This window comes from Nonomuraea sp. 3N208, from assembly GCF_052245935.1.
Lineage (GTDB): Bacteria > Actinomycetota > Actinomycetes > Streptosporangiales > Streptosporangiaceae > Nonomuraea.
The window spans coordinates 56,668-171,370 of the sequence record NZ_JBQQBR010000018.1 but is presented as its reverse complement, the minus strand read 5'-3'; the positions used below and the strand labels follow the sequence as shown (position 1 = coordinate 171,370).

Annotated in this window: 103 protein-coding genes and 3 CRISPR repeat arrays (1 of these 106 cut by a window edge); of the genes, 51 read left to right on the top strand and 52 right to left on the bottom strand. The window is 70.1% G+C overall.

Features of this window, described 5'->3' with window-relative positions:
* The 6 genes from ACTWPT_RS27375 to ACTWPT_RS27350 form a co-directional block, all read right to left on the bottom strand.
* Positions 1–1,094, bottom strand: partial view of a lanthionine synthetase C family protein gene (locus ACTWPT_RS27375; protein WP_443180326.1) — the 5' portion only. The gene continues 112 nt to the left of window position 1, outside the view; the window shows 1,094 of its 1,206 coding nt (coding positions 1–1,094); the start codon lies at positions 1,092–1,094; its stop codon lies off the left edge, out of view.
* The gene (locus tag ACTWPT_RS27370; RefSeq protein WP_443180325.1) at positions 1,091–4,162 is read right to left on the bottom strand and encodes a lantibiotic dehydratase; all 3,072 of its coding nucleotides are present in this window, start codon (positions 4,160–4,162) and stop codon (positions 1,091–1,093) included. Before ACTWPT_RS27370 ends, ACTWPT_RS27375 begins: the two co-directional genes overlap by 4 nt.
* 82 nt (positions 4,163–4,244) lie before the next feature.
* Positions 4,245–4,391, bottom strand: a complete 147-nt coding sequence (locus tag ACTWPT_RS27365; RefSeq protein WP_443180324.1) for a hypothetical protein — start codon at positions 4,389–4,391, stop codon at positions 4,245–4,247.
* Positions 4,392–4,437: 46 nt separating this feature from the next.
* Complete coding sequence (fxlM, locus tag ACTWPT_RS27360) at positions 4,438–5,691, bottom strand: methyltransferase, FxLD system (protein WP_443180323.1); 1,254 nt, start codon at positions 5,689–5,691, stop codon at positions 4,438–4,440.
* Positions 5,692–5,890: 199 nt separating this feature from the next.
* A complete protein-coding gene (locus tag ACTWPT_RS27355; RefSeq protein WP_443180322.1) occupies positions 5,891–6,580 on the bottom strand; it encodes a hypothetical protein in 690 nt (229 codons plus the stop codon).
* Between the two features lie 90 nt (positions 6,581–6,670).
* Positions 6,671–7,873: a helix-turn-helix domain-containing protein gene (locus ACTWPT_RS27350; RefSeq protein WP_443180321.1), complete on the bottom strand. Its 1,203-nt coding sequence runs from the start codon at positions 7,871–7,873 to the stop codon at positions 6,671–6,673.
* A 114-nt stretch (positions 7,874–7,987) separates the two neighbouring features.
* Here ACTWPT_RS27350 and ACTWPT_RS27345 point away from each other — a divergent pair, with 114 nt between their 5' ends.
* The gene (locus ACTWPT_RS27345; RefSeq protein ID WP_443180320.1) at positions 7,988–8,686 is read left to right on the top strand and encodes an HAD family hydrolase; all 699 of its coding nucleotides are present in this window, start codon (positions 7,988–7,990) and stop codon (positions 8,684–8,686) included.
* Positions 8,687–8,954: 268 nt separating this feature from the next.
* Positions 8,955–9,715: a CRISPR direct-repeat array (repeat unit 28 nt).
* 94 nt (positions 9,716–9,809) lie between these two features.
* A CRISPR array of direct repeats spans positions 9,810–10,937; the repeat unit is 28 nt; unit sequence GGATCACCCCCACGGGTGTGGGGACCGG.
* Between the two features lie 84 nt (positions 10,938–11,021).
* On the opposite strand, the gene cas2e is transcribed toward ACTWPT_RS27345, so the two are convergent.
* The 12 genes from cas2e to ACTWPT_RS27285 all read right to left on the bottom strand — a co-directional run bounded on the left by cas2e (position 11,022) and on the right by ACTWPT_RS27285 (position 24,686).
* The gene (gene cas2e, locus ACTWPT_RS27340) at positions 11,022–11,312 is read right to left on the bottom strand and encodes a type I-E CRISPR-associated endoribonuclease Cas2e (RefSeq protein WP_443180319.1); all 291 of its coding nucleotides are present in this window, start codon (positions 11,310–11,312) and stop codon (positions 11,022–11,024) included.
* Between the two features lie 53 nt (positions 11,313–11,365).
* Complete coding sequence (cas1, locus tag ACTWPT_RS27335) at positions 11,366–11,905, bottom strand: CRISPR-associated endonuclease Cas1 (RefSeq protein ID WP_443180318.1); 540 nt, start codon at positions 11,903–11,905, stop codon at positions 11,366–11,368.
* Positions 11,906–12,350: 445 nt separating this feature from the next.
* The gene (locus ACTWPT_RS27330) at positions 12,351–12,983 is read right to left on the bottom strand and encodes a type I-E CRISPR-associated protein Cas6/Cse3/CasE (RefSeq protein ID WP_443180317.1); all 633 of its coding nucleotides are present in this window, start codon (positions 12,981–12,983) and stop codon (positions 12,351–12,353) included.
* Positions 12,980–13,720, bottom strand: coding sequence for a type I-E CRISPR-associated protein Cas5/CasD (cas5e, locus tag ACTWPT_RS27325; RefSeq protein WP_443180316.1), 741 nt, complete (start codon positions 13,718–13,720; stop codon positions 12,980–12,982). Before cas5e ends, ACTWPT_RS27330 begins: the two co-directional genes overlap by 4 nt.
* Entirely contained in the window at positions 13,717–14,838 is a 1,122-nt protein-coding gene (gene cas7e, locus ACTWPT_RS27320; protein WP_443180315.1) for a type I-E CRISPR-associated protein Cas7/Cse4/CasC, read from the bottom strand. Before cas7e ends, cas5e begins: the two co-directional genes overlap by 4 nt.
* Positions 14,835–15,488 carry a type I-E CRISPR-associated protein Cse2/CasB gene (gene casB / locus ACTWPT_RS27315; protein WP_443180314.1) on the bottom strand — a complete coding sequence of 218 codons (654 nt, stop codon included), beginning with the start codon at positions 15,486–15,488 and terminating at the stop codon, positions 14,835–14,837. Before casB ends, cas7e begins: the two co-directional genes overlap by 4 nt.
* Complete coding sequence (casA, locus tag ACTWPT_RS27310; protein ID WP_443180313.1) at positions 15,475–17,019, bottom strand: type I-E CRISPR-associated protein Cse1/CasA; 1,545 nt, start codon at positions 17,017–17,019, stop codon at positions 15,475–15,477. The genes casB and casA overlap by 14 nt, the downstream gene beginning before the upstream one ends.
* 288 nt (positions 17,020–17,307) lie before the next feature.
* Positions 17,308–20,070 carry a CRISPR-associated helicase Cas3' gene (gene cas3, locus ACTWPT_RS27305; RefSeq protein WP_443180312.1) on the bottom strand — a complete coding sequence of 921 codons (2,763 nt, stop codon included), beginning with the start codon at positions 20,068–20,070 and terminating at the stop codon, positions 17,308–17,310.
* A 270-nt stretch (positions 20,071–20,340) separates the two neighbouring features.
* Positions 20,341–20,918: a CRISPR direct-repeat array (repeat unit 29 nt; unit sequence GCGTTCCCCACGTCCGTGGGGGTGAGCCG).
* 299 nt (positions 20,919–21,217) lie between these two features.
* Positions 21,218–22,264: an agmatine deiminase family protein gene (locus tag ACTWPT_RS27300; protein ID WP_443180311.1), complete on the bottom strand. Its 1,047-nt coding sequence runs from the start codon at positions 22,262–22,264 to the stop codon at positions 21,218–21,220.
* Positions 22,261–23,229, bottom strand: coding sequence for a nitrilase-related carbon-nitrogen hydrolase (locus ACTWPT_RS27295; RefSeq protein ID WP_443180310.1), 969 nt, complete (start codon positions 23,227–23,229; stop codon positions 22,261–22,263). The genes ACTWPT_RS27300 and ACTWPT_RS27295 overlap by 4 nt, the downstream gene beginning before the upstream one ends.
* Positions 23,226–23,864 carry a TetR/AcrR family transcriptional regulator gene (locus tag ACTWPT_RS27290; RefSeq protein ID WP_443180309.1) on the bottom strand — a complete coding sequence of 213 codons (639 nt, stop codon included), beginning with the start codon at positions 23,862–23,864 and terminating at the stop codon, positions 23,226–23,228. Before ACTWPT_RS27290 ends, ACTWPT_RS27295 begins: the two co-directional genes overlap by 4 nt.
* A 204-nt stretch (positions 23,865–24,068) precedes the next feature.
* On the bottom strand, positions 24,069–24,686 hold the full coding sequence (locus ACTWPT_RS27285) for a TetR/AcrR family transcriptional regulator C-terminal domain-containing protein (protein WP_443180308.1): 618 nt from the start codon (positions 24,684–24,686) through the stop codon (positions 24,069–24,071).
* Between the two features lie 143 nt (positions 24,687–24,829).
* Here ACTWPT_RS27285 and ACTWPT_RS27280 point away from each other — a divergent pair, with 143 nt between their 5' ends.
* Both ACTWPT_RS27280 and ACTWPT_RS27275 read left to right on the top strand, forming a co-directional pair.
* Positions 24,830–26,305 (top strand): APC family permease, encoded by a 1,476-nt coding sequence (locus ACTWPT_RS27280; RefSeq protein WP_443180307.1) that lies wholly within the window; start codon positions 24,830–24,832, stop codon positions 26,303–26,305.
* Between the two features lie 54 nt (positions 26,306–26,359).
* Positions 26,360–27,931 (top strand): amidohydrolase, encoded by a 1,572-nt coding sequence (locus tag ACTWPT_RS27275; protein WP_443180306.1) that lies wholly within the window; start codon positions 26,360–26,362, stop codon positions 27,929–27,931.
* 289 nt (positions 27,932–28,220) lie between these two features.
* Here ACTWPT_RS27275 and ACTWPT_RS27270 read toward each other — a convergent pair whose 3' ends face one another.
* From ACTWPT_RS27270 to ACTWPT_RS27235, 8 genes are all read right to left on the bottom strand, one after another.
* Positions 28,221–29,846 (bottom strand): AbfB domain-containing protein, encoded by a 1,626-nt coding sequence (locus ACTWPT_RS27270; protein WP_443180305.1) that lies wholly within the window; start codon positions 29,844–29,846, stop codon positions 28,221–28,223.
* A gap of 126 nt (positions 29,847–29,972) precedes the next feature.
* Positions 29,973–31,073, bottom strand: a complete 1,101-nt coding sequence (gene menC, locus ACTWPT_RS27265) for an o-succinylbenzoate synthase (RefSeq protein ID WP_443180304.1) — start codon at positions 31,071–31,073, stop codon at positions 29,973–29,975.
* A gap of 87 nt (positions 31,074–31,160) precedes the next feature.
* Positions 31,161–32,153 (bottom strand): M24 family metallopeptidase, encoded by a 993-nt coding sequence (locus ACTWPT_RS27260; protein ID WP_443180303.1) that lies wholly within the window; start codon positions 32,151–32,153, stop codon positions 31,161–31,163.
* Positions 32,150–33,058 carry an ABC transporter ATP-binding protein gene (locus tag ACTWPT_RS27255; RefSeq protein ID WP_443180302.1) on the bottom strand — a complete coding sequence of 303 codons (909 nt, stop codon included), beginning with the start codon at positions 33,056–33,058 and terminating at the stop codon, positions 32,150–32,152. The genes ACTWPT_RS27260 and ACTWPT_RS27255 overlap by 4 nt, the downstream gene beginning before the upstream one ends.
* Positions 33,055–33,834 (bottom strand): ABC transporter ATP-binding protein, encoded by a 780-nt coding sequence (locus ACTWPT_RS27250; RefSeq protein ID WP_443180301.1) that lies wholly within the window; start codon positions 33,832–33,834, stop codon positions 33,055–33,057. Before ACTWPT_RS27250 ends, ACTWPT_RS27255 begins: the two co-directional genes overlap by 4 nt.
* Positions 33,831–34,688, bottom strand: coding sequence for an ABC transporter permease (locus ACTWPT_RS27245; protein WP_443180300.1), 858 nt, complete (start codon positions 34,686–34,688; stop codon positions 33,831–33,833). The genes ACTWPT_RS27250 and ACTWPT_RS27245 overlap by 4 nt, the downstream gene beginning before the upstream one ends.
* Positions 34,685–35,776 carry an ABC transporter permease gene (locus tag ACTWPT_RS27240; protein ID WP_443180299.1) on the bottom strand — a complete coding sequence of 364 codons (1,092 nt, stop codon included), beginning with the start codon at positions 35,774–35,776 and terminating at the stop codon, positions 34,685–34,687. The genes ACTWPT_RS27245 and ACTWPT_RS27240 overlap by 4 nt, the downstream gene beginning before the upstream one ends.
* 13 nt (positions 35,777–35,789) lie before the next feature.
* Positions 35,790–37,370: an ABC transporter substrate-binding protein gene (locus tag ACTWPT_RS27235; RefSeq protein WP_443180298.1), complete on the bottom strand. Its 1,581-nt coding sequence runs from the start codon at positions 37,368–37,370 to the stop codon at positions 35,790–35,792.
* Between the two features lie 109 nt (positions 37,371–37,479).
* On the opposite strand from ACTWPT_RS27235, the gene ACTWPT_RS27230 reads away from it, so the two are divergent.
* The gene (locus tag ACTWPT_RS27230; RefSeq protein ID WP_443180297.1) at positions 37,480–38,115 is read left to right on the top strand and encodes an Lrp/AsnC family transcriptional regulator; all 636 of its coding nucleotides are present in this window, start codon (positions 37,480–37,482) and stop codon (positions 38,113–38,115) included.
* 28 nt (positions 38,116–38,143) lie between these two features.
* Here the strand turns inward: ACTWPT_RS27230 and ACTWPT_RS27225 are convergent, their stop codons facing one another.
* The gene (locus tag ACTWPT_RS27225; protein ID WP_443180296.1) at positions 38,144–39,100 is read right to left on the bottom strand and encodes a TIGR01777 family oxidoreductase; all 957 of its coding nucleotides are present in this window, start codon (positions 39,098–39,100) and stop codon (positions 38,144–38,146) included.
* Between the two features lie 111 nt (positions 39,101–39,211).
* Positions 39,212–39,559, bottom strand: a complete 348-nt coding sequence (locus ACTWPT_RS27220; RefSeq protein WP_443180295.1) for a hypothetical protein — start codon at positions 39,557–39,559, stop codon at positions 39,212–39,214.
* A 207-nt stretch (positions 39,560–39,766) separates the two neighbouring features.
* Between ACTWPT_RS27220 and ACTWPT_RS27215 the strand changes: the two genes are divergently transcribed.
* From ACTWPT_RS27215 to ACTWPT_RS27190, 6 genes are all read left to right on the top strand, one after another.
* Entirely contained in the window at positions 39,767–40,537 is a 771-nt protein-coding gene (locus ACTWPT_RS27215; RefSeq protein WP_443180294.1) for a bestrophin-like domain, read from the top strand.
* A 50-nt stretch (positions 40,538–40,587) separates the two neighbouring features.
* Positions 40,588–41,244 carry a hypothetical protein gene (locus ACTWPT_RS27210; protein ID WP_443180293.1) on the top strand — a complete coding sequence of 219 codons (657 nt, stop codon included), beginning with the start codon at positions 40,588–40,590 and terminating at the stop codon, positions 41,242–41,244.
* A gap of 123 nt (positions 41,245–41,367) precedes the next feature.
* Entirely contained in the window at positions 41,368–42,180 is an 813-nt protein-coding gene (locus tag ACTWPT_RS27205) for a phosphotransferase enzyme family protein (RefSeq protein WP_443180292.1), read from the top strand.
* Positions 42,181–42,441: 261 nt separating this feature from the next.
* On the top strand, positions 42,442–43,506 hold the full coding sequence (locus ACTWPT_RS27200) for an FAD-dependent oxidoreductase (protein WP_443180291.1): 1,065 nt from the start codon (positions 42,442–42,444) through the stop codon (positions 43,504–43,506).
* A gap of 146 nt (positions 43,507–43,652) precedes the next feature.
* The gene (locus ACTWPT_RS27195; RefSeq protein ID WP_443180290.1) at positions 43,653–45,296 is read left to right on the top strand and encodes a protein kinase domain-containing protein; all 1,644 of its coding nucleotides are present in this window, start codon (positions 43,653–43,655) and stop codon (positions 45,294–45,296) included.
* A gap of 112 nt (positions 45,297–45,408) precedes the next feature.
* Positions 45,409–46,404 carry a coiled-coil domain-containing protein gene (locus ACTWPT_RS27190; protein WP_443180289.1) on the top strand — a complete coding sequence of 332 codons (996 nt, stop codon included), beginning with the start codon at positions 45,409–45,411 and terminating at the stop codon, positions 46,402–46,404.
* On the opposite strand, the gene ACTWPT_RS27185 is transcribed toward ACTWPT_RS27190, so the two are convergent.
* The 6 genes from ACTWPT_RS27185 to ACTWPT_RS27160 form a co-directional block, all read right to left on the bottom strand.
* On the bottom strand, positions 46,401–47,522 hold the full coding sequence (locus ACTWPT_RS27185) for an epoxide hydrolase family protein (protein ID WP_443180288.1): 1,122 nt from the start codon (positions 47,520–47,522) through the stop codon (positions 46,401–46,403). The two genes, ACTWPT_RS27190 and ACTWPT_RS27185, sit on opposite strands and share 4 nt — an antisense overlap.
* Before the next feature lie 61 nt (positions 47,523–47,583).
* Positions 47,584–48,393, bottom strand: a complete 810-nt coding sequence (locus tag ACTWPT_RS27180) for an ABC transporter permease (RefSeq protein ID WP_443180287.1) — start codon at positions 48,391–48,393, stop codon at positions 47,584–47,586.
* Complete coding sequence (locus tag ACTWPT_RS27175; RefSeq protein WP_443180286.1) at positions 48,350–49,159, bottom strand: ABC transporter ATP-binding protein; 810 nt, start codon at positions 49,157–49,159, stop codon at positions 48,350–48,352. The genes ACTWPT_RS27180 and ACTWPT_RS27175 overlap by 44 nt, the downstream gene beginning before the upstream one ends.
* Positions 49,159–50,781, bottom strand: a complete 1,623-nt coding sequence (locus ACTWPT_RS27170) for an APC family permease (protein WP_443180285.1) — start codon at positions 50,779–50,781, stop codon at positions 49,159–49,161. Before ACTWPT_RS27170 ends, ACTWPT_RS27175 begins: the two co-directional genes overlap by 1 nt.
* 128 nt (positions 50,782–50,909) lie before the next feature.
* Positions 50,910–52,424 carry a sugar ABC transporter ATP-binding protein gene (locus ACTWPT_RS27165; RefSeq protein WP_443180284.1) on the bottom strand — a complete coding sequence of 505 codons (1,515 nt, stop codon included), beginning with the start codon at positions 52,422–52,424 and terminating at the stop codon, positions 50,910–50,912.
* 74 nt (positions 52,425–52,498) lie between these two features.
* Positions 52,499–53,296 carry a DeoR/GlpR family DNA-binding transcription regulator gene (locus ACTWPT_RS27160; protein WP_443180283.1) on the bottom strand — a complete coding sequence of 266 codons (798 nt, stop codon included), beginning with the start codon at positions 53,294–53,296 and terminating at the stop codon, positions 52,499–52,501.
* Between the two features lie 164 nt (positions 53,297–53,460).
* Here ACTWPT_RS27160 and ACTWPT_RS27155 point away from each other — a divergent pair, with 164 nt between their 5' ends.
* The 6 genes from ACTWPT_RS27155 (at position 53,461) to ACTWPT_RS27130 (ending at position 65,062) form a co-directional block, all read left to right on the top strand.
* A complete protein-coding gene (locus ACTWPT_RS27155) occupies positions 53,461–55,995 on the top strand; it encodes a PA14 domain-containing protein (protein ID WP_443180282.1) in 2,535 nt (844 codons plus the stop codon).
* Positions 55,996–56,055: 60 nt separating this feature from the next.
* Positions 56,056–57,123: an ABC transporter substrate-binding protein gene (locus ACTWPT_RS27150; RefSeq protein ID WP_443180281.1), complete on the top strand. Its 1,068-nt coding sequence runs from the start codon at positions 56,056–56,058 to the stop codon at positions 57,121–57,123.
* The gene (locus tag ACTWPT_RS27145) at positions 57,110–59,029 is read left to right on the top strand and encodes a sugar ABC transporter ATP-binding protein (RefSeq protein ID WP_443180280.1); all 1,920 of its coding nucleotides are present in this window, start codon (positions 57,110–57,112) and stop codon (positions 59,027–59,029) included. The genes ACTWPT_RS27150 and ACTWPT_RS27145 overlap by 14 nt, the downstream gene beginning before the upstream one ends.
* 13 nt (positions 59,030–59,042) lie before the next feature.
* Positions 59,043–60,032, top strand: a complete 990-nt coding sequence (locus ACTWPT_RS27140; RefSeq protein ID WP_443180279.1) for an ABC transporter permease — start codon at positions 59,043–59,045, stop codon at positions 60,030–60,032.
* Positions 60,029–60,982 (top strand): ABC transporter permease, encoded by a 954-nt coding sequence (locus ACTWPT_RS27135; RefSeq protein WP_443180278.1) that lies wholly within the window; start codon positions 60,029–60,031, stop codon positions 60,980–60,982. The genes ACTWPT_RS27140 and ACTWPT_RS27135 overlap by 4 nt, the downstream gene beginning before the upstream one ends.
* A gap of 108 nt (positions 60,983–61,090) precedes the next feature.
* Entirely contained in the window at positions 61,091–65,062 is a 3,972-nt protein-coding gene (locus ACTWPT_RS27130) for an AAA domain-containing protein (protein ID WP_443180277.1), read from the top strand.
* 37 nt (positions 65,063–65,099) lie between these two features.
* Here the strand turns inward: ACTWPT_RS27130 and ACTWPT_RS27125 are convergent, their stop codons facing one another.
* Both ACTWPT_RS27125 and ACTWPT_RS27120 read right to left on the bottom strand, forming a co-directional pair.
* A complete protein-coding gene (locus tag ACTWPT_RS27125; RefSeq protein WP_443180276.1) occupies positions 65,100–66,230 on the bottom strand; it encodes an MBL fold metallo-hydrolase in 1,131 nt (376 codons plus the stop codon).
* 90 nt (positions 66,231–66,320) lie between these two features.
* The gene (locus tag ACTWPT_RS27120) at positions 66,321–67,109 is read right to left on the bottom strand and encodes an oxidoreductase (protein ID WP_443180275.1); all 789 of its coding nucleotides are present in this window, start codon (positions 67,107–67,109) and stop codon (positions 66,321–66,323) included.
* A gap of 106 nt (positions 67,110–67,215) precedes the next feature.
* On the opposite strand from ACTWPT_RS27120, the gene ACTWPT_RS27115 reads away from it, so the two are divergent.
* Positions 67,216–67,788, top strand: a complete 573-nt coding sequence (locus tag ACTWPT_RS27115) for a TetR/AcrR family transcriptional regulator (RefSeq protein WP_443180274.1) — start codon at positions 67,216–67,218, stop codon at positions 67,786–67,788.
* 6 nt (positions 67,789–67,794) lie between these two features.
* Here ACTWPT_RS27115 and ACTWPT_RS27110 read toward each other — a convergent pair whose 3' ends face one another.
* The gene (locus ACTWPT_RS27110) at positions 67,795–68,520 is read right to left on the bottom strand and encodes a DUF3152 domain-containing protein (RefSeq protein ID WP_443180273.1); all 726 of its coding nucleotides are present in this window, start codon (positions 68,518–68,520) and stop codon (positions 67,795–67,797) included.
* 138 nt (positions 68,521–68,658) lie between these two features.
* Entirely contained in the window at positions 68,659–69,744 is a 1,086-nt protein-coding gene (locus ACTWPT_RS27105) for a PP2C family protein-serine/threonine phosphatase (RefSeq protein ID WP_443180272.1), read from the bottom strand.
* A 98-nt stretch (positions 69,745–69,842) separates the two neighbouring features.
* Between ACTWPT_RS27105 and ACTWPT_RS27100 the strand changes: the two genes are divergently transcribed.
* The 10 genes from ACTWPT_RS27100 to ACTWPT_RS27055 all read left to right on the top strand — a co-directional run bounded on the left by ACTWPT_RS27100 (position 69,843) and on the right by ACTWPT_RS27055 (position 82,542).
* On the top strand, positions 69,843–70,124 hold the full coding sequence (locus ACTWPT_RS27100) for an NAD(P)/FAD-dependent oxidoreductase (RefSeq protein WP_443180271.1): 282 nt from the start codon (positions 69,843–69,845) through the stop codon (positions 70,122–70,124).
* A 136-nt stretch (positions 70,125–70,260) separates the two neighbouring features.
* Positions 70,261–72,192: a S9 family peptidase gene (locus tag ACTWPT_RS27095; RefSeq protein WP_443180270.1), complete on the top strand. Its 1,932-nt coding sequence runs from the start codon at positions 70,261–70,263 to the stop codon at positions 72,190–72,192.
* The gene (locus ACTWPT_RS27090) at positions 72,156–73,469 is read left to right on the top strand and encodes a serine hydrolase domain-containing protein (protein WP_443180269.1); all 1,314 of its coding nucleotides are present in this window, start codon (positions 72,156–72,158) and stop codon (positions 73,467–73,469) included. The genes ACTWPT_RS27095 and ACTWPT_RS27090 overlap by 37 nt, the downstream gene beginning before the upstream one ends.
* A gap of 10 nt (positions 73,470–73,479) precedes the next feature.
* Positions 73,480–74,820 carry a serine hydrolase domain-containing protein gene (locus tag ACTWPT_RS27085; RefSeq protein ID WP_443180268.1) on the top strand — a complete coding sequence of 447 codons (1,341 nt, stop codon included), beginning with the start codon at positions 73,480–73,482 and terminating at the stop codon, positions 74,818–74,820.
* Positions 74,813–75,655, top strand: a complete 843-nt coding sequence (locus tag ACTWPT_RS27080) for a serine hydrolase (protein ID WP_443180267.1) — start codon at positions 74,813–74,815, stop codon at positions 75,653–75,655. Before ACTWPT_RS27085 ends, ACTWPT_RS27080 begins: the two co-directional genes overlap by 8 nt.
* Positions 75,656–75,791: 136 nt before the next feature.
* The gene (locus ACTWPT_RS27075; protein WP_443180266.1) at positions 75,792–77,285 is read left to right on the top strand and encodes a PucR family transcriptional regulator; all 1,494 of its coding nucleotides are present in this window, start codon (positions 75,792–75,794) and stop codon (positions 77,283–77,285) included.
* A gap of 97 nt (positions 77,286–77,382) precedes the next feature.
* Positions 77,383–78,966 (top strand): ABC transporter substrate-binding protein, encoded by a 1,584-nt coding sequence (locus tag ACTWPT_RS27070; RefSeq protein ID WP_443180265.1) that lies wholly within the window; start codon positions 77,383–77,385, stop codon positions 78,964–78,966.
* Positions 78,966–79,970, top strand: a complete 1,005-nt coding sequence (locus ACTWPT_RS27065) for an ABC transporter permease (protein WP_443180264.1) — start codon at positions 78,966–78,968, stop codon at positions 79,968–79,970. Before ACTWPT_RS27070 ends, ACTWPT_RS27065 begins: the two co-directional genes overlap by 1 nt.
* Positions 79,970–81,868, top strand: a complete 1,899-nt coding sequence (locus tag ACTWPT_RS27060) for a dipeptide/oligopeptide/nickel ABC transporter permease/ATP-binding protein (RefSeq protein ID WP_443180263.1) — start codon at positions 79,970–79,972, stop codon at positions 81,866–81,868. Before ACTWPT_RS27065 ends, ACTWPT_RS27060 begins: the two co-directional genes overlap by 1 nt.
* The gene (locus ACTWPT_RS27055; RefSeq protein WP_443180262.1) at positions 81,865–82,542 is read left to right on the top strand and encodes an ABC transporter ATP-binding protein; all 678 of its coding nucleotides are present in this window, start codon (positions 81,865–81,867) and stop codon (positions 82,540–82,542) included. The genes ACTWPT_RS27060 and ACTWPT_RS27055 overlap by 4 nt, the downstream gene beginning before the upstream one ends.
* Here the strand turns inward: ACTWPT_RS27055 and menC (ACTWPT_RS27050) are convergent.
* The 5 genes from menC (ACTWPT_RS27050) to ACTWPT_RS27030 all read right to left on the bottom strand — a co-directional run bounded on the left by menC (ACTWPT_RS27050) (position 82,532) and on the right by ACTWPT_RS27030 (position 87,672).
* Complete coding sequence (gene menC / locus ACTWPT_RS27050) at positions 82,532–83,632, bottom strand: o-succinylbenzoate synthase (RefSeq protein WP_443180261.1); 1,101 nt, start codon at positions 83,630–83,632, stop codon at positions 82,532–82,534. The genes ACTWPT_RS27055 and menC (ACTWPT_RS27050) overlap by 11 nt on opposite strands.
* A complete protein-coding gene (locus tag ACTWPT_RS27045; RefSeq protein ID WP_443180260.1) occupies positions 83,629–84,393 on the bottom strand; it encodes a GNAT family N-acetyltransferase in 765 nt (254 codons plus the stop codon). Before ACTWPT_RS27045 ends, menC (ACTWPT_RS27050) begins: the two co-directional genes overlap by 4 nt.
* Before the next feature lie 272 nt (positions 84,394–84,665).
* Positions 84,666–85,907, bottom strand: a complete 1,242-nt coding sequence (locus ACTWPT_RS27040; protein ID WP_443180259.1) for an NAD(P)/FAD-dependent oxidoreductase — start codon at positions 85,905–85,907, stop codon at positions 84,666–84,668.
* A gap of 273 nt (positions 85,908–86,180) precedes the next feature.
* Positions 86,181–86,909 carry a lantibiotic dehydratase gene (locus tag ACTWPT_RS27035; RefSeq protein ID WP_443180368.1) on the bottom strand — a complete coding sequence of 243 codons (729 nt, stop codon included), beginning with the start codon at positions 86,907–86,909 and terminating at the stop codon, positions 86,181–86,183.
* Between the two features lie 22 nt (positions 86,910–86,931).
* A complete protein-coding gene (locus tag ACTWPT_RS27030; RefSeq protein ID WP_443180258.1) occupies positions 86,932–87,672 on the bottom strand; it encodes a lantibiotic dehydratase in 741 nt (246 codons plus the stop codon).
* Between the two features lie 826 nt (positions 87,673–88,498).
* Between ACTWPT_RS27030 and ACTWPT_RS27025 the strand changes: the two genes are divergently transcribed.
* The 3 genes from ACTWPT_RS27025 to ACTWPT_RS27015 are packed head-to-tail and all read left to right on the top strand — an operon-like array spanning position 88,499 to position 90,146.
* A complete protein-coding gene (locus tag ACTWPT_RS27025; RefSeq protein WP_443180257.1) occupies positions 88,499–88,816 on the top strand; it encodes a hypothetical protein in 318 nt (105 codons plus the stop codon).
* Positions 88,813–89,166 (top strand): hypothetical protein, encoded by a 354-nt coding sequence (locus ACTWPT_RS27020; RefSeq protein ID WP_443180256.1) that lies wholly within the window; start codon positions 88,813–88,815, stop codon positions 89,164–89,166. The genes ACTWPT_RS27025 and ACTWPT_RS27020 overlap by 4 nt, the downstream gene beginning before the upstream one ends.
* A complete protein-coding gene (locus tag ACTWPT_RS27015) occupies positions 89,163–90,146 on the top strand; it encodes a transposase family protein (protein ID WP_443180255.1) in 984 nt (327 codons plus the stop codon). The genes ACTWPT_RS27020 and ACTWPT_RS27015 overlap by 4 nt, the downstream gene beginning before the upstream one ends.
* A 177-nt stretch (positions 90,147–90,323) precedes the next feature.
* Here ACTWPT_RS27015 and ACTWPT_RS27010 read toward each other — a convergent pair whose 3' ends face one another.
* Complete coding sequence (locus ACTWPT_RS27010) at positions 90,324–91,124, bottom strand: SDR family oxidoreductase (protein ID WP_443180254.1); 801 nt, start codon at positions 91,122–91,124, stop codon at positions 90,324–90,326.
* Between the two features lie 88 nt (positions 91,125–91,212).
* Between ACTWPT_RS27010 and ACTWPT_RS27005 the strand changes: the two genes are divergently transcribed.
* Positions 91,213–91,350, top strand: coding sequence for a hypothetical protein (locus ACTWPT_RS27005; RefSeq protein WP_443180253.1), 138 nt, complete (start codon positions 91,213–91,215; stop codon positions 91,348–91,350).
* Between the two features lie 388 nt (positions 91,351–91,738).
* On the opposite strand, the gene ACTWPT_RS27000 is transcribed toward ACTWPT_RS27005, so the two are convergent.
* Both ACTWPT_RS27000 and ACTWPT_RS26995 read right to left on the bottom strand, forming a co-directional pair.
* Positions 91,739–92,557, bottom strand: coding sequence for an alpha/beta fold hydrolase (locus ACTWPT_RS27000; protein ID WP_443180252.1), 819 nt, complete (start codon positions 92,555–92,557; stop codon positions 91,739–91,741).
* Positions 92,558–92,610: 53 nt separating this feature from the next.
* Complete coding sequence (locus ACTWPT_RS26995) at positions 92,611–93,540, bottom strand: NADP-dependent oxidoreductase (RefSeq protein ID WP_443180251.1); 930 nt, start codon at positions 93,538–93,540, stop codon at positions 92,611–92,613.
* Between the two features lie 578 nt (positions 93,541–94,118).
* Here ACTWPT_RS26995 and ACTWPT_RS26990 point away from each other — a divergent pair.
* The 10 genes from ACTWPT_RS26990 (at position 94,119) to ACTWPT_RS26945 (ending at position 101,563) form a co-directional block, all read left to right on the top strand.
* The gene (locus tag ACTWPT_RS26990) at positions 94,119–96,719 is read left to right on the top strand and encodes a LuxR C-terminal-related transcriptional regulator (RefSeq protein ID WP_443180250.1); all 2,601 of its coding nucleotides are present in this window, start codon (positions 94,119–94,121) and stop codon (positions 96,717–96,719) included.
* Positions 96,720–97,070: 351 nt separating this feature from the next.
* Positions 97,071–97,220 (top strand): hypothetical protein, encoded by a 150-nt coding sequence (locus ACTWPT_RS26985; RefSeq protein ID WP_443180249.1) that lies wholly within the window; start codon positions 97,071–97,073, stop codon positions 97,218–97,220.
* A 110-nt stretch (positions 97,221–97,330) separates the two neighbouring features.
* Entirely contained in the window at positions 97,331–97,609 is a 279-nt protein-coding gene (locus ACTWPT_RS26980; protein WP_443180248.1) for an HIT family protein, read from the top strand.
* A gap of 175 nt (positions 97,610–97,784) precedes the next feature.
* Positions 97,785–98,111 carry a hypothetical protein gene (locus ACTWPT_RS26975; protein ID WP_443180247.1) on the top strand — a complete coding sequence of 109 codons (327 nt, stop codon included), beginning with the start codon at positions 97,785–97,787 and terminating at the stop codon, positions 98,109–98,111.
* A gap of 170 nt (positions 98,112–98,281) precedes the next feature.
* A complete protein-coding gene (locus tag ACTWPT_RS26970) occupies positions 98,282–98,473 on the top strand; it encodes a hypothetical protein (protein ID WP_443180246.1) in 192 nt (63 codons plus the stop codon).
* 216 nt (positions 98,474–98,689) lie between these two features.
* On the top strand, positions 98,690–99,232 hold the full coding sequence (locus ACTWPT_RS26965) for a hypothetical protein (RefSeq protein WP_443180245.1): 543 nt from the start codon (positions 98,690–98,692) through the stop codon (positions 99,230–99,232).
* Positions 99,233–99,545: 313 nt separating this feature from the next.
* Positions 99,546–99,698: a Bbp19 family protein gene (locus ACTWPT_RS26960; RefSeq protein WP_443180244.1), complete on the top strand. Its 153-nt coding sequence runs from the start codon at positions 99,546–99,548 to the stop codon at positions 99,696–99,698.
* Positions 99,625–100,164, top strand: coding sequence for a hypothetical protein (locus tag ACTWPT_RS26955; RefSeq protein WP_443180370.1), 540 nt, complete (start codon positions 99,625–99,627; stop codon positions 100,162–100,164). Before ACTWPT_RS26960 ends, ACTWPT_RS26955 begins: the two co-directional genes overlap by 74 nt.
* Positions 100,165–100,348: 184 nt before the next feature.
* Positions 100,349–100,600 carry a hypothetical protein gene (locus tag ACTWPT_RS26950; RefSeq protein WP_443180243.1) on the top strand — a complete coding sequence of 84 codons (252 nt, stop codon included), beginning with the start codon at positions 100,349–100,351 and terminating at the stop codon, positions 100,598–100,600.
* Positions 100,601–100,633: 33 nt separating this feature from the next.
* Positions 100,634–101,563 carry a hypothetical protein gene (locus ACTWPT_RS26945; protein WP_443180242.1) on the top strand — a complete coding sequence of 310 codons (930 nt, stop codon included), beginning with the start codon at positions 100,634–100,636 and terminating at the stop codon, positions 101,561–101,563.
* A 115-nt stretch (positions 101,564–101,678) separates the two neighbouring features.
* On the opposite strand, the gene ACTWPT_RS26940 is transcribed toward ACTWPT_RS26945, so the two are convergent.
* Positions 101,679–102,110: a type II toxin-antitoxin system PemK/MazF family toxin gene (locus ACTWPT_RS26940; RefSeq protein WP_305924742.1), complete on the bottom strand. Its 432-nt coding sequence runs from the start codon at positions 102,108–102,110 to the stop codon at positions 101,679–101,681.
* Positions 102,098–103,012 (bottom strand): helix-turn-helix domain-containing protein, encoded by a 915-nt coding sequence (locus ACTWPT_RS26935; protein ID WP_443180241.1) that lies wholly within the window; start codon positions 103,010–103,012, stop codon positions 102,098–102,100. The genes ACTWPT_RS26940 and ACTWPT_RS26935 overlap by 13 nt, the downstream gene beginning before the upstream one ends.
* A gap of 88 nt (positions 103,013–103,100) precedes the next feature.
* On the opposite strand from ACTWPT_RS26935, the gene ACTWPT_RS26930 reads away from it, so the two are divergent.
* Positions 103,101–103,454: a VOC family protein gene (locus ACTWPT_RS26930; RefSeq protein ID WP_443180240.1), complete on the top strand. Its 354-nt coding sequence runs from the start codon at positions 103,101–103,103 to the stop codon at positions 103,452–103,454.
* A gap of 116 nt (positions 103,455–103,570) precedes the next feature.
* The gene (locus tag ACTWPT_RS26925) at positions 103,571–104,350 is read left to right on the top strand and encodes an acyl-CoA thioesterase domain-containing protein (protein ID WP_443180239.1); all 780 of its coding nucleotides are present in this window, start codon (positions 103,571–103,573) and stop codon (positions 104,348–104,350) included.
* A gap of 43 nt (positions 104,351–104,393) precedes the next feature.
* On the opposite strand, the gene ACTWPT_RS26920 is transcribed toward ACTWPT_RS26925, so the two are convergent.
* Positions 104,394–104,699, bottom strand: coding sequence for a hypothetical protein (locus ACTWPT_RS26920; RefSeq protein WP_443180238.1), 306 nt, complete (start codon positions 104,697–104,699; stop codon positions 104,394–104,396).
* A 140-nt stretch (positions 104,700–104,839) separates the two neighbouring features.
* Here ACTWPT_RS26920 and ACTWPT_RS26915 point away from each other — a divergent pair, with 140 nt between their 5' ends.
* Together ACTWPT_RS26915 and ACTWPT_RS26910 are read left to right on the top strand one after the other, a co-directional pair.
* On the top strand, positions 104,840–105,622 hold the full coding sequence (locus tag ACTWPT_RS26915; RefSeq protein ID WP_443180237.1) for a hypothetical protein: 783 nt from the start codon (positions 104,840–104,842) through the stop codon (positions 105,620–105,622).
* Positions 105,622–106,179: a DUF6529 family protein gene (locus tag ACTWPT_RS26910; RefSeq protein WP_443180236.1), complete on the top strand. Its 558-nt coding sequence runs from the start codon at positions 105,622–105,624 to the stop codon at positions 106,177–106,179. The genes ACTWPT_RS26915 and ACTWPT_RS26910 overlap by 1 nt, the downstream gene beginning before the upstream one ends.
* A 79-nt stretch (positions 106,180–106,258) precedes the next feature.
* On the opposite strand, the gene gndA is transcribed toward ACTWPT_RS26910, so the two are convergent.
* Together gndA and ACTWPT_RS26900 are read right to left on the bottom strand one after the other, a co-directional pair.
* A complete protein-coding gene (gndA, locus tag ACTWPT_RS26905; protein WP_443180235.1) occupies positions 106,259–107,683 on the bottom strand; it encodes an NADP-dependent phosphogluconate dehydrogenase in 1,425 nt (474 codons plus the stop codon).
* A gap of 63 nt (positions 107,684–107,746) precedes the next feature.
* Complete coding sequence (locus ACTWPT_RS26900) at positions 107,747–108,436, bottom strand: HAD family hydrolase (RefSeq protein ID WP_443180234.1); 690 nt, start codon at positions 108,434–108,436, stop codon at positions 107,747–107,749.
* A 133-nt stretch (positions 108,437–108,569) separates the two neighbouring features.
* Here ACTWPT_RS26900 and ACTWPT_RS26895 point away from each other — a divergent pair, with 133 nt between their 5' ends.
* The 6 genes from ACTWPT_RS26895 (at position 108,570) to ACTWPT_RS26870 (ending at position 113,726) form a co-directional block, all read left to right on the top strand.
* Positions 108,570–109,172 carry an NAD(P)H-binding protein gene (locus ACTWPT_RS26895; protein WP_443180233.1) on the top strand — a complete coding sequence of 201 codons (603 nt, stop codon included), beginning with the start codon at positions 108,570–108,572 and terminating at the stop codon, positions 109,170–109,172.
* Positions 109,173–109,176: 4 nt separating this feature from the next.
* On the top strand, positions 109,177–109,839 hold the full coding sequence (locus tag ACTWPT_RS26890; RefSeq protein ID WP_443180232.1) for an aldo/keto reductase: 663 nt from the start codon (positions 109,177–109,179) through the stop codon (positions 109,837–109,839).
* A gap of 86 nt (positions 109,840–109,925) precedes the next feature.
* Positions 109,926–110,231 carry an aldo/keto reductase gene (locus tag ACTWPT_RS26885; RefSeq protein WP_443180231.1) on the top strand — a complete coding sequence of 102 codons (306 nt, stop codon included), beginning with the start codon at positions 109,926–109,928 and terminating at the stop codon, positions 110,229–110,231.
* 78 nt (positions 110,232–110,309) lie between these two features.
* On the top strand, positions 110,310–112,811 hold the full coding sequence (locus ACTWPT_RS26880; RefSeq protein WP_443180230.1) for an ATP-dependent Clp protease ATP-binding subunit: 2,502 nt from the start codon (positions 110,310–110,312) through the stop codon (positions 112,809–112,811).
* 308 nt (positions 112,812–113,119) lie between these two features.
* The gene (locus ACTWPT_RS26875; RefSeq protein ID WP_443180229.1) at positions 113,120–113,326 is read left to right on the top strand and encodes a cold-shock protein; all 207 of its coding nucleotides are present in this window, start codon (positions 113,120–113,122) and stop codon (positions 113,324–113,326) included.
* 172 nt (positions 113,327–113,498) lie between these two features.
* Positions 113,499–113,726, top strand: a complete 228-nt coding sequence (locus tag ACTWPT_RS26870) for a hypothetical protein (RefSeq protein WP_443180228.1) — start codon at positions 113,499–113,501, stop codon at positions 113,724–113,726.
* 77 nt (positions 113,727–113,803) lie between these two features.
* Here ACTWPT_RS26870 and ACTWPT_RS26865 read toward each other — a convergent pair whose 3' ends face one another.
* Complete coding sequence (locus ACTWPT_RS26865) at positions 113,804–114,124, bottom strand: STAS domain-containing protein (protein ID WP_443180227.1); 321 nt, start codon at positions 114,122–114,124, stop codon at positions 113,804–113,806.
* Positions 114,125–114,703: the final 579 nt, after the last annotated feature.

The following is a 114,703-nucleotide window of genomic DNA, read 5'->3' as shown; positions in this document are numbered from 1 at the left end:
AGTCCGGACCCGGGAGTGGTCAGACGGTCGGCGAGGCCGTGGACTCGGGCGGTCAGAGCGGGGCTGTTGGCATTGGCGGCGATCCGGGATGCGGTGTGGAGCAGACCCGCCCAGCCATGGCACAGGCTGAGGTCAGTGACGAGCGCCAGCTGGCTGGGGTCGCTGAGGCAGCCGTACAGCGCCTGCTCCGCCGCACGCTGGCGGAGTGGGTCGGAGAGGGCGAGCCCGGCGAGCTGCTGCGCGCGGACGTGCCCGGGCGTTCCGTAGCACCAGGAGGGCCGCAAGGGGCGGGCCTGCCGACTGCGGCCGGTGCGAGCTTCGGGCAGAGTGATCACCTCCGGCCACCAAGGGCCAGCCGGATGGTGTTGTCTCCATGTATCGGTCCAGGCGCAGATGCGGGCGATCGCCTCGGCTTGGCCGTCCACGATGATCCCGGCCAGGCTGGCCAGGGACAGCAGCGCCAGAGGGCCGGAGATGCCGTGCGCCATGCTGAGGTTACCGTGCCCGCCTGCCGTAGCCGAGGCGCGTCGTCCAGTGGGCTGCTCGTGGGTCCACCAGCCCGGCAACCCGTCGCTGCGGGGCCGGGTGAGCCGTACCAGGTAGACCAGCACCTCGGCGAGCAGGTCGCCGGCAGGCTGGCGGCGCAGCAGATGAGCTCCCAGCCCGGTCAACCCCTTGAACAGGTCGAACTCGGCCAGGGACGGCGGCGCCTGGCGGTCGATGCGGGTGTGGGCCTGGTCGAGACGTTGCCGGGCCAGGGCGGCAACGTGGTTGTCCAGGGCGGCCAGGGCGCGCTCGTACTGGCCGGGCACGGTCGTCGTTCCATGCAGGACGAACGCGAGGGCCGGCGTCCCGAACAACAGGCCGGCCTGGGGGCCGATGCTGACCGGGGAGGCGGTGGCCGCCGCGAGCCAGGCGTGTGCGATGCCCCAGTCGGCTTGGCCGGTTGCGGCCCGTTCGATGTGCAGGAGCGCAACGCCGGCGGCGCCTCGGCTCAGCGATTGGGGATGCCCGTCTGGGTCCGGCGCCTGGTCGGGGTGGGCGAGGCGGGCGGCCAAGTCAGCGGCCAGGTGATCATGGATGCTGGGGTTCATGGGCTGGCTCGGTGGGCTTGGGCGAGGGCGGCGGCCCGGGCTAGTCGCAGGCACAGGCGTTCGCTGCCGGGGTCGAGTCCCGACATACGGGCGTGGTGCAGGTGCAGCAGGGACGCCAAGATCGTGTCGGGGTTCGGACTGTGCTCGCCGGTCAGGCGGGCCCGGTAGGCGGCGAGGGCGTCGCGGCGCCGCCGCCACGCTCGGGCCGTCTGGGGGCCGCCGGGCAGAGCGTGAAGTTTGGCCCAGTGGCCGGACGGGTCGGCCAAGCGCAACGCCTGGTTATACAGGACACGCTCAATCGGCAGCGCGGGGGCGCGGGGGACGTGCTCGACCAGCCAGCTCAGCCCGGCAGGGATGCTGCCGGTGAATGCGATGGCCAGGTCGGTGAAGCTGGCCGCGATGACCGCGGCCGACTGGGCGGCCCGGCCGCTTATCGCCAGCTGGGCGACAGCGGTCGCGGAGTCGGCCGCGAACACGGCCTCGGCGGCCGCCAAGGTGGGGCCGTCACCGTAGCGGCCAGGCTCGGGATAGTAGGTGTCGAACACGATGCCGCGTAGCAGCCCGCGGCCGCGTACCCGTTCGGCCCAGGCTCCTACCTGCTGGGTGGCGTCGCCGTACCGGCCGGGGTCGTGGAGCGGGAGCCGGAGGCGAAGGTGGGGTTCGGGGGTGTGGTGTCGCAGGAACCACCAGCCCTCTTCGGGGCCTTCCCGCCACGCGGTGAGCAGGTCGGGCAGATGACTAGTGAGGATCTCGGTCTGCGCGTCCGGGCGGGCGTACAGCCGGGCGTACAACCAGCGGGAGGCGCCGGGCCGGTGGCCATGATGGTGGACAGGCCGGGTAAGCCGGACCGCCGGCGTGGTCGTAGCGGGTGGGATGGCGGCCATGGGGAGCACGATCTCGTGGGCGTGTCCGCCAGTCCAGCCGTACGCCTCCAGGGCGGGCGCCTCCGTCAGCGTGGCCGTGGCCTGGCGGTCCAGATGGGTGCGGAGCATGGTCAGGTGGGCTGGCTGGTCCAAGTCAAGCCGCAGCCGCACATCGCCGCCGCCGAGGAAGGCCAGCGTCGGGATGCGGTGGCGGGCGCGGTGCTGCTGCCATGCCAGCTCCCACTCGGCCCAGGCGGCGCGCGGGCCGGGCAGATCCGCAGCGGCAATAATCCAGGTGGCGGGGTGGAGGATGGTGCGGCGGTAGCGGACACGCGGCAGGAACGGGAGCCCTGTGGCCGCCCCCCAGGAGAACGGTGCGCAGGCTGCGGCGCGGGCGGTGGTGATCTCGCACAGGAACCGGGCCAGGGAATGCGTCGCACGGCGGAAGTCCAGCGCGTTGACCATCAAGGATTCCACTATGTGCCCGCGGGACAGGGAGAGCACGGACACGCGATGCGCGTCGGCGCTGACCGCCAGATCTTCGAGCGGGATCTCCTCGCCGGTGTGGGGCCGGTGCTCGCCGAGCGGGATCAGCACGGCGATGGCGGGGCTGCGGGCGAGGTTGCCGGCGCGCGCGGACAGTGGCGGGCAGCTCGTCTGCGCGAGGAGCGCGTGGGGGTGGAGCGTGGGCAGCCCCGCCAGCACGCCGATCAGGCGGTCGCGGTCGGCCGAGGGGAACAGGTGCAGAAAGCGGCCCGCCGCGGTTCCGGCCTGGCGTGCGGCAGAGACCAACGCGAGCGTGAACTGCCCCTGGTTGATCGCGTCGAGGGTGGGGGCGTGTATCGCGAACCGGAGCTCGGTGTGCGGCACCACATGCGGCCACGGCTGGTCGGCGTCGAACGCGAGGTCGGCCAAGGCGTCCTCGTCCAGGATGACCTCGCTGCCATCCAGCGCGGCCCGCTGGGCAAGGCGCAGCAGCGCCCGGTCCCGGTCGGTCAGCGATGGCGGGGCTCCATCCGTTGAGGTGCGGTAGCCGGCCGGGTACCCGATGCCGGTGTCGGCGTCCACGACCTGGGCGAGAGGTACGACGGCACCGATTCCCCACCGCTCGAGGAACGCCGTGTGCCAAGCCCGCCAAGATGGGTTGCCATGCGGGTGTGGGGCGAGATGGACTAGCGCCGCAGCGGCGGCTTCGGCTTCGGCCGCAACAACACTGGGCAGGGTTGCCGTCCAGTCGAGGCGCAGGTCGACCGCGAGCGCTGGCGCAGGTTCGCCACAGGTGGCGGCCATCCGTTTCGTGGCAGACGCGCGGAACGCTCGGCGCTCCTCAGCAGACAATGCGCGGCCGTGCTGGATGAGCTCCTCCCGGATCGCCTGCAGCTCCCCGATCACGGGCAGGGGCGGATCGCTGAGCGCGCCCAGCTCGGCGATGACGTGGCCGAGCGGGTCGGTCACGGTCATCGGTGGGTGCAAGCTGGTGATCAGGATGCCGTGCTGCACGAGGGTGGCCAGCATCGCCTCGATGTCCGGCACCGCGTAGTCGGGGAAGGCATCGGCCAGCATGTTGGCCAGCACACTGATCGTGACGGGGGCGCGGGCGGCACTCATCGCCGCCCGGACTGGAGGGGTGTTTCGCACCGTGATGTCGGCGGTTCCGGCCTGGCCTGGCTGGAGGTGGCACGGGAGCACGAGCCGCTCGCCGCGCTCGAACACTAGGTTGTTGGCCACCGCGGGGAGCTGAGGCAGGAGGTCAGAGCGGGCTTCCAAGCGCTTGACGAGGGCGGTGAGCCAGGCGGCGTCCAGGCGTGCGGAGGCGTGGTGTCCGTTCCCTCGCCGCAGCGCCGCCGTCCCGCCGATCCGTGCGGGGGCGACCCCGGCGAACATACCGAATGGCGTGGCGCGGCCGGTGGCGCGCAGCAAGTAGCGGAGGGTGGACTCGATCGCGCTCCGGACGCGGCGCGGCTGCTGGATGCGGCCGGAGCACAGATCCTCGATCTGGCCGGCCAGGGCAGGGCTGGCCACCTCAATGGCCTCAGCGAACGCCTGGTCGGCCCAGACGCGGCGCAGCCAGCTCATCCACTCGGCTACGTGGGCCGGGCTGGTGCCGGTCAGGTCGGGCCACGGAGGTGGGTCCGGCCGAGAGCTGAAGGCGGTGGCGCGGATGATGGCGGCGTCAACGTGCTGGAACCGGACTTTGATGATCAACAATCCTCCCTGGCGCTTCCCCGGACGGATAGAAACGTGGGGACTGGCCGAGGACGCGGCCGGTCCCCACGGGGTGGTGCTGCTAGCAGGTGACGCCGGCGCTGTCGTCGGTTCCGCCGCAACCGTCACCGGTGCAGTCCTCCGAGGCGACGGCGGCGGCCGTCACGCTCGCCCCGGTGAACTGAACGTCGAGGTCGAGGTCTCGGGCCGGTGCCATGTTGGCGCTCACGGGTGACTCCTTCCGCAGAAGAGGGCTAGGGGGTGGTGCAGTGCTTTCACGCGGCATGGTGCGGCCAGGTGAGCACGATTGTGGTGTGCCGCTTGTGAAGCACGAACCCGGCCGGCAGCTCGGCGCCGGGGGTTCCGGCCGGGAAGACGGTCATACGAGGCGCCGGGCGGCCGTGCTGGTCCCACGCACGAATCTGCTCGGCGAACCGGTCGGCGGCCTCGGCCGCTGCGGGACCATGCGCGTAGGCGCCGAACTCAAACGTGGTCTGCTCGGGGTCAAGCGGCCGAAGCTTGGCCCGGTAGGTGAGCGTAGGCCCGTAGACTGCGGCCGGGGTGCCCAGCCGCCACGACGGCGACACCACGTCGGCGTCGACGGCTTCCTGCTCGGCGGTGAGGACCGCGAACCCGTCCACGTGGGTGGCCAGCCACAGATCCTGGTCGTGGAAGGCCTGGCGCTTGCCGATGCAGACGCGGGACCAGGCTTCATCGCGCGGCATGGAGAGCACGCCTTCGAGTGCGGCGGCGTCGATGGTCTGGTCCTCGTCCAGCCACAGACCGACCTGGTCGTGCAGCGGCACGCCGCGGCCCTGATGCTCGCCGCTGCCTTGCATCGGGACGAATCCACACATCAGCGGGTTGCCGTGGCTCTCCAGCCGGTCGCCTGTGCAGTCCAGCGCCCAGGAACGGGTCATACCGATGGTCCGCAGCGGAAGCACCAGCCGGCCGCCCTCGGCGAGCTGGCTTGTCCAGGCCGGGGCGATGTCCCAGGCACCTGCCGTCACGATGATCACATCGAACACGGTGTCGGCCGTGCCGTGCTCGCCGTCGCCGAGCAGCACGCGCACGTCGTCGTAGCCAGCGGCGGCCAGGCACGCCTTGGCCCGGTGGACCACGTCCGGGTCGATGTCGAGCGTGGTCACCGTCCCGCCGGGTCCGACCAGCTCGCGCAAGAGGGATGCCTGGTAGCCGCCGCTGCCGATCTCCAGGACCCGCTTGCCGGTCAGGTCGCCTGCCTGGCTGAGCATCATGGCGATGGTGGGCGGGGCCGACACCGTGCTGAGCATGATCCCCCGATCGGCGTCTCGCTTGGCCACAACCGAGCCGCTTCCATAGGCGGTCTCCAGCGGCACGCCCGGCGTGAACAGATGGCGAGGAACCTTCCGCAGGGCGGCCTCGACTGCCGGGGTTACCGTCACTCCGAGCTGCTCCTGCCCGGCCATAATCTGGTCGACCATGGCGTCACGGAGGACTGCCGCCTCCTGGCCTGTGCCTGCGCCGTTACTTTCTGTGTCGATCTCCATCGGGCGGAGTGTAGCCACGTTCATCTCCTGTTCTTGGCCGTCATACGGGGCCGTTTCGATTGCGCATCGTGCATCGCTGCAAAGGGTCGAGAGCTGACCGTTGGGGTGGTCGCGGAGGGCCTGCCGCGGAACCCGGGTCAGCCGCCGGGTGCGGCGTGCTTTCTCTTCGGGGGTAGTGCGGATCGAGCCGCGAGTGCGATCATGACGCCCGTCCGGTGCAGAAGTGCTGTGAAGCGAGTTCGGCGAACACCTTCTCGGCGTGGGAGTACAAGCCCCTAGCGGTCTCTTCGTATCCGCCGTCGGCGGTCTGGCGCAGGACGAAGTACTGACCGCCCTCGCTGCAGAGTTCGTACTCACAGCAGCAGGACGTCTTGCGGACTCGCGGACGCGGGCATCGCGGGACGTACGGCTCCCACTTGCGCATGGCGGTCACATCCGTGTTTCGTATGCCATCGGCGTACACACCGACGATCACGCTGACCGGCCTCGTCTCCGTGCGGGAGGCAAGCAGGCTGTTCCAAACGCCATCCAGCGCCGCACGTAGCAATCTGGGTCCGGCACGTCGTGCGGACCACGTCGGCGACGTGAGCCAGTACCGCCCAAGTGGCATCTGCCGCTGTGCCGAAGGGAGGATGATCTGGCGCCTGACATCGAGGATTCGCCGATTGGGTAGCTTCCAGCTATCGGTCGCGCCGACTGGTACCAGGAAGTACAGGGGGCGCTCTGCTGGATCGACGATGACAGGCTGGTTGACATTGGGCAGGTGCTGAAGCATGGCCAAGCCGACATGCCTTGGCACTCGGATGCCGTCCGACTCAGCCGCCAGTGGCGCAATCTGCATGCCAGCAGCGGCTTGGGCTCTGTCTGCCAACCCTTGCATGATCACCATCGCTGTCCGTCGGGTGACGCTTCCTGCGACGATAGGGGTGTCAACAGGCCGTCACCCGAACTGCCAGTTCGGGTAACCAGCAGCTAGGAATCAAACAAGGCTTAGGCGTTCAGCAAGCGCATCGACCTGTCGTCGATATGTGGGACGTACGCGACGGCGAAGACGCGTGACCATGTCTTGCGCGAGCGGGTTTCTGGCCAAGTCCTCGGGTGCAATCTGTTCCAGATCAAGCAGATGCACGAGTACAGCCGGGTCTTCGCGGCGCAAGTCGTAGCAGCGGGCAACTTCCAGAAGGAAGGTGAAGCGCCGTTCCATCGACGGTAGGTGGGCGGTGTCGATCTGATCCGCGACGCGTAGGGCTTCTGCGGCCTCGCCAGCTTCCATCTCGATGCTTACAGCGTGAAGTTCGACATTGGTAGGTCCGAAGACTGTCCACATCATGTTGCCCTCGCCGACCTGCTGGGCACGCAGTGCGGCGCTGTCTGAGAGAAGTTCGCGTGCTCGCCACCACTGCTTGCGCCGAGCATCGGCGACGACCGCCACCAACTCCAGTGCGCCCGCCATCGCGACCACGTCTGCATCCTCTGGCAGGGTGCGCAGACCTTCAATGCCTCGAATTGCGATCTGCTTGGCTCCCTCGTACTCGCCATCGGCGAGAAGAACATGCCCGAGATTCCATTGCGCCGCAGCCAGCCGAATTGGATCATCGGCGTCTTCGGCTGCGCGCAACGCTCGGTCCGCAACCATGAGCGAGAGGTCGACTCGCCCAACTCGACGGCAATACGAGCGAAGCATGAAATAGAGGTCCGCGGCCGTTCTTAGAACGTCCCGCCGCACCGCGATGTCGGAGCCGATGCGGTGAGCTCGTATGGCGTTCTCGGTGTCGACGATGAGGGCGGGGAGAACGGATGCGGCTTCGGTGAAGCGTTTTGGGCTGGTTTGCCAGATTCGCCATGCCGATTCCACGCGTTCGCGTAGCTCGGCCGGCGTCACGAGCTGGGAGGTATCTGTCGGGCCGTATCCCATCAGGGCGGTGACGACGCTGTCGGCAACGTGGGCGTTCTCTGCCAGAAGTTCGTTGCGTTTCTCACCCAGCAGTGCCGAAATGGGGACTCCGAGCTCGGTCGCGAGAGCCTGCAGCACTGGTAGGGAGGGGATCTTCAGGCCGCGCTCGATTTGGCTTAGGTACTCCTCGGTGATGCCGCATAGTCCGGCGACTGCGGCTTGTTTGCGCTGTCTCTTTTCCCGCCAATAGCGGATACGTTCGCCGACGGAAAGCGAAGATGCGCTCATCCGGCCCCCTTCCTACCGATGCATCGAGCGTAGACGGTGGCAAGACCCGCAGGGGTAGATCCATACGAGTGTGTGACACTCTGGAGCGCGATGGTTGGCTGCTGGAGGGAACCTATGTCGGCTCGCCGAATCGTGCTGTGGGACATCGACCATACGCTCATCGACACAAGGGGTGTCGGCCGCGAGCTGTCAGCACAGGCATTCGAGCAGGTGACAGGCGTGCCCATGCTCAAGCAGGCGAAGATCGATGGCATGACCGAATCTGTGATCTTCCGGGAGACCGCGAAGCTCCATGGCCTGCAGACTGACCGGCATGACTTCGAGCGGTTCGCTTCAGCGCTCACCAAGGCACACCTGGCGCGGGCTGCCGAGCTGCGGGAACGCGGCCATGCGCTACCCGGCGCTGCAGCGGCTCTGGACGCCCTGAGCGCGATGCCCGGCGTCGTGCAGACCGTCCTGACCGGTAATATCCGAATGGTCGCGGAGATCAAGCTCCAAGTCTTCGGCCTTGACAGGCACATCCGCTGGGACACCGGGGCTTTCGGGGAGGACAATGATGTGCGTGCCGAATTGGTGCGCATCGCGTTAGAGCGGGCCACCTCCGTATTCGGGGAACCGGTCACGTCCGCCGATGCGGTGCTCATTGGCGACACGCCGGCCGACGTCGAGGCCGCCCTTGAAAGCGGCGTGCCGGTGATCGCGGTGGCGTCAGGGCGAAGCTCCGTTGATGACCTGCGCGACGCCGGAGCGGTTCATACCCTGCCTAGCCTCACAGATACGGACTCGCTCGTGGCCATGGTGCGAGAGGTTTAGTCATTCCGCGCGAGGCCCGTTCGGCGGGGGTGAGCGTCCCTCGCGGGTTGAGGCCGGTGGCCAAGTGGTGTCTCCTTGCGGGATCAGGTGGTGGGGTGGTTCGGCCCCGCGCCGTGGCTGTGGGCCGGAAGTGATCGAGACGAAGAAGAATGAAGGCGCCCGGCGCCGGGATCTGGGGCTTTGACTCCGCCCAGAGCGAGCCTTCTACGGATCACTCCCACGGGCGTGAAGACCGGCTCCTCATTGTCTGGCTGGTGCAGCCGTCATCGGATCACCCTCACGGGCGTGGGGACCGGGGCGACAGGGTCCCGGATGCGTCGACGTCGACCGGATCACCCCCACGGGCGTGGGGACCGGGAAACCCCAAGAACTCGCACTCCCACACGGTGCGGATCACCCCCACGGGCGTGGCGACCGGAGCCCGAGACATAGCAGGGTGAGTGGCCACGCCTGGATCACCCCCACGAGCGTGGGGACCGGCGCATCAACGCGTGGAACGGCCACGACCTCACCGGATCACCCCCACGGGCGTGGGGACCGGAAGATGGTCGCCCCGTACGGGCGACCTAATAAAGGATCACCCCCACGGGCATGGGGACCGGGCCGAATACAAGGGGACAGGCGACTTCACCGACGGATCACCCCCACGGGCGTGGGGACCGGGTCAAACGCTGCTTGATCGCCCAAAGCATCTGCGGATCACCCCCACGGGCGTGGGGACCGGCCCAGGTCGAGCCACTCAATGGCGGCCATACGCGGATCACCCCCACGGGCGTGGGTACCGGAAAGCGTGCGCGAGCCAGACAGCCGAAGTCGTCGGATCACCCCCACGGGCGTGGGGACCGGCCCCCACGACGAGGGAGACGAGCAGTAGTGAACGGATCACCCCCACGGGAGTGGGGACCGGCCAAGGTGAGCACCGAGGATCCGTCACCGGACCGGATCACCCCCACGGGCGTGGGGACCGGCGAAACACTGCCTAATGGCGCTCAACTCTGATCGGATCACCCCCACGGGCGTGGGGACTGGCCGTCTCTCCCGGCTCGTCCCTTGGGCCAGGGCGGATCACCCCCACGGGGCGTGGGGACCGGTGACGCCGAAACCGCTCCTGACGTGCGGATTCCGGATCACCCCCACGGGCGTGGGGACCGGAGCGCATCGGCGGTTTCGTCATGCTGGTAGCGCGGATCACCCCCACGGGCGTGGGGACCGGAACCAGGTCAGCCTGTCCTCGATCAGCGCCGACGGATCACCCCCACGGGTGTGGGGACCGGAGCCTCAGCGCCTGGAGACACCCCCAGTACACCGGATCACCCCCACGGGTGTGGGGACCGGACGGCAGCCTCGGCACAGCGCATCCGCCGCGTCGGATCACCCCCACGGGTGTGGGGACCGGAGCCTCCGCGGCGGCGAGATCGGGAAAGATGACGGATCACCCCCACGGGTGTGGGGACCGGCACACCAAAAAGCTATACAAAACGGACATATGTGGATCACCCCCACGGGTGTGGGGACCGGGTATCGCCCCCCACCCTCCCCATTTGAGGAACGGATCACCCCCACGGGTGTGGGGACCGGGATCAGGGCGATCACGAGCCGCATCATGTCTCCTGGATCACCCCCACGGGTGTGGGGACCGGTTCTCCTCACCGGTCTCCGGGTTCTTCTTCGTCGGATCACCCCCACGGGTGTGGGGACCGGGCGCAGCGGTACCAGACCTGCAAGCCGATGACCGGATCACCCCCACGGGTGTGGGGACCGGGACTTGGCCCACTGGTCCGCGATGACCAGGTCCGGATCACCCCCACGGGTGTGGGGACCGGGGACCCAGGCCGGGGATGATGTGGCCCTCCACCGGATCACCCCCACGGGTGTGGGGACCGGCAGAACGCGGCGGCTCCCGGCGGCGGCACGTACGGATCACCCCCACGGGTGTGGGGACCGGACTCGGGACTGAGGCTGACTAAGACCAGGATCCGGATCACCCCCACGGGTGTGGGGACCGGAATGGTGATTAAGTACTCGATGACCTCTGCCACTGGATCACCCCCACGGGTGTGGGAACCGGGATTCCCGGACGTGGCAAGCGCCTGGTCATGCCGGATCACCCCCACGGGTGTGGGGACCGGTTCGAGGCGCATCACTGCACCTCAAGCCCCTCCGGATCACCCCCACGGGTGTGGGGACCGGATTTGGCAACGTGTGGTAGGACGCTTCTTAGCCGGATCACCCCCACGGGTGTGGGGACCGGACTTGCTGAGCTGCGGATATGGGGGTGACCTGGGCGAATGTGGGTGTCGGTGTTTGTCGCTTCGGCGGACGTGATGATCGCTTGTCATGGTTGGGGGAGGAAGCGGATGAGCTGGAGGCCGTCGAAGTCGGCGACGTGGCGGCGGCGCTCGCCTGCGGTGCGGACAACGAAGCCTTGCTCGTTGTCGGCGGGGTGGAGGTAAACGGCGGCGCCGTCGGCGATGCAGCCGCTGACAGCGGACCAGAGTTCATCACGGACACGTGCGGAGACGGTGCCGACGTACAGGCCGGGGGCGGGCTCGATGAGCCAGCGGGACAGGGCACCGCGGACGTGGTCGGGTACGGCGGTGGTGGATATGACGATCATTGACGCCATCAGTTCACCTGCTAGGGGAGTACGGCGCAGCCCGAGGTGAGGAGTCGAGCGCTTTACCAGGGGATTTCGGGATCGGCGGTGAGGTCGTCGCCGTAGTTGACGCCGGCGGGCAGGGAGCCGAGATCGGGGTCCCACAGGTGGACGATGTCAGCCGTGGAAGCGGCTGCCGTGTGCTGCGGTTGATCTGGAGCGATCATCTTCTGGATGTCGGAGACGATCGTGGGCATGAGCTCGATCAGCCGGAACTCTTCCCGCAGTTGTCTACGAGCATCGCGCTCGGGATTAGCGGACCCGGCGAGCGAGAAAGCGAGAGGGATGGTGACCTTGGCTTTGTACAGGTCGGCAATGTCGTAGACGAAGGCCATCTGAGTGCCAGAGTGGATGAAGCCGAGCGCGGGGGAGCAGCCCAGGGCCAGGACGGCGGCGTGGACGGTTCCGTACAGAGCGGTGTTGGCCGCGGACAGGGCGAGGTTGACGGGGTCTTGGCTGTCCCATGCGGCGGGGTCGTAGTTTCGGCGAAAGCGGGAGATGCCGTGCTTGGTGGCCAGCATGCGGTAAAGGGCTTTGACCCGCTGGCCTTCCAGACCGCGCAATTGGGCCAGCCCGGCACCGTGGGTGCAGTACCGAACCGGTCCTCGTACATACGGATGGCCACCTGCAGGCGTTGGTCTTCGTCGGCCCAAGCGCGGGCTTGGCGTTCGAGCCAGTCGGTGGTGAGTCGGGCGGGCAGGATCCCGGCGTAGGAGCGGACGCCGCCGGCGCCGACGCAGACCAGGGTGGTGCCGTGCCTGGCGAAGGTGGCCAGGGCCGGTTGGGTGATGGAGGTGCCGGGGCCCAACAGGACGCAGGCCAGCGAGGCGGTGGGCAGGTAGACCCGTTCCAGGCCGCGAGGTGATTCCACCTGGGCGCATACGCCGGTGTCGTCTTGGACGATGCGGACGCTTTCCATGTAGAGGAAGGACAGCGAGTCGGCGATACGGGGCAGCATGGCCAGCGTGGGCTGGCCCAGCCGCCGTTTGGCGTCGGAGGGACTGCTCATCAGGTGTCCGTGAGGGCCAGGCTGAGCAGGCCGCAGCCGTGGGCTTTACCCCGGCCGATACCGGCAAGGACGGCGTGTCGCACTAGGCCGGGGTCTTTGATCACGGCGATGCCGTCGAAGCGGGTGGCGGCGTGCTGGACCCTGCCGGGTCCTTTGCCGCGGATGTCGGGCAGCGCGGTGGAGATCAGGGTGTGCAGGATCAGCCCGCTGGCTTCGGCGCGGGCATGCCACCATTGGTCAGCCTCCATGCCGCGCAGGGCCACCAGCTTGCCTTCGCGTTCGGAGGTGCGGCCGAGGCGTTTGGTGGGGTTGCCGACGATGCGATAGCGCACAGTCATGTCGGCACGCAGCAGGTCCAGGAGTGGGGTCAGGTCGCGAACGGCGAGGGAGCCGTACCGGGCAGGCAGCCGGGAGTTGTCAATAGGCAGGCCCGTCTGAATGAGCAGGTGCGGGCCAACCGTTCCGGTCTCGTCGTAGCGATACAGCACTCCAGCCTTGGCACGCGCCTGCTCGCCCAGCTCGTCGGGCACCAGGGACATGACCCGTTTGTGCAGCGCGTCGGCGTCGCCCAGGTCACGGCGGGCGGCGTGGCTGCGAGGGTCCAGAACGATGCGGGTCAGCCATGCGGTCATGGTGTCCCTCCCACGTAGGCGAATAGCGCGTCTTGATAGCGGTGGCCCCGGCCGACCCACAACGGCTCCGGGATCGCAATGGGGATGATGCTGACTGTGCGGTGCCGGTAGCGGCGCTCCAGGCGGGCGAAGCTGACCGGCACGTCCATGAGCTCGGTGACGGAGGTGGCCTGGCTGTCGGCTCCTTCGCGGACGAAGTCCAGAGAGCCGTCGCCGGCGAAGCGGCGCGGGACCGGGACACGTTGGGTGAGCTCGGTGAAGGGGTCTGGAGTCTGACGGAGCAGGAGCGGCGGGTCGGGTGGGCAAGAGCGGCGGCCTAGGTACGGTTGCCAGCGCGGGCGGTTCAGCCGTTCGGCCAGCTCCGTGATGAGGTCAGGCGGACCAGTGAGGCCGACGGTGAAGACGGCGTCGGCCAGGTAATGGCGGCGCGTGACGATGGTGGCGGTTTCGACGCTGCGCCTGCCGCCGTCGGCTGTCGGTACCGTGTGCTGCCGTGCTCGCCCGCCACCAACGGTGTGGAAGTCGGCTACGGGGATGCCAGGCCGGTCGATACGGATGGTGAAGGTCAGCTGGTCGAAGCCGGACAGGTCCGCGCCGCGGCGCATGCCGTACGCGCCAGCGAACAAGCCGATCAGGCCGGAGCGGGTGGGAAAGCGCTGAGTGTCACGCTCGGCGAAGGCGCTGTGCTCGCCCCAGGACTGCAACGGCCCGGCCAGACGCAGCACCAGCCCGCTCACGCGCCCGGCTCCGCAGGGCAGGCGACGGCCACGGTGTTCTCGATCAGGCGGGCGTAGGAGGCGTCCTTGTCGCCAAGGCCGGGCAGCGGTTTGGGGTCAATGGCGGCATGCGCGTGCCGGATGATGCCGTCCGCGCCCCACAGAGTGTGCAGGCGTTGGGCGTAGGAGGCCAGCGCGTCGCGCGAGCGGATCGCGTATCCGCCCTCTCCGGTGAGCCGGATGGGGGCCTCGAACGAGGGTGCCAGCGAGATCGGCCGGTCGGCGCGCACCGCGATGTAGGCGAGGTCGGGGATGGTGTTGGCAGCGGTGGAGTTCTGCTTGCCTGTGGGCAGGGCGGAGATGAACGCGGTCAAGAACGCAGTCGTCAGCTCGGTCGCGGCGGCTTGGTCGTTGAGGTTGTCGCGCAGGCCGGTCAAGTCGAGGCTGGCATAGCGATAGAAGACGCCGGAGGAGTACTCGGCGGAGTTCATGTGACCGCTGCCGCGCATCTCGTTGGGGTTGAGGTCATCAACCGCAGTGAAGAAGTCGACCTCGGTGTTGGTCTCGTGCGTGGTGAAGGCGTGTGCGACCTGGACGCAGCCATCGACCTCGGCGCTGGGCAGTTCGGCCAGCATCCGGCCGAACAAGTTGATCACGCCGTTGCGGCGCGACAGCAGTTCGGCGATCCGGTTCGCAGGCAGCGCGGCGGCGGGCTTTTTCTGTTCTGCCTGGGCCTGTATCTTGTCGCGATGTTCGATGGCCAGGTCGGCCAGCTCGTCCAGCGCGGAGGTGGGCAGGTACAGCAGCACCGAGGTGACGCCGTCGCTTTCCACCTTCAAACCCTTACCGGCCGACAGCGCCACCTGCTGACCGGCGGCGGCTGCCAGCTCGGGTGGCCAGCCACGCACCTTCAGTCGCTCGGCGACCTGCTCGGGGATGCGGCGGGTGCGCGCTGCCCGGTCGCTCAGCGTTGCCTCCACGGCCAGTCGTACGGCTCGTTTCCAGCTTTGGCTGCTGACTCGTGTCCGACTCACCCCGCCATACACCACGGTCTTGGGCGAGCCGAGATCGTCTCGGTTGATGTTGCTGTAGGGCAGCGTCTGCAACAGGTGGATGTCGATGAATCGGGGAGAGCTCACTGGTCCTCGCCTTCGCTGGTTGACGCGTTCTTTTCACGGGCGGCACGTACCGCGTGCAGCGTCCGGTAGTAGTCCTGCAGCCATTTCTTGGTCACCAGATCCCGCTCGCGACCCCAGCGGGAAAGATCGACGGTGAGCCGTACCCAGTCCACCCGAACCAGATCCGCGCGAAGCGTCGCGATCAGGCGCGGCAGGTGGCGGTGGATCCCGGCAGTGTTCTGGCGGCACATCAGGTGCAGGCGGGATTCGGTCGTATCTTCGCGTTGTTTGCCGGTTGCGACCGCGCGGCCCAGTGTGACGCCCAGGCTTTCCTGCTTCTCGTTCTTGCCGGCTTCGTCAGCATCCGGAGCGCTGGCGTTGGTCTTGTCCTCGTCGTTGGTACGACTGGCAGTCTGATCCCGGGCCTCGCGTGGCTGGGCAGCGATCATCGCAGCCACGGAGTAGAACGCCCGCTCGGTTGCCTCATCGCAGGACTGCGGCAAGACGGGAGCGACCACCAAGTGCGCGGCGCGAACCGCCGGATCTTGTGGTGCGCGGCCCAACGCCCTGCGCAAGGCGACGCGGCGGCGCTTGTCAGGGTGGGTGAGCGTCTTGACAGCCGCCGCCACCAGCGTAGTCGCCTGCCGCTGCAGGCCATCAGGGTCTGGCATGACTCCTCCTTGGCTGCGCCGGTTTGCTCGCGGCGAAGATGAAGCCGCGGGCGCGCTCGATCGCTCGCCTATGGCGGGGCGCGCTGCCGGCCTTATCGGTGACCTTGTCGTAGATCTGTGCGGCGAGCGTGATGAAGTCCCGCGCCGGTTCCTCAAAGCGCCTGGCGAAGACCTTCTGCCAGAACAAGGACTCGGTGCGCGGCCAATAGGATGCATCCCCCTGCTCTCGCCAAGGACCGGGAGGAATGTCGCCGCGCACGGGCGAGCCCTGCCCGTTGGATGGATCATTGATCGCCACCCACGCATTACGCAACGCGCTACGAAGGTGACGTCCCACCCGCTCGGCGGAGATCCTCACCCTGCTCACCCCGACCGCGCTATCGGGATCTTGCAGCAGGGACAAGATGGCAGGTGTGGTTGCGGTGAACCACTGCCGATCGCGCGTCTGCCCGTCTTGATCGAACCCAAAGGCCCGCACCCGCAACGCGTCCAGCAACTCGAACGGCAGGCTCTCGGCCTTGTCCAGCACATCGGGGCGGCGTGCGTGCTCATCACCGACATCGTGTAGGAGCAGGGCATCCACATCCCGCCACAACGCTCGCTCGGCGCGCGCGCCCCTGGCGTACCGATCGCCGGTCTTGTTCTCCTGATAGATCAGATACGGATCCTGGGCCGGTGTCGTGGGCTGCCGCCACGCCCAGGTGATCCACGCGTCCGTGACCATGCCGTTGTGCTGCGCTAGGAGGGTCGCGTGCCGGAATCGGCCGGTCAGCACTCCTGCTACACCTGTAGGTGACGGAGGTAGGCCGAGCGGGTTGGGGAGATCGTCACGCTCCCAGGGGGCCAAGTCCTCTGCCGTGGGTTGGTTACCCGGGTAGGGGATGCCCACGACGAGGGACTCGAACACGTTCCGGCCCAGTGGATGAAAGGAGATCGTGCCCCGTAGCGGACCGGCTGTGCTGTTGGCCTCGCTCCTGCCCGCCACCGTGCGACTCGTGCAGCGACCAGAAGGGCCGTAGTACAGCTGTGCCAGCAGATACCAGACCGCTTCCTCGGGCGGTATTGGCCTGGCGTCGATGTCGGTGTGGTGGTCGAACCACACCTGGTTGTTGCCGGCGGGGCGTGACAGCACCAGCTTGTTGATGCCCGAGGTCTTGCCGCACTGCTCGGCCAGCCGCGGATCCTGCAAGAAGGGGCGATCTGCGTGGAAGAGTGCGAAACGATCGCGATATCGATCGAAGTAGGAGGTGACCGCCTCCTCATCGAAGCTGCCCGACTTCAGCACAGCCTGGCGCCGGCGATCCCACTCAGTGAAGTCGGCGGGCTTGTCAAGGCCGGTGACTCGGGCTGCGATCACCGTGAGAACTCGCCAAAGGCCTGACCCTGCGGGCGTGAGGGGCGTGACGATGTCCTCGAAGTCGTGTGCCCCTGCGAACAGATCATGGATTCCAACCGCGGGTCCGCTGGGCACCGTGATCCAGCCGCCAGTCAGCAGGTCACAACCGGCTGACGTGTTGTGGACAATAGACATGTATCTCCTCATCGCATGAGGGTGAGCCGTACAAGCGCGTGCTGCTGCTCGTGACTACGGTTAGCGCTCCCCACGACCGTGGGGGAGGGGGCGCCGTCTCTTGGCGGCGCCCCCTGGCTGTTACTGGGCCGCGTACATTGTCACCACTACGACGAGGACGAGGATCACAACTCGATATATCCACGTGGTGATCCAACGTAGCGCTTGTTGAGTACCTGGTGAGGTAACTCGAGAGTGATGTCCATCAGTGGCACCTCCATCTCGGCGGCGCGTGTGGCGGAGATGAGCTTATCCCGAAGGTTGATGCTCTCGGAAGTATAACCGCGTGCTTGCTCTTCTCAGCAGCCTCAACCCAAGGTCTGCGGACAGTTCGAGGAGCCGCTCCCCGATTCGCCCGCTCGCTTGACCAGATTCAGCGATCTGGAGCGGGATGACTACCAGATCGCGGAGCCAGGCGTTGTTCGCCCAACTCGCTGGCGGCTCGTTGGAGGCGTCACGGTCCTTGAGGAGGGACGCTCGGACGGGGATGGTCTCGGCGAGAATCCGTTTGATCACGTGGCGGGGCAGCTTGGTGGTGTCGGGGAGCTTCACCGAGTGGTTCGCATCGAGGTAGAGTCCGCCGTCAGGCCCTCGGTAGGCGAACAGTATGCGGGCTGAGTCCGCGCCGAACCTGGTGGCGATCATGTCCTCGCTCACGTCTGATGAGGTGAGCTGGTGCAACCCGGCTACCGCTTCCGGGTCAGGAATCGCAACCAGATCCGCCATGCCCCACTGGGCGATCTCCTGGCCGATCCACTCCAGGTCCTCATCGCTCATATGCCCGTCAGTGAACGCATCGTCGTAGACCCGTTCCACTAGATCCTGGATGTCGTCAGGGATGGCGATCACCCTGTTCTGGAGCTGTGCGTCGGTGCGACGGAGGAGCGAGGGGGAGTAGATGAACGGCCATGAGCGCGGTAACGCCAGTTCGCCCATGGCGTCAGTGGGCCGAAGAACGGCAAGTTGCGGCTTGGCGGCCCATGACGGTCGCTTCCTGCCCGCATGCCGTTGGCACCGCCCGGCCCGTTGCAACAGCAGCGCGATCGGGGCCAGATCGCTAATCATCAGATCAAAATCAAGATCCAAGGACTGCTCGATCACTTGGGTTGCCACGAGAACGGCAGCCTGTGGCCGATGCTCACATTCGGCCAACGACGGGCATTGTGTGCACTTGCCGAACTTCGCAATGATCTCCTTGGTGATCGCTTCCCGGCGGCGTGCGGGGAAGCGGGCGTGCAGCAGGGTCAGCTCCGGCGTGTCTGGCAGCTTGGCGAACCAGTCCCGCAGGAACACATACGTCTCCTGGGCCTCGGCGACGGTGTTGCAGACCAAGCCCACACAACCCCCCTCATCCAAAGCAGGAGCCAGTAGAGTGCGCAGCGCTTCGGAACGATCCAGACCGGAGGTCGTCACCGCCACCGGCTGGATTTGGAGGTGCAGGTCCCGGGGTTCGCTCTGCACCGGGAACGGAGTGATCTTGCCAGTGGAGGCGTCGGCGTAGGACCAACCCGGGTACTGGATCGGAGGCAGGTCCACCTGCTGATGCCCGGCCCCGCGAAGATACGCCGCGATCAGACGGCTGGCGATTCGGGTGGGCAAGGTGGCCGACATCAAGACCACCGGCACCCCGAGCCGTCCCAGCCAGGTGAGCGACTTGCCCAGCAGGCCTTGCATGTACGCGTCGTAGGCATGCACTTCATCGACGATCAGCACCTTGCCCGCTAGCCCCAGCAGGCGCAGCGGCAGGTGCTTAAGGGGCAACGCGGCCAACAACGCCTGATCGATCGTGCCCACCGCCATCGACGCCAGCAATCCCCGCTTTCTGCCATGCAGCCAGTCCGGCGCCGTCACATCGACGTCATTGCTGATCACCGCGGGAGCAGTGCCTGTGCCCGTATAGGCGTCGTTGAGCCACGACATGCTGTGTAGCAAGGTCAGCGCTGCATCACCTTCGGCCTGGTGCTCGCCGTAGGCCCTGGCCCTGCCGTACATCTGATCGGCCGTCGCCATCGTAGGCAGCCCGAAGAGAAAGCCAGGGGTGCCGCAGGCATCACCGAGCAATCGGGCTCCGTGAAAGGCAACCTCCGTCTTGCCCACACCCATCGGCGCGGTGACCAGCAGCAGCCCGGGACCGTTCCCAAGCAGGCCGGGCAACATCTCAGCCACCGAGCGCTGGAGATCGTTCGGCGTCTGAATGTACGGGAACTCTTCGGCGAAGCTCGCCTCCCGCAGCCGTACCGGAGTCAGGCCGGCCTCCTGGAGCAGGCTCGGTGCCAACTGCAAAGAGCGCCGGTAGTGCTCTTCGAGGTCCTGGCTGCTGCCCGGGGTTTCGGGGAGGCGCTGAGTTAAATGATCATCCTGGCTGACAAGCCAGTCGGCCAAGATGATGATTCCGCAGGCTAGCGCCGCAGCCTCCGTGCCTATCGCGTCCGGAGCAGGAGGAGGGGTTAGGACGTCGATGATGGCGTCCAGGATGAGCAGGCGCTGCTCCTCCCACTTGCCTGCTCCCAGCTCGGGCATAAGAGATACGGCCGGAAAGCGGCATTCGCGATGATCTCTGGTCAGGAAACGACCATGATGGCCTCCCAACAACTGGGCCACAACAAAGGCAGAGCTCCTCACAGAGCCAGCCTCGTACCCCACTTGCTCCGCTAGTGCGCGACCTAGCCATACATGCGCGGCGTGCTCGTGACGGCGTTTCTCGCTATGCACTTCCGGATAATCCTGCAAGTTCTGATAGGCCACCGAGTCCATCGCTTGGAAGCAGGGTATACATTTCGCGATATCGTGCAAACCTGCCCAGAAGGCGATGAGCCTGCCTGCATCGCCTTCTGTGGTTCCCAAGCGCTCGGCGATCGAGCGCCGAAGGGCTGATGGGAGATACCGATGCCATAGTGTGATGGCCATCGCTGCTGTGTCCAGGAGGTGGCAGACCAAAGGGTAGGGACGGCACAAACCATGCGATTTCCCCCAAAGATTCAAATCTATCGAGCCGCGGTCTGCCCCATTCATGGATGTGACTCCCCTTAGCTCCGTGTCTGTCCCTATCTGAGATCGATCTGCGAAGGGCAGCATAGGCGGTCATAGTGCAGGGAGGGCAATACTTCCCGACATTATTTTCAATAGAATGATGTTCTGATCGTCTTGGGGTGTTTTATGCACCACGTTTTGGCCCAGGTCCATGTGGGCCAGCCGCATACCCGGTGGCATGGAGCGAAAACACCGACAATTACCGACACTGGCATCACCGCAGGTCGGGTCTATTCTGGCTGGTCAGGAAGTGCGTTCCCCACGTCCGTGGGGGTGAGCCGCCTTCTACGATTGGTCAAGTAGGAGGTGAGCCGCGTTCCCCACGTCCGTGGGGGTGAGCCGTTCCGCGACAATGCGTACGTGTGGGTGCAGGTGCGTTCCCCACGTCCGTGGGGGTGAGCCGGTCATGATCGCGAGTACCGGGATGCCGATCTGGCGTTCCCCACGTCCGTGGGGGTGAGCCGCACGACCACCGCGAGATCTGCGCGGCCGACGTGCGTTCCCCACGTCCGTGGGGGTGAGCCGGACCGGCCCGGCTATCCGGTGCTGGCCGATGTGCGTTCCCCACGTCCGTGGGGGTGAGCCGGCGATCTGCGCCCCATGCCCGGTGAGTGCTGCGCGTTCCCCACGTCCGTGGGGGTGAGCCGCGCTACGACGATGGCACGCAAGCGCTGGTCGGGCGTTCCCCATGTCCGTGGGGGTGAGCCGATCCCAGGCGGCATCTCGGCTGACGATTCGTCGCGTTCCCCACGTCCGTGGGGGTGAGCCGTAGCTCAGGGAGAGGTTGGTGACCAGAGGCAGGTGGTTCCCACGTCCGTGGGGGTGAGTCGGCGCTGCTGAACAACACCCAGATGGCGGTGCCAGCCGCGACGTACGGCATCCTGATGTTCTTCACCGCGGCCGCCGCCGGATTCCTTATCCGATCTCGTGCATCAGTGGATGCCGCGTCAGAGGCGAGCAGCCGAGCACGTCGACCTGCACCATGCGCTGCCACTCTGCCAAGGGCTGCCGAAGCGTCATATCGCCGGTAGGGCTGCGATCTCGGGTCGGCGGCCTGTTGTCGCTCGGCGACGAACTCCTCGATGCCTGGATCGCAGTACTCATCAGGTGCGTTCTCCTCGATCAGGAGTTACCTCGAAGACGCGGCGGGCTGCTGCTGCGTGATGCAGTGGATGCCGCCGCCGCGAGCGAAGATCTCGCGCGAGTCCACCCCGACAACCCTGCGACCGGGATAGACCTCGGCGAGGACGTCGAGCGCTTCCGCGTCGGCGGGATCATCGAAGGTGCACGCCACGACGCCGCCGTTGACGACGAGGTGGTTGACGTAGCTGTAGTCGACGAAGCCGCGCCGGTCGCGGAGGGCGGCCGGAGCGGGGAGCCTGACGACCTGATAGGGCCGGCCGAGCGCGTCGGTGCTGCGCGACAGCGTGTCGAGGACCTCGGCGGTGACCGCGTGATCCGGGTGTTCCGGGTTGCGTTGATCGTGGAGGAGCACTGTCCCCGGGGACGGGAAGGTGGCGACGATGTCGACGTGGCCGCGGGTGCCGTAGACCTCGTAATCCCGCGTGAGGCCACGGCGCAGCCAGATGGCGTTCTGCGCGCCGATCGTGGCGGTGAGCTCGCGCTCCACGTCGGCCTTGCTCATGCCGGGGTTGCGGCCAGGGTCGAGTTGCACGGTCTCGGTGATCAGCACCGTGCCGAGCCCGTCGACGTGGATACCGCCGCCCTCGTTCACCATCGAGGAGGGCAGGTACGCGCAGCCGGCGACGTCGGCCATCGCGGCGGCGACCTTGCTGTCGAGGTCCCAGGAGGCCCATTCCTGTCTGCCCCAGCCGTTGAAGGTCCAGTCGACGCCTCCCAGCCGTCCGTCGGCGTCGAGCACGAACGTCAGCCCGATGTCGCGCATCCACGCGTCGTCCAGCGGTTGCTCGACGATCGTCACCTCACGGGAGAGCCGGGAACGGGCGGCGGCGACGTCGGCCGGGTCCACCACCATGATCACGGGTTCGAACTCGAGGATCGTGTGCGCGACCCGCGTCCAGGTCCTGCGGGCGACGTCGATGTCGTCCGCGTTGCCACCGAGCGCCGGTGAGGCCGGTGGGAACGCCATCCACGTGCACTCGTGCGGCGCGGTCTCGGCCGGCATCCGCCAGCCGTGCTGCACGGGCTCGCTCACGAGAACACCTCTCCGTAAGGCTTGCCCGGCTCGACGGGGGCGGTCAGAGCCCCGTAGGTGTCGGGCCGGCGGGTGGTGAGGAAGGGGAAGAGGTCGAGCCAGTCTCGCCGCTGTTCGAGGTCGAGGTCGGCCACAAGAACGGCCTCCTCGTCCCGGGGTGCCTGGACGAGGACGCGGCCGTACGGGTCGGAGATGAACGACGAGCCGTAGAACCTCAGGGCCCCTTCGTCGCCCGTCCGGTTGGGTACGACCATGAAGGTCCCCGCCGTGATCCCGTTCGCGGCGATCACCTGCTGCCAGAGCGGCTGGGTGTCGAACTCCGGGAACGCCGGCTCGGAGCCGATCGCGGTCGGATAAACGAGGACTTCGGCGCCGGCCAGGGAGTAGGCGCGGGCCAGCTCAGGGAACCATTGGTCCCAGCAGGTGGGAAGGCCGAGGCGGACGCCGTGCAGCCGGTCGACCTCGTAGACCGGAAAGGGGTCGTCCGCCGGTCCCGCCCGGAAGTAGGTGTCCTCGTAGTATCCCGCGGTGACCGGGATGTGCAGCTTGCGCGTGCGGGCGACCAGTTCACCCTCAGGGGAGACGAGGATGGCCGTGTTGAATCCGCGCCCGTCCGGGCCGTCGGCCCTCTCATAGACGGACGCATGCACGAAGACGCCGTGCGCTTTCGCCGCGCCCGCCGCGAACGCGTACGTCGGTCCGCCGGTCAGGTGTTCGGCCAGGTCGCCTGGTCGCCCCGCGGCCCGTTCATGCGCGGGGTACTTCGCCAGGGTCAGCTCGGGCAGGAACACCACTTCGGCGCCTTCGGCCGCCGCCACGCCGATGGCGTCGGAGAGCGCACCGGTGAGCTCATCGGGGTCGGGACGCCAGGCATGCTGCACGAGCCCGACACGCAACGGCGACCGCTGCCGCGTGCGGACCCGAGCAGGCGACGGTGGCGGGTTCAGCCCGGTGAGCAGCTTCACGATGTCTCCTTCGCAGGTGTTTCGCGGTGGTCGAGCCGTCGTGGTGGCGACGGGCTGGGAGTACGGTGCAGCAGACGGGTCGTGGCCTCGGAGAGCAGGCTGTGCGCTTCCTCGACGGTGAGCTCCCCCGAAAGCCAGCGGTTGGACAGGCCCTCGACGAGCGCGGTCAGGATCATCGCCGTACGCGTCGGGTCGGAGCCGCCGGCCGGGTGTGTCCCTTCGTCCTTCTCGGCGGCCGCCACCGACCGGGCCACCTCCTGGATCCAGGCGGATGTGGTGCTGCGCAACGGCTCCTGGAGTTCGGTCTCGAACACGGCGAGGGCGCGCAACTCGCTCCAGGCCGCGGAGTTCTCCCGTACTTCGGTGTCTTCGTCGATCTCGAACAGGAGTTGCTGCTCGAGTTTCGCGAAGGCCGACAGGCCGGCATGCGCACGTCGCGCACGCACCTCGTTCGCGTGGGTGTTGATGTAGTCCAACGTCGCGCTGAGCAGTCCGGCACGGTCGGTGAAGTGGTAGTAGAGCAGACCGGGGGAGACGTCGGCCTCCTCGGCGACATCGTTGACGCGCAGACCGCGGACGCCGTCTCGCGCGATGCGCCGCGCGGCCGCCCGGAGGATCTGGGTGCGTCGATCCATCAGGCGCGGCCTCCTCGTCGATCATGGCTCGTAGTCCACGAGCCGTATCGGAAAAAAGTGTGTCCTAGACTGAAAATTCAGTCAACCTCGCGATATGTCCGACTCGCGGGTGTGACGGTGCAGCCGTGGCGATCGGACCGCTCTGTGAGCGTTGAACAGGTCGACGTTGGCATCGACCGAGAGCGGGCCCGAGTCGGGGGCCGCTCAGGCCTGCGCGTACGTCTCCAGCATGCGCCGCGCCTGCACGAAGAAGCCCTCAAGGGCCAGTTCGAACGCGCGGTCGGCGCGGTTGTCGCCGATCGCGTCCAGGGCTTCTGCGAGGCGCGGGGTGGCCGTGTCGTCGGCGATCTCCCACATGGTCTCGGGGGCGGCGAGGTCGAGGGCCGAGCCCAGGACGACGTTCTCCAGGGCGACGATGACCGGCATGACGTCCGGCAGGGGGAAGCCCGCGTCGAGGAGCAGGATGACGGCCCGCTCGTACTGTTCGAGGACGCGTGGGGCGCGGACGGGTGATGTCATCAGCATCGGAATGGCCCGGGGGTGGGCCGCGAAGGCGGCGCGATAGGACCGGGCCCAGGCCGTCAGGGCCGCGTCCCAGGGCCGGAGGTCCAGAGCGGTGACGTCGATGTGTTGCGCGACCCGCTCTCGGAGCAGTTCGACGATGCCGTCCCGGCCGTCCACGTGGTGATAGACCGAGCCGGTCTGCACCCCGAGGCGACGCGCGATCTGGGGGACGCTGAACTCGCCGTGCGCATCGACGAGTTCGAGTGCGGTGGTGGTGATGCGCTCTCGATCGAGCAAGGGGGTGCGCGGGCGTCCCATGGTCGGTGTGCCTCCTGGAGGGGGTCTTCCCAGATTCTGGAGATGAGGTTACATTGCGGAAACCGAAAGCCTTTAGATTTATTGGCGACGGCCACCCCGGCACGCCCGACCCTGTCTTCGCCCCCAGCTAGAAGGGCTTCCCCATGCCCGTTACCCACTCCGCGTCCACCTCCGGCGAGAGCACTTCGGTCCCCGCCCCCTCCCTGCACTCCGGCTCGCTCGGCACCACGGACATCGCGTTCTTCGTCGTCTCCGCGGCCGCCCCGCTCACCGTGATGGCCGGCGTCGCCCCGCTCGCGATCATGCTCGGCGGAATCGGCGCCCCCGCTGGCTACCTCATCGCCGGCGTCACACTCGCCGTCTTCGCCATCGGCTTCACCACCATGAGCCGCCACGTCCGCAGCGGCGGCGCCTTCTACGCGTACATCACCCGAGGCTTGGGCCGCGGGCTGGGCATCGCAGCCGCACTGCTCGCGCTGGTCGGCTACAACGGCATGGAGATCGGCGTCTACGGTCTCCTCGGCAGCGCCACCCAGGGCACCGCCCATGCCCTGTTCGGGGTGGACATCCCGTGGCTGCCCGTCTCGCTGGCGGGGCTGCTGCTCATCGGCTACGGCGGGTACCGGTCCATCGAGTTCGGCGCCAAAGTGCTCGGCATCCTGCTGGTCGCGGAGATCGGCATCCTCGCTCTGCTCGCCATCGGCGTGCTCATCAAGGGCGGCGCCAGCGGGCTGTCGCTCGACTCCTTCGCGCCGGGCAACGTGCTGGTGCCCGGCACGGCGGCCGTGCTGGCGTTCGCGTTCGCCGCGTTCACCGGCTTCGAGTCGACCGTCATCTATCGTCGCGAGGCCCGCGACCCTGCCCGGACGGTGCCGCGCGCCACCTATCTCGCCGTCGGATTCCTGGGTCTGTTCTACGCGTTCATCGTGTGGACCGCGATCCAGGCGTTCGGTGCCGCGCAGGTCGTCGCGGCGGCCGGCGCCGATCCTGCCGGGCTGTTCTTCTCCGCCATCACGACGTATGTCGGGGAGTGGGCGGCGGACCTGATGCACGTCCTCATCGTCACCAGTGTCCTGGCCTCCCTCCTGGCCTTCCACAACGCCATCAACCGCTACGGTCTCGCCCTCGCCGAGGAAGGAATCCTGCCCAAGGCGCTGGCCCGCCTCCACCCACGCCACGGCTCTCCTTACGTCGTCGGCCTCGTCCAGACCGTCCTCGGCGCCGTCGTTGTCCTCGCCTTCGCCACGGCCGGAGCCGACCCGTACGGACAGTTGCTGCTGTGGGTCAACACTCCCGGCATGCTCGGCCTGATGGCGCTGCAACTGCTCGTCGCGCTCGCGGTGCCGTTCTACTTCCGGCGCGTCCGCCACCGCGAAGGTGTGCTGCGCACCGTCGTGGCTCCCGTTGCCGCGGCGGTGCTCCTCGCCGCCGCCATCACGCTGGTGATCACTCACCTCGACTTGTTCACCGGCGCCTCCGCGACCGTCAACACCCTTCTCGCGGCCATCGTCCCGGTCGTCTTCCTGGCCGGGCTCGCGCTCGCCTGGTGGCTGCGCCGTGTCAGGCCTGAGGTCTACAGGCACTTCGCGGCCGAACCGCCGGCCGACGCCGGCGACTGACCCCGCGTTGCCACTTCTCGACACCATGCCGACCAGCCAAGGAGACCGTCTCGCATGTCCGCCGCCGACCTCGTCATCACCGGCGCCCGCGTTCGTACCCTCGATCCCGAGCGCCCGTACGCGTCCGCGGTCGCCGTACGCGACGGGCTGATCGCCGCCGTCGGCGACGCGGGCGACGCGTCCCACTGGCGCGGACCGGGCACGGAGATCGTGGACCTGGCTGGTGCCTGGCTCGTGCCCGGCCTGGTCGACAGTCACAGCCATCCCGTGTGGGGGCTGGAGATGGCCACAGGTCTCGATCTGAGCGAGGTCCGCGACCTCGCCGGGCTACGGGCCGGGCTTGCCGCGGCGGGGCGAACCGACGGATGGGTCGTGGGCTTCGGCCTGGACCACAACGTTTTCGGCGGCCGGCCCATCGACCGGGCTCTGGTGGAGGACGTACTGGACGGTGCGCCGGCCTTCCTGCGCCTGTACGACGGCCACTCGGCCCTCGTCACCGAAGCCGCGTTGAAGGCCGCGGACATCACCGGCCCCCGGACGTTCGCACAGCGCTCGCACATCGCCACCGACGCCGACGGACGGCTGACCGGACATCTCGTCGAGCACGCCGCGATGGACCTGGTCACAGCCGTGATGCCCAGGCCGTCGTACGCCGAGCGGCGCGTCCGGCTGGTCGAGCTGCTGTCCGCCATGGCGGCCACCGGACTGACCGGCACCCACGTCATGGACCTCGGAGACCTCGGCCTGGTCGACGCCGTGGCCGAGGAGACCGTCCTGCCGCTGCGGCTGCGCTTCGCCCCCTGGTGCATGCCCGGCGACGGCAGGCAGGCCCTGGAGGAACTCGTCGCACTGCAGGACCGCCGCGGACGGCACTGGCGGGTCGGCGGCGTGAAGTTCTTCATGGACGGCACGGTCGAGGGCGGCACGGCCTGGCTGGAGCATCCGGACTGCCATGGACAGGGCACGGAAGCGTTCTGGCCCGACCCCGCCGCCTACAGCCACGCCCTGCGCTTCCTGCACCAGGCCGGGGTGCGGACGGCGACTCACGCGATCGGCGACGCGGCCGTGCGCCACGTCCTCGACACCGTCGAGTCACTCGGGCCCGGCGGCCGCCTCGCCCATCGCGTGGAACACATCGAGTCGGTGCCTGACGACACGATGGCACGATTCGCCCACCTGGGCGTCGTCGCCTCCCTGCAGCCACCGCACACCGGCTACACCCGCGCCGACCGGTCCGACGAATGGTCCATGCGGCTTGGGGAAGCGCGTGCCGCCCAGGCCTGGCGCCTGCGGGACCTGCGCGACGCCGGTGCGGTCGTCGCGCTCGGCTCGGACTGGCCCATCGCCCACTACGACGTGCGCGCCGTCCTCGCGACCGCTCGAGCGCCCCGGGGAGCGGCCTCCTCCCGGCCGGGACTCACGGGCATACAGGCCCTGGAAGGCTGCACCGCGCATGCGGCTCTCGCCGCCGGCGAGGCCGCCGTCGCCGGTCGCATCGCCGAAGGGTTCCGGGCCGACCTGACCGCCCTGGGGCTCGACCCGGTCGAGGCGCCCCCTGACGAAGTCGCCGAGGCGCCGGTACGCCTCACCGTGACCGGCGGGCATGTCATCCATCGCGGCGCCTGAGCTCTCGTCAGCCGAGGAGCTCTGGGCGGTTCAACCAGTTCACCAGCGTGCCGGTGGGCCTGCAACCAGTGCCCCACCGGCCGGAGTGCGCTACTTGTACATGATGTCGGCCGCGGTGTAGCGGCAGTGAGTGGCGTCCGGGCCGTTGCCGGCCTGAGTGGGTTCGCCACTCGTGACGCCGTCGATGGTCATGGTCTGGGTGGCCGAGGTGCCCTTGAAAGTGGCGGCGTCCTCGCCGACGTCCTCCCCCAGACGTTAGCGTTCCGCAAGACATGAGGGCTAGTCATGTTTAGCCGGCGCCGGGCCTGAACGTGCTGTCGGCGCGGAAGGCGGAGGTGTCCTGGTCCTTGTCCAGCCAGAGCTGGTGGTGACGGTGCCGGACGAACCGGCCGGGATAGTTCAGCGACTCCACCCGCACCCTCCCGGCCGCCGATCCGGGCCGGGCGAGGAAGGTCGCGTCCCGCTCGAACAGCTCGGTGCCGTTGTCGGCGTCGAACCGCAGCCGGTAGTCCTTGTGCCGCAGATAACGACCGTCCTCGTCCATGAACGAGTAGCCCTTGGCATCGGCCAGGCCCGGCACGATCCGCAGCGGCGCCGCCTCGCCGAGCACGCCGAGAGCACCCGAGGCGGCGATACCCTCCTTCGGGAGGTTGATGGACTGGAGCACGCGCGTCACCCCGGTCGGCAGCGCGCCACCGCCGCCACCGCCGCCACCGGCGCCGGCGGCCGCGCGCGTGAACAGCAGGGTGCCGAAGCCGAGCTGGTCGAACCCTCCGCTGTTCGGCCCGTAGTTGCCGCCCCCGCCCTCGGCCCGCACCCGCTCGGCGTACGCCTTCGTGTACGGCACCGCCAGCCCCCGCCGGTTGGCGTAGTGGTTGTAGAGCAGCTCCCACACGGGACGGTCCTGGCCGCGCGCCACGGTCGACACGACCGTCTGCTCACGGGGTGCGCATTTCTGGCCGGTGCCCCACTTGTAGGTGGTGAAGGGCACGTCGTGGCCCAGGTTGTACTTGGCGACGTACTCGGCCGCCTTCATGATCCGGTTGTCGGCGTAGCCGTACAGGTCGACGCCCTGGTTCCAGGCCATCTCGGCGATCGTGCCGAGCAGGCCGACGCCCATCATGGTGTGCCCCTGGTCGCGCCCGCTCTCTTGGAACTGGCCGAGCCCGCCCGGGTGGAGGAACGGAACGGCGTTCATGATGGACCCGTTGCCCTTGCCGTTCTTGAAGTAGTCGACGGCCTGCTCGAACTTCGCCCGGTCGTCGCAGAAGAGTCCGATCGCCATGACCGACGCCATGGTGCACAGGTCCCAGTTGGCCCAGTAGTTGGTGATGCAGGCGCCGTTGTGCTCGAGCAGGAAGCGGTCGTTGAGCGGGTAGAAGACGGTCAGCAACATCTTCTGGAACCGCTCCACGTCGAAGCCCGGATAGCCGCGCATGAGCTCGGCGGCGTTGGCGATCTGATAGCCGTAGATGCCCGCCGCCAGGTACCGGTCGGCGTTGCCCGTGACCGTCTTCAACCGGCCCGACCAGGCGTTCAGGATGTCGCGGGCGGCGTCGCCGTGCGCCTTCTCCCCAGAGATCTTCCAGCGCAGTGCGTTCTGGTAGGCGGCGTGGACGTCGTTGTAGAACTGCACGTAGTTCTGCCCCGTGCCGCCGCGCACCACGGTCTCCAGCGGGCGCGCCTTCCACGTGCCAGCCGAACGCCCGTTGGCGACCAACTTTTCCCACCCGGTCTTGTACGGCTGCGCCCCGGCCTGCACCGCGGCCGCGATCCGGTCGAAGTCGGCCTGGGTGTGCAGCAGCCCCGGATGCCTGAACGCCGCCGACGCCCGCGCCGCGGACGGCAGCACCGGGAGCACCGCGACACCCGCCGCCGCCTTCAGCAGGCTCCGCCGGCTGGTCTGGAGAACCATGTGAATCCTTTCGCGAGACGATCTTTCGCCCCGAGGAGACTGGCCCAAGGGTGACCGGATAACACTTTTCCGGATGTCCGTTCCGACTGCGGGCGCAGAATATCGACGTTCGGGCGACCCCCAAGCTCAGAGACTGATCCACTCGGTGGCGGTGGTCACCGCGTCGAGCACGTCCGGGATCGGCTCGACGCCGATGCCGGGCCCGGCCGGCACCTCGAGGTGTCCGTCCACCAGCTCGAACGGCTCGGTGATGTCCGTCGCGTAGTAGCGCCGCGACGCCGACGTGTCGCCCGGCAGTGTGAACCCCGGCAGCGCGGCCAGCGCCACGTTCGCCGCCCGGCCAATGCCGGTCTCCAGCATGCCGCCGCACCACACCGCGATCCCGTTCGCCCGGCACAGGTCGTGGATGCGCCTTGCCTCCAGGTAGCCGCCGATGCGGCCCGGCTTGATGTTGACGATCGAGCACGAGCCGAGTGCGATCGCGGCGGCGGCGTGTTCGGCCGACTCGATCGACTCGTCCAGGCAGATGGGCGTCCTCAGGCGCTGCGCCAGCTTCGCGTGCTGAACCAGGTCGTCGTTGGCCAGCGGCTGCTCGATGAGCAGCAGGTCGAACGCGTCCAGCCGGGCCAGTCGCGGGGCGTCGCTCAGGGAGTAGGCGGCGTTGGCGTCGACCTGGAGCAGCACGTCGTCGCCGAACCGCTCGCGCACGGCTCGGACCGGCTCGACGTCCCAGCCGGGCTCGATCTTGAGCTTGATCCGGATGTATCCCTCGTCCAGATAGCCCGCGACGGCGTCGAGCAGCTGCGGGATCGAGTCCATGATGCCGACCGACACCCCGCACGGCACTCGTGTACGGGCGGCGCCGAGGAAACGGGCGAACGACTCGCCCGCCGCCCGCAGCTGCGCGTCCAGCACGGCCGTCTCCAGCGCCGCCTTGGCCATGCGGTGGCCCTTGATCGGCTCAAGGGCGCGGCCGACGTCGTACACGTCCAGGTTCTTGGGCAGGGCGGGCAGCAGGAAGCGGCGGATCACCTCGGCGGCGCCGTCGACGTACTCGGAGGAGTAGAGCGGCTCGGTCATGGCCACGCACTCGCCCCACCCCTCGGCGTCCGGCGTCACGACTCTGACCAGCAGGACGTCGCGGGCGGTCTCGGTGCCGAACGAGGTGCGGAACGGCGCCACGAGCGGCATCGCGATCCGTCGCAGCTCGACTCCAGTGATCTTCACGTTCTCTCCAGACTGTTGTGGGACTTGCCCGCCACCGTGCCTTGCCCGTTCCCCGGTGCGCGCCGCGCGACTCCTCAGCAGCCGGCCCTAGCGTTCGAGCACGTGCAGGGCGGCGGGCTCCGGCGGGCCGGAGCTCAGCACCACGGGTTCCGCCTCCGTGCAGGCCACCACGTCCGCGACCCGCGCGCCGAACAGCTCGGGCACATAGATCGCCGGCTCCAGGCAGAACGTCATGCCGGGCGCGAGCGGCGTGCCCTCGCCCAGTCGCGGCCCCTCGTCCGGGCCCAGGCCGACGCCCCGGCCGGCGTGCGCGGCGGCGAACCGGCCGTACCCGGTGCCGTCGATCACCTCGGCCACCGCCCGCGCGACGTCGGCGGCCGGAGCGGGCGGCCGGGCCGCGGCCAGGGCCGCGCGGCGGGCGGCGAGCACCACCGAGTACATGGCCTCGAAGTCCTCCGGCGGCTCCGCCACCGCGAAGACCCGCGCCACCTCCGCGCAGTAGCCGTCCCACCGTCCGCACAGCGACACCAGCAGCGCGTCCCCGGGGTTGATCACGCGGTCGCCGGGCAGGTGCGCGGCCCGCGCCGTGTTCTCGCCCGCCGCCACCCGCAGCGCCAGCACCTCCTCGCAGCCCGACTCCAGCGCCAGCATCCGCAGCGCGGCCGCCATCGCCCGCTCGGACGCGCCGAACCAGGCCAGCTCCCGCGCCTGCCGCAGCACCTCCTCAGCCCGCAGGGCCGCCCGCTCGACGGCGGCGATCTCGTCCGGCTCCTTACGCAGCCGCAGCGGGGCCAGCACGGAAGACGCGGGCACCAGCTCGGCCTCGATCGCCAGCCCGAACAGCTCCCGCACCCGCATCTCCGCGTCCACCCCGACCCGCCGCGCCCCCTCCGGCACCCATCGCGCCGGATCGGCGGTCTCGGCGAGCGTGTCCCGCGTCACCACGAGAAAGGCCGCCCCATTCCCGCCGCCGAGGAAGCGGAAATCCGGCGACGGCCGCAACACCAGGGCGTCGACGCCTTCCTCGTCCATCGCCGTCCGCGCGGCCTTCAGCCGCGCCTCGACCCGCTCCGGCGTCACGTCGGCTCGTGCAGCCAGCAGGCCACCGGCCCGAACTCGGGCTCCTTCACCCGGCACACGTCCATCACGAGCGGGCACCGCGGGTGGAACCTGCACCCGTCTGGCGGATTCGCCGGATCCGGCACGTCCCCGGGCAACTCCGCGGGCAGCACGCCCATCCCGTCCGGCCGGGGAATGGCCTTGAGCAGCGCCTGCGTGTACGGATGCCGCGGCTCGGCCCACACCTCCTCCGTACGCCCCACCTCGACGATCTTGCCCAGGTACATGACGGCGATCCGGTCCGCGATCACCCGTACCACGGACAGGTCGTGGCTGATGAACAGCAGCCCCGCCCCCGACTGCACGGCCAGATCCCGCATCAGCTTGGCCACCTGCGACTGCGCCGAGGCGTCCAGCGCCGAGATCGGCTCGTCGCCGATCAGCAGCCGCGGCCGGGCGGCGAGGGCCCTGGCGATTGCGACGCGCTGCCGCTGCCCGCCGGAGAACTCGTGCGGGTGCCGCCCGGCGAAGTCCCGCGGCAAGCCGACGCGCTCCAGCAGGTCGGCCGGCGTCGTCACGGTGTCACGCGAGGTACGCAGCCCGTCGGCGATCTGCTCGCCCACCCGCCGGCGCGGGTTCAGCGACGTGTACGGATCCTGGAACACCATCTGGATGCCCGTCAGCTTCCTGCGCCGCAGTCCAAGCGGCGTGACCGGCTGCCCCTCGAACGTGATCGAGCCCTCGGTGATCGGGTTCAGCCCGCAGACCGCGCGGGCCAGCGTCGACTTGCCGCACCCGGACTCGCCGACCAGCCCGACGACCTCGCCGGACGCGACCTCCAGGCTGGCCCCGGCCACGGCCCGCACGGCGGGACGGCCGGGGGAGCGGTGCTCGACGACCAGGTCGTCGATGGTCAGCAGACTCATCGGGCCTCCGCCTCGGGCAGGGATTCCAGCAGCGAACGGGTGTAGGCGTGCTCGGGCTCGCGCAGCACCCGGCCCCGCGGCCCCGACTCGACGACCAGGCCGTCCTTCATCACGCTCACCTCGTCCGCGACCGCCGACATCACGCCCAGGTCGTGGGTGACCAGCAGCACCGCCAGCCCCAGCTCGTCGCAGAGCCCGCGCAGCAGCCGCAGCACGCCCGCCTGCACGGTCACGTCCAGCGCGGTCGTCGGCTCGTCGGCGATCAGCACCTTCGGCGAGCAGGCCAGCGCGACCGCGATCGCGATCCGCTGCCGCATCCCGCCGGAGAACTGGTGCGGGAAGCGCCGGTACGCCTCCTCAGGGCCGGGGATGCGGACTTTGCCCAGCAGCTCCACCGCCCGCGCCCTGGCCTCGGCCTTGCCCAGCCCCAGATGGTGGCGCATGTGCTCAGTGAGCTGCTTCCCGATCGTCAGCATCGGATGCAGGCTCGTGGCCGGGTCCTGGAAGACCATGGCGACCTCGCCGCCGCGCACCCGGTTCAGCTCCTTGGGCGGCAAAGTGAGCAGGTCGCGCTCGCCGAGCCGAATGGCGCCCGAGGTCCGCGCGCCATGCGGCAGCAGCCCCAGGACCGCCAGCCCGGTCATCGTCTTGCCCGACCCGCTCTCGCCGGCCAGCCCGTGCACCCTGCCCGGCTCCAGCCGCAGGTCGACGCCGCGCAGGATCTCCTTGCCGCCGATGGACACCTTCAGCCCGGCGATGTCCAGTGTCGTCGTCACAGCGCACGCTCCTTGATCGCGCGGGCCGTACGGGGGTCGAGCGCGTCGCGCAGCGTGTCGCCGAGGAAGTTGAACGCCAGCACCACCGTCAGGATCGCCAGCCCCGGGAACGTCGCCACCCACCAGCTGTCGAACACGTCGACGCCCGAGGCCACCATCGCCCCCCACTCGGGAGAGGGCGGCTTGGCGCCGAGGCCCAGGAACGACAGCCCGGACAGCAGCAACAGGGCGGTGCCGATGTCCAGCGTCGCCAGCACCAGCACCGGGCCGGTCACGTTGGGAAGCACGTCCACCCGCAGCGACCGCCACACCGAGAAGCCCAGCAGCCGCCCGCTCAGCACGAACTCCCGCTCCCGCACCCCCAGCACCAGCCCGCGCGTGACCCGGGCGTAGGCGGGCCAGGCCACGACCAGCACGGCCAGCACCGCGTTCGCCAGGCTCGCGCCCAGCGCCGCGGCCACCACCATGGCCAGGATCACGGTCGGGAACGCGAACACCAGGTCCGCCACCCGCATGATTGTCTCATCCACCCACCTGCCGAAGTACCCTGCGCACGCGCCGAGCAGGCCGCCGATCAGCACCGACAGCGTCACCAGCAGCAACGTCAGCGGGATCGACACCCGCGCCCCGTACATGACGCGGCTCAGGATGTCCCGCCCGAGCTGGTCGGTGCCGAACCAGTGCCCGGGACCGGGCGCCGCCAGCCGTGGCAGGTCCTGCGCCAGCGGATCGTGCGGCGCGAGGACGGGCGCGGCCAGCGCGATCACCAGCCAGGCCACCGCCAGCACGCCGCCGGCGACGGCCAGCGGCTGCCGCCACGCCTCCGGGAGCCGGCTCGACAAGGGGCGTCTCATTGCAGCCTCACTCGAGGGTCGATCACGCCGTACAGGACGTCCACGATCAGGTTGATGACCAGGTAGACGACGCCCACGACCAGGCCGACGCCCATGACGGCGGGCAAGTCGAGGGTGGTGGCGCTCTTGTAGGCGTACTGGCCGATGCCTGGCCAGGCGAAGATCGCCTCCACCAGCACCGTGCCCGACAGGAGGCTGCCGAAGGCCAGGCCCGCCACCGTGATGATCGGGACCAGCGCCGAGCGCAGCACGTACCGGAAGAGGATCACCCTGCCGGGCAGGCCCTTGGCGCGGGCGGCGCGGACGTAGTCCTGGCCGAGCACCTCCAGCACCGCCGACCGGGTGAAGCGGGTGAGCAGCCCGATCGTGTAGAGCGCCAGCACCAGCGCGGGCGTGATCAGATGGCCGACGGCGGAGGTGAAGACGTCCCACCGGCCCGCCAGCAGCGCGTCCACCGTCTGCAGCCCGGTGACGGCCGGCGCCGAGCCGAGCGCCGCGTCGACCCGGCCGCTGCCCGGGGTGAGCTGCAGGCGGTAGAAGAACACGTAGAACGCGACCAGCGCCAGCCAGAACGTCGGGACGGAGATGCCGATCAGGCTCAGCAGCCGCAACGTGTGATCCGCGAGCCGGTCCCTGCGCAGGGCGGCGACCACGCCGAACGCCACGCCCAGCACCAGAGACACCACGATCGCCGCCCCGGCCAGCTCCAGCGTCGCCGGCACGAACTCGGCCAGGTCCTGGCTCACCGGGCGGTGGCTCTGCTGGCTGGTGCCCAGGTCGCCCTGGAGCAGGCCCTGCAGGTGCAGGACGTACTGCTGCCAGAGCGGCTTGTCCAGGCCGTGCTCGGCGCGCCATTGGGCGACGATCGCCGGGTCGCCCAGGGCACGCTGGCCCAGGTTGGCGGCCACCGGGTCGCCGGGGACCAGGTTCGTCAGCACGAAGGTGACGAGGGTGATGCCCCAGGCCATGAGGACGGCGAGCAGGATGCGGCGGACGAGGAACCGCGCCAGCGGATGCGTCTGCCTCCGCCGCCCCGGCCCCCGCCCCTCGGGCCGCGTCGCCTTGACGGCGTCCGGGGTGTCGGACACGTGCGGGGACCCCTTACTTCACGCCGAGGTCGGCGACGTCGACCGTCCACACCGGGTGGTACTCGAGCCCGGTCACCGACCCCGCCGTCACGATGTTCTGGCTCGGCTGGATCAGCGGGATGAACGGCCCGGAGGCGTTGAGCTTGGTCTGCACGTCGGCGTAGGCGGCCTTGCGGGCGTCGTCGCCGATGGTCGTGGCGGCCTTGTCGCCGGCCGTCTCGATCTCCTTGGCGACCCCCGCCTTCCAGCCGGCCCGCAGCCCCACCAGCTTCCCGGGGAGGAACGCCAGGTAGTCACTCGGGTCAGGGTAGTCGGGACCCCAGTACCACAGGCCCATCTCCTCCTTGCCGTTGCGGTAGTTGTCCAGCGCCGTGGTGACCGGCGCGGGCTGCAGGTCCACCGTGATGCCGACCTCCTTGAGGTTGGCCTGGATCCGCTCGGCCAGCGGCTGGAACGACAGCCCGTTCACGGTCAGCTCGCTCGGGTACTCCAGCTTCACGGTCGGGTTGGACAGCCCGCTGGCGGCCAGCGCCGCCTTGGCACCCTCGACGTCCCGCTTGGCGGCCTGCTCGGGCGGCAGCGCGCCGAGGAGCTGCGACGGGATGACGCCGGGCGCCTGGGTCGAGCCCTCGCCGGCCAGCTCCAGCAGCCCCGCGTAGTCCACGCCCTTGCGCACGGCCTCGACGAACTTGGCGTTCGGCGTGGTCTTGCTGATCGCGGAGTCCTGGTTGGCCAGCAGGAAGATGACGTTCGCCGAGGCGGTCTTCTTGACCTGCAGCGTCGCGGGCATGCCGGCGACCTGGTCGCCCGACAGGTTCAGCGCCACCTGGCTGTCGCCGCGCGCCACGTTGAGCTTCTGGGTGGCGGCCTCGACGTTACGCAGCACGACCTTGTCGTAGGCGGGCTTCGTGCCGTAGTACTTCGGGTTCGCCTTGAGCGTGACCTGGCTGCTCAGGTTGAACGACTCGATCATGTAGGGGCCGGACCCGGCGGAGGCGGAGTTCAGCCACTGCTCGGCCTTGTCCTGCGGGTCCGTGGTCGCGCCGTGCTGCTGGGCGAGCTTGCTGTTGATGATGCCGAGCGCCGGGTTCGGCAGGATGTACGGTAGCGCCGGGTTCGCCGCCTTCGACGTCAGCGTGATCGTCGTGTCGTCGGTCTTGGCCACCTCGACGCCGTCCAGCAGGAACGACGGGGTGCCCTTCATGTCCCGCACGCGGGTCAGCGAGAACACCACGTCGTCCGCGGTTACCGGCGTGCCGTCGGCGAACGTCGCGCCCTGCTTGAGCTTCAGCGTCAGCGTCTTGCCGTCCTCGCTCAGCTCGTACGACTCGGCCAGGGCCGGCACCGGCTTGGTCACGTCCGCGCCGTCGAAGGTGAGCAGCGTCTCGTAGACGGCCTTGCCGACGATCAGCCCCGTCGGCTCGTACGTGCGGCCCGGGTCGGCCGTCTTGAGGTCGAAGGAGGTGTCGATGACGAGGGTCTTGGCGCCGCCGGAGGCCGCGGGCGACTGGGCGGTGCCGCCGCCGTTTCCGCAGGCGGCGAGGGTGAGCGCAGCGGTGAGCAGCACGGCCGCCGTCTGCGAGCGGGTCGCCATGGGGGTCCTCCAAGTTGGACGTTCGGCGGAAGGATGTCGAGGATTGTCCGGCAGAACGTCCAGGTGCCGTGCGGTCTGCTGGACGTATATAAAGGTCAGTGAGGTAATGATGAGTGAAATTTCCAGGAATGGTGTCGGCGGCACCGGTCCGTCTGGACGGATCGGCATCGGTCTCGAGCTGGACGACATCCATATGAAGATCCTCGAGGTCCTGCGCGAGAACGGCAGGATCTCGGTGGCCGCGCTGGCCGAGCGCGTGGGCATCTCCCGGGCGAACGCCTACACCCGCTTCGAGGCGCTGCGCGCGGACGGCGCGATCAAGGGCTTCACCGCCGAGATCGACCACGTGCGGGCCGGGCTCGGCATCACCGCGTTGATCTTCGTGACCGTGCGCCAGCAGATGTGGAAGCAGTTCAGGGCCGAGCTCGCGAGGATGCCGGAAGTGGAGTACTGCGCGATCACCACCGGCCAGCACGACGCGATGATCCAGGTGCGGGTGGCGGACGTGGCGGCGGTGCACACCATGGTCACCGACCGGCTGGCCAACATCCCGGCGGTCAAGGCGACCGAGACGGTCTTCATCCTGGACGAGGTGCTCAAGCGGCCGTACGTGCTGCCCAGCGACGGCCGGCAGGCCCGCCGGAGCTCGCGCCCCGCGCAGGAGACGCAGGGTGAGGTGCCGCTCGGCAAGATGCGCTTCGTCGGCGCGGCCGAGGGCCGGGCCGCGCTCAAGAAGGACGACTAGGGTCTGTTGCGCGGCAGGAGCCGAAGGCTCACCTGGTGGAGCCGGGCCCGCTGCGCACGCGCCGCACGAGGTCGTCGGCGGCCTCCGGCCACTGTGCGTGATCGAAGGCGAAGCCCGCTTCGAGCAGGCGGCCGGGGACGACCCGGCGGCTTTTCAACAGGAGTTCGGTGTCCGAGCGCAGCGCGAACGCGCCGAGTTCGGCCATCCACTTCGTTGCGGGCAGGCCCACCGGAACACCCCACGCGGCGCGCAGCACGCGCATGAACGCGCGCTGCGGCAACGGAACGGGAGCGGCGAGGTTCACCGGCCCGGCGAGGTCGTCCCGGTCGGCCAGGAACTCGACGGCGCGGACGAAATCGCGGTCGTGGATCCAGGACACGTACTGCGCGCCGCCCGCGACCGGGCCGCCGAGGCCGAGCCGCACCATCCGCAGCAAGGCGTCGAAGACGCCGCCGCGATCGGGACTCATCACCATGGCAGCGCGCATGCCGACCTTGCGCGTGTGCGGGGTTTCCGCTTGCTTCTGCGCCCGCTCCCACGCTTTTGCGATCTCGACGCTGTAGGCCCAGTAGCCGGGGACACCGGGTTCACTGCCGCCGAGCACGCCGGTCGCCTCGTCATTGGGCGCGTCGAAGCGGTGAGAATAGACAGTGGCTGTGCTCATCTGCAGCCAGACCCGGGGAGGCCGCACGGCCGCCGTGATCGCCTCACCCACGACCCGGGCGGAGCGCACACGCGAATCCATCATGGCCTGCAGATTGACGGCGGTGTAGCGACAGTTGACGCTGCGTCCGGCCAGGTTGATCACGACGTCGCTGCCGTCGATCGACGCCGCCCATGGACCCAGAGTCTCGCCGTCCCAGCGGACTTCACGCTCGCGCACCGGCCGTCTGGTCAGGACCACGACTTCATGGCCTGCGGTGGTCAGCGCGCGATTAAGGATCGTGCCTACCTGTCCGGTTCCCCCGGGTATCACTATCTTCATCAGGCTCCCCAAGGTCTGCGGAGCGAGCCTAACGCAGCCGGTTGAACACGTTCATAGCAGGCCCGTTTCGGGCCGCGGAACCGAAGGACCCGCGGGCCGGTGCACGTCTGTTCAGTTTGGGATCTCCGCGCACACGCTGACGTGCGGCGTGTCGTCACCGTCGAACGTGAACTCCTCCACCAGGCGCAGCAGCCCGTCATCCCCGGTCTCGACGCGGCTGTCGCTCCTGCCGCCCGCGGTCCCGCCGGCCTTCAGCGCGTGCACGTAGGCGATCGACACCTGCTCGCCGTCGCGGGTGCCGACGAAGCGTCCGTGGGTCACGGTGTCGCCCGTATAACTGCCCCACACCACCCCGTCGGCCTCCCAGTACAGGAACTCCGTGGGACTGTCCGGATCCACCGCGCTCGCCGTCGAGCTCACCATCACGAATTTGCGGCCGTTGAGATTCACGGTCGCCATGGTGCAGATATTTCGCAGTCATCACCAACCGGCTGGACGAATGGTCAGAACAGCCGGTCGCGACCGTCAATCCGTCCAACCGCCCCACCGGCTCATGGGCGGGTCGCGCGCCTTGCCGGAGCTTTACCTTTCAGAGCCTGACGCCATCATTGCACAGTGTGATAGTAATGTGACACTGCGTATCCGACGTGTGTTCGGGAGATCTTCATGGTGGCGTACGCGCTCTCGATCCTGGCGGCGATAGGCGTGGTAATGGTTACCGCGCTGGTGTTCAGGCTGATGGTCAGACGGCCCGGCGAAGATCGCGATCCCGGAGGTCCTTCCGCCGCCCACGCGGGGGCGATGTTGTCGGCCATGTTCCTGCTGGTGTTCGCCATCGCGATCATCGTGCCCTGGACCAAGACCGACACCGCCCGGCAGAACACCCACGCCGAGAGCCAGGCCGCGATCGACGCCTACTGGGCGGCCGACGGCCTGCCGGACGACGCGGCCCGGCAGGTGCGCATCGCGCTGCGCGAATACGTCATCTTCGTGGTCAGGGACGAGTGGCCGCTCATGGCCCAGGGCCGGATGGACCCGGTCGGCGCGGCCAGGATGGACGAGCTCCGCGGCCGGGTGAGCGACCTCGAGGTGAGCGGCGAGGACGAGGAAGAAGCCAAGGTGGAGCTGCTCCAGCGCATTGGCGCGATCTCCACCGCCCGTGCCCAGCGCGCCGCCGACGCCGCTGCGACGCCGCCCGACGGGCTGCTGTTCCTGACGATCCTCACCGGCGCGATCGTCATCATGTTCCCGTTCCTGGCCGGGGCCCGGCCGCGCGGGCTGACCATCCTGCCGATCGTGGCGATGGCGGCGATGCTCGGCTTCGGCACGTACCTGACGTGGGACATCTCCCGCGCCTTCGACGGGCCGCTGGCCGTCGGGCCGGAAGCGTTCCACGGGGCGTTGCAGGAGTTCGCGCGCGTCGGCGGGGGAGTGTGAGCGTGACGGGAAGGCGGCGGGCGTCCCGTTCCGCGGGAGTGCGGTGGGGCATGTCACGCTACGCGGGCGTCCGCCGGCGGCAGCGCGCACCGCGGACCGAGGGCGGGCGGAGGGTGCGGACGCCGCTGCTGCTCGCCGTGGGGCTCGTGGCGGTCGGCGCGGCCGGTCCCGCCGCCGCCGACCGGGAGCGGCCGCCGGGCGGCATGGCCGAGGTGTCGGTGGTGACCCCCGAGGTGTCGGTGGTGATCCCCGAGGTGTCCGTACGTCCGCCGATGCCTCCCCGGAAGGTCTCCTCGGACGGGTCCGTGCCAGGGGTGAAGGTGTGGCGGTCGCCGGTCCCCGGGGTGTCCATCGCCGGGCGGCGACCGGGGAAGCGGCGGCCGGTCCCCAAGGTGGCGGTCCCGGGGATGACGATTTACCAGGACGCGGTGTGCGGGAAGCGGGTGCAGGTGGGGGAGTGCCCTTGGGACCGCCCGCGAGCGACGCCCCGGCCCGCCCCCCGGCGGGTGACGTCGATGCGTGCGCCGTCCCCCTCCCCGACGCCCACGCCCACGCCGACGCCCACGACGGCCACGTCCCGGGCCCGGATCAAGCAGGTCGTGCTGCCGCCGCGCCGCACGGACCCGCTCGGCACCGTCCTGGTCATGGTCGTGCTGGTCTCCGTCATCGCCTCCACGACGGCCGTCGCCTTCGGCACCCGCCGCTGACCGCCGCCTGGGCACCAACCTGCGCGCGGCCGGTAATCGGGGCGCGGTGTTCCCATGGCGCGTGGCACACTGACCGCCGGGTGATGATCTGCCGAAAGCAGGGCGAGCAGGAGGAACCGCAGCGTGCACGCGACACCGTCCGAGGGACGGGAGACGGACGTGGAGGTCCTGGCCGGTGGGGGCGTCAACCATGTCGTGCGGGTCGGCGACACGGTACGGCGGCCGGCGGGGCCGTGGACGACGGGCGTGCATGCCGTGCTCGACCACGTGGCGGAGCGCGGGTTCCGCGGCGCGCCCAGGAGCCACGGGATCGACGGCGAGGGCCGGGAGGTCCTTGACTTCGTGCCCGGCGACGTGCCCGGTTACCCCCTGCCGGAGTGGGTGCTGTCGGACGGGACGCTGGAGGCCGTGGCCAGGCTGCTGCGGGAATTCCACGACGCCACCCTCGATTTCCCGAAATGCCCGAAAAATCTGGATTACACCTGGTACTGGCCGTCGGTAGCGCCGGCCGAGGTCATCTGCCACGGCGACGTGGCCCCGTACAACTGCGTGTTCCGCGGCGGCCGCCCGGTCGCCTTCATCGACTTCGACACGGCCCACCCGGGACCGCGCGTCTGGGACGTCGCATACGCCGCCTACCGGTTCGTGCCCCTGACCGACCCGCGCCACATGGCCCTGTACCCGGTGCCCGAGCAGGCGCGCAGGCTGCGGCTGTTCGCCGACGCGTACGGCCTGGACGACGCCGCCCGCGGCGAGCTGACCGCCACCGCGCGGGCCCGCCTCGACCACCTGGTGCGCCACATGCACGAGCAGGCCGCCGCCGGCAACGAGGCGTTCGCGAGCCACATCGCCAGGGGCGACGACCACCTCTACCAGGTCGACATCGACCACATCGCCCGGCACGACGCGACGTTCATGCCGGCGCTGACGAACTGACGCCGGTTGGCGGCAACCATTCACCTGCTCTCCGCATCAAAGATCATGCGAGGCGGGCGATGGAGGTCCTGCGGGCCGGCGGTTCGTCGGCGACGACCTGCACCGGCTGGCCGACGAACCTGAGAACCTCCGTGCGCCTGCCCGAGAGGTCGCCGATCACCTGGACGCCGCCGGCGCTGTCCGCTCAGGAGTTGACAGTGGACGGCACGAAGACGCGGGGCGGCGGGAAGACGCCGGGGGCGGTGGCGGTTGCACCTGATCGTGGAGAAGAGCGACGTCGTGGTGATCGGCGCCGGGCAGGCGGGCCTGTCCAGCGCGTACTTCCTGGCGCGGTTCGGGTTCGAGCCGGTCGTGCTCGACGCCGAGCAGGGTCCGGGTGGGGCGTGGCGGCACCGCTCGCCGACGCTGACGATGGACAAGGTGCACGGCCTCTTCGACCTGCCGGGCGTACGCCGGCCCCAGGACGAGGACGGCGGGGTGCCCGTCGCCGAGGTGGTCCCCGCGTACTACGGCGACTACGAGCGCACGGTCGGGCTGGACGTCGTGCGGCCGGTCAAGGTGAGCGCCGTCCGGCGTGACGCGGGCGGCGGGCTGCTGATCGGGACCGACGCCGGGGAATGGGCGGCCAGGGCCGTGGTCAACGCGACCGGAACGTGGACCCGGCCGTACTGGCCCTACTATCCGGGCTCGTCCTCGTTCGCGGGGCGGCAGCTGCACTACGCGGATTATCGAGGGCCGGGGGAGTTCGCGGGGCGGCGGGTGGTCGTGGTCGGCGGGGGCCACTCCGCGATGCACGTGTTGTCGGAGATCGCCGGGGTCGCCGCGGCGACGACGTGGGTGACCCGGCGCCCGGCCGTCCTCCGTGACGAGGAGTTCAGCGAGGACGCCAGACGGGTCGCCGTCGCCATGGTCGAGGAACGGGTACGCGCCGGGCTCCCGCCGGGAAGCGTCGTCGGCGTCACCGGGCTCGGCTACACGCCCGTTGTCCGAGAGGCGCTGGACAAAGGCGCGCTGGAACGTCTTCCCATATTCCAGCGCATCACCGCGGACGGCGTCGCCTGGGCGGACGGACGGCACTGGCGGGCCGACACGATCATCTGGGCCACCGGCTTCCGCTCCGCGCTCGACCACCTCGCGCCCCTGCGGCTCAGGGAGCCGGGCGGCGGGATCAAGGTCGAGGGCACGCAGGTCGTCAGCGAACCAGCGCTCCAGCTCGTCGGCTATGGGCCGTCAGCCAGCACCATCGGCGCCAACCGCGCCGGCCGTGAGGCCGCACGCAACGTGCGCGCATACCTGACCGCCCGCCCGGCCCGCCCGGCCGCCTGACCCGCTGCCTACTATGTGTGGTAGTAGTAGTAATGATACCGATTGCGGCAGAGTCGCGGTCACTCCGGTGAAAGGGCTCGACACGGCGCGTGACCTCAGGTTAGCTTTCCTGGCATAAGGATCTTAACCGGGTCAGGAGGTCCCACATGGAAGTTCCCGGCTACACCGAGATCCGGGAACTCGGCCAGGGCGGGACGGGCAGGGTAATGCTGGCCGTACGCGACTCCGACGGCCGGCCGGTGGCGATCAAGCACTTATCCGAGGCGCTGCTCCAGGACGAGGAGTTCGTCGAGAGGTTCAGGGCCGAGGCCGACCTGATCCGGGAGATCGACAGTCCACACACGGCCCGCGTGCTCGACTACGTCGAGTCCCCGCAGGACGCCGTCATCGTGATGGAGCTCGTCGACGGCGTCACGCTGCGGCGGTTGCTGGAGGACGAGGGCAGGACGGGCGCCGAGGCCGCGCTCGCGGTGTTGAAGGGGGCGCTGCTCGGGCTGGTCGAGGCCCACCGCCGCGGGGTGGTGCACCGCGACTTCAAGCCCGAGAACGTGCTCATCACCCAGGACGGCGACAGCAAGCTGGTCGACTTCGGCGTGGCGGCCCGCTTCGGTGAGCAGGCCGCGCTGGTCGGCACGCCGTCGTACATGGCGCCGGAGCAGTGGGACGACGCCCCGGCCAGCCCGGCCACCGACGTGTACGCCGCGACGCTGGTGTTCTTCGAGTGCCTGACCGGCCACCGGGCCTTCCACGGCGAGAACGTCGCCGCGCTCGCCTTCCAGCACCAGCACGCCGCCCCTCCGCTGGACGACGTCGAGGAGCCGCTGCGTCCGCTCGTCGAGCACGGCCTGGCCAAGAACCCCGCGGCGCGGCCGGAGTCGGCCGAGGCGTTCCTGGCCGAACTCGAGGGCGTCGCGCTGGCCGAGTACGGCGAGGAGTGGGAGTCACGGGGGCGCGCGGGGCTGGGGATCCTGGCCGTGCCGCTTGCCGCGCTCCTGCCGAAAACGCAGCCGGCCGCGCCCGGCGACGCCACCACCAGCATGTTCCACAGCGGTCTCACACCCGTGACCAAGTTCGCGGTGACCGGCGGGTTGGTGCTGGCCACCGCGGCGGCGGTGGTGTCGGCGTTCGTCATCCTGGGCGGGCCTCCCGAGCTGGAGAGCGGCACCGCGCTCCCGCCTGCCACGTCCGCGCCGCCGCTCACCGCCGAGCCCGCCACGCCCACGCCGGAACTGCCCACGCCTCGCGCGTCCCTCTCGGAAACGCCGCCGATCACGCTGTCCGGCGATCCGACCCTGTACCCCAGCAGCGACCCGACGGGTCCGCCCACCCGCCGGCCGGCCCCGACGACGGGCGGCCCGCCCCCCGCGCCCCCCACGGAGACCCGGGATCCGACCGGCGAGCCGACCCGCTCGGCGGAGCCGACGCGTTCGGAGGAGCCGCCGCCGAGCACCCGGCCGCCCACCAGCGAGCCCCCCGACGACCCGCCACCCAGCAGCCCGGATGACGACCCTCCGCCCACCACCAGCGCGCCCGATCCCACGCCCCCACCCGCCGAGAACCCCGGGCCGCTGATCTCCGTCTCGGTCAAGGTGTCGGTGGACGTGCCGCTGCTGGGCGGCGACGGCGACGGCCTGCTGGACGCCGACATCGGCGTGGGTCTGGGCTCCAGCCTGCTCGGCATGGTGGTGGTGCCAGGATCGGTGCTGCTCGGGCGGCAGCTCGTGGCCCGCCGGGTACGGCGGCCGCGCGATGCCGGAAGCGGACCAGAAAACGAAGCGGAAAAGCGGTGAGTTACACGCCGCCGCACCCGATCCCCTACTATCTAGCGTCGGATAGAGGGCAACCCCGGGCGTGATTAACTCCTGACCGGAACCTGCCCTGCGGCTCTGGGTTAGGAGAAGCGTGGCGGTTACGTCCCCCACCTTCCGGTTGCGTGCTCCGTGGCGCGGGGTGGTCGCCGTGCTCGCCGCCGCTCTCCTGGCGGCGGCGCCGGCCGGGGCACGGGCCCAGCCCAAGCCCACGGTGAAGCAGCTCAAGAAGGAACTCGCCACGCTCCAGAAGGAGTCGGACAAGCTCATCACCGACTACTACAACAGCCGCATAGCCCATCAGAAGGCGGAAAAGGCCGAAAAATCAGCACGCGAGAAGCTGACCGCTGCCCAGGAGATCTACGACGAGAACTCCACCGAGCTCCGGGCAATGGCCATCGCCCAGTACACCGGCACCGAGCCCAGCCAGGTCGCCATGCTGACCGGCCCGCAGGACCCGTCCGCGCTTCTCGGCAGGATGGCGCTCGTCCAGCACCTCGTCGCGCTCCAGGACGCCAGGCTCCGCGGCTTCGCCAAGGTCAGGGACGATCGGCAGCAGGCGCAGGACGAGGCCGCCGCCCGTGCCGGGGATCTCGACCGCACCGTCGGCGAGCTGGAGTCGCGCAAGAAGAAGGCCGAGCGCCAGATCGAGCGCATCCGGGACAAGATCGACCAGCTGTACAAGGCGCCGGGCCTGCGGCCCGACGGCACGTTCGTGCCGCAGCTGCCACAGGGCGCCGATCACATCACGCCGCGCATGGCGCTGGTCAAGCAGCTCATCCAGGAACGGTTCGAGGTGCCGTACGGGATCGGCTGCTACCGGGCGATCCAGGACGGCGGCGAGCACCCCCTGGGCCGGGCGTGCGACTTCATGCTGAGCCGGGGCGGCGCGATGCCGACGGCGGAGGAGCTCAAGCGCGGCGACGAGATCGCCAACTGGGCGATCAAGAACGCCAAGCGTCTCGGCATCATGTACGTCATCTACCGGCAGCGCATCTGGCACGTGAGCAGCGGGGCCTGGCGCACGATGTCGGACCGCGGCGGCACCACCGCCAACCACTACGACCACCCGCACATCTCGGTGTACTAACGCAGAGCCGTGAAGAACTCGCGGACGTCGGCCACGAACGTCTCCGGCTGTTCCATCGCGGCGAACGTGCCGCCGCGATCGTGCTCCACCCAGCCGACGATGTTGTTGTCCCGCTCGGCGAAGCGCCGGATCGGCCGCAGGATGTCCTTGGGGAACACCGAGATCGAGGTGGGCACCGTCGCGGGTTTCAGCTCCCATTCGACGCTGGTGTCCTGGTCGGTGTCGGGCGTCTCGACGAAGGAGCGGGCCGCCGAGCCCGCGGTGTTGGTGAGCCAGTAGAGCATGACCGTGGTGAGCAGCCGGTCGGTGTCGATCTCGGCGTCGCTCCACTCGTGGTAGACGCTGGCGAACCAGGCCAGCAGCGCGACGGGGGAGTCGGCCATGCCGTACGCGAACGTCTGGGGGCGGGTGGACTGGATGAGCTTGTAGCCGTACTGGTCGGTCAGATAGCGCTCGCGGAAGGCCATCCGCTCCTGCTCCACCTCGGTCAGGCCGTCGAGCTCGCCGGGAGCGCCGATGGGGAAGCAGATGATGCCGTTGCCGTGCATGCCGGCGACCCGCTCGGGGGCCAGCACGCCGACCTCGCGGGAGATCCACGTGCCCCAGTCGCCGCCCTGCACCCCGAAGCGCTCATACCCGAGCCGGGTCATGAGCTCCAGCCAGGCGCGGGCGATCCGGGTGGATCCCCATCCCGTCTCGCGCGTGGGGCCGGACAGGCCGTAGCCCGGCAAGGACGGGATGACCAGGTGGAAGTCGCGGCTGAGCGGCTCGATGACGTCGAGGTATTCCACCGGGGAGCTGGGCCAGCCGTGGGTGATCAGCAGGGGCAGGGCGCCGGGGTCGGCGCTGCGCACGTGGAGGAAGTGGATGCGCTGCCCGTCGATCTCGGTGCGGAACTGGTCGTGCCGGTTCAGCTCGGCTCGGGCGCGGTCCCAGTCGTAGCCGGTGCGCCAGTGCTCGACCAGGCGCTGGAGGTGGGCGAGGGGCACGCCGTACTGCCACCCCACGCCTGGCGCCTCGTCCGGCCAGCGCACCCGCTCGAGCCGGGCCCGCAGATCGCCCAGCTCGGCCTGGTCGGTCTCGAGCTGGAAGGGCTGGAGGTTACTCAAGGTCAACACGTCTCCTCAATCTTGCCGTACGCTGTACCGTACAGCATACGGCGAGCGCGTGCAACCCACGTCAGCGGCTCAATCGGCCCAGCAGGGCCGAGGCGGCCGCGATGCCCGCGAGGAGGGCCGTGACCAGTACGGCGAGGTCCAGGGCCAGATGGCCGGGTGTGCCGAGGAGCAGCGAGCGCAGGGCGTCCACCTGGTAGCCGAGCGGGTTCACCCGGTTGATCGCCTGGAGCCAGGAGGGCATCAGCTCGACGGGGTAGAGCGCGTTCGAGGCGAAGAAGAGCGGCATCGTGAGCGCCTGGCCGATGCCCATGACGCGTTCGCGGCTCAAGGCCAGGCCCGCGATCACCATCGACAGGCACGCGAAGAATCCCGCACCGAGCACCAGCACCAGGAGGGCGGCGGCGATCCGGAGCGGGTTCGCGGTGAGCGCGACACCGAGCACGGCGGCCAGGATCAGCATGACGACCGCCTGCACCACCGCGCGTACGCCGGCGGCGAAGGCCTTGCCGGTCACCAGCGCCGCGCGGGGGATCGGGGTGACGAGCAGCTTGGCCAGCACTCCGGCGTCCCGCTCCCAGATGATCTGGATGCCGTAGAAGATGGCGATGAACAACGCCGACTGCGCGAGGATGCCGGGGGCCAGATAGTCGAGGTACGGCAGGTTCCCTGTCGGGATCACGTGGATGCGGGTGAAGGTCTCGCCGAACACCAGCAGCCAAAGGGCCGGCTGGATCGCCCTGGTCACCAGCTCGGCGCGGTCGTGCCGCAGCTTCTGCAGCTCCACCAGGCACAACGCCCACACCGGGCCGGCCAGGTCCCGCAGGTGGTCAGCCGAGCCGGATAGCCGTACGGCGGGTGCTTCGGATGTCACGGGCATCTCCTGGTTCCTCCATCGTGTCGCCTGTGCAGGCGCGGAAGACGTCCTCCAGCGACGCCTCAGGGCCCAGCCGGGCCTTGAGCTCGCCGGGGGTGCCGACCGCGCGGATCCGGCCGAGATGCATGAGCGCGACCCGGTCGCAGTGGTGCTCGGCCTCGTCCATGTGGTGGGTCGTGACGAGCACGGTCATCCCCGTCTCGGCCCGAAGCGCGGTGATCCGGTCCCAGACGGCGGCCCGCGCCACCGGGTCCAGCCCGATCGTCGGCTCGTCGAGCACCAGCAGCCGCGGCTCGTTCACGAGGGCCTGGGCCAGCTCCAGGCGGCGCGTCATGCCACCCGAATAGGTGCCGGCCGGCCGGTCCGCCGCATCGAGGAGCCCCATCGCCGACAGCGCCTCCTCGACCCGGGCGGCGCGCTCCCGCCCCGGCACGCCGTACAGGCGGGTGAACAGGGCGATGTTCTGCCGGCCGGTCAGCGCGGCGTCGGCCGACAGCTGCTGCGGCACGTAGCCGACGGCCCGCCGCACGGCCATGGGGTCTCGGGCGGCGTCCACGCCGAAGACCCGCACCGCGCCGGGCAGGCACGGCAGCAGGGTGACGATCAGCCGGATCGTCGTGGTCTTGCCTGCTCCATTGGGGCCGAGCAGGCCGAACACCTCTCCCGGCGCCACCCGCAGGTCGATGCCGTGCACCGCGGTCTTGCCCCTGAAGGCGTACCGGAGCCCGTCGAGCTCCACCGCCGCCACGTCACGCGTTTCCATCACAGCCTCCCGGCTTCCTGCTCGGCCGCCTCGACGTACTGCCGCACGATCCGCGCCGGCAGCGGGCGGGTCACCGCGAAGGCGTAGATCACCAGCGCGAAGACGGTCACCGCGAGCATGTCCCAGCCGAACGGCAGGACGCCGCGGCCGTCGAACGACCCGAGGTACGACAGCACCGCCATGCCGCCCAAGTACGGCCACATCCAGAGCGACCAGCGCCAGTCCAGCCAGGGCCGGTCCGCGACCGGGAGGAGGGCCTGCGAGATCGCGAACACCACGGCGCCGATGGCCACGGCGGCCAGCAGGTGCCACACGGTCGTCCACCCGGCCCAGAAGATGAGCAGGCTGGCCATCACGAAACCGAGCGGCGCCAGGACGTGCGCCGCCGGAAGCCGGAACGGCCGCGGCCGGTCCGGGTCGCTGCGCCGCAGCGCCGCCAGCGCGATCGGGGCAGGCGCGTACATCAGCACGGCCGCCGAGGTGACGAACCCGACGAGCTGTCTCCAGCTGGGGAACGGCAAGAAGATCAGCATGCCGACGGCGAACCCGCACACGATGGCGCCCAGCGGGACCCCTCGGCCGTTCAGCCGCCCGAACGACGCGGGGATGAAGCGGTCTCTACCCATCGCGTAAAGCAGACGGGCCTGCGTCCCGGTGTAGATGAGGCCGGTGCCCGCGGGCGAGATGACCGCGTCGGTGTACAGGACGAAGGCCAGCCACCCGAGCCCGATCGCGGAGGCGAGGCCGGCGAACGGGCCGAACTCCCCGGCGAAGCCGAGGTGCGCCCAGCCGTGCTCCAGGTCGCCGAAGCTCAGCACACCCACGAACACCACCTGGAGCAGCAGGTAGACGCCGACGCCGATGAGCGTGGACGCGATGACCGCGGTGGGCACGTCCCGCCGCGGGTTGCGGCTCTCGCCCGCCATCTGGATCGCCGACTCGAAGCCCAGCAGCGCGAAGACCACCCCGCTGGAGGCCGTCACGGACAGGATGCCCTTGAGCCCTTCGGGGGCGAAGCCGCCGGCGGCGGTGAAGTTGCCCGGCCGGAACGCCACGAGCAGCAGCACGACGATCGTCACGAGCGGCACCGCGATCTTCCACCACACCGTCCAGGTGTTGGCCTCCGCGAACAACCGCACCCCCTTGGCGTTGATCACCGAGAAGACCAGCATCAGGACGGCCGCAACGGCGTACCCTGCGGGGCTCAGCACCGCGGTGCCGCCGGAGTCGTGCATGAGCCAGGGCAGGTAGTTGGCGGCGTACTGCAGCGCCGCCTCCACTTCGATCGGCGCGAGCGCGACCGAATAGATCCAGCTCACCCAGCCGACCGTGTAGCCGCCCAGGCCGCCGAAGGCGAAGTGTGAGAACCGGGCGGTGCCGCCGGCCGTGGGGTAGGCGCCACCCAGCTCGGCGTGGATGACGGCCAGCAGGACGATCCCGGCGCCCGCCACGATCCACGAGATCACGGCCGCGGGCCCGGCGCCCTGGGCGGCGTAGAGCGCGCCGAAGAGCCAGCCGGAGCCGATGATCGACCCGAGGGAGAAGAACGTCAGCGGAACCAGCCCGACCTCACGCCTGAGCCTGCCGCCCTCGCGGGCCTGATGGAGCTGCTGCTGTGCCATGTCGTTCTCCCTCGCGTCGCTCCCTGGGGATCGGGACCACTGTGCGGCGAGGAGGATGAGACGACGATGAGACCGGGCCGCTGACGTCGATCAAAGACGGCCGTGGACGTGTGGGCGGATCGGCGGGGCTAGTCCTTGGCCAGGGCGGCCAGCAGGCGGTCCTCGGTGACCTCGGGCCCGGTCAGCTGCTCGGTGATCGCGCCGTCCCGCAGCACGACCACGCTGTCGCAGTTGTCCACCAGCTCGGCCACGTCCGACGAGATCAGCAGGATGGCCAGCCCGTCCACGGCCAGCTCGTCCAGCAACGCCTGCATGCCCAGCTTGGTCGCCAGGTCGACGCCCCTGGTCGGCTCATCGAGCAGGAGCACCTTGGGATGCACGGCCAGCCAGCGGGCCAGCAGCACCTTCTGCTGGTTGCCGCCCGACAGCTCGCCGGCCGGCTGCCGGGGCGAGACGGCCTGGATGCCCAGCCGCCTCATGAACGTGGCCACGATGCCGTCCACCTGCGCGTCCGACACGATGCCGGCCCGCGACAGCCGGGGCAGCGCGGCCAGCGCGATGTTGTCGCGTACCGACAGCGTGGGCACGATGCCCTCGGTCTTCCTGTTCTCCGGCACCAGTCCGACGCCGGCCCGCACGGCGCGCCTGACCGACCACTTGCGGGCCGCCCCGCCCCGTCCGATCGGCCATGTGCGGGCCGCCGCGCCCGCCACCGTCACCTGCCCGGCGTCCACCGGCAGGGCGCCCGCGATCGCGCGGGCGGTCTCGCTGCGTCCGGCTCCGAGCAGCCCGCCGAGGCCGATCACCTCGCCCGCGCGCATGGCCAGGGACACGCCGTCGAGCACGTGGTGGCGGGTGAGGCCCTTGGCCTCCAGAACGGGCAGGTCGGCCGGCTCGTCGGGCTCACCACCCCGCGGCGCGGGCGCGACGGGGTGGAACGGCCGGCCCAGCATGAGCGAGACCAGCCGCAGCCGGTCCAGCCCGGCCAGCGGCCCGGTGTGCACGACCCGGCCCTCGCGTAGCACGGTGACACGGTCGCAGATCCCGTAGAGCTCCTCCAGCCGGTGGGTGACGTAGACGACCGAGCGGCCCTCCTCGCGCAGCCGCCGCACGGCCCCGAACAGCGTCTCCAGCTCGGCGTGCTCCAGCGACGACGTGGGCTCGTCCATGATGACCAGGCGCGCGTCCGCGGAGGCGGCCCTGGCCAGCGCCACGAGCTGGCGCGCGCCCTCGCCCAGCGAGGCGAGCGGGCGGCGAACGTCCACCCGTAGCCCGTATGCGGCCAGCAGCTCTTCGGCGCGGGCGTGCAGGGCCGTGTTGCCGATCAGCCCGAGCCGTCCCCTGGGCTCCCTGCCGAGCAGCAGGTTACGGGCGACGCTCATGGTCGGGACGAGGTTCGTCTCCTGGTGGATCGTGGCGATCCCGGCCCGCTTGGCGTCGGCGGGTCCGGCGAACCTGACCGGCTCCCCAAGGAGGCGCAGCTCGCCGGCGTCCGGCTGGTGCACGCCCGAGAGCACCTTCACCAAGGTCGACTTGCCTGCGCCGTTGCCTCCGACCAGCGCGTGCACCTCGCCGGGGCGTACGGACAGAGTGACGTGGTCCAGGGCGACGACGCCCGCGAAGGTCTTGAGAACGCCTGCCACCTGTAGCACGGTTGCCTCCGGCTCGATCGTGGTCGAGGAAGGAAACAATTCAGTAACGGGATTGTCACATTCGATCAGAACTGGGCGACGTGCAGGCGCACGCCCCGGCCGCTCAGCTCGTCGAGCACGTCGCGGGGCGCGGCGTCGTCGGTGACGAGGTGGTCGATCCGGTCGGGCGGAACCGTCTGCACCATCGTGTCCACGCCGACCTTGGTGTGGTCGGCCAGCACCACGACCTCCTCCGCGGCCGCGGCCAGTGCCCGGTCCACGCCTGCGACCTGCATGTTCGGCGTCGAGAGGCCCCGCTCGGCGCTCAGGCCGTTGCCCGAGATGAACGCCCTGCGCACCCGCAGCCCGGCCAGGGAGTGCTCGGCGGCGCTGCCGACCAGGGCCAGGATGGCGCCGCGCAGCGTGCCGCCGGTCAGCATCACCTCGACCCGCGAGGCCGCGAGCACCTGGGCGACCAGCAGCGAGTTGGTCACCACGGCCAGCTCGGAGTGCCTGGTCAGGCGGCGGGCGAACTCCTGCGTGGTGGTGCCGGGGCCGATCACGATCGCGTCGCCGTCCTCGACGAGCGCGGCGGCCAGGTCGGCGATGGCGGCCTTCTCCGCCGACTCCAGCGAGACCTTGTGCGCGTAACCGGCCTCGCGCGACAGCTCGCCGGGCAGCGTGGCGCCGCCATGGTGGCGGTTGAGCAGGCCTTCCGACTCCAGCGCGCGCAGGTCGCGGCGGACGGTGACCTCGGAGGAATGGACGGACTGGGCCAGCTCGCGCAGCGACACGGCGCCGTTGGCGCGCACCAGCTCCAGGATGCGCTGCCGGCGTTCCGCGGCGAACACGGGCCTGCGTCCGTCGCTCTGCGTGTCGCTCACGTCCCGGATCATAGTCGATCGGCCGAAGCGAGCTCAGCTCTGACCGAACGAGAACGAATTTGATCGGAAATCTTGACCGGCTCGGTCCAGCGGTGCTTATTTGGGAGCAAGTCAGGGTCGAAGGCTGACCGAACCTGATCGGCCGCGTTACGAAAGGACCCCCCGTGCGTAAGCGCCTCGCGTTGTTGCTGGCCGTGTTGTTGTCCGTGTTATGGCAGGCGCCGTCTCCCGTGTCCGCATCCGCCGCTGCCGCTGCCGCCGCCGCCGAGCGGAACGGGCTGCGCGGCGACTACTACCTCGCCTCCGGGGCGGGGACGTTCGACTTCGCCGAGCTGAAGGCCAGTGTCGTCGACCCCAACCTGGAGCTGGCCGACCTGAATCCGACATTCCGGCTGCTGACCGGCAGGGAGGACGACGTCACCGTCCGGTGGACGGGGCAGATCCAGGCGAAGTACTCCGAGACCTACACGTTTTCCATGATCGGCGACAACGGCTTCCGCCTCTGGATCGACGGCAAGCCGATCATCGACCATTGGGTGGACGACTGGGACCGCGAGCAGGTCGGGACGCCGATCGCCCTGGAAGCCGGCCGCAAGTACGACGTCAAGGTCGAGTACTTCGAGCACTTCGGCGGCGCGCACCTGCGGCTGCGCTGGCAGAGTCCGAGCCAGCCGAAGGCGATCGTGCCCATGGAGGCATTCACCCTGCCTGCCGGCTTCCAGCCGGAGGGGCCGTCCGACGCCCGGCTGAACGCGGGCGGCGACGTGGCGACGCTGACGTTCGCCAAGCCGCTCAACGCGCTGCCCGCGGGGGCGGCCGGCAAGCTCGTCCTCACGGTCGGCGGGACCGCGTGGCCGGTCACCGCCGCCACCCTGAAGAATCCGGAAACCGTCGAACTCAAGCTGAAATATCCGGTTCCGGCCAAGGCCGGTGTCACCGTCCGCGCCGCCTACGACGGCAGCGGCGGCATCACCCACACCGACGGCACGCCGCTGGCGGCCTACCGGCACGCGTACGTGGTCAACGCCTCGACGTACGTGCTCCGCACCAAGTGGGCCGACGACGTGAACCCCGCCGATCCACTGCCTGAGTATCCGAGGCCGCAGCTCGTCAGGGACCGCTGGCGCAGCCTCAACGGCACGTGGCAGTTCGCGCCGGCCAAGAGCGGCGAGGCCGCGCCGATCGGCAAGGACCTGCCCGAGCGCATCGTCGTCCCGTACCCGGTGGAGTCGCAGCTGTCCGGCATCGGCCGGCACGAGGAGCGCATGTGGTACCGCAGGACGTTCGAGGTGCCGATCACCTGGCGCGCCCAGCGGCTGCTGCTGCACCTGGACGCCGTGGACTGGGAGGCCGTGATCTACGTCAACGGCAAGCAGGTCGGCGCCCACAAGGGCGGCTACGACCGGATCACCGTGGACGTGACGGACGCGCTCAAGCCCACCGGCAAGCAGGAACTCGTCGTCGGCGTCGCCGACCCCACCGACACCGGCGCGCAGCCCATCGGCAAGCAGCGGCTCGACCCGAGCGGCATCTGGTACACCGCCGTGTCCGGCATCTGGCAGACGGTCTGGATGGAGCCGGTGCCCAGGGAGCGTATCGACCGCGTCGACACCGTGCCCGACCTGCGGGGCCAGGCCCTGTACGTGACCGTCCAAGGCTCGCCGGGCCTCGCCACCGTCGTCGCCAAGGACGGCAACCGCGTGGTGGGCATCGTCACCGGCCAGGTGGGCAAGGAGCTCAGGCTTCCGGTGCCCAAGCCGAAGCTGTGGTCCCCCGACAACCCGTTCCTCTATGACCTGACCGTCCTGCGCGGGCTGGACCGGGTCGAGTCGTACTTCGGGATGCGCTCCATCTCCGTCGCGGGCAACAGGATGTTGCTCAACGGAACGCCGGTCTTCCAGATCGGCCCGCTCGACCAAGGTTTCTGGCCGGACGGCATCTACACGCCCCCGACCGACGACGCGCTGCGCTACGACCTGGAGCAGACCAAGGCGCTCGGCTTCAACACTGTGCGCAAGCACGTCAAGGTCGAGTCCGACCGCTGGTACCACCACGCCGACAAGCTCGGCCTGCTCGTCTGGCAGGACATGCCGTCGGCGTTCCGCACCACCGACCGGCCGCAGTTCGAGGCGGAGCTGCGCGAGATGATCGACCAGCACCGCAGCAGCCCGTCGATCGTCATGTGGGTGCCGTTCAATGAGGGCTGGGGCCAGTACGACCAGGCGCGCATCGCCGACCTCGTCAAGAGCTGGGATCCCTCGCGCCTGGTGAACAACATGAGCGGCGTGAACTGCTGCGGCGCCGTGGACGGCGGCAACGGCGACGTCAAGGACTTCCACATCTACCCCGGCCCCGGCAACCCCGGTAAGCCCTCCGGCACCCGGGCGAACGTGATCGGCGAGTACGGCGGTCTGGCCCTGCCCCTGGTCGGCCACACCTGGTCCGGAGGCGGGTGGGGCTATGCGGTCGAGCCGAACCCGGAGGCCCTCACCACCCGCTACGTCAACATGATCAAGGAACTCGAGCGGCTGCACGCCTGCGAGCAGCTCAGCGCGGCCATCTACACCCAGACGACCGACGTCGAGACCGAGATCAACGGCCTGATGACGTACGACAGGGCGATCACCAAGCCCGACGTGAAGCGTGTCCACGACGCGCACAAGGCGCTCACCGGCGCGATCAACCCCACCTGCAGCTGACCTTTCGCCCGCCCGGGCCCCTGTGGCCCGGGCGCGGCACCTGGTAGGAAAGGAACCGCCATGACCCCCCAGATCCGGACAGCCGGTTTGGCGCTGGCCGTGCTCCTCACCGCCGCCGCCTGCGCCAAGGCCGAGGAGCCGCAGAGCGCGCCCGCCGCGGCGAGCACGGCCGGGCAGCAGGTGGTGCAGAGCCCCGCGGGCGGCGCCGGGCCGACCTGCACGTTACAGCAGTCCGGCGGCACGACGTTCGACCTGAAGACCGCCACCGTCGGCTTCTCCCAGTCCGAGAAGGAGGCCAACCCCTTCCGCATCGCGGAGACCAAGTCCATCAAGGACGAGGCGGCCAGGCTCGGCATCGCCAACCTCAAGGTCACCAACGCGCAGTCGCAGTTCTCCAAGCAGATCACCGACGTCCAGCAGCTCATCGCCCAGGGCGCGCGGCTGCTGATCATCGCCCCGCTCAACTCCGACGGCTGGGAGCCGGTCCTCCAGCAGGCCGCGGCCAAGAAGATCCCGATCATCACCGTGGACCGGAAGATCAACGCCAGGCCCTGCACCGACTACCTGACGTTCATCGGCTCGGACTTCTACGAGCAGGGCAAGCGCGCCGCCGACCGGATGATCGAGGCGCTGAACGGCAAGGGCAAGGTCGCCATCCTGCTCGGCGCGCCCGGCAACAACGTCACCACCGAGCGAACGAACGGCTTCAAGGACCGCGTCAAGGAGAAGGCGCCCGGCATCACGATCTCGTTCGAGCAGACCGGCGAGTTCGCCCGCGAGAAGGGGCAGCAGGTCACCGAACAGCTCATCCAGTCCAACCCCGACATCAACGGCATCTACGCCGAGAACGACGAGATGGCGCTGGGCGCGGTCACCGCGCTGAAGGGCGCGGGCAAGGAGCCGGGCGACATCAAGATCGTGTCCGTGGACGGTACGCGCAGCGCCGTGCAGGGCATCGCCGACGGCTGGCTGCACGCGGTCATCGAGTCCAACCCGCGCTTCGGGCCGCTCGCTTTCGAAACCGCGCAGAAGTTCCTGGACGGGCAGGCCATCCCGGACAAGGTGATCATCTCCGACCGCGACTACGACACGAGCAACGCCAAGGACTCGCTCGGTGAGGCGTACTGACTTGGGTGACTCGGCTGCCCAGGCTGACCGGGCTGACGTGGAACCGGTGCTCGAGGCTCGGGGGATCGCCAAACGATTCCCCGGTGTGCTCGCCCTCGACGGCGTGTCCCTCGCCCTGCGCCCGGGCGAGGTGCACGCTCTCGTGGGGGAGAACGGTGCCGGCAAATCCACGCTGATCAAGGTCTTCACCGGCGTGTACCGGCCGGACGGGGGCGAACTGCGCTACCGGGGCGGACCCACCGCCTTCGCGACCCCCATGGACGCGCAGCGCGCCGGCATCTCCACCATCTACCAGGAGGTCAACCTCGTCCCGATGATGAGCGTGGCCCGCAACCTGCTGCTCGGCCGCGAGCCGCGCGGCCGCTTCGGCGTGATCGACCCGGCCGCCCTGTACGGCGAGGCCTCCCGCGTGCTGGCGGGCTATGGCGTCTCGGCCGACGTCCGTCGGCCCCTGCGGACGCTGGGCATGGGGGCCCAGCAGATGGTCGCCCTGGCCAGGGCGGTCTCCGTGGACGCGCGGGTGGTCATCATGGACGAGCCGACGTCGTCGCTCGAGCCGCGCGAGGTCGAGACGCTGTTCGGGGTGATCGGACGGCTGCGGGAGGCAGGGATCGCCGTCCTGTACGTCAGCCACCGGCTGGACGAGTTGTACCAGGTGTGCGATCGGGTGACCGTGCTGCGCGACGGCCGCCTCGCCCACACGGGGCCGCTCGCCGGCCTGGAACGGCTCCGGCTCATCTCGCTCATGCTGGGCCGGGACCTCAACGAGGTCCGCACCGAGGGCCTCACCCGCTTCTCCCGCTCCCGCCCCAACACCCCACCAACCGCCACCGCCTCGGGCGCCGGCACCGTCAGGGGCGCCGGCGCCGCCTCGGAGACCGGAACCGGCGCGCTGGAGGGTGGTCCCCCGGATGGTGGTACTTCAGTGCGTGTGCCTGGCGGCGCATCGGTGGCCGCGTTGGGTGGTGACGCTTCGGCGCATGCCGATGGCGGTGAGGCAACCGCCTCCAGCGCCGGTGCTCCGGCAGACGGCGCCGCGATCGCCGCACGCAGCGTCGCCCCTCCCCGTGGCGCGGGCGCGGACGCCACAGCCGCCGGCGCGGCGCCGGCGCCGGCGCGCTCTGGCGGTGTGGACGCCGGATGCATCGGGGCGTCCGGGCACGGGAACGGGCAGGTGCCCATCGTCCGGGCGCGGGGGCTGACCCGTCGTCATGTCCTCCACGGCGTGGACGTGGACATCAGGCCCGGCGAGGTGGTCGGCCTGGGCGGCCTGCTGGGAGCGGGGCGTACCGAGACGGCGAAGGCCATCGTCGGCGCGTTGCCGCTGGACGGCGGGCAGGTGGACGTGGCGGGGAGGCCGCTGCGCACCGGCTCCACCGCGGCGGCCATCAGAGCGGGGGTAAGCCTGCTGCCGGAGGACCGCAAGGCCGAGGGCATCATCCCGACGCTCTCCGTGCGGGAGAACATCGCCCTGGCCGCCCTCCCGTCACTCGGCACCGCAGGCGTCGTGTCCGAGGCGAAGATCGACCGGGTGGTCGAGATCTTCATGCGGAGGCTGAGGATCAAGGCCGCCTCGCCGCACCAGCTGGTGTCCGAGCTGTCCGGCGGCAACCAGCAGAAGGTGCTGCTGGCCCGCTGGCTGGCCGTACGCCCCAAGGTGCTGCTGCTGGACGAGCCCACCCGCGGCATCGACGTCGGCGCCAAAGCCGAGGTGCAGGCGCTGATCGACGAGCTTGCGGAGGAGGGACTGGGCGTGCTGCTGATCTCCTCCGACCTGGAGGAGCTGGTCGAGGGCGCCGACAGGATCCTCGTGCTGCGCGAAGGCGCGGTCGCGGGGAAGCTGTCGGGCGATGAGGTGACCGAGGAGAGGATCATGGCGACGATCGCGGAGCAGTCCGATGGCTGAGCGGAGCAGTCCGATGGCCGAGTTGACGGGAGCCGGGCCAGGTGCGGGCGCGGGCGCTGCGCAGGCCCGCGTCGCGGTGCTCAAGCCGCGCGTGTTCGCCTGGGTGCAGGACTACGGCGTGTACGCGGCCGTGCTGGCGCTGCTGCTGTTCAACGTGCTGTTCACCCCGCACTTCCTGGACGCGGCCAACTTCCGCACCCAGCTCGTCCAGGTCACCCCCATCGTGATCGTCTCGCTCGGGATGGCGCTGGTGATCGGCACCCAGGGCATCGACCTGTCGGTGGGCTCGGTGATGGCGCTGGCCGCCGCGCTGGTGGTGATGTACCTGGGGTACGGCTGGCTGCCGGCCGTGCTCGTGGCCGTGATCGGCGGGGCGGCGGCCGGGGCGGCGGGCGGGGCGCTGGTGGCGTACGTCGGGGTGCAGCCGATCGTGGCTACCCTCGCGCTGCTCGTCGGCGTGCGCGGGCTGGCCAACGTGCTGGTGCCGCAGCTCGTCGAGTTCCGCAACCCCGACCTGATCGCGCTGGGCAGCAGCTCGGTGGCCGGGATCCCGGTGATCGTGCTGATCGCGGCGGCGCTGACCCTGATCGTGCTGTTCGTGGTGCGGCGCACCACGTTCGGGCGGCAGGTGGTCGCGATCGGCGGCAACCGGTCGGCCAGCGAGTTGTCCGGCCTGCCCGTCAAGCGCGTGCTCCTGACCGTCTACGTGATCTCGGGCCTGCTGGCCGCGCTGGCCGGGGTGCTGGCCACGGCCCGGCTGCAGGCCAGCGACCCGACCTCGCTCGGTCTGTTCATCGAGCTGTCTGCGATCACTGCGGTGGTGGTCGGCGGCACGCCGCTGACCGGCGGCCGGATCCGGGTGCTCAGCACGGTCATGGGCGCGCTGCTCATGCAGCTGCTGTCGGCCACATTGATCAAGCACAATCTGCCCCAGTCGTGGACCCAGATGGTCCAGGCGGCCATCATCCTGGCCGCCGTCTACGCCACCAGGGAGCGCCGTTGAACCGAGAACAGGCCGGCCGGGTGCTCCAGCAGCACGGCGCCCTCATGGTGCTGGGGCTGCTGGTGATCGGGGGCAGCCTGGCCTTCGATTCGTTCGCCACGCCGGGGAACGCGGCCAGCGTCGTGGTGTCGTCGTCGTTCCTGGCGATCATCGCGATCGGGATGACGTTCGTCATCATCAGCGGCGGCATCGACCTGTCCGTGGGGTCGCTGTTCGTGCTGGGCGGGGTACTGGCCGCCTACGGCTCCCAGTACGGCCTGCTGGTGGCGCTGCTGCTGCCGCTGGCGGTGTGCGGGGCGGTCGGCCTGCTCCAGGGGATGGTGATCGCCAGGACGGGGATGGCGCCGTTCATCGTCACCCTGGCCGGGCTGCTCGGCGTGCGGGGGCTGATGCTGGCGATCTCCGACGAGGGCGCCACCACGTATCTCGTGAAAGACCCCGCCTTCGCCGCCGTGGGCCAGGGCGAGGTGCTCGGCCTGTCCTATCCCGTCTACATCACCGCCGCCCTGGCCCTGGCGGCGATGGTGCTGCTGCAACGCACGGGCTTCGGCCAGAACGTGTACGCCATCGGCGGGAACGAGCAGGCGGCGGCCCTGATGGGCGTGCCGGTCGCCCGCACCAAGGTGTACGTGTACGTCATGTCGGGCCTGCTGGCCGGCCTCGCCGGAGCGCTGAACGCGGCCCGCCTGTCGTCCGGCGTGACGATCCTCGGCATCGGGCTCGAACTGGACGCCATCGCCGCCGTCGTGATCGGCGGCACCCTGCTGACCGGGGGAGCGGGCGGGATCACCGGCACCGTGGCCGGGGTGCTGCTGCTCGGCGTCATCCAGAGCCTGATCAACCAGGTGGGGAGCTTGACGTCGGCGTTCCAGCAGGTCGTGAGCGGGGTGTTCCTGGCGTTGGTCGTGGTGGCGCAGCGGCTGCTCAGCAAGGCGCAACGGCTGACGTGACCCGCGCTCCGGTGTGCGGCCTGTGTGGTGCGCAGCAAGAGAGGACCATACCTCTACGTCCTCCAGGTCAGGCGACTGCAAAGGCCACGTCAGGGCAGAAGCGCTTTCATGGCAGAGCCATCGGACAACCGCAGGGCCGAGCTGATCGCCGCGGCCCAGGCGAACTGGATATCGGCGCTCACCGACCTGGGCGGGCGCAACACGCTGCTCTACTACAAGGACCGCCGGGCAGGCACCCTCGACCTGACCACGGCCGACCCCGCGAACCTCGAACGCTTCCTCCGCACCGGCTCGATCAGGCTCACCCGCCTGTTCAGCGACGCCGACGCCAGGGCCGACGCGATCAGGCGCGTGCAGGCCATCCACCGCAAGTCCCGCGAGCTGCTCGAGGAGCGCGGCCTGCGGGCCGCGTACCTGGCCACCGGCATGGCCAGGTGGGACGAGCTGTTCCTCGAGCCCGCCGCACCCGTGCTGCTGCGCGGCCTCACCATCACCCCGACCAGGGCCAGGCACGACGACTTCCACCTCGCGCTCGACGACGAGGACGAGGTCAACCCGGTGCTGCTGCACAAGCTCGCCACCGTGTACGGCGCCGCAGCCGAGCGCGCCACCGGCGACCACGACCAGCTGCGCGCCATCGCGGCCGCCGCCGAGGTGCCGGGATTCGACATCCAGGACCGGCGCGTCATCGGCACGTTCACCTACTCCAAACTCCCCATGGTCAGGGACATGCAGGCGGCAGGCGAGCTGCTGGCCGACAGCGACGTGGTGGCCGCCATCGCCGGCGACCCCGAGGCGCAGGAGCTGCTGTCGGGCGACCGGGGGGAGCCGCTGGAGCTCGACTCGCCGGAGGACGACTACTCGGTGCTCGACGCCGACTCCTCCCAGCGCAGCGCCATCGCCGCCGTACAGTCCGGCCGCAGCCTCGTGATCCACGGGCCGCCGGGCACCGGCAAGAGCCAGACCATCGCGAACCTGATCGCGGCGCTGGTCGCCAAGGGACGCAAGGTGCTGTTCGTGGCCGAGAAGCGGGCCGCGATCGACGCGGTGCTGTCCCGGCTCAAGGGCGCCGACCTGGGGGACCTGGTGCTCGACATCCACGAGGGCACCCGCGACCGGCTGCGCATCGCCCGCGACCTCGGCGACACGCTCGACCTCGCCCAGGCCGTGACGGAAGTGCCCGAGCAGGAGCTGGACCGGCGGCTCATCGACCGGCAGCGCCGGCTGTCGCGGCACGTGGCCGGGCTGCACGAGCCGCATGCGCCGTGGGGGGTGTCGGCGTTCCAGATCCAGTCGGCGCTGCTCGGCATCCCGGCCGAGGCGCGTACGCCGGTGCGGCTCTTCCCGCCCGAGCGCATCGACCGCGAGGCGGCCGACCGGATCAGGGACGAGCTGCGCGACTTCGCCCACCTGGGCGGGTTCACCCTGCGTCCCGGCAGCACGCCCTGGTACGGGGCTTCGCTGCGGACCGCCGAGCAGGCGCGGCAGGCCGCCGACCTCGCCTCCCGGCTGCATTCGCACCTGCTGCCGCTGCTGGCGTACCGAGTGGACCAGGCGTGCGCCGAGGCGGGCCTGCGGGCGCCGGACGGGCACCGGGAGCGGGTGGCGGTGCTGCAGCTCTTCGCCGGGGTCGCGCAGACGATGCGGCGCCTGTCGCCCCGCGTCTTCGAGTCCGACCCGTCCCGCCTGGCCGCCGCCGTCGGCGACGGCACCGTCCCCCGCCTGCCCACCCCCTTCACGACCGGCCCCACCCGGCCGCGAGCGCCGGGGAATGGTGCCCGCTCAGAGACGGCAGACGCGAACGGCGGTCCCATTGGCCTTCGGGAGCGCCATGCGCTGCGCAAACAGGCCCGGGCTCTGTGGCTGGGCGCCGGCAAGCCGGAGCGCGCTGAGCTGCACGCGGCGCTGGCGGAGGCGGCCGCGCAGCTCGCCGAGTGGGACGCGTTCCGACTCCCGCCACCCGCGCCCGGCGCCTGGCGCGCCGGCCCCGACGGCACCGCCCCGCCCGGCAGTGCGGGGCGAGGCGGCGACGGCGCTGCGGCTGGCGACGGCGCCGGCGGCGGAGCATTCTCGCCCGGGGGCGACGGCACGACCGGGGACGGCGGCCGGGATGGGGGGCGGGGGAGGCCGCCGTGGCCGCCGTCCGATCTCGGCGGGCTGCTGCGGCTGCAGGCCGAGTGCGAGGCACAGCTCGCCTCCCTCCGCGCCTACGTACGCGTCCCCGACGAGCCCGGCGAGGTCCTCGCCGCGCTCTGCGCCGACCGCGACACCGCGTGGAAACTCCCGAGACTGTACGACCTGGGCATGCGGTTCGACGCCTTGGGCCTCGGCCAGCTCCTCGACGGCCTGGCACGCAAACAGGCGACGGCGGACCTGGCGGCGGCCGCGTTCGACCACGCCTGGTACTCCTCCATCCTCGACCACGTCAGGGTCAGCGACCCGCGATACGCCGCGGAAAGGGGAGACGCGCTCGACGAGATCGCCGGCGACTTCCGCGAGCGCGACATCCGGCACATGGCCGCGAACCGGGCACGGGTCCGCAGGGCGTGGGCGGTCCGGCTGCGCGACGCCGAGGACCGGCACCCGCTCCAGGCCCGGGTGATCCGCAAGCAGGCGGCCCTGCGCCGGGGTCAGCTGCCGCTGCGCCGCCTGCTCGACCAGACGGGCGACGTGTTGTTCGCGCTCAAGCCGTGCTGGGCCATGTCCCCGCTGATCGTCAGCCAGGTGCTCCCCGCGACGCGGCTGTTCGACGTGGTGATCTTCGACGAGGCCAGCCAGATCGTGCCCGCCGACGCGGTCCCGTCCATCATGCGGGCGCACCAGATCGTGGTCGCCGGCGACGACCGGCAGCTCCCGCCGACGAACTTCTTCCGGCAGGTGGGTGACGGGCCCGAGGACGCCGATTTCGGGGCCGAGGAGGAGGAGAGCCGGGTGTCGTTCGGCGCGGGGTTCGAGTCGGTGCTCGACGCGCTTCGCCCGCTGCTGCCGACGTGGCCGCTGACCTGGCACTACCGCAGCAGGGACGAGCGGCTGGTGGCGTTCTCGAACGCCCGAATCTATGGTGGCGCGCTGACCACGTTCCCCGGTGTGTCGCGCGGTGACTGCCTGCGGCATGTGGTGGTCGCCCAGCCGGTCGGGCCAGGTCAGGAGGCGTCGGTGCCGGCCGAGGTGGACAAGGTCGTGGAGCTGGTGCTGGACCACGCCCGCGCTCGCCCGGGCGAGTCGCTCGGCGTGATCGCGCTCGGCATGCGCCACGCCGAACGCGTCGATCAGGCGCTGAGGGAGGCCCTGGCCGAGCATCCCGAGCTGGAGGACTTCTTCGCCGAGGACGCGCCGGAGCCGTTCTTCGTCAAGAACCTCGAACGTGTCCAGGGTGACGAACGCGACGCGATCATCCTCACCATCGGGTACGGCAAGCACCGCGACGGCCGCATGCGCTACCAGTGGGGCCCGCTGCTGCGTGACGGCGGCGAGCGCCGGCTGAACGTGGCCGCCACCCGCGCCAAGCACCGGCTCACCTTGGTCAGCTCGTTCTCCAGCCACGACGTGGACCCCGCTCGCGTCACCAAGGCGGGAGCCCGGCTGCTGGCCGACTACCTGGAGTACGCGGGCTCCGGCGGCACCCCCGCCGACGCCTCGGGCGGCACGGCACTCAACCCGTTCGAGGCCGATGTACGCGACCGCCTGGCCAGGCACGGCATCACCGTCGTGCCCCAGTTCGGCGTCGGCGGCTTCCGTGTCGACTTCGCCGCCACCCACCCGAGGGACCCGGACCGCATGGTCCTGGCGATCGAGGCCGACGGCGCCTCCTATCGCGACTCACGCAGCGTCCGCGACCGCGACCGGCTGCGCAAGGAGCACCTGGAGCGGCTCGGCTGGAACTTCCACCGCTTGTGGTCCACGAACTGGTTCCACAACCCGCAGGCCGAGGCGGACAAGCTGCGCCAGGCGTACGAGGAGGCGGTCGCCGCGTACGAACCCGAGCCCGAACGGGCACCGGACCCGGCAACGCGACCGCCGGCCGCGGAGCTGGACCGGCGTTCGCAGCCGCCCGGCGCGGAGCTGGACCGGCCTGGCTGACCCCTGATCAAACGGGCGGCCCGCCGGGGCCGCCCGTTCAGCTCAGCATCTCCCACCAGCCGTCCACCGCCGGCGCCGCGGTGGTGTCGACGGCCTCGCCCGGCCGGGGCACGACGATCTTGACATCGCGTGCCTTGGCCTCCCGCCACAACCGGTCGACCGGCTCCGCCCACGGGTGAAGGGCCAGCGTGAACGTCGCCCAGTGCACCGGCAGCAACAGCTCACCCCCGAGATCGAGGTGGGCGTTGACGGCCTCCTCCGGGTTCATGTGGATGTCCGGCCACGCGGGGCTGTAGGCGCCGATCGGCATCAGCGTCAGATCGAACGGCCCGTGTGCCGACCCGATGCCCCGGTAACCCTCGAAGTATCCGGAGTCGCCCGCGTAGAACACCCGCGTGCTCGCCCCGGCGATCACCCAGGACCCCCACAACGTGTCGTTGCGGGTGAACGCCCGCCCCGAGAAGTGGCGGGCCGCCGTGGCGACGAAGCGCAGCCCCGCCACCTGGGCCTCCTCCTCCCAGTCGAGCTCGATGATCCGGTACGCGGGCACGCCCCACCGCTCCAGGTGCGCCCCGATGCCCAGCGGCACCAGGAACGGCGCCTTCTGCGTCCTGGTCAGCGAGCGCACGGTCGCCAGGTCCAGGTGGTCGTAGTGGTCGTGCGAGATCGCGATGGCGTCGACCAGCGGCAGCTCGCCGATCGTGACCGGCACCGGATGGTGCCGCTTCGGGCCGACCAGCTGCGAGGGGGAGGGACGCTTGCTCCACACCGGGTCGAACAGCACCCGCTTGCCCTCGATCTCCACCAGCGTGGAGGCGTGGCCGTACCAGACGACGCGCACGCCGTCGGCGGGGGGCGGCCCCGACGCGGGGACGCGCAGCGGCACGGGAGCCGCGGGGCGGCGCTGCTCCCTGTTCTTGGCCAGCTCGCTGAGCAGGTTCACCGGCGGCCTGGTCATCAGATGTGTCGGCTCGGGCATCGAGTTGAAAAAGGTGCCATCCCTGAACTGCGGTGAGCGGCGTATCCGCGCCGCCCGGTCCGAGCCCGAGCTCAGCGGCCGCACGCCCAGCTCGGCCGGCACGTCACGCAGCGCCCAGCCGGCTGCCGCGAGGGCCGCGCCGCCCGCCAGAATGCGCCGTATCGTCGAGCCCTGCCGCCTACCCGCCATCGCTCACTCTCCCCTTCGGAGGTCACTTCACTTCGCTCAACCGGGCTAGGACCCCCCGGTGTTCCCATCCCCACGATATATCGCGATAGGTCAAACCGTCTTGATCGCTCCGCCGTCGATGACGTAGTCGGCGCCGCTGACGCTCCCGGCGTGCGGTGAGGCCAGCCACGTCACGAGGGCGGCGACCTCCTCCGGCTCGATGAACCTGCCCGTCGTCACCCCGGCGGCGGACGGCAGCCCGGCCAGGAACCGCCCGTGCTCGACGCCGTGCGCGGCGGCCACCGCGGCACCATAGCTGCCGGGGCCTTCCCACATCGAGGTGCGGGTCAGGCCGGGCGAGACCGTGTTGACCCGCACCCCCTTCGGGCCGAACTCCTCCGACAGCGCCTTGCCGAACGCGGTCAGCGCCGCCTTGGCGGTCGTGTACGGCACCGGGCCGCTGTGCGGCAGCCGGGCGCCGATCGAGGAGATGTTGATCACTGTGCCGCGGCGGCCGATGAGGCTCGGCAGCGCGGCCCTGGTGGCGCGTACCGCGCTGAGGAAGTTCAGATCGTACGTCTGCCGCCACTGCTCGTCGTCGAAGCCGAGGAACCCGCCGGTCTGCCCCTCGCCTCCGTCGCCGCCGCCCACGTTGTTGACCAGCACGTCGATCCCGCCCAGCTCGGCCAGCGCCCGGTCGACCACCTCGGCGGGGCCGCCCGCCGAAGACAGGTCGGCCGCCACCGCGATCGCACCGGTCTCCTTCAGCTCGGGCGAGATCGTCCGGGCGGCCGCCACAACGCGCATTCCCTCGCCGGTCAGCGCCTGGACGATCGCCAGCCCCAGCCCTCTGCTCGCGCCGGTCACCACGGCCGTCTTGCCGGTGAGCTGCATGTCCATGGTCGTCCTCCATGAGTTGCGTCAGTCCTGATGCTTCGACCATACGACTTGCGACATAGATGACGCAACTAATGACGTAACGGTGACGGTGCCGTACCCTGTGGGGGTGAGTGAGACGACGCGGGCGATGCGGTCCGATGCGGCGCGGACGGTGCGGACGATCCTGGAGGCGGCCGAGCGCGTGCTCAGCAGGAACCCGGGAGCCAGCATGGAGCAGATCGCCGAAGCCGCGGGGGTGGCGCGCACGACCGTGCACCGGCGGTTCGCCTCGCGGGAGGCGCTGGTGGGCGCGATGGCGGCGTGGGCCACCCGGCAGTTCGCCGAGGCCGTCGAGTCCGCGCACCCGGAGAACACGCCGCCGCTGGTCGCGCTCTACCAGGTCACGGCCAGCGTGCTGCGGGTCAAGAGCGACTGGGGGTTCGCGATGAGCCGGGCGCTGTCGGACGACCCCGAGGTGGCCAGGGTGCACGCGGACGTGGAGGAACGCTGCGATCGCCTCTTCAGGAGGGCGCAGGCGGCCGGCGTGCTGCGGGCAGACGTGGATCTCGGCTGGGCCAGGCGGGTCTACTACGCGCTGGTCCACGAGGCGGCCCAGAGCCGCGACGCCGGCCCCGACGCCCTCGCCACCCGCGTGGTGGACACGCTGCTCCGGGGCGTCGGCACCGGACAAGCTCTCTAGCCATTCTCACGGACCGTTGCGGCGGTGTTTGCGACCGGGGAAAGGCCACGGATTCGGCCGGCAGCGGCCCAGCGACTTCGACTGCTGCGCCATGACCGGGGCGAGCCGGCCGGGACCCGGGCACGGACGGTGGTGGTGTCCGAGGGCATGGCCGACCTCGTGGCTGATCAGGTAGGCCCGGTACGCGGCCAGGTCGCCTTCGTACTGCGGCACACCCGTCATCCAGCGCAGGGCGTTGATGATCGAGCGGGTCCCGTTCCAGCACGACAACTCGCCGCCGGTGCGCAGCGGGCGGCACTGGCTGACGGTGAGGCCGGGGCTGGACAGCGCGACGCGCACCTGCACCGGACCGCGGTCGACGCGCTGGAAAGGGGCCCATCCGCGCACGTCGTTGAGTATGCGGTGCACCTGGGCGGCGAACTCGCGAGCATCGATGGGCAGGCCGCGTTCCACCTCGACCAGATACCGGACCGCCGCCTCGCGGCCCGGCCTGGCGGGCGCGCCTCCGCGCACGACCGCGTACCTGCCGGAGGCGACGTACGGCACCTTGGGCAGGACCGGCTTGCGCACGGCGGGCGGGCGCGGGGCGACGGAACGCTTGGGCGCGGCGGGAGAGCGGGAGGCGACGGAGGGACCGCTTGCGGCGGAAGGACTGGGCGCCGGCCGCGCGGGCCGTGCGGCGCCGCATCCGGCGGAGAGCAGCACCAGCACCAGCAGTGCGAACAGCGGCAACGCGACCTCCCCACGACATCACGGTGGGGATAAAACAGATTGTACGTACCCGCTCGTCACACTTTTCCGTCAGGGGTGCCACCGGCTCATGGGAGAGGGGCGCGCCGGGTGTGGGGGCCCGCCGATCGAGGAACCGGTTCATGCCCGTGTGATGGTGAGGACCGCAACGTCGTCGCGCGGGGCGGCACCGGTGAACCGCCGCAGGTCCGCGCTCAGTGTCTGGGCGAGGCCGTCGGGTGGGGCGGCGGCCCACGCGCGCAGGCGCTCGCCCAGCGGGTAGAAGGCGCCGGACCGGTCGCGGGCCTCGGTGACCCCGTCGGTGCACAGCAGCAGCGTCGCGCCGGGCGGGAAGGGGAAGCGGGCGCTCTGGCGCGGGGCCGGCGCCAGCGCGGCCAGGCCCAGGGGCACGGCGGCCTCGCCGAGCGGCGCCTGCCGGGCGTCGCCGCCGTTGATGACGTAGGGGGCGATGTGCCCGCAGTTGACCGCCTCCACCTCCAGCTCATGGCCGATGCCCAGCACGAGGGCGGTGACCATGCGCTCGGGCTCCCCGGTGTGCGCAGCGAACGCGTTGTGCCTGAGCACGGTGCTCTCCAGCGCCGCGATCACCCCCGTGAGCGTGTCTTCGCGGTACGCGGTCTCCCTGAACGCCTCCAGCACGGCCAGCGCGGTGCCGATCGCCGGCAGCCCCTTGCCCTGCACGTCCCCGATCAGCACCCGGGTTCCGTACGGCGAGGCGGCCACGTCGTACAGGTCGCCGCCCACCATCGCGTCCTCCTCGACCGGCTGGTAGATGCCGTCGACGACCACGTCGCCGGAGCGCAACGGGAGTGCCCTGACGATCTGCCGCTGCAGGGCGGCCGCCGCCGAGCGCAGCTGGCGCACCTCCTGCTCGCGCTGCACCCGATAGCGGCACCCGAGCACGCTCACCAGCCCGAACACCGCCATGAACCCGGCCGCCACCAGGTTGTCGTCCAGATCCACTCCTACGTAGGTCTGGGTCCCCGCCACCATCGCCAGCACCCAGACCGATGCGACGACGGTCTGCCACACCGTGCCCAGCCCCGCCACGATCGACGGTAGGAAGATCAGCAGCGGCAGCAGGCGTACGGCGGCGCCCGTGATCACGTCCAGCCAGACCACGACTGCCGTGACGCCGAGCACCCCCACCACGAACACCGGCGTCGACAGCGAGGGCCGCCCGCGCGGCCGCCCCTCTTCCGTCACGACTCCCCCCGAAGTCCGACTGCCACGATCTCCTGATCATGCCCAGCGGCGAGCGCGCGGAAAACTGTGACAGGCATAGCGGCACCAGGGCCAACAGCATGAAATCCAAGGCAACCGCTCATCACGTATGGTCACCCGGGTGGGCCGAGGCCAAGCGCTCGTCCCCGGGTGGGCTGCGGCCCGCCACGCCGGACAGCCTGCCGCTGATCGGGCCGGTCCCCGGCCACGACGGCGTGTACGCGGCCACCGGGCACGGCACGCTGGGCCTGACCCTGGCGCCCGGCACCGCCGAACACCTCGCCCCGCTCGTGCTGGCCGGGCGGCCTGTGAGGATCCTGGAGCCCTTCTCGCTCACGCGGTGGGCGGCGCGTAGGGCGTGACGTCCGGGGGTGGCTGCTCGTCGGGGTCCGATTCCGCCCCGGGACGGTCTGGGCGTTGGGCTCCCGCACAAGCCGGGCGGCGTCGTTCGTCGGGAGCACCGAAGATGCCGGGACGACGGAGGCTTACGGTTCGTTCATGCCGCATCTCGCGCTCGACGACCTCTACCGCCTCGCCGTCCCTTCCGATCCCCAGGTGCGTCCCGACGGGGGAGCCGTGGCGTACACACTGACGACCGCCGTTCGAGACTCCGACGAGAACCGCACCGAGATCTGGCTGGCCGCTCCCGGCACCGAGCCCCGGCGCCTCGCCGCCGGCAGCGCCGCGCGGTGGTCGCCGGACGGCCGGACGCTGGCGTTCCTGCGGCCGGTGGACGACCGGCCGCAGATCCACCTGCTGCCGATGGACGGCGGCGAGCCCGCCCCGGTGACCTCGGCGAAGCTTGGCGCCGGCGCGCCGGTCTGGTCTCCGGACGGCTCCCGCATTGCGTTCGCCGCACTCGTCGGAACGGGCGAGGACGGCGGGATGCCCGACCCGAACGCCCCCGTCGTGACCGGCCGGCTCGACCACAAGGCCGACGGCGCGGGGCTGCTGCGCGGCATGACCAGGCACCAGTTCGTCACGGATGTGGTCACCGGCGAGACCGTCCAGGTCACCCAGGGGGACTTCCACGCGGGTGAGCCGTCGTGGTCGCCCGACGGCCTGCGCCTGGCGTTCGTGGCCGCCATGGACGCCGATCGTGACCTCGAGCCGGGCGGTGCCGCGTACGCCGTCGAGGCGGCCAAGGGCAGCGTGCCGGAGCGGCTGACGGACCCCGGCTTCATCTGTGGCGGCGTCTGGTGGCGTGGCGACCGGCTGGTCGCCGCGGGGCTGAAGGGCACCGTGGTAGGGCACGTCCGGCTGTTCGAGCTCGGCCCTGGCGGGTGGAGCGAGGTGGAGACGGGCCTCGACCGGAACGTCATGACCGGCGCCCCGGGCTACCCCGGCGGAACCCCGGCGCTGCTGGGCGAGGACCTGCTGTTCTGCGCGCGCGACGGCGGTTCGACGCACCTCTACCGCGTCTCGGATGGGGCCCCGGGCGAGCGGTTGGTGCCGGGTGAGGTCAACATCTCGGGGATCAGCACGGCGGTGGGGGTGGTCGCGTACGTGGCGGCGACGCAGCACAGCGCGGGAGACGTCTACCTGATGACCCCAGGCCCGAAAAAAGTAACGTCGGGCGAAATGTCGGATATATCTGGCGCGTTAGCGCCGGATATATCGCGACTCACCGACTACGCCCTCGACGATGTCGAGCTGTTGACCGCACGCCGCCGCACGTTCACCGCCCCCGACGGCACCCAGGTGGAGGGTTTCGTCCTGCGTGACGAGACCGCGCAGACCCCCGGCCCGCTGCTGCTCGACGTGCACGGCGGCCCGCACAACGCCTGGTCGCCCGTCTTCGACGGCATCCACCTCTACCACCAGCTCCTCGCCGCCCGCGGCTGGACCGTCCTCACCGTCAACCCGCGCGCCAGCGACGGGTACGGCGAGGACTTCTACACCGCCTCCATCGGCGCCTGGGGGCTGGCCGACGCCCAGGACCTGCTCGCCGCCGTGGACGCCCTGATCGCCGACGGCGTCGCCGATCCCGAGCGGCTGGCCGTCACCGGCTACAGCTACGGCGGCTACATGAGCTGCTGGCTGTCGGCCACGACCGGCAGGTTCAAGGCCGCGATCCCCGGCGGCTGCGTGAGCGACCTGACGAGCCTGAGCGGCACGTCCGACCTCGGCCACCTGATGAAGGTGCACGAGTACGCCGGTGACCTGGTCGCCCAGTCGCCCATCACCCACGTCGCGGACGTCACCGCCCCGACCCTCCTCCTGCACGGCGAGGACGACGACCGCTGCCCCGTCGGCCAGGCCGAGCAGTGGTTCACCGCCCTGCGCGAGCGCCGGGTGCCCGTCGAGCTGGTGCGCTATCCCGGCGCGAGCCATCTGTTCATCCTGAGCGGGCGTCCCTCGCACAGGTACGACTACAACGAAAGGATCATCGCGTGGCTGGAGCAATGGGTCAGCGGCTCGCCGAGCTGATCGCCGAGTACGAGGTTCCCGGCTCGGCGCTGGCGTACTGGCACCAGGACGAGCTGCACGAGTTCGCGGCCGGCACACTGAACGCCGACACCGGCGTCGACGCGACCACCGACGCGCTCTACCAGATCGGCTCGGTCACCAAGGTGTGGACCGCGACCCTGATCATGCAGCAGGTCGAGCAGGGCCGGCTGACGCTGGACACGCCGGTCATCGAGGTGCTGCCCGAGTTCAAGGTGGCCGACCCCGAGGCCACCAAGAAGGTGACGATCAGGCACCTGCTCTCCCACACCAGCGGCATCGACGGCGACCAGTTCATCGACACGGGCCGCGGTGACGACTGCGTGGAGAAGTACGTGGCGGCCTGCGCCACCCTGGCACAGAACCACCCGCTCGGCGTCACCCAGTCCTACTGCAACTCCGGGTTCGTCATCGCGGGCCGGGTGCTGGAGCGGCTGACCGGCAAACGCTGGGACGATGTCCTGCGCGAGGGCATCTGCGAGCCGCTCGGCCTCACCCACACCTGGACGCTGCCTGAGGACGTGCTGCGCTTCCGCGCCGCGATGGGCCACGAGGGCGGCAAGACCGCCCCGGTGTGGGGCCTCATGCGGTCGATGGGCCCGGCGGGGCTGATCTGCGCCCGCCCCGCTGACGTGGTCGACTTCGGGCGCGCCCATCTGGAGAGTGGCCTGCTGAAGGATCCGAGCGCGATGTGGGAGCCGCAGGTCGACATCCCCAACCCGTACACGCTGGGCAAGCAGTGGGGCATCGGCTGGATCATCGACGAGTGGAGCGGCCACAAGGTCATCTCCCACGGCGGCAACACCATCGGCCAGCACGCCATGCTGTGGGTGGTGCCCGGCACCGGGACCGTCGTCTGCGTGACCGCCAACGGCGGCCAGAGCGGTGCGTTCACCCGGGCCGTCGCCACCGAGCTGTTCGCCGAGCTGGACGGCCTGACCGTGCCGCCCACGCCGTCCCTGCCGGAGACCCCGGCCGACGTGGACGTCGCCCCGTACGCGGGCGTCTACGAGCGGGCCGGCGCCCGGATCACGGTGAGCGTGCTCGACGACGGCAAGGTCCGCCTGCGCTTCGAGGCCACCGGCGAGCTGGCCGCCCTGCACCCGCCCGAGGAGTCCGATTTCATCCCGGTCGATGAGAACCTGTTCCTGTTCCAGGCGCCGGGCACCCGCGACTGGATGGCGGCGGTGTTCTTCGAGCTGGCCGACGGCACCCGGTACGTGCATCTGGGCGCCCGCGCCACTCCCAAGGTCAGCTGAGGAGATCGACATGGACCTGCGGGATCGCCTCGCCGAGGCGGCGCGCGAGCACGGCGTGCCCGGTGCGGCCGTCGCGGTGTGGCACGACGGCGAGCTGCACGAGGCCGCCACCGGCGTGGTAAACACGGCCACCGGCGTGGAGACGACGACGGACAGCGTGTTCCAGGTCGGCTCCACCACGAAGGTGTGGACGGCGGCGCTGGTCATGCAGCTCGCGGAGGACGGCCTGGTCGAGCTCGACAAGCCGGTGGGGGAGTACCTGCCGGACTTCGCCTTCGGCGGCGTCACCGTCCGCCAGCTGCTCACGCACACCGCCGGCTTCGACGGCGACGTGTTCGAGGACACCGGGCGCGGCGACGACTGCCTGGACAGGTTCCTCGACCACCTGCGCACCGCCGGGCACGTGCACGAGCCCGGCGAGCTGTTCTCCTACTGCAACGCCGGCTACTGCGTGCTCGGTGCGCTGGTGGCGAGGCTGCGCGGCGGCACCTGGGAGCAGACGATCCGCGAGCGCCTGCTCGCCCCGCTGGGCGCCACGCACGCGGCGCTGTTCGGTGAGGAGGCCGTGCTCTTCCGCGCCTCGGCGGGCCACGTCGGGCCGGACGCCGCCGTCTACCCCGGCTGGCAGATGCCCCGCTCCAACGCCCCGGCCGGCTCCACCATGTGCCTGGCCCCGCGCGAGCTGGTCGCGTTCGGCCGGGCGCTGGCGGCCGGCGGCCTGGCGCCGAACGGCACCCGGCTGCTGTCCGAGGAGTCGGTGGCCGCGATGCTCACGCCGCAGGTCCACGTGCCGGGAGTCGGCGGCGCGCTGGCCGACCGGTGGGGCCTCGGCGTGGAGCTGTTCGGCTGGGGCGCGTTCGGCCATGACGGTGGCACGCCCGGGCAGAGCACGTTCTGGCGCATCGTGCCGGGCTCGGGCACGTCGGGCAACGTGCCGGAGGCGGACTTCGTCATCGCGATGAGCGGGAACGGCGGCTCGTTCTTCGGCCTCATGGCCGACGTGGCGCGGCCGGTCATCGAGGAGGCGACCGGCCTGACGGTGCCCGCGCAGCCTCTGCCGCCGCAGGCGCCGAAGCCCGTGGACGGCACCTCGTACGCGGGCCGCTACACCGGCCCGCAGCTCGGCTACGAGGTCGCCGCCGCCGGAGACGGCCTGGACGTCACGCTCATCCCCGGCCCTCTCATGGAGAGCATGGGCGCCGCCCGCACGACCACCCGGTACGTGCACTTCGACGGCGAGTCGTTCATCGCCGTCGAGGCTGAGGGCGGCCGGCACGATGTGGTCACCTTCGTGCTGCGGGACGGGCGCGCCGCCTACCTGCACAACGGCCGCGCGGTGGCCCGTGCCTGACCTGCCCGAGGTGTTCGCCGAGGCGGGCGTGCGGGGTTTCCTGCACGCCCGCGAGGTGGACGGCGACGCTGAGATCGGGCTGGATCCGGACGAACCCGTCGTGCTCGCCTCGGTCTTCAAGATCGCGGTCGCGCTGGAGTACGCCCGGCAGGCCGCCGCCGGCGAGCTCAGCCGCACCGAGCGGCTCACCGTCACCGCCGCCGACAAGGACGGCGGCATCGGCACCTCCGGCTGCCTCGACGACGTGTCGCTCACCCTGCGCGACCTGGCCCACTTCATGATCACGATGTCCGACAACGCGGCGACCGACGTGCTGCTGCGCCGTGTCGGGCTCGACCGGGTCAACGGCACCCTCGCCGCGCTGGGGCTGCGCCGCACGCGGCTCATCGGCGGGTGCGCCGAGCTGTTCCAGCAGGTCACCAAGGACATCGGCGAGGACTGGGACGCCGCCACTCAGGACGAGTTGCGGGCCATGGCCGTACGCGACCCGGCCCGCACCACCGCCGGCACCCCGCGCGAGATCACCACGCTGCTGAGCCTCATCTGGCGCGACGAGGCCGGCCCTCCTGACGCGTGTGCCGAAGTACGGAAGGTCATGGGCGAGCAGATCTGGCCGCATCGGCTGGCGGCGGGCTTCCCCGACGAGGTGAAGGTGTCGGGCAAGACGGGCTCCCTGTGGGGCATTCGCAACGAGTCGGGCGTCGTGGAGTACCCCGACGGCAAGCGGTACGCCGTCGCCGTGTTCGTGCGCAGCGACGTCATCCACTCCCGCCTGCCCGCCGCGGACGCCGCCATCGGCAGCGCCGCCCGCCTGGCTGTCGACTTACTCCGCTGATGTCGGTTTTCGTGGACTATCGTGAGCGCGTGAGGAACCGCCCCCGAGCCAGCCTGGACGGATCCTGGAGGACCTCGGCACCACCGTCCTCGACGTTGCGGCTTCACCCGGGGATCTCGACGCCGAGGTCACCGGCGTGCACATCTTCGACCCGCTCGACGAGCTGATCGTCCCCCCGGGCGGGATCGTGCTCGCGGTCGGCGTGCGGGGCGCCGCGGAGATCTGCTCACTCATTGAACGCGCGCCCGCCGCAGCGGGCGTCGTCGTGAAGCTGCCCGTGGACGTCGACGAGAAGGTCCGCGCCACCGTGCTGGAGACCGGCGTGGCCGTGCTCGGTCTCACCCGGGCCGCCTCCTGGGCGCAGGTCGCCGCGCTGCTGCGCTCCCTGCTGGCCGAGGCCGACCTGGCCGAGCCCGGGCAGGGGCCGCAAGGCGACCTGTTCTCGCTGGCCAACGCCGTCTGCGCGCTGCTCGACGCGCCCGTCACCATCGAGGACAGGTCGTCGCGGGTGCTGGCCTTCTCCGGCCGGCAGGACGAGGCCGACCCGGGCCGGGTGGAGACCGTGCTCGGCCGCCAGGTCCCCGAACGCTACCTGCGGATGCTCGACGAGCGTGGCTTCTTCAAACAGCTCTATCAGAGCCGCGAGCCCATCTACATGGAGCTCGAGGACGAGGGCGTGATCAACCGGGCCGCCGTGGCCGTGCGCAGCGGCGACGAGATCCTCGGCTCCATCTGGGTGGCCGTGCGTGAGCCGCTCAGCGAGCAGCGGCAGCGCGCGCTCGCCGACGCGGCCAAGATCGTCGCGCTGCAGCTCCTGCGCGAGCGGGCCGGGGCCGACACCCAGCGGCGCCTGCGCGCCGACCTGCTGTCGACCGTGCTGGCCGGCGGCGCGGACGCGCCCGAAGCGGCCGGACGGCTCGGCATCGCCACCGCCCGGCTCTGCGTGCTGGCCGCCCAGCTCGTCTCCGACGGCGCCGCGGGCGACCCCACTGGCGACCCCGCCCGCAGCGAGAGCGACCGGCAGCGGTTCTGCGACGCGCTGGCGCTGCACGTCGCCGCCATCCACCCCAAGGCCGCCGCCGCGCTCGTCGGCTCCGTCGCCTACGCCGTGCTGCCGCTGCACTCGGTGGGCGAGGAAGAGGCGCGGGCCGTACGCGTGGCGGAAAGCTTCCTGGCCAGGGTCGGGCCCCGCCATGGTGCCAACATCGGCGTGGGCCGCCTGGCCGCCAACCTCTCGCAGGCGGCCAGGTCGCGCGCGGACGCCGACCGGGCGCTGCGCGTGCTGCGCGCCCGCGGCACCACCGGTCAGGTCGCCGGCTACACGGCCGTGCACTTCGAGTCCCTGCTGCTGCAGGTCGCCGACGTGGCCGCGGCCGAGGAGCAGGCGCCCACCGGCCCCTACCAGCGGCTGCTCGACCACGATGCCGAGCACGGCACCGAACTGGCCGCCACCCTGCGGGCCTACCTCGACGCGTTCGGCGACGTCAACGCGGCCAGCGCCCGGGTGCACGTGCACGCCAACACCTTCCGCTACCGGCTCAAGCGCCTGGTCGAGATCAGCGGCCTCGACCTGTCCGACCCCGACGCCCGGCTCACCGTGATGCTGCAGATGCGGATCTTCGGTCGCTAGCACGAGCCGCCCCGGCTTTTTCGTGTGCAGGCACATAGAACCGGATCTGCGCAGGCAGGAAGGTTGTGCCCACCCCCCAGGCTCGTCTGGAGTGCTCATGACAAAACGCGCAGTCGCGGCCCTCGCCGGGCTCGCCCTGCTCACGGCCGCGTGCGGAGGCACGGCGAGCGGCCCCGAGCAGCAGGGCAAGCCGGCCACGGGCGGCACCTTCACGTTCGCGATCCCGGCCGACCCCGGTGCCCTCGACCCCGCCATGGGCGTGTTGTCGGTCACCAACAACGTGCTGTCCCTCGCCTACGACACGCTCGTCTTCGTCGACGAGTCGGGGAAGATCGTCCCCGCGCTGGCCGAGAGGTGGGACGTCAAGCCCGACTCGGCCACCTTCACCCTGCGCAAGGGCGTCACCTGCTCGGACGGCTCCCCGGTGACCCCCTCGAACGTGGCCGACAACGTTAACCACATCGCCGACCCCGCCACCAAGTCGCCGATCTACGGCGTGCTGGTGCCCTCGGGCATGAAGGCGGAGGCCGACGACGCCGCCGGCACGGTGACGCTGTCCATGGCCGAGCCGTTCAGCTTCATCCTGGAGAGCACCCGGTCGATGTTCATCGTGTGCGGCAAGGGGGTGAAGGACCGCGCCTCGATCGCCCGGGCGACCTCCGGCAGCGGGCCGTACCAGCTCACCGAGGCGGTCCCCGGCGACCACTACACGTTCAAGGTCCGCCGGGACTACGCCTGGGGGCCGGCCGGCGCCGCCGCCAAGGACCTGCCGGAGACGGTGGTGATGAAGGTCGTGCCGAACGAGCAGACCGCCGCCAACCTCCTCGTCGCCGGTTCCCTCAACGGCGCCGTCTTCCTCGGGCCCGACCGGTCCCGCCTCGAGGCCTCCCCTGGCGTGAACAAGCAGTCGCTCACGGCGAGCACCGGCCAGTTCTTCTACCACCAGGGTGACGACAGGGCGGCCCGCGACCCGGAGGTCCGCAAGGCCCTGACGCAGGCGATCAACCTCCAGGAACTGGCCGGCATCGCCTCCGGCGGCACCGGCAAGCCCGCTACCGGCCTGGTCCTGGAGCCCCGTCCCTGCCTGGGCGACTCCGTCGCCGGGCACGTGCCCGCCTTCGACGCCGCGGCCGCCGCGGCCGGGCTCGACGCGGCCGGCTGGAAGCTCGGCGCCGACGGGTTCAGGGCCAAGGACGGCAAGCGGCTGAGCCTGCGCTACATGTACGCCACCACCCGCGGCCCCGGCTACCAGGCCGCCGCCGAGTACATGGCCGAGGCGTGGAAGAAGCTCGGCGTCGACGTGAAGCTGAACGGCGTGATCGACACCAAGCTGTCGGAGTCGCTCAACGCCACCCAGGACTGGGACGTCGTGTGGCTGCCGATCGGCGTCACGCTGCCCAGCCAGCTCGTCGGCTTCCTGTCGGGGCCGTCCGCCCCCAAGGGCGCCAACTTCGCCCACCTGACCAACAAGCGCTACGAGGAGCTCGTCGCCAAGGCGAGCAAGCTCCCCGCGGCCGAGGCCTGCCCGACGTGGCTGGAGTCGGAGTCGGCCCTGTTCGAAACCGCCGACCTGGTGCCCGTGGTGGACACCACGGCACTGCTGGCCGGCAAGGGCGCCACGTTCCGCACCACGGCCGGGAGCCTGGTGCCCACCTCGATCCGCCTCACGCAAGGAGACTAGTGAGCGACCCCCGGACCCCGGAGCGCCCGGGCAGCAGGACGGGCACGGCCGCGCGCAGGACGCTACGTACGGTCGTGCGCCGGATCATGCGGTTCGCCGTGTCGCTGGCGGTGCTGCTGGTGGCGTCGTTCGCGATGATCCACCTCATCCCGGGCGACCCGGTGCGCGCCTCGCTCGGGCCGGCCGCCCCGATCGAGCTGGTCGAGGCCCGTACGGCCGCGCTCGGCCTGGACCGCCCCCTCCCGGAGCAGCTCATCACGTACGTCGGCGACGTCCTGACCGGTGACTTCGGCACGTCCTTCCTGACGGGGGAGGCGGTGGGCGACGTCATCGCGGCCCGCCTGCCGAACACCCTGGCCCTGGCCCTCCTGGCCACCGCACTGGCGCTGATCGTGGCGGTGCCGCTCGGCATGTGGGCCGCCGTACGGACGGAGAACGGGCGCAACCGCGGCACCGAACTGGCCTTCGGCACGGTCACCGGCACCGCCGTGGCCGTGCCCGAGTTCCTGTACTCCATCGCGCTGGTGGCCGTGCTGGCCGTCGGCCTCGGCTGGTTCCCGCCCGCCGGCAAGGCCGGGCCGCTCACGTACGTGCTGCCCGTCCTGGCCCTGTCGGTCGGGCCGATCGCCATGATCGCCCGGATCACCCGCGTCGAGACCCTGCGCGAGCTGGGCACCGACTACGTGCGCCTGGCCCGCGCCAAGCGGCTGCCCGCGGCCCGGCTCCACCTGCGGCACGTGCTGCCCAACACGCTCACGGCCACCCTGACCGTGGGCGGCCTGCTGCTGACCTCGCTGATCGCCGGCAGTGTCCTGGTCGAGTACGTCTTCGCCTGGCCCGGACTCGGCCTGAAGATCGTCGAGTCGATCACGCAGAAGGACTACCCGGTCGCGCAGGCCGTGATCCTCGTGTACGGCGCCATTGTGCTGGTCGTGAACCTCGTCGTGGACCTGGTGCTCGGCGCGCTCGATCCCACCTCGGAGATCAAGGAGGTCTCGGCCTGATGCGGGTCAAGACGGCACCGGACGGCCCCCGGGCCGTGGACGGCGGCGCGGAGAAGGAGGACGGCATGCCCGCCGGGCGTTCCCGGAGCGGCGTGTGGCGCGGCGCCCCGGCGCTGATCGGCGGCGTGCTGGTGCTGCTCATGGCGGTGCTCGCCGTGGCCGGGCCCCTCATCTGGGGCGAGGCCGCAGAGCGCATCGACGCCGGCGCCATCCTCCAGGGCGCCTCCGCCGAACACCCGCTCGGCACCGACAACCTGGGCCGCGACCTGCTGGCCCGCGTCCTCGTGGCGGGCCGTTACTCTCTGGCCCTGGCGCTGGCGGCCACGCTCATCGGCGCCGTCGGGGGCATCCTGCTCGGCGCGCTCCCGACCGTGCTGCCCCGGCGGGCCGCCCGGATGGTCACCGGCGCGGTCAACGCCCTGGTGGCCTTTCCCGGCCTGCTGCTGGCCATGTTCACGGCGGCGGTCACCGGGCTCGGCGCGCGCGGCGCGGTGCTCGGCATAGGCGTGGCCATCGCGCCCGGTTTCGCCCGGCTCACCCAGACCCTGGCCGCCTCGGTCGCCGGCGCCGACTACGTGGCCGCGGCCCGCATGCTCGGTGTGTCCCGCCGTCGCATCCTCGCCCGGCACATCCTGCCCAACATCGCCGAACCGCTCATCCTCAACCTCGCCCAGTCGCTCGGCGGCGCGCTGCTCGGCCTGGCCGGCATGTCGTTCCTCGGTCTCGGTGTGCAGCCGCCGGACTTCGACTGGGGGCGCCTGCTGTTCGACGGGTTCGCGCGGATCTACGTCACCCCCGAAGTCGCGCTCGGTCCTGCGGCGGCCGTCGCGCTGGCCGGCATCGGCTTCAACCTGCTGGGCGACACCCTGGCCAGGGCCGCCGCCCGCTCCTCGGCCGGGCAGCGCGGCACCATACCCCCAGAGCCGCCGGAGCCAGCGGGGGAGCCGGACCCGGACGCCGTCCTCGAGGTCCGCGACCTGACCGTCTCGTTCCCCGGCGGCTCGGCCCCCGTACGCGGGCTGTCCATGACCGTGGCGCCGGGGGAGATCGTCGGCCTGGTGGGCGAGTCCGGCAGCGGGAAGAGTCTGACCGCCGCCGCCATCGGCGGCCTGGTTCCCTATCCCGGCACGGTGACGTACGGCCGGCTGCGCCTCGGCGGCGCCGACGTCGCCACCATGTCCGGCAAGGAACTGGGCACCGCGCTCGCCATGGTGTTTCAGGACCCGATGGCCTCGCTCAACCCCGCGCTGAAAGTCGGCGGCCAGCTCGCCGAGGTGGCCGTCGTCCACCAGGGCGCGGGCCGCGCGGCCGCCCGCCGCCGCGCCGTCGATCGGCTCGGCCACGTCCACCTGCCCGACCCCGCCAAGCACGCCGCCCAGCATCCGCACGAGCTGTCCGGCGGCATGCGGCAGCGCGCGGTCATCGCCATGGGCCTCATGGGCACGCCACGCCTGATCATCGCCGACGAGCCCACGACCGCCCTCGACGTGACCGTGCAACGGCAGATCCTGCGGCTGTTGCGCGAGGTCGTCGAGGAGACGGGCGCGGCCCTGCTGTTCATCTCCCACGACATCGCCGTCGTCGGCGAGCTGTGCGACCGCGTCGTCGTCATGTACGCGGGCCGGGTGGTCGAGGAACTGCCCACCGACCGGCTCGCAGACGGTGCCGCGCACCCCTACACCAAGGCGCTCGTCGCGTCCCTGCCCGACCTCGACACCGACCGGAGCCGCCCGCTGGCCGGCATCCCCGGCACGCAGCCGGCCCCGGCACAGGTCAGCACGGGCTGCGCGTTCGCCGACCGGTGCTCGCTCGCCACCGAACATTGCCGGACGGAACGTCCCGAACTCGTCGTCCATGGCCCGCGGCAGCGGGTCGCCTGCTGGGAGGTCACCTCGTGAGGATCGAAGGTCTGACCGTGCGCTACGGCGGCTTCACCGCGGTCGACGACGTCACCCTGGAGATCCCCGACGGCCACGTCGTGGGCCTCGTCGGCGAGTCGGGATCGGGCAAGTCGTCATTGGCCAGGGCCGTGAGCGGGCTCGTGCCCTACACGGGTGGGATCGAGGGCACCCCGCGTGTCCAGATGGTCTTCCAGGATCCGTACGCGTCGCTCGACCCGCGCATGACGATCGGCGAGACGGTCGGGGAGGGCATCGAGAAGCGCCGCCGTGCCACGGAGGTGCCGCGGCTGCTCGGCCTCGTCCAGCTGCCCGCCGAGCTGGCCGGGCGTTACCCGCGCGAGCTGTCGGGCGGCCAGCGGCAGCGGGTGGCGATCGCCCGCGCCCTCGGCGGTGACCCGGCCCTGCTGGTCGCCGACGAGATCACCGGCTCGCTCGACGTGTCGGTCCAGGGAGCGGTGCTCAACCTGGTCCGCGGGCTGCGCGACGAACTCGGACTGTCGATGTTGTTCATCTCGCACAACCTGGCCGTCGTCCGGTACGTCGCCGACACGATCGCCGTCATGCACCACGGCCGGATCGTCGAGCACGGGCCCGCCGAGCGGGTCGTCGGCGAGCCGGCCCACGACTACACACGCGCGCTGCTGGCATCGGTGCCGCGGCTCAGAGGGTGATCCACTCGGTGGCGGTGGTCACCGCGTCGAGCACGTCGGGGATCGGCTCGACGCCGATGCCGGGCCCGGCCGGCACCTCGAGGTGTCCGTCCACCAGCTCGAACGGCTCGGTGATGTCCGTCGCGTAGTAGCGCCGCGACGCCGACGTGTCGCCCGGTAGCGTGAACCCCGGCAGCGCGGCCAGCGCCACGTTCGCCGCCCGGCCAATGCCGGTCTCCAGCATGCCGCCGCACCACACCGCGATCCCGTTCGCCCGGCACAGGTCGTGGATGCGCCTTGCCTCCAGGTAGCCGCCGATGCGGCCCGGCTTGATGTTGACGATCGAGCACGAGCCGAGTGCGATCGCGGCGGCGGCGTGTTCGGCCGACTCGATCGACTCGTCCAGGCAGATGGGCGTCCTCAGGCGCTGCGCCAGCTTCGCGTGCTGAACCAGGTCGTCGTTGGCCAGCGGCTGTTCGATGAGCAGCAGGTCGAACGCGTCCAGCCGGGCCAGTCGCGGGGCGTCGCTCAGGGTGTAGGCGGCGTTGGCGTCGACCTGGAGCAGCACGTCGTCGCCGAACCGTTCGCGCACGGCTCGGACCGGCTCGACGTCCCAGCCGGGCTCGATCTTGAGCTTGATCCGGATGTATCCCTCGTCCAGATAGCCCGCGACGGCGTCGAGCAGCTGCGGGATCGAGTCCATGATGCCGACCGACACCCCGCACGGCACTTGTGTACGGGCGGCGCCGAGGAAACGGGCGAACGACTCGCCCGCCGCCCGGAGTTGCGCGTCCAGCACGGCCGTTTCCAGCGCCGCTTTGGCCATGCGGTGGCCTTTGATCGGTTCGAGGGCGCGGCCGACGTCGTGCACGTCCAGGTTTGTGGGCAGGGCGGGCAGCAGGAAGCGGCGGATCACCTCGGCGGCGCCGTCGACGTACTCGGAGGAGTAGAGCGGCTCGGTCATGGCCACGCATTCGCCCCACCCCTCGGCGTCCGGCGTCACGACTCTGACCAGCAGGACGTCGCGGGCGGTCTCGGTGCCGAACGAGGTGCGGAACGGCGCCACGAGCGGCATCGCGATCCGCCGCAGCTCAACCCCAGTGATCTTCACACTCTCTCCACTACATAGAAGGACTTCTCGCAGAACCCGGTCACCCGACGGCCTTCGGCCATCAGGCCCCCGAGCACGTCACGAACGGCGTGCCGCCACGCCTTGGCCGTGCCCGGATCGGTGCGCCGCAACGCCTCGATGTCGGCGGGCAGGCCGACCAGCACCGTCGGCCCGTCGGCGCGCCCCAAGACGGGCCGCCCGCCCTCGTCCGCGAGCGCCACGACGGCGTCCTCCGGCGCCGGTGTGACGTTCGGCTCGCGACGGGCGAGCGCCTCGACGTGGGGTGCGGTGAGCGGCCAGGAGGCGAGCAAACGGTCGGACTCGTCGCCCTGGTTGATGGCGTCGTCCATGACGCCGTAGAAGCAGGGCAGGTACTCCTGGGGGCGGGCGCCCAGTTTGGCCAGGTTGAAGTGGGCGTTGCGGCGTACGAGGGGGTCGAAGGTCCAGGTGATGTGCTCCAGCCCGCGTTCCAGGGCCCAGCGCCGCTGGTGCAGCTTCAGCTCCAGCCCGACGCCCCGGCGCGCGGTCGTGCCGGTGATGTGGGAATGCAGCGTGCCGCCCGCGGCGAAGAACCCGACCGAGCCACCGACGAGCCGGTCACCGTCGAAGGCTCCCGCCACGTAGTTGCCGGAATGCGCCAACGCGCACATCAACTCCAGCGTGACGGGCGGGTCGCCGGGTTCGAAGTGCCAGATCTCGTTGTACAGCCCAAGGACCCGCTCGAACTCCGCGATCTCATGGAGCTCCCTGACCGCGATCAACTTGCCGCCTTTCCTCCTGGACGTTCACCGGCGACGGTATGCCATGGTGCGGTCGGCGTATTCGTGCCGGACAACCAAGAGGAGGCGCGCATTCGTCGAAGCGCACGGGCCGGGCCCCCGGCGTCATGTCCGCGGCGCCCACCCTGGCGGCGAACGCCGCGGCATCCGTGAGCGGCTCACCCGTGGACAGCCGCCAGGCCAGCGCCCCGGTGAACGCGCGTGGCCGGCATGTTCGAGCTGGCGGCCCGCGCGGGTGCTCGAGCCGTTCTCGCTCACGCGCTGGGCGGCGCGTAGGGCGTGACGTCGATGGGCGGCTCCTCGCCGAGGGCCAGCGCGGCGGCGATCCTGCCGGTGAACGGGCCCGCCGTGAGCCCGTACGCGGACAGGCCGGTCGCCACCACCACGCGATCGGTCAGCGGGCCGATCAGGGCCGGGCCCGGCGCGTACACCGGGCGCAGGCCCACCCGCGTCTCCGTCACCGACGCCCCGAACAACCCGGGCGCCACCCGCAGCCCTGCCTCGATCAGTTCGTCGAGGCCGCCCATCGTCACACGCGGCGCGAACCCCACGTCCTCCACCGTCGCGCCGATCAACACCCGCGAGTCGGCGAAACCCAGCAGGTACGGGCCGGCGCTGGGCAACACGATCGGCCACCACGCCGTGTCGACCCCCTCCAGCGTCACATGCAGGATCTGCCCCCGCCTCGGGAACACCGGCAGCTCCACGCCCAGCGGCCGGCACACCTCACCCGTCCAGGCGCCGCCCGCGACGATCACCATGTCGGCGTCGAGCGGAACGCCCTCGCCGGCGAACCGGCGGGCCGACCCCATGGTCGCGGGCGGCGGGGCGGAGGGGATGAGCGGCGCGGCCTGCCGCCAGGACGTCGTCTCGCCGCTCACCTCACCCTGCGGCTCCGCGGGCGGCGGTGGGGCGGCCGGGCGCCACGGCTCGGTGGGCGGTGGGCCGGTCAGGGCGTGCACGAGCACCTCGCCGCCGGGGGTAAGCCTCGCGGCGCCCGTACGCACCTCGGCGCCCCCGGCGATGGCGGCGTTGAGCAGCGCGTCGCGTACCGAACAGCCGTCCACGCGGGCCGCGCCGGGCACCAGGAGCGCGCTCAGGGTGTCCGACAACGGCGGGAACAGCTCGGCCGGATCCGCCACGTCGGTGACCTCACCCATCTCCGGCGCTTCCGGACGGCGGCGGCGTAGCAGGGCACGCACCGGCTCCAGGTCGGCCGGATCCTCCGCCACCAGCAGCGCCCCGACCTTGGCGTACCCGATGTCCTCGCCCAGCGTCTCCACCAGGTCCGGGTAGTGACGGGCGCCCTCGCGGGTGAGCCGGTACCAGTCGTCGTCCTCGGGATGGTCCACCCACGGGCACACGATGCCCGCCCCCGCCTGTGTTGCCTCACCCTGGTAGCCGCCGTCCACCACCGTCACGTCCGCGCCCCGGCCGCTCAGGTAGTAGGCCGCGCCCGCTCCGACGATGCCGCTTCCGATCACCACAACACGCATGAGCCCAATGATCTCAGCCCGGGTGACCTGGGCCGATGACCGGGCTGCCCCTTTGGCGCGTGCACGCCGTTCTCCAGAGGAGGCCGCTGGTTCCATCCGTCGACGAGACGGCCGGCATGCGGCGGCAAGGCCCGTCCCCGCACACCCGTGTCACGGCGCCCTCGTGTCACGGCGCCCTCGTGTCACGGCGCCCTCGTGTCACGGCGCCCTCGTGTCACGGCGCCCTCGTGTCACGGTGCGGCCGTGTCGGGGCGTGGCCGTGTCTTGGTGTGGTCATGTGTCGGGGCGTGGCCGTGTATCGGGGCGGCCACACGGCGGCGCGGGGCCTGCCTGAGGGCGAGCGTGTTGCGGCGTGCCCGCGTGACGCGGGCGTCTGTGCCAACGGCGACGTGGCGCCAGGCGAGCGCGCGGGATCTCCGACAGCAGCCGCACGATCGGCGGCATCGTATGGCGGGCGCTGGCGTTCACCACGACGGGCTCCACTAGGCGCCGCTCCGGCAGCGACATCACGTACATGCCGTTGTTGTCGGCGATGATCGCCAGATCCTGCAGCGTGAGCCCGTCGCGTCGCTGGTGCTCGCCCACGCTGACCATGGCCGGGAGCAGCCGCGGCGCGCGGGTGACGTTCTCCAGGTGCAGATGGCACGGCGGGTAGGACAGTTGCGCGGCCATCGCGCGGTGCACCCCCACCGGCAGGTTGCGGTAGAGGTGTTGGCGGCGCTGCTGCTCGGCCTCCGGCAGCAGGCCGGTGAACCGGCCGGCCAGGCACACCCCGCTGCGGCTGACCCCCGACAGGACCACCCGGAAGTCGCCGCCGGCCAGCGCCGTCATCGACGGCGCCCACACCTCCGCGAACACCTCCAGATGGGGCGGCACCCGCAACGCCTCGGCGCCGTCGGGGTGCAGGCCGTCGATGAAAGCGTCATCCACGGTGATCTGCCGCGCCTGGTCGAGGGCGGCCTGCTGGGCGAGCCCCAGGAGCACGGCGTCACGGCGCGACAGCTCCGCGGGCAGGTCCGGCCCCTTATCGGTGTAGTGGTCGGGGAAGCCGAGCCCGGAACGCCGGGTCGACCAGCGCCGGGAGCGGGACGAGCGCGCCGGTCCCGTACCGTTCCAGGAACCGCCCGTGATAGGTCTGCCAGCCCTTGTTGCCGTCCGGGTGCGGGCTGAGCCGTACCAGGGCGGTGATGGCGGCCGCCGCCTCCTCGGCCACGGCGGCGGGCAGGACGACGTCGCAGCCGAGCCGCAGATCCACGGCCATCGGGTGCTCGACATCGGCCACCGTGCGCATCCGCGCCCTCAGCGACCCGTCCGCCGCGGCGGGGCTGCCCAGCTGCGCATGGATGTCCTCCAGTTCGGCCACCAGCTGCCCCAAGAACTCGGCGGCGCCGGTGGCGTGCAGCTGGAGAAGGACGTGGGCCAGCCCGTCCGGGCACGCCAACGGGGGCCGCAAGCCGGTGATGAGCACGCCGCCGGCGATCAGCTGGGCGAGCATCGCGTCGATCTCGCCCGCATCCGCGGCCGCGCACTCGGCCGCGATCTTGGCGGCGAGGTCGGCGACAACGATCGGGGAGCGCGCCTGCTCGCACACGATCCGCACCGCAGGGATCAGTCGGAGCGACACCGTCGACGCAGCCCGGGCGGGGAGCGCGGCGTGCGGCTGTACGGTCACGATCAGCCGGTCGCCGCGCACCTCGGCCAGGTCGTTGAGGACGACGGGCAGTCGGGACCGCACGCGCGGGTCACCCTCCAGCTCGGCGATCACGAGAGCCAGCCACTATCGCGCTGGCCCGGGCGCGCACCTGGTGGCCGTCCGGGCGCCACTCGGCCGACGGGCTCCTACCGAAGGCGAGCGGCGCGACCCCGGCGAACAGCCCCGAACGGTGTGGCGCGACTGCGCATCCGCACGACGTAGCGGGCCAGGGACAGCGGCCAGGACGGGGCTGGCGATCCTGACGGCGTGCGCGACGTGGTCGTCTGCCCACACCTCGGCCAGCCACCCGCACCACGGGGCGGCGTCTTCGCCCCGGGTGGGCCAGGCCGGGGCGGCGGGGCTCGTGATGGTCGCGCGGAGCAGAGCGGCGTCGACGGGCTCATACCAGCGCCCGGAACGCTGGCAACGCTGAGCGGGCATCAGAACTCCCTCACGGGGGTGCCGGCGGGGGCCAACGAAGAGGGGAGGGGTGGGGCGGCAGGAGGGCACGCGCGGAAGGACGCGCCCGGCAGCCACCCCACGGTGCTGGGGCACCAGTCGCCGTTCGCCTGGGTGTCGCACCCGTTGTCGGTGCTGCACCGGCGCGCCTGGGTTGCCGGGCCGGACTCGGCGATCCTCATGTCGAGGCCGGCGAGCAGCGACCCGGACGCCTGCCCCGGCGGGTGCAGCGGCGGCCGCGGCGGTCAGGTGCGCGTTCGGGGGCATGGAGATGGCGGTTCCTCCTTTACGGGGGACGGTGTGTCCCCTCAACAGAAACCGGTCAGGTACGGGCCGGGAAATTGCGAGTTACCCGCAGCCGGGTTACGGCCGCCCTGCAACCCCATGCCGTATCAGCAGGGGCCCTTGCGAGAACCGGTGGCGGTATTACCGTGCGCTCGTGGATCCCCAGTCACGTGACGTGATCTCTGCGGAACTGCGCGCGACCGCGGCCGCTGAGGACTGGACACCGTGGCAGCTCGTCCAGGCCATCCACGACAAGGCCGAAACACCAACGCTGCTGATGGCGTGGCTGCTGGCCGCCCGCCAGACCCAAGCCGAGGTGATCGCCGGGGTGCGAGGCCTGGCCGCCGACGACGGCAAACCCTGCTCCAGCAGCTGCCCTGTCGAAGCGCCAGGGCTGGAAGGTGGCCTCAAGGACGTGATCAACGTCCGTGACGAGCCGGGTCCGACGTGGAGCATGAACTCGACCGGATGAAAGTCGCCGAGCAGGTCGTCACCCAACTGCTCACCGCGGACGGCGCAGACGGCACGAACGAAGCCACAGGTCACATCCCGGTACTGGACGCCGTGGCAGCAGTCGGCTTCATGATGATCCCCTACCGGCAGCAGGCCTGCGGCCCCGACGAGCTCCCCGCCGACTACCAGCTCCTGCTGCGGACCGTCAGCGCGACAGGCGGCCCGATCATCTGCAAGAACATCTGCCGGGCGGCCGGCCTGGGCACCGCATCGGGCCAGGTCGAGGGCACCCGCGCCAAGCTGAACCGGCTGGCCGAGCGGGGCTGGCTGCGCAAGATGCCCAACGGGAGCTTCGCCGCCTCGCCGTGACCATCCCGGCACTCCGGCCCGGGAGGCCGGCCCCTGCAAACCGGTGGCGATCCACCCCTGACCGGCGGCGACACCCGCGCGTACAGCGCGAAGCGACGCCCCCGGCAGAGGTATGGCGGCGTGTTACCACAACCAAACAGCCCGCCGAGGGCGACACCTCCGCTGTCTACACCGTCCGCCTCCCGCTGTCCACCACAACCATCACCTTCCTCGCCGACCTGCTACGCCGCCACCTCAAAGCGATCGGCTCACGCTGGCGCAAACTCCCACCAGGCAAGATCGCGATCATCGTGCTGGCCATACTGCGCCACGACCAGCGCCTTTCCGACCTGGCCGGCGGCAACCACGTCTCGGCCTCCACCATCGGCCGCTGGGTCAAAGAGGCCATCGGCCTGCTGGCCGCCCGCGCCCCCCGCCTGGAGCGCGCCCTGAAAAAGATCGCAGCCGCGGGCGGAGAGGTGGTGCTGCTGGACGGCACCCAAATCCCCACCCGCCGTCGCACCGGAGGCGACAACCGGAAAAACTTCTCCGGTAAGCACAAACGCCACGGTCTGCGCTTCCTGGCCCTAACCGACACCCGCGGCAGGTTGCTGTGGATCTCAGCCGCCCGGCGCGGTGCCGCCAGCGAGATCACCGCCGCCCGCCACGACCACCTGTGCGCCCAACTGCGCGAACACGGCCTGGGCGCCCTCGCCGACCTCGGCTTCATCGGCCTCGACGATCAACCAAACGACGATCCCGTGATCATCACCGGATTCAAGGCCAGCCGCTGGCGCCCCCTCACCCCGGCCAGGCGACAGGCCAACCGTCTACTCGCGGCCGAGCGCGCCCCCGTCGAGCACGGCTTCGCCCACCTGAAAGCCTGGCGCGTGCTGACCCAACTGCGCACCGACCTCAACCCAGGCCACCACCCTGCTGCGCGCCCTGCTCGTGCTGACCACCCTCGAAGTCAACCGCTGACGGATGATCACCCACCATGATCTCCCGCCCTCACCTGCCCAAGTAGCCCAGCCGAACTCAGGCAAGGCCCTCCACCTGCGGATTCAGGATGGAACTAGCCCATTGAGCGAAGATCTTGTCGTTGGAACGGTGGTGGAACGAAAGAACGAGTGGTCCGGACGCCGAGCTGTCGGATCGGAGCAGTCAGACCTGAGCCCTCAGATCTGGCCAAAACCGCCGTCGACGACCAGGTTGGTGCCGGTGACGAAGCTGGAGTCCGCGGAGGCGAAGAACAGCGCGGCGGTCGCGATTTCCTCGCTGGTCCCGAGCCGTCCCAGGGGGATGGCGGAGATGATCTGCTCGCGGAATTCGGGTGTGACGGTGCCGAAGAGCGCGGTCTCGATCGAGCCGGGGCTGAGGACGTTCACCCGGATACCGCGGTCCTTCAGTTCCGCAGCCCAGGTCCGGGCGAGTGATCGCAGGGCCGCCTTGCTGGCCGAGTACACCCCAGCACCGGGGATGCCCTTGGTCGCGCTGGTCGTGCCGTTGAGGATGATCGAGGCGCCATCGCTCATCAGCGGCAGCAAATTTTGGACGGTGAACAGGGTGCCTCGGAAGTTGACGCCCACCATGGCGTCGAACGACTCCGGGGTGACGGTGCCCAGTGGTTCGGACACCGAGCTGATGCCGGCGCTGGCAAACAGGACGTCGACCCGTCCTTGCTGTTCCCGCACGGTCTCGGCCAGGCGGGCGAGGTCGTCCAGATCGCCCGAGTGGGCCTGCACGGCCGTCACATTGTGACCGATCGCGGCCACCGCCTCGTCTAGCTTTTCCTTGCGCCGACCGGTGATGAACACGTGGGCGCCTTCGGCCACGAACAGTTTGGCCGTCGCCAACGCCATCCCGGCAGTTGCTCCGGTGATCACCGCGACCTTGCCATCCAGTTTCGACATGGTGAGACTTGCCTTTCTGTCGGCCCCGCGGCCGACCGATGACTGGGCGCCGTTTATGAGGAGCACCTCAGGTATAGACGGCTGAGCTGCTCTAAGCGGAGCAGCGATCCGTACTATTCGGGGCACTGCACCGCTTGCCCGCCGGGAGGCGCATATGCGAGCCGACGCGAGGAAGAACTACGACCGCCTGCTCGTGGTCGCGCGCGACGTCGTGACCGAGCAAGGCGCCGACGCGTCGCTGCGCAACGTCGCCCGCAGAGCGGGCGAGGAACACCCTCGGGCCCGCCGCTGAAATTCGCCTCTCCGGTTCAATGAGTGTGGGGTGCCCGGAGAGCCGATCTTTTCTCCCGGATTACTCCCAGGAGCTCTCCAGAGACGGTCAGGGGTCTCCGCACGCCGTGCGGCGATCCGTTCCGCGATCTCGGACTTCCACCATGCAGCGGATCGAAGGCGACGCCCGGGCTATGGCGCGCAGGAACCAGCAAAACCGCACCAACCCGGCCTGTCAGACGATCAAGACCGCAGACTGCCGCCCACGAACAGCACGAGCACCCCCACCGTGGATCACGCCATGGCCTCCGACCAGCGCGTTCGAAGAGGGCGAAGGCTCACTGAAATCGCGTCGGTCACCCTACAGTTACCCTCGGTGACGCCTCACCGTCCCAACCGAAACGGCGGGGCTAGGAGGTGAGGAAGTCCAGGAGAGGCCGGTTGACCTCATCGGGGGCTTCCCACTGCGGCCAGTGGCCTGGTCCGTCGAGCCGTTCGTAGCGCCAGGGAGCGGCGATGAACTCGCGGGAGGCGGCCATTCGTTCGTCGCCCGCGTTGAAGTCGGCTGAACCCCATATCCCCATCGTGGGCACGGTGATTTTGGGCAACTCGGGCGGCGACTCGACGAGCATCTTGGGGTGGAAGTTGGCCCGGTACCAGTTGATGGCCGGGGTCAGGGACCCGCTGGCTTCCAGGTCGGCGATCACGGCGTCGGCGTCGGGGTGTTGGAACAAGTTCCGGAAGTTCGTCCATTCGTTGTCGGACAGCCAGCGCTCAGCGATCTCCTCGAACTGGAAGAGCAGCATGTACCAGGTCCTCTGCCGCTCCAGGATGTTGCCAGGCCGACGCACCGACGGGTGGCCGACCGAAAGCACTGCCAGCCGGTCAACCCGCTGCGGGGCGAACGTGGCCATGCTCCACGCCACGTTCGCGCCCCAGTCGTGCCCAACGACCGCCGCCTTCTCCAGGCCCAGCTGGTCGAGGATGGCAACCGGGTCGGCGGCGAGACTGGCAATCTTGTACGCCTCGATGTCGCTCGGCTTGCCCGAACGGCCGTAGCCTCGCTGGTCAGGGACGATCAGCCGGAGGCCTGCCTCGGTGAGTGGCGCTATCTGCTTGGACCACACGCGGCCGGTGTCCGGAAAACCGTGCAACAGCAAGACCGGTTTCCCTTCTTCTGGCCCGTGGAGTTCGACGTTCAGCTTGATGCCACCGCTGTCGACCTGCATGGTTCTTCCTTCGTGGTTTGCGCTGACTGCGGAACTGGGAGTTCTACGGGCCTTCAAGGGACCAAGACGATCTTGCCTCGGACATGGCCGCCCTCAAGCTGATCGAAGGCCTTGCGGACCTCGGCCAGCGGGTAGGTCGCGGCGATCGGGATCTCCAGGTCGCCGGCGGCGATCAGGCCGGCCAGCTCCGCGAGTACCGCAGCGCCGGAGCTAACGCCGACCTCGTACCCCTCGAACTTGATGCCGTGCGTCTGCACCGCGTCGAACCGTACGATCGTGTTGAACCGCCCGGGTGCGACGCCCAGGTCGTCGAGCGCAATCTCGACGTAGTCCGCGCCCTGAGTGTCGATGAACGCGTCGACCTTGCCGTACACCGCCGCTGCCCGGATCCGGTCGGCCACGCCCGGTCCGTAGGTCACTGGGGTCACGCCGTGCGCAGTCAGCCAGTCGTGGTTGTGCTCGCTCGCCAGGCCGATGACAGTCGCCCCGGCCCGCACGGCCAGCTGGACCGCGATCGAGCCGACCCCGCCGGCCGCCCCCGCCACGACCACCGTGTCCCCTGCGGCCGGCTCCACGGCCCGGACGGCCGCCCAAGCGGTGAACCCCGCGGACGCGAGCGCGCCTGCGACCTCCCACGTCACGCCAGCAGGTTTCGGGATCAGGTGGTCCGCCTCCGCGACCACGTACTGCGCCTGGCTCGACAGCGGATCCACCCAGCCGATCACCTCATCGCCAACGGCGACCTCGGTTACGCCTTCGCCCACTGACACCACTACCCCGGCCAGGTCGTGGCCCTGCCCCGCCGGGAACGTCACGGAATACACCGCCTGCATGTGGCCTTCCCGGGTGTGAGCCTCGGCGGGGTTCAGGCCTGCCGCCTTGACTCGCACCAGCGCCTGGCCGGGGCCGGCTGACGGGGACGGGATGTCCTCTACCTGGAGGACGTCAACGCCGCCGTACTGGTTGTATCGCACTGCCTTCATATCCGTGGTCTCCTCACGTGTGCCTATGACCAAACGCTAGAGACCAGCCGTGTGAGCGGGGGTCACCTGATTGGTGTGATTGATCGTGCCCGGCACGCGCCGAGAGGCAATCAACGAGCCGCGCGGCGAAGCCACCGGCGCGATCCGCTTGACCCCGGGCCTGCCCGCTGCGGGAATCACATCGAACGCGCGAAAGGGGCAAGCCGCCATTGGGCATCCGAACGGGTTCGTGCCCCACCGGGTCGCGTCCGCCATCCACATCCTCCTTGCCTGCCCCGCCGCCGAACCTGCTGGGCAAACCGGATCTGCCCGGAGTATCTCGTTGACGAGATACTCGGAACAGGAGCTCGCCCGGGCAGTGGCGACAGTGGTGCGGCTCGCTGCTGACCGTGCCGGCGTTGCTGAAGGCAGCGATCCAGACTGGTGGGTGCCGCTGCTGGGTGAGCAGGGGATGTCTGTCAGGTGTGAATGCGTCGCCAGCCTGACCAAGGCGCCGTGGGATTATTCCAGGTGTGGGAACTGGCGAGGGAGCAGATGCCGGGCCGGTGCGGGCGGCTCATCTTGGTGCGGGAGGGGTTGTGGCCCGTCCTGAGCTGTTGGGGCGGTTGAGCGGGCCGGCCCGAGTGACGCTGGTGTCGGCGCCGCCCGGCAGCGGCAAGACCGTGTTGCTGCGTTCCTGGATCAGCCAGACGGGCCTGGAGGAGTGCGCTGCGTGGGTGGCAGCGGGGCGGGATGAGCGGGATCCGCAGGGATTCTGGCTATCAGTGCTCGGCGCGCTTCGCCGGACACGCCCAGGGGCGGCGCTGGTGCGGGAGTTGACGGCGGCGCCGGACCTGGACGGGTGGGCGATCACGGAGCGGCTGCTGAAGGACCTGGCGTCGCTGGAGGAGCAGTTGTGGCTGGTGGTTGATGACGTGCATAAGCTGGGTCCGGACACGCTGCGGCAACTGGAGCTGCTGATGATGCGTGCCCCGCAGACGCTGCGGTTCGTGCTCGCCGCGCGGCATAACGTGCGGCTGGGGCTGCACCGGATGCGGCTGGAGGGGGACCTCGCCGAGATCCGAGCGGGTGATCTGCGGTTCAGCCTGACCGAGACGGAGGAACTGCTCGCCGCGGCCGGGGTTGAACTGCCCGAGTCGGCGGTGGCGGTGCTGCACGATCGGACTGAAGGGTGGGCGGCGGGGCTGCGGCTGGCCGCGTTGGCGGCGGCCGGGCACCCCGATCCGTCGCGGTTCGCTGCGGAGTTCTCCGGCACCGAGCGGACGGTGGCGGAGTACCTGTTGGCCGAGGTGCTGGACCGGCAGCCCGACCCGGTGCGGTGGCTGCTGCTGCGGACTTCCATCCTGGAGCGAGTCAACGGGGAGCTGGCCGACCTGCTGGCCGGGGGCGAGGGCGGGGAGCGGGTGCTGCAGGACCTGGAACAGGCGAACGTGTTCGTCCTGTCACTGGACGCTGCACGTTCGGAGTTCCGCTATCACCAGATGTTCGCCGGGCTGTTGCAGATGGAGTTGCGGCGCGCCGCGCCGGGCGAGGTCCCCGATCTGCACCGGGCCGCGGCCGGATGGTTTGCCGGGCACGGATACCCGGCGGAGGCGGTCCGGCATGCCCAGGCGGCGCGGGACTGGTCCCTGGCCGCCCGGCTGCTTGCCGAGCACTGGTCCGGCCTCTACCTGGACGGGCGGGCCGGTGCCGTGCACGAGCTGCTCGCCGGGTTCCCGACCGGCCTGCTTACGACGGATGCCGGGCTGGCGGCGGTGGCCGCAGGTGATGAGCTGGCCCGGGGGTCGCTGAAGGCGGCTGAGCGGTTGCTGCGCTTGGCCGAGCGGGGTACGGAGACGGTACCGGACCCCCAGCGCGGCCAGCTGGAGCTCTTGTCGGGGGTCGTCGGGCTGCTGGCAGCCCGTCAGCGCGGGAACCCGCTGGCGGAGGCTGAGGCGGCGCAGCGGCTGCAGGCCATGGCCGAGGCTTTGGGGGCGGCACAGCCTTACCTGGGTGAGGACTTGCGCGCGCTGGCTCTGATCAGCCTTGGCTATGCCGAGGGCTGGACCGGCCACCACAACCAGGCAGAGTACCTGGCGGAGGGGATTGCGCTGGCGCGCCGGATCGGTCGGCCATATCTTGAGTTCACGGGCCTGGCCCACCAGGCGGAGATCGAGGCTTCACGGTCGTTGGCGCGGGCGGCCGAGTTCAGCAGGCAGGCGATCGAGCTGGCCGATCGGCACGGCTGGTCGGACGAGTCGGCGGCAGGTGTCGCATGCATGATTCTCGGCGCAGTGCTCGCCTGGCAGGGAAGGCCCGGGGAGGCTGAGCCCTGGGTCCAGCGCGCTGAACACATCGTCAGCGCGGAGGCCGACCCCGCGGCCGGGCTGGGGGTCCGTTATGCCCGCGGGTTCTTGGAGCTGGTGCGAGGTCAGGACGGCGACGCGCTGACCGCTTTGCGGGACGCCGAACGGCTAGCCGGGCTTCTGGCCGCGCCGCACCTGCTGGCTCCGCGGGCGCGGGCATTGCTGATGCTCGCCCTGGTGCGCCTCGGCGAAACCCAGCGCGCCGAGGAGACCCTGGCCGACCTCGAAGAACGAGAGCGAGAGCACGGGGAGGTGCGCATCGCCACAGCCGAACTGCGGCTCGCCCAGGCCGACCCGCACGGGGCGACCGTCGCGCTCGCGCCGGTCCTGGACGGCTCCGCCCGACCGGCCCGGGCCTTCCTAACGCTGGGCTTCACGCTGGAGGCGGCTGCCCGGGACACTCTCGGCGACCCGGATGCCGCTGGCCGCGCACTGGAGCGAGCGCTCGACCTCGCCGAGCCCGACACTGCGCTCTCAGCCTTCGTGCTGCATCCGGTTCCCGCCCTCCTGGAGCGCCATGCCCGGCGCGGCACCACGCATGCGGCCCTGATCGGCGAGATCCGGGGCCTGCTCGCCGGGCGCGTGCCCGCGCCGCTGCCTGGGTGGAGCCCGTCGCCGCTCGAGCCGCTGAGCGACAGCGAACTGCGCGTGCTGCGCTATCTGCCGACCAACCTGACCGCGCCGGAAATCGCGGGCGAATTGCATGTCTCGGTTAACACTGTCAAGACTCACATGCGCAACCTGTACGCCAAGCTCGCCACCCACCGCCGGGCCGAGACCGTCGTCCGCGCTCGCGACCTGGGCCTGCTCGCACCTCACGCCTTCCGGTCCTAACCTCGGACATCTCCGTCAGTGCCTGGTTTTGAACTTCTCAGGCAGCTCGGGGTCTTGGTCGTCGGGTCTGGTCTCGTGTGGCGTTGCGCCGGCCTCGGCGTTTCGGCTGGGATGAGGACGGAAGGGGACGGAAACACGAAAGTTCCTTCTGAGCTGGGACGATGAACCTTGTCGAGAGGGTCTGTTGGTCCAAGCGGAAGGCACTTTCTGCGTGCAGGGTATCGGTTCTCGTTCCCAGCTCGAGGTCTCCGCTGACGGTTCGGGGGCGGTCGGGCATGCCGGGGCACGTCTACTGGCGGATCTTGCGGGGGCCACCGGTCTGACTACCGCGCACTCCGCTGCGCTCGGGCCATGACGACCCTGCGCAACCTCGCCATCGGCGTGCTGAAAGCCCTCGGAGCCGACAACACCGCCAAGACCACCCGGGCAATCCGCGACGAGCCCCAACGAGCACTCCCCATCCTGGGCATCAACAGCGATCCGGACACCTACGGAACTTGATCAAGCCCTGGGGGTCACCCTCCTGGATCAGGTCGACACCGATGGACGACAGCCCCTTGGTCTTAAGGCACGTGAGTCAAGTAGGTTGGCCGGATGCGATCATTGCGTGGATGAGCGACTGCACCTTCTGCAAGATCGTGGCCGGTCTGTTGCCGTCCTATCGGGTGCTCGAGGATGAGCACACGCTTGCGTTCTTGAACATCAGACCTGTGTCTCCGGGACACACGTTGGTGGTTCCGCGTGTGCATGCGCGCGACGTGTGGGAGATCTCCGAGGTCTCTCACGGCGAGGTCGCCGACATGGTGCATCGAGTCGCCGCTCTGCTGAAGACGGCCCTTGCCCCCGAGGGCGTGAACGTGAAGCACAACACAGGCGAGGCCGCCGGCTAGGATGTCTTCCACTTTCACGTGCATGTGGTCCCGCGCTGGCGCGGCGACGACCTGCGTCTGACGTGGCGCTCCCCGCTAGCCCCGGCCCACGAACTGGAGCAGGTCTTGGAGCGGGTTACCGCAGGTCGCTGAGGGTAGCTCCGGCGAGGCCGCGGCCGCCGTTGCCCGCCACTCCTTGGCGTTGCTCACCGCCAAGCCGACCCGCTCGCAGAACTCCCCGAGAGCCTCGGCGTTGCCGGCCCACGCCGAAGGCCGAGCGCAGATGCTCGGCGACTTCGGCCCGCACCTGACCGCCGCCGGGGAGGGCTGGATCGTCATCCGCCCCACGCTCGACGCCCAGGGCGGCCCCCGCGGCCACGACTGGTACGTCCCGTCGGTGGTGGAGGTCATCCAGCAGGGCAGCCGCCTGACCGCCGAGATCGAGGGCATGCCGGTCACCATCCCCGCGCACGACGCCGACCAGGCCGCCGACCCCGACGACCCGATCGCGATCCGCGTCTGAGATCCACACCCGCGCCGCCACCTCGAGGCCGACTCGCCGGTCCTCTCCAGGATCACCCTGCTGGAGGAACACCACCTGTTGAACGCAGCCGTTGTGGTGCTCACCCGCTCCCGCCAACGGAGGTCGCTACACAGGTCGCAGGTCCCCAGCCTGATCGGCCACCGAGGGGCGTGGATGAGCAGGCCAAAGCGCTGGCCGCCTATCTGATGGACCGGCCGCTCATCCTGCTGGTAGGCGGTCGGGCAAGAGGATGCACGATCGCCGAACGCGGACGACGGTCGCCGACTTCTCCCCTCCTCCTGCGCTACATCCGGGCCGTTGACCGCTGGCGCTACAACGGCGTGCGTGGTGTCGGGTTGTAACTGCACTTTGTCCCTTGACGGGAAGGCAAGGGACGTCGAAGCGTGCTCTGGTTACTGCGGCACGCTCGACCGGTACGCACCGGCGCTTTCGTGACGTCCCGCCTGACCGATAACGGAGTGTGTCTTACCGGATTGGATAAGTTTGTTTTCTAATTTGTGATAATCGCACGTCTTGTCGGATAGGTCGGATTTCTTTACGTTGATCGTCGGAGGGTCATGCCCAACGGCCGGCCCGTCGACCAGCCCAACTTCTGGTTCGCCAGCGAAAAGGTCCAGAACTCGTACATGGAGAATTGGACACCAGGGATGAAAAACAAAGAGTTGGCGCTCAATTGGGTCAAGGCGGGTGGACTGGATAGCTTTGAGGACATGATCAGGGCGGCCAAGGCCAATCCGAACGACCCGCGGCTGGCCGGATTCAAGATTCCGGACCTTGGCTTGCCGAATAAGAGCCGTCTCAACACAAAACAGATGCTGAGTATCGTTCGGGGTGTCAAGACCCCGTCAGCGCAAGGCCGCGACGAGTTCTTCCTGAAATATTGGCTACTTGTGGCCTACGCTGGCGATATCAGTGCAGCGGCTAAGAAATGGAACGTAGATAATAATACTCTCACGGCAGTCCTTATCTACGAGATGATGGATGCAGAGGTGAAGATTCACAGGATGGCCAAAGGCGGAGAAAAGGATATCGTAATTCTCGTGAACGGAAAAACCAATGGATCCTTCGGCCTCGCCCAGCTCGAGCCCTGGAAGGCATAGCTCGTCGCCAAGGAATATCACCACAAAGATATCAGTACCGATCAGGCTATCGACGCGTTGCTGCGGCCTGTAGATTCGATCAACCTTGCCGCCATGTGGCTCAAGTACCTGAAGGCGAAGATCAAGATTCCTCTAGGGGACAGGCAAGACCATTACCGAGACATCGATTGGGCAGAAGCGGCAACTGCCTACTGCGGGTGTTCGGGAGTAGTCATAGACAAGAAAACGGGAGAACTCACATGGCGTAATTTTACCAAGTGGCGCAAGGGGGCGATTGAGGATACAGACGCGCAAGAGCGCCTCGATGCGATGAATGGCTGGGCGAAGAAGGCCGCCAACGCCTACTGGGAGTGCGTTGGCAACGCAGTATGCAGAGGGGCGGCGGTGTCTACATGGCCGTATTAAACAAGACGAGGAGAATGGACAATATGTGGGCCAGGCTTGCCTTAGCTGGCCGGAGAGGTAATCTTCGAAGAGGTGTGCATGCGCTCATTGCGCTGTGGGTGCTGACGAGCATTGCCGGCTGTGAGCTGCCGTGGCTGTCCAGTCTCCGACTGGAGGTCGATGCTGCCGCAGTCCGCGAGGTAGGTGCTATCGGAGAGATTGTAGCGCGCACCACCGAAGAACTTGAATATAAGAAGACCATTCAAGTTGTGGATATACTGATTGTTGACGTCGGAAAGAATACTTTTCCTGAAGCGCTCGACTCTGCGCGTGATCAGCTGCAGCGGCGTGGCTGGACAAATGCTTACAACAGCCAAGATCTAATCAGAATGACATCCCCAAAATGGGAAAAGGTTTCCCTTACGGCGATGTCCCTGAATATGCTCGAGCCGTTCCATATCAAGAAACCTGAGATTGCAAAGGCGTTCAAGGAGAATGAGGCCGGGCCTCACGTCTATCTACTGATCGACCTAACCAAACTAGAATAAGGAATGAGGTAGTAGATGTAGCCGGAGCGCAAATGCACTGCGCTGGCACGCTTCTCCAGGTGCTGGAACTGCTTGCCTTCGACATGAAGGCGCGGATACCTACGTGGGCGCGACAGTTTACACGAGGGGGTCGAATGCCTTCTTGCGCTTCCGCTCGTTGCGTGGAGACCCATCCAAGAGAGGTTTGGCTGACGAAGCGGCGGACGTTGTTGCGGCCGGGATCCAGCTGGCGGGCTGTCTGCCGGAGGGAGTGCAGACCAAGGTGTGCACCGTCTCCGAAAGCGACTTCGGCGTCCCCGACCACTTGCTGCCGGTAATCCCCGACGAGCTGCTGCGCGGCGCCCTGGTCGAGGGCTGGCAGATCGACATCCCGCCGGTGCTGGTACGCCTGCCTGACGGCGGGGCCACCTCCCCGTTCGGCGCCATGGCGGGCTGAGGGGAGGCCGCAGTCCCGGGTAAGGGTCAGCGCATGGACTTCTCCCTCACGAAGATCGACCTGCCCCGGCCCATCCGGGCGGCCGCGTCGGACGGAACCACCGTGTGGTGCGCGGGCACCGACGGAGTACGGGCCTACACGACGTCCGGCACGCCGCTGCGCCGTTCGGAGACCGGCGGTCACAAGAGGGCACGCCCGCCGGAGCTCCTGTCTCTGGCGGCGGTGCCGGGGACGGTGGCCGGCACGCCGGGCGTGCCGGGAACGTTGCCGGAGACGGTGATGGTGCCCAGGACGTTCGCGGGGACGGCGGCGCCCGAGGGCACGCTGCAGGGGACGCTGGCCGGGACCGCGGGCCGCCGGGTGTACTGGCTCGACCCCGCCGGCACGCCGCTGGCCAGCGCGCACTTCGACGGTCGGGTGCTCGCCGGCGGCGGGGAGATCTGGGCCGTCGCCGCCGACCAGGCACGCAGGCTGGCCGGACCGGGCCGATTAGGGGAGCCGGTGGAGCTGCCGGGCCTGGACGCGTGCGCCGTGGAGGGCGGACGACTGTGGTGGACCTCGACACGGGACACCCTGCTGCGGGGCGGCCCCAGGGAGGTCGACCTCGGGCAGCGCGAGCGCGGCGGCATGGCCGTGTGCGCCGGCTCCCTGTGGATCAGCGTGCGGGGCGGGCTGCTGCGCGTCTCGGCCTGGTCGGGTGAGCCGAGGCGGCTCGTGGGCGCCCCGGACGGGCCGGTGCCGTTCCTCGTCTGCGCCAATGGGGTCCTGGCGGGCGGCGGACGTGACCTGTTCGCGCTGGCCCCGGCCGCCGGTGCCGCGCTGCGCGTGATCAGGCTCGGGCTGCGGGCGCCGCTCGCGCTGGTGATCGCGGCCGGCAAGCACGTCTGGGCCTTCCCCGCCGGGCGCGCCCAGGCCCTGATCGTGCCGGCTGGACTCCTCAGCGGCGGCGGCCCCGGCCAGTGACCTTGCCGACGTGCCGGTCCCGCTGGCCGTTACCGGCAGGTGGCCGTGCCGACGTGCCGGTCCCGTCGGCCGCTATTGGCAGGTGGCCGTGCCGACGTGTCGCTCCCGCCAGCCGTTACCGGCCGGCGCCCCAGCCGTGCGTCTTCATGAGCCGGGCCGCGACCCGGGCGAAGCGGTCGGCATCCAGCACTGCGCCCTCCCGCCGGATGTCGTCCTCGTCCAGCACGAAAACCCGGTCCAGCCGTACGTACGACGCTCGGCCGTCGCGCCCCCACGCGCCGAGCGGCAGCCATTCGGGCCCGTCGTCGCCCTTGCTCGACAACATCATGCCCAGCAACCTGCGCCCAGTGCGGCCCACGACCAGCAGAGGCCGGTCCTTGCCTCGGGACGGGTCCTCCTCGTACGGCACCCAGGCCCAGACGATCTCCCCGGGGTCGGCCAGGCCGTCGAGGTCGGGGGAGTAGGCCAGGGTGGCGGGGCCGTTGAGCACGTGGATCTCGCGTACCGCACCCCGAGCAGGCTGGGGGTCCTCACCTAGATCGCGCATTGGGGGAGCTTACGGCCCGCGCCGGGCGAAAATCCACCCGGTCGCGGATTTCGTGACGCGAGCAGGCGGCGCAGGGCCGTGGGGGTGTGGCCGACATGGCGGCGGATCGTGCGGGTCAGGTGCGCCTGGTCGGCGAACCCCAGGTCGGCGGCGAGCACGGCCAGGCTCGGCTCGCCGTTTTCCAGCCGGTCGAGCGCCCACCCCACGCGGACCCGGTTGCGGTAGTGGGTCAGCGAGATGCCGAGCTCGCGGGTGAAGGCCCGGCTGAGCTGGTAAGGCGACACCTCCAGGAACTCGGCCAGCGACAGCAACCCGCCCGCCGCCGGGTGCCCAGCCGTGATGGCCTCACGGGCGGCACCGGCGAGTGCGGCGGTCGTCCGCGTGGCTGCGCTCGTCCGCGTGGCTGTGCTCGTAGGCGTAGCGGCGGGTCCGAGGCGGCCGGAGACGGACCGGGCGAGAGCGGCGCAGATCAGCGGCAGCAGGGACTCGGCCAGCGCGAATCCGGTGTCGCCGTCCCGCGCGGCCGCGAGGACGCGGCGGTGGGCGAGGTCGAGAGAGGCGTCCACGTAGACGGCCGGCCGCGTCGGCCGGACGCCCTCGCCATTGCGGTCGCCGGTGAGCGTGCGCCACAGGTCGGGGGACAGGGACAGCGATGTGCACACGTCGCCGCCCGCCGGATGGGCGAAATGCTCCTCCTCACCCGGCACCCCGAGGTAGGCCATGGTCGGGTCGGCGACCGCGCTCTGGCCGTCCGCCTTGCGCCGGAACGTGCCGCGGCGCACCAGCACCACCCGATATCGGTCGTTCACCTCCGCGGCCGACCAGCCTCGGTGGTCGTCGACGCAGGTCACCGCGTCGAGGGTGAATCCGGGCCCGGTAGCGAGAAGCACGGAGGAACGCACGCGACGAACGCTACGCCGCCCCTCCGACAAATCCCGGCGCGCAAGGATGTTCAAGACCCTGCCGACCCGTCACCGGCACGCTGGCCTCATGACCACGACGACATTTACCGCCATAGTCATCGACTGCGCCGACCCGACGGCCCTGGCGGCCTTCTACGCCAAGGCGACCGGATGGCGTGTCACCGACGGCGACGCCGACTTCGCCGGTCTCGAAGGCGGCCCGGTCTCGATCGGGTTCCAGCGAATCGACGGCTACCAGGGCCCGGGCTGGCCCAACGACGGCAAGCACGTGCACCTGGAGTTCAAGGTCCCCGACGTCGAGACCGCCAAGAAGGAGCTGACCGCGCTGGGCGCCGCCGTCCCCGGCTTCCAGCCGGGCGGCGACTCCTGGACCGTCCTCCTCGACCCCGAAGGCCACCCCTTCTGCATCATGCAGGCCTAGAGGGCGGCGAAGAACGCCCTGATGTCGTCCACCAGCAGCGCGGGGGCCTGCAGCCCGGTCGAGCTGAAGGAAATGCTGCACATCCTCGGGCAGCGCCTGCTCTAGAATCTGATTCTGTGTCGTCGACGTCAGCGTTCTTCACCCAGAAGCAGGGCGAGTTGGTTCCCTCACCGCACGCCCGCGGCCCCTGGTCCCCCGACATGCTCCACGGCCGCCTCCTCGGCGGCCTCGCCGCCCGCGCCCTGGAAGAGCAGCACGCCGAGCCGGGCCTGCACTTCGCCCGGCTCACCGTCGACCTGTTCCGCAACAGCCCGATGCTGCCCGTCACGGTGGAGACCGCGGTGGTGAGGGACGGGCGCCGGATCCGGGTCGCCGATGCGATCATCTCCACCGAGCAGGGGGTGATCGGGCGGGCCAGCGCCGTGCTGCTGCGGCAGAGCGAGCTGCCCGGCGGCGCGCAGTCCCTCGTCACCCCCGCCTGGGACGAGCCTGCGCCGGACGGGCCGCCGGTCGAGAGGCCCGGGTGGAGGCCGCCGTTCGAGCTGTGGCGGCTGACCGAATGGGGCGCGCCCGGGCCGGGACGGGCGTGGATGCGGGAGACGTATCCGCTGGTGGACGAGGAAGCGGTGTCGCCGTTCGTCCGGGCGGCACTGGCCGCGGACTTCGCCAGCCCGCTCAGCAACGCCGGAACGGACGGGCTGCGTTTCATCAACGCCGACTACACGCTGACCCTCGCCCGTCTCCCGGAGAGCGACGTCATCGGCGTCGAGGCCACGGGACACCTGAACGCGGCCGGTGTCGCCACCGGCCAGGTCACCCTGCACGACACCGCCGGACCGATCGGCTTCTGCACCGTGACGGCGGTGGCCAACCCGGCCGGCATCGGCGGCCGCTGACCCCGGCAGAGCCGCCGGGCCCCGCACCATACGCCGTGCGGGCTCAAGCGCCAGCGAACACCTCGTAGTGGTCGACGGTCCGTTCCCGGTCGACCAGGAACGCGTCGTCCTCGGGGTAGAAGACCGCCATGCCCGGATCGTCACCGGCGAACGCCTTGATCGCGTCCCACGACTCCCAGAGGGAGATCAGGAAGAACTCGGTCCTGTCGCCTGCGTCGCGCCTGGTGAAGTATGCGCCCCGGTTGCCCGGAGTCGAGGTGTATCCGGCGAATCCGGTGCGCATCAAATAGGCCTCGTAGGCCTTGGCGTCGCTCGATCGCGTCCAGCCCCGCCACGTGCGAACGATCATAAGGTCCATGATGCTGCCCCCGGCCATCGCCGTACAGCGGTGACATCCCATCTGTGACGAAGACGTCCCGATCAGTGAACCGTTGCCGTACTTCCCGCGTACGCACTGGCAGAAGCTTCAACGATCAAAGGCGGGAGACCATGACGAGGCCCGGCCCCATTCTCACGTTGCTGGCGGGCATGGCCACCACGGCCGTCCTGGCCTCGCTCAGCCTCGCCGAGTTGCCCCCACCGCAGGCCGGCGGCATGACCTCGGCGTCCATGGAGGACCCGGCGGCGGAACCGCAAGACCCGGCCCCGACGCCGACCGGCGGCGCGAGCGAGGAGTACCCGACAGCGGAACCGCAAGACCCGGCCTCGACGCCGACCGGCGGCGCGAGCGAGGAGTACCCGGCGGCCGGACCGCAAGACCCGGCCCCGACGCCGACCAGTAGCTCAAGCGCCGCGCCCGTGGTCGTCCGTGCCGACTACGCGACCCGGGTCCGGGGCACCCGCGGGCTCCTGGCGATCTCCGTTCGCGGCGCCAAGGCGATCGCGTACTTCTGCGACGGCAGGACCGAAGCCTGGTTCCAGGGCATGGCCAACGGCGGGATCCTGACCCTGGACGGCTTCGGTGGCGCCACCGTGAGCGCCGAAATCGCCGACGGCAGAGCCATCGGCGAACTGTCGATCGGTGAGGAGCGCTGGGACTTCACCGCGTCGCCGGTCCGCAAGCCGTCGGGCCTCTACAGGGCGACGGCGCAGGTCCGGGGCGCGAAGCTGGTGGCCGGTTGGATCTACCTGCCGGATGGCAGCAGGGTCGGCGCCGTGACCCTGGACGGCGCCCTGGTCTCCGCGGAGATCCCCGAGCCCGGACAGGTCACGTTGATCAACGGCGTGGTGATCACCCCCGAGGACGTGGACGAATTCCTGGGAGAGCTCTGATGTACGACACCGAAGTGACCCGCCGGTCCGGCACGGGCGCCATCCTGCTGCTCATGCCCCTCGGCGTGGGCGCCCTCGTCTCGGTCGCCCTCGGCCGTTACGGCGCGCTGCACCAGCCCACCGGCTACGCCGTCGGCGTCGCGGGCTTCTCCGGCGCGCTCCCGATGAAGTCCTGGCTGACCACGGGCGCGTTCCTCCTCGCCGGGGTCCAGCTCTTCTCCTCCCTGGTGATGTGGGGCCGGATCCGCCTGGACATGCCGTGGGTCTATGGCCTGCACCGCTGGTCGGGCCGGCTGGCGTTCCTCTTGACGCTGCCAGTCGCCTTCCACTGCCTGTACGCGCTGGGGGCGCGTTACGACGACACCCGCGTGCTTGTCCACTCCCTCGCGGGCTGCTTCTTCTACGGGATCTTCACCACCAAGATGCTGGCCCTGTCCCGGCGCGGGATTCCCACGTGGGCGTTCCCCATCCTGGGCGGGCTGGCCTTTACGGCGCTGGCCGCCCTCTGGGTGACCTCGTCGCTGTGGTTCTTCACGACGGCCGGCTTGAAGTGGTGATGGCGGCCCGCCCGGCGATGGGGTGAGCGGCCCGCTCCATTCCGAGCGGGCCGCACGCCGCTAGGCGGGGAGCCGACCGCTAGGCCGGGCGTTCTGCCCGGTCGCCTGACCAGTCGGTGTGGAAGGCGCCCTCCTTGTCCACCCGGTGGTAGGTGTGGGCGCCGAAGTAGTCGCGCAGGCCCTGCACCAGTGCCGCCGGCAGCCGGTCGCGCCGCAGCCCGTCGTAGTACGCCAGCGCCGACGAGAACCCGGGCGTGGGCACGCCGATCTGCACCGCCGTGGTGACCACCCGCCGCCACGCCTCCTGCGCCGTGTCCAGGGCCGCCGCGAACGTCGGGTCGGCCAGCAGCGTCGCCAGGTTCGGGTTGGCGTCGTACGCGGCCCGGATCCGGTCCAGGAATTTGGCCCTGATGATGCACCCGCCCCGCCAGATGGTGGCCATGGCGCCCAGGTCCACATCCCAGCCGTACTCCTTGGAGGCGGCGGCCATCTGGTCGAAGCCCTGCGCGTACGCCACGATCTTGGACGCGTACAGCGCCTGCCGGACGTCCTCGATCAGCTCCCGCCCGCCGACCCCGGACACCTTCGGCCCCTGCAGGGACGCGGCGGCGGCCCGCTGCTCAGGGTGGCCCGACAGCGCCCGCGCGAACGTCGCCTCGGCGATTCCCGTCACGGGGACCCCCAGGTCGAGCGCGCTCTGCACGGTCCAGCGGCCGGTGCCCTTCTGCTCGGCCTGGTCCACCACGATGTCCACGAACGGCTTGCCGGTCTCGGCGTCCACCTGGTCCAGCACCTCAGCGGTGATCTCGATCAGGTAGGAGTCCAGGTCGCCGCGGTTCCACTCCCTGAACACCTCGGCCAGCTCGGCCGGCGTCGCGCCCAGGGCCTGGCGCAGCAGATCGTACGACTCGGCGATGAGCTGCATGTCCGAGTACTCGATGCCGTTGTGCACCATCTTCACGAAGTGCCCGGCGCCGTCCGCGCCGACGTGCACCGAGCACGGCACCCCGTCCACCTTGGCCGAGATGTCCTGCAGGATCGGCCCGAGCGCCTCCCACGACTCCTTCGACCCGCCCGGCATGATGCTCGGGCCGTGCAGGGCGCCTTCCTCGCCGCCGGAGATTCCGGTGCCGACGAAGTGGATGCCCCGCTCGCGCAGTGCGGCCTCGCGCCGCCGGGTGTCGTCGAAGTGCGCGTTGCCGCCGTCGACGATCATGTCGCCCGGCTCCATCAGATCGGCGAGCTGGTCGATCACCGCGTCGGTGCCGGCGCCCGCCTTGACCATGATGATCGCCCGCCGGGGCCGCTTCAGCGAGGCCACGAAGGCGGCGAGGTCCTCGGACGGCACGAACGTGCCCTCCCCGCCGAACTCCTTGACCAGCTGCTGGGTACGGCCGTACGACCGGTTGTGCACGGCCACCGCGTACCCATGCCTGGCGAGATTGCGTGCCAGGTTGCGCCCCATGGTGGCCAGGCCGGTGACGCCGATGTCTGCCAAGTCCATTGTCAAGCTCCTCTATGGGGAATACGCATAGTCCAGCCCGGGAGTTCGGGGGGATATTCCGTCCTAATCGAACCGCACGCCGAGTTCGTCGAGCCTGTTCAGCATGTCCGCCGGATCGGCGTACACCCTGAAGGCCCCCGCACGTTCGAGCTCATCCCTCCCGTACCCACCGGACAGCAGCCCGATGCCGAGCGCGCCGGCCCGGCGGGCGGCGAGCAGGTCCCAGACGCTGTCGCCCACCACCATGGCATGCCGCGGATCCACGCGCACCAGGGCGGCGCCCGCGAGGAACAGGTCGGGGTCCGGCTTGGCGCGCCGCACCATGTCCCGGGTGATCATCGGCGTCTCCTCCGGCAGACCCAGCATGCCGAGCGCGAGGCGGGCCGTGCGAGCGTACCCACTGGTCGCGATCGCCCACGGCACGCCCCGCGCGCCGAGCTCGGACAGCAGTTCGGCCGCGCCGGGCAGCGGTTTGACGGAGTGGACCTGCTGCTCGTACGCCTCCATGTGCGTGGTCTGCAACTGGTCGATCTGCTCCCGCGTCAGCTTCAGCCCGGTTTCACGCAGCAACGCGCTCACGAACAGCCCGCCGCTCATGCCGATGCGGCGGTGGATCCGCCACACCGACAGGTCGATCCCCATGCTCGACAGGGCCTGCCGCCAGGCGATGACGTGCTGGTAAACGCTGTCGATCAGGGTGCCGTCGAGGTCGAAGAGAAAGGCGGGCGTCGGGGCGTGCGGGAAGTCCGTCATGGCTCCATGACACCATGACGACTATGCGGATCATCATCGCGGGCGGACATGGAAAGATCGCGCTGCGCCTGGCGGAGCGCCTCAAGTCGGACGCCGCTGGTCGCGTATTCTCGCGGGGACTTCGTCACTCCGGTTGCCCTGGGTGAGGAGAGCCCACGTCGCCGACGTCGAGGCCACCGGGGCCGAGGCCGTGGTCTGTGACCTGGAGAAGGCGAGCCTGGACGACGTGACGGAGATCGTGCGTGGCGCGGACGCCGTGGTGTTCGCGGCGGGCGCGGGACCCGGCAGCGGCGCGGCACGCAAGGACACCGTGGACCCCTTCCGCACGGAGAGCAACAGTGGCGACGAAGTCCCCGTGAGGTACGCGACCAGCGATGCGGCAGAGAGGGCGGGGGTAGGACGCTTCATCCAGATCTCCTCCATGGGCGCGGGCAAGCCGCCGGCACCGGGCCGGGACGAGGTGTGGGCGGCGTACATCGACGCCAAGACCGCCGCCGAGGAGGATCTGCGTCGCCGCGACGGCCTGGCCTGGACGATCGTCCGCCCCGGCCGCCTGACCGACGAGCCCGGCACGGGCCTGGTGAGGCTGGCCCCCGAGGTGCCGCCGGGGTCGGTGCCGCGTGACGACGTGGCCGCGGTCATCGTCGCGCTCCTCGACAACCCGGGCACCGCCGGCCGGACACTGGAACTCGTCGCCGGCGAGACACCCATCCGCAGCCTCGTGGGGGAAGAGTGAAGCAGTGACTGAATATCGTGTACTCGGACGTACCGGTCTCAAGGTCAGCCCCCTCTGCCTCGGGGCGATGATGTTCGGCGGCTGGGGCGAGTCCGACCCTGGAGAATCGGCCAAGATCATCAACCGCGCGCTCGATGCGGGGATCAACTTCATCGACACCGCCGACGTCTACGCCCAGGGTCAGTCGGAGGAGTTCGTCGGCCAGGCGCTGGCCAAGTCGGGCAAGCGTGACGAGGTGGTGCTGGCCACCAAGGTCCACGGCGTCATGGGAGAGGGCCCCAACCAGCGGGGCAATTCCCGCCGCTGGATCATCCAGGAGGTCGAGAACAGCCTGCGCCGCCTCGGCACCGACTGGATCGACCTCTACCAGATCCACCGCCCCGATCCCGACACCGATGTCGAGGAGACCCTGGGCGCGCTCACCGACCTCGTCCGCCAGGGCAAGGTCCGCTACATCGGCAGCTCCACCTTCCCCGCCCACCAGATCGTCGAGGCGCAGTGGGCGGCGGAGCGGCGATCGCTCGAACGGTTCGTGTGCGAGCAGCCGCCGTACTCGCCGCTGGTCCGCGGCATCGAAACCGACGTGCTGCCTGTCGCCGAGAAGTACGGCATGGGCGTCATCGTCTGGAGCCCGCTCGCCGGTGGCTGGCTGAGCGGCCGCCGCTAGTCGCGTATCGCGGGGACTTCGTCACCACGGTTGCTCTCCGTACGGATCGGACGCGCAGGGCGCAGCGGCTGCCCGACCGCTACGACATGACGCAGGAGGTCAACCAGCGCAAGCTGGACGCGGTGGAGCAACTCGCCGTGCTGGCCGAGGAGGCCGGGATCACGCTGATCGAGTTGTCGATCGCCTTCACGATCCGGCACAGGGCCGTGACCTCCGCCATCATCGGGCCGCGCACCATGGAGCACCTGGAGAGCCAGCTCACCGCCGCCGAGGTGCGGTTGAGCGACGACGTGCTCGACGAGATCGTGGCGCCCGGCGTCACGCTCAACCCGGCCGACGCGGGCTGGCAGCCGCCGCAGCTGGCCGACGCGAGCCTGCGCCGGCGGCCCTGACCCGATACTTGCCCATTGCTGGCTATCGCTTGCGGACTGGGCGGCTAGGTGTCCCCTGGAGCGTAGAGGGGGCATTCGATGGCGGACATGCCGTTCAGGTCGTTTTTCGGAGGGGACCCGTTCAGAGGGTTCGAGGAGCTCACGGGCCGGGTGTTCGGCGGCATGGAGGGCTGGCCGCCGACCCGGCCCAGCGTGCAGCGGGTGGACGTGGGCAAGCTCCTGAGCGCCTCGGCCCGGGAGGTGCTGCGACGCGCGCTGGAGGCGGCCGGGCAGCGCGGCGCGCCGGACCTCGACGTGCTCGACCTGCTCGACGCGCTGATCGACGACGACGCCACCCAGTCCATGCTGCGTACCGCCGGGGTGGACCTGGGCCGGCTGCGTGACCGCATCGACGCGATGGCCGGCCCCGGCCAGCCCGCCGAGCCGCCCACGACGCTCTCACCGGCCGCCAAGCGCGCCATCCTGGACGCCCAGCGCATCTCCCGCGCTCTGCAGTCGTCCTACATCGGACCCGAGCACCTGCTGCTCGCGCTGGCCGCCAACCCGGACTCCAGCGCCGCCCGCCTCCTGCAGGACCAGGGCGTTTCGGCGAACGAGCTGCAGCAGGCCATCATGGCGGGCCCCGCCCGCCGGGGCGAGGGCCGCCGGGCGACGACGAACACGCCGTCGCTGGACGAGTTCGGCCGCGACCTCGCGGAAGAGGCCAGGCAGGGCAAGATCGACCCGGTCGTCGGCCGCGAGGACGAGATCGAGCAGGCGATCGAAGTGCTGTCGCGCCGTACCAAGAACAACCCGTGCCTCATCGGCGAGCCGGGCGTCGGCAAGACCGCGATCGTCGAGGGCATCGCCCAGCGCATCGTGAACGGCAGCGTCCCCGACACGCTCAAGGACCGCCGCGTGGTCGCCCTCGACCTGACCGGCATGGTGGCGGGAACGAAGTACCGTGGCGAGTTCGAGGAACGCATCAAGAAGGTCATCGACGAGGTGCGCGAGCACGCCGACGAGATCATCGTCTTCATCGACGAGGTGCACAACCTGGTCGGCGCCGGCGCCGCCGAGGGCGGCATGGACGCGGCGAACATCCTCAAACCCGCCCTGGCCCGCGGCGAGCTGCACGTCATCGCGGCCACCACGATCGACGAGTACCGCAAGAACATCGAGAAGGACGCCGCACTCGAACGCCGCTTCCAACCGATCCTGGTCGCCGAGCCGACCGTGGAGGAGACCGTCGAGATCCTGAGCGGGCTGCGGGACACGTACGAGGCCCACCACCAGGTCCGCATCACCGACGAGGCGCTCGACGCCGCCGCGAACCTGTCGGCCCGCTACATCTCCGACCGCTTCCTGCCTGACAAGGCCATCGACCTGATGGACCAGACCGCGGCGAGGGTCCGGCTGCGCTCCCGCACCCCCGGCAGCGACGTGCGGGAGCTCGAGGAGCGCCTGGACTCGCTGCGCCGCGACAAGGACCAGGCCGTCGCCTCCGACGACTTCGACCGCGCCAAGGACCTGACCACGCAGATCGACAAGATCCGGCCGGAGCTGCAGCGCGCCCGGCAGGGCACGGACACGGTGCCGCAGGTCATGGTGGAGGACATCGCCGAGGTCGTCTCCCGCCGTACCGGCATCCCGGTCATGCAGCTCACCGAGCAGGAACGCGACCGCCTGATGCGGCTCGAAGCGCACCTGCACCAGCGCGTGATCGGCCAGGACGAAGCGGTGACCGCGATCGCGGAGGCCGTACGCAGGGCTCGGGCGGGACTGTCGGACCCCAACCGGCCCATCGGCAGCTTCCTGTTCCTCGGTCCGACCGGCGTCGGCAAGACCGAGCTGGCCAGGGCGCTCGCCGCGGCCCTGTTCGGGGGCGAGGACCGCATGGTCCGCATCGACATGAGCGAGTACCAGGAGCGGCACACGGTCTCACGCCTCATCGGCGCTCCGCCCGGATATGTCGGGTACGAGGAGGCCGGGCAGCTCACCGAGGCCGTACGCCGCCGCCCGCACGGCGTGATCCTCCTCGACGAGATCGAGAAGGCCCACCCGGACGTCATGAACATCCTGCTGCAGATGCTCGACGACGGCCGCCTCACCGACGGTCATGGCCGCACGGTGGACTTCACCAACACGATCGTCATCATGACCAGCAACATCGGCGCGCAGCTCATCCTGGAGTCCACCGTCGACCCTGCGCAGCTCGAGGACCAGCTCATGGACCTGCTGCGCCGCTCCCTGCGGCCGGAGCTGCTCAACCGCATCGACGAGACGATCGTCTTCAAGCGGCTGGAGCGCGCCCAGCTGCGCCAGATCGTGGACCTGATGCTGGAGCGCACCCGGCAGCGGCTACGCGGCCAGGACGTCACGCTGGAGGTCACGGAGGTGGCCAAGGACTGGCTGGCGCAGCGCGGCTACCAGCCGGAGTTCGGGGCCCGCCCGCTGCGCCGCACGGTGCAGCGGGAACTGGACAACCGGCTGTCCACGATGTTGCTGACCGGCGAGGTGTCCGAGGGCGGCAGGGTGACGGTCGACGTCGAGAACGACCAGCTCCAGCTCATGGCCCACAACCCCGAACCGGCCACCTGACCCAGACGCTGCCGCTCGCGACCGCCCACCTGGCCGCCGGGGGGAACGGAGAGCGGCCGGCTCAGGAAAGCCTTGTTACCAACCCGCGATGAGCACGCACACTAACCCTGGCGCGGTGGACCGGAAAGGTATGCTAAGCTGTAGGTAGTTGTAGTTGTGGTACCCATAAAGACTTTGTGCGCGCCCGACAGAAGTGATCTTCGGGCGCGTTTTTGTTTTCCGGTCATCTCCGGATGGGCTCATCGCGGCGACATGGCAATTCGCGGGGTGCGAATTGCGTTTCCTGCACACATCTCGAGGAGATCGACATGGCAACCGGAACCGTCAAGTGGTTCAACGCCGAAAAGGGCTTCGGCTTCATCGCGCAGGACGACGGCAGCGCCGACGTCTTCGCGCACTACTCCAACATCGTCGCCAACGGTGGCTACCGCGAGCTGCAGGAGGGCCAGAAGGTAGCCTTCGACGTCGTCCAAGGTCAGAAGGGCCTTCAGGCGGAGAACATCGTCGCCGCCTGACCTGACACCTGTCACGGATCCGGTCCCGCACCGCTGCGGGATCGGATCCTTGCCGTCCCCGGCATCAGGTGGCCGCACGTACGATCTACCAAAGGTCCGCCCGACGCGGAGGGCGACGTCAGTTTCTTGACAACGGTCGATTTATTCGTCGGCAGGGCGCATACTGAGACTAATGAGACATCAAGCCGCGGCCCGGCGACGCCTGCCAGGAAGTCCCTTCAACGTTCCGGAGCTCCCACCACCGCCCATTGAGCAGTTCGCTGTGCGAGACCAGGTCAGCCACGACAAATACGGCCTCGGCCGGGTCATCGCAGTCGAACAAGATGTTGCCGTTCTCATTGATTTCGGTGCGGAGACGCGTCGCATCAACGCGCCGTACGCCAAACTTGTCAAACTGTGACGATGACCGCGCTCGTCGCGGGAGTGTGAGAGCGGTCGGCCAGAGTGTGCGGTTTCTGCTGATGTGTTCGTCAGCGGTCAGGCCGCCACTCGCAGACTTCGGTCCAGGCCGGTGAGATGCAGGAGCCTAGACATGTGCGGGCGGGGGGCGGTCAGGGCGAGGGCGATGCCTTGCGCGCGAGCGCGGCGCTGAATACCAATGAGCACGGCCAGCCCGCCGGCATCGCAGAAGCTCACCTGTGACATGTCGAGGATGAGCAGGCTGCTGCTGTGGTGCAACACGTTCAGGAGTTGCCGGCGCAGCGCCGCAGTGGTGAAGATGTCGATCTCGCCGCTGAGGTGAATCGTGGTGGGGGCCGATGTCCCGGCCCCGCCGATCCGGCGGGTGTCGATGATCATGAAAGTCTCCCATCGGAGAGAGCAGGAATGAGACGCCTGCCGGCCGGAGATCGGTCCGCCGCGCTGGAAGGCGCTATCGGCACCGCTCGATCCAGCCGGCAGGCAGCACGTGGTCTCGCCGACCTCGGCAGGGGGACGGACCTGTGATTGATCAAGGCCCCGTCCTCACTCTCCGCACAGGCCGAGACTTCGGTCGTGCGTGTCGGCGGCGGGAAGACGAGCGGCAGTGAGAACTGCGGCGGCCATGACGCGCCAGTGCTCAGCGGCGAGAAGTGGATGGGGACGGTTGGCGTCATGAATGCCTGTCCGGGCCCGATGAAGGGCCGAAGCCATGTATCGCCGCGGGCGACGCCGACCTGAATGTCAACGCACGAAATGTCCTCGGTATTTTTGAGTATACCTCATATCCGAGGGTCATGTCTGGAATTGGCGAATTCCAGATATATTCGCCGAAGCGATTTCCGGAAACTACACAATGAGCTGTGCTCAGGAGCATCCGGGTACGACATCAACGACGGAGTCTCCGGGGTACGCCACCTGCGCCTGGTGGCAGCGACAGCGCACGATGAGCGTCCTGCC

Bases quoted from the DNA above. Each gene is read 5' to 3' on its own strand.
- ACTWPT_RS27120 (WP_443180275.1), bottom strand. From the start codon at position 67,109: ATGGACATGCAGCTCACCGGCAAGACGGCCGTGGTGACCGGCGCGAGC.
- ACTWPT_RS27215 (WP_443180294.1), top strand. From the start codon at position 39,767: ATGGTGGCGTACGCGCTCTCGATCCTGGCGGCGATAGGCGTGGTAATG.
- ACTWPT_RS27020 (WP_443180256.1), top strand. From the start codon at position 88,813: ATGAAAGTCGCCGAGCAGGTCGTCACCCAACTGCTCACCGCGGACGGC.
- ACTWPT_RS27290 (WP_443180309.1), bottom strand. From the start codon at position 23,864: ATGGATCGACGCACCCAGATCCTCCGGGCGGCCGCGCGGCGCATCGCG.
- ACTWPT_RS27000 (WP_443180252.1), bottom strand. From the start codon at position 92,557: ATGCAGGTCGACAGCGGTGGCATCAAGCTGAACGTCGAACTCCACGGG.
- ACTWPT_RS27085 (WP_443180268.1), top strand. From the start codon at position 73,480: ATGGACCTGCGGGATCGCCTCGCCGAGGCGGCGCGCGAGCACGGCGTG.
- ACTWPT_RS26880 (WP_443180230.1), top strand. From the start codon at position 110,310: ATGGCGGACATGCCGTTCAGGTCGTTTTTCGGAGGGGACCCGTTCAGA.
- ACTWPT_RS27245 (WP_443180300.1), bottom strand. From the start codon at position 34,688: ATGAGACGCCCCTTGTCGAGCCGGCTCCCGGAGGCGTGGCGGCAGCCG.
- casA (WP_443180313.1), bottom strand. From the start codon at position 17,019: ATGTCTATTGTCCACAACACGTCAGCCGGTTGTGACCTGCTGACTGGC.
- ACTWPT_RS27345 (WP_443180320.1), top strand. From the start codon at position 7,988: ATGTCGGCTCGCCGAATCGTGCTGTGGGACATCGACCATACGCTCATC.
- ACTWPT_RS27140 (WP_443180279.1), top strand. From the start codon at position 59,043: ATGGCCGAGTTGACGGGAGCCGGGCCAGGTGCGGGCGCGGGCGCTGCG.
- cas3 (WP_443180312.1), bottom strand. From the start codon at position 20,070: ATGAATGGGGCAGACCGCGGCTCGATAGATTTGAATCTTTGGGGGAAA.
- ACTWPT_RS27230 (WP_443180297.1), top strand. From the start codon at position 37,480: ATGAGTGAAATTTCCAGGAATGGTGTCGGCGGCACCGGTCCGTCTGGA.
- ACTWPT_RS27285 (WP_443180308.1), bottom strand. From the start codon at position 24,686: ATGGGACGCCCGCGCACCCCCTTGCTCGATCGAGAGCGCATCACCACC.
- gndA (WP_443180235.1), bottom strand. From the start codon at position 107,683: ATGGACTTGGCAGACATCGGCGTCACCGGCCTGGCCACCATGGGGCGC.
- ACTWPT_RS27150 (WP_443180281.1), top strand. From the start codon at position 56,056: ATGACCCCCCAGATCCGGACAGCCGGTTTGGCGCTGGCCGTGCTCCTC.
- ACTWPT_RS27355 (WP_443180322.1), bottom strand. From the start codon at position 6,580: ATGGTGATCATGCAAGGGTTGGCAGACAGAGCCCAAGCCGCTGCTGGC.
- ACTWPT_RS26885 (WP_443180231.1), top strand. From the start codon at position 109,926: ATGACGCAGGAGGTCAACCAGCGCAAGCTGGACGCGGTGGAGCAACTC.
- ACTWPT_RS27175 (WP_443180286.1), bottom strand. From the start codon at position 49,159: ATGGAAACGCGTGACGTGGCGGCGGTGGAGCTCGACGGGCTCCGGTAC.
- ACTWPT_RS27130 (WP_443180277.1), top strand. From the start codon at position 61,091: ATGGCAGAGCCATCGGACAACCGCAGGGCCGAGCTGATCGCCGCGGCC.
- ACTWPT_RS26940 (WP_305924742.1), bottom strand. From the start codon at position 102,110: ATGCGCGATCTAGGTGAGGACCCCCAGCCTGCTCGGGGTGCGGTACGC.
- ACTWPT_RS27225 (WP_443180296.1), bottom strand. From the start codon at position 39,100: ATGAAGATAGTGATACCCGGGGGAACCGGACAGGTAGGCACGATCCTT.
- ACTWPT_RS26945 (WP_443180242.1), top strand. From the start codon at position 100,634: ATGGACTTCTCCCTCACGAAGATCGACCTGCCCCGGCCCATCCGGGCG.
- ACTWPT_RS27330 (WP_443180317.1), bottom strand. From the start codon at position 12,983: ATGACCGCATGGCTGACCCGCATCGTTCTGGACCCTCGCAGCCACGCC.
- ACTWPT_RS26995 (WP_443180251.1), bottom strand. From the start codon at position 93,540: ATGAAGGCAGTGCGATACAACCAGTACGGCGGCGTTGACGTCCTCCAG.
- ACTWPT_RS26965 (WP_443180245.1), top strand. From the start codon at position 98,690: ATGCCCAACGGCCGGCCCGTCGACCAGCCCAACTTCTGGTTCGCCAGC.
- ACTWPT_RS27125 (WP_443180276.1), bottom strand. From the start codon at position 66,230: ATGGCGGGTAGGCGGCAGGGCTCGACGATACGGCGCATTCTGGCGGGC.
- ACTWPT_RS27040 (WP_443180259.1), bottom strand. From the start codon at position 85,907: ATGCGTGTTGTGGTGATCGGAAGCGGCATCGTCGGAGCGGGCGCGGCC.
- ACTWPT_RS26920 (WP_443180238.1), bottom strand. From the start codon at position 104,699: ATGATCGTTCGCACGTGGCGGGGCTGGACGCGATCGAGCGACGCCAAG.
- ACTWPT_RS27235 (WP_443180298.1), bottom strand. From the start codon at position 37,370: ATGGCGACCCGCTCGCAGACGGCGGCCGTGCTGCTCACCGCTGCGCTC.
- ACTWPT_RS27280 (WP_443180307.1), top strand. From the start codon at position 24,830: ATGCCCGTTACCCACTCCGCGTCCACCTCCGGCGAGAGCACTTCGGTC.
- ACTWPT_RS27070 (WP_443180265.1), top strand. From the start codon at position 77,383: ATGACAAAACGCGCAGTCGCGGCCCTCGCCGGGCTCGCCCTGCTCACG.
- ACTWPT_RS26910 (WP_443180236.1), top strand. From the start codon at position 105,622: ATGTACGACACCGAAGTGACCCGCCGGTCCGGCACGGGCGCCATCCTG.
- ACTWPT_RS26870 (WP_443180228.1), top strand. From the start codon at position 113,499: ATGAGACATCAAGCCGCGGCCCGGCGACGCCTGCCAGGAAGTCCCTTC.
- ACTWPT_RS26955 (WP_443180370.1), top strand. From the start codon at position 99,625: ATGGCCGTATTAAACAAGACGAGGAGAATGGACAATATGTGGGCCAGG.
- ACTWPT_RS27060 (WP_443180263.1), top strand. From the start codon at position 79,970: ATGCGGGTCAAGACGGCACCGGACGGCCCCCGGGCCGTGGACGGCGGC.
- ACTWPT_RS27100 (WP_443180271.1), top strand. From the start codon at position 69,843: ATGAAATCCAAGGCAACCGCTCATCACGTATGGTCACCCGGGTGGGCC.
- ACTWPT_RS27350 (WP_443180321.1), bottom strand. From the start codon at position 7,873: ATGAGCGCATCTTCGCTTTCCGTCGGCGAACGTATCCGCTATTGGCGG.
- ACTWPT_RS26985 (WP_443180249.1), top strand. From the start codon at position 97,071: ATGACGACCCTGCGCAACCTCGCCATCGGCGTGCTGAAAGCCCTCGGA.
- fxlM (WP_443180323.1), bottom strand. From the start codon at position 5,691: ATGGAGATCGACACAGAAAGTAACGGCGCAGGCACAGGCCAGGAGGCG.
- cas2e (WP_443180319.1), bottom strand. From the start codon at position 11,312: ATGGCGTCAATGATCGTCATATCCACCACCGCCGTACCCGACCACGTC.
- ACTWPT_RS27275 (WP_443180306.1), top strand. From the start codon at position 26,360: ATGTCCGCCGCCGACCTCGTCATCACCGGCGCCCGCGTTCGTACCCTC.
- ACTWPT_RS26875 (WP_443180229.1), top strand. From the start codon at position 113,120: ATGGCAACCGGAACCGTCAAGTGGTTCAACGCCGAAAAGGGCTTCGGC.
- ACTWPT_RS26865 (WP_443180227.1), bottom strand. From the start codon at position 114,124: ATGATCATCGACACCCGCCGGATCGGCGGGGCCGGGACATCGGCCCCC.
- casB (WP_443180314.1), bottom strand. From the start codon at position 15,488: ATGCCAGACCCTGATGGCCTGCAGCGGCAGGCGACTACGCTGGTGGCG.
- ACTWPT_RS27270 (WP_443180305.1), bottom strand. From the start codon at position 29,846: ATGGTTCTCCAGACCAGCCGGCGGAGCCTGCTGAAGGCGGCGGCGGGT.
- ACTWPT_RS27005 (WP_443180253.1), top strand. From the start codon at position 91,213: ATGCGAGCCGACGCGAGGAAGAACTACGACCGCCTGCTCGTGGTCGCG.
- ACTWPT_RS26915 (WP_443180237.1), top strand. From the start codon at position 104,840: ATGACGAGGCCCGGCCCCATTCTCACGTTGCTGGCGGGCATGGCCACC.
- ACTWPT_RS26960 (WP_443180244.1), top strand. From the start codon at position 99,546: ATGGCTGGGCGAAGAAGGCCGCCAACGCCTACTGGGAGTGCGTTGGCA.
- ACTWPT_RS26900 (WP_443180234.1), bottom strand. From the start codon at position 108,436: ATGACGGACTTCCCGCACGCCCCGACGCCCGCCTTTCTCTTCGACCTC.
- ACTWPT_RS27095 (WP_443180270.1), top strand. From the start codon at position 70,261: ATGCCGCATCTCGCGCTCGACGACCTCTACCGCCTCGCCGTCCCTTCC.
- ACTWPT_RS26930 (WP_443180240.1), top strand. From the start codon at position 103,101: ATGACCACGACGACATTTACCGCCATAGTCATCGACTGCGCCGACCCG.
- ACTWPT_RS27220 (WP_443180295.1), bottom strand. From the start codon at position 39,559: ATGGCGACCGTGAATCTCAACGGCCGCAAATTCGTGATGGTGAGCTCG.
- ACTWPT_RS26980 (WP_443180248.1), top strand. From the start codon at position 97,331: ATGAGCGACTGCACCTTCTGCAAGATCGTGGCCGGTCTGTTGCCGTCC.
- ACTWPT_RS27195 (WP_443180290.1), top strand. From the start codon at position 43,653: ATGGAAGTTCCCGGCTACACCGAGATCCGGGAACTCGGCCAGGGCGGG.
- ACTWPT_RS27170 (WP_443180285.1), bottom strand. From the start codon at position 50,781: ATGGCACAGCAGCAGCTCCATCAGGCCCGCGAGGGCGGCAGGCTCAGG.
- ACTWPT_RS27255 (WP_443180302.1), bottom strand. From the start codon at position 33,058: ATGAGTCTGCTGACCATCGACGACCTGGTCGTCGAGCACCGCTCCCCC.
- ACTWPT_RS27210 (WP_443180293.1), top strand. From the start codon at position 40,588: ATGTCACGCTACGCGGGCGTCCGCCGGCGGCAGCGCGCACCGCGGACC.